This is a genomic window from Novosphingobium sp. 1529 (assembly GCF_040544855.1).
Classification (GTDB): domain Bacteria; phylum Pseudomonadota; class Alphaproteobacteria; order Sphingomonadales; family Sphingomonadaceae; genus Novosphingobium; species Novosphingobium capsulatum.
On the sequence record NZ_JBEPKW010000003.1, the window covers coordinates 346,029 to 461,371 of the forward strand.

General features: G+C 67.1%; 90 protein-coding genes (2 of these 90 cut by a window edge). 53 read left to right on the forward strand and 37 right to left on the reverse strand.

What is annotated here, in order from left to right:
• The 3 genes from ABIC78_RS09470 to ABIC78_RS09480 form a co-directional block, all read right to left on the reverse strand.
• Positions 1-1,539: the 5' portion of a GH92 family glycosyl hydrolase gene (locus ABIC78_RS09470; protein WP_502915667.1), read on the reverse strand. 813 nt of this gene lie to the left of the window's left edge; the window shows 1,539 of its 2,352 coding nt (coding positions 1-1,539); it begins with the start codon at positions 1,537-1,539; the stop codon falls past the left edge of the window.
• 92 nt (positions 1,540-1,631) lie between these two features.
• Positions 1,632-4,433, reverse strand: coding sequence for a TonB-dependent receptor (locus ABIC78_RS09475; RefSeq protein ID WP_354489230.1), 2,802 nt, complete (start codon positions 4,431-4,433; stop codon positions 1,632-1,634).
• 156 nt (positions 4,434-4,589) lie between these two features.
• Positions 4,590-5,510, reverse strand: a complete 921-nt coding sequence (locus ABIC78_RS09480) for a MurR/RpiR family transcriptional regulator (protein WP_054131448.1) — start codon at positions 5,508-5,510, stop codon at positions 4,590-4,592.
• Between the two features lie 114 nt (positions 5,511-5,624).
• Between ABIC78_RS09480 and ABIC78_RS09485 the strand changes: the two genes are divergently transcribed.
• The 5 genes from ABIC78_RS09485 to ABIC78_RS09505 all read left to right on the forward strand — a co-directional run bounded on the left by ABIC78_RS09485 (position 5,625) and on the right by ABIC78_RS09505 (position 13,704).
• Entirely contained in the window at positions 5,625-7,010 is a 1,386-nt protein-coding gene (locus tag ABIC78_RS09485) for an APC family permease (RefSeq protein WP_354489232.1), read from the forward strand.
• Entirely contained in the window at positions 7,007-7,942 is a 936-nt protein-coding gene (locus tag ABIC78_RS09490) for a carbohydrate kinase family protein (RefSeq protein ID WP_354489234.1), read from the forward strand. The genes ABIC78_RS09485 and ABIC78_RS09490 overlap by 4 nt, the downstream gene beginning before the upstream one ends.
• Entirely contained in the window at positions 7,914-9,305 is a 1,392-nt protein-coding gene (locus ABIC78_RS09495) for a family 4 glycosyl hydrolase (RefSeq protein WP_168352252.1), read from the forward strand. The genes ABIC78_RS09490 and ABIC78_RS09495 overlap by 29 nt, the downstream gene beginning before the upstream one ends.
• A gap of 3 nt (positions 9,306-9,308) precedes the next feature.
• Positions 9,309-12,206 carry a glycoside hydrolase family 2 TIM barrel-domain containing protein gene (locus tag ABIC78_RS09500; RefSeq protein ID WP_354489236.1) on the forward strand — a complete coding sequence of 966 codons (2,898 nt, stop codon included), beginning with the start codon at positions 9,309-9,311 and terminating at the stop codon, positions 12,204-12,206.
• 106 nt (positions 12,207-12,312) lie between these two features.
• Positions 12,313-13,704 carry an FAD/NAD(P)-binding protein gene (locus tag ABIC78_RS09505; RefSeq protein ID WP_354489238.1) on the forward strand — a complete coding sequence of 464 codons (1,392 nt, stop codon included), beginning with the start codon at positions 12,313-12,315 and terminating at the stop codon, positions 13,702-13,704.
• A gap of 6 nt (positions 13,705-13,710) precedes the next feature.
• Here the strand turns inward: ABIC78_RS09505 and ABIC78_RS09510 are convergent, their stop codons facing one another.
• The 5 genes from ABIC78_RS09510 to ABIC78_RS09530 are packed head-to-tail and all read right to left on the reverse strand — an operon-like array spanning position 13,711 to position 17,668.
• Positions 13,711-14,523, reverse strand: coding sequence for a copper resistance protein B (locus tag ABIC78_RS09510; RefSeq protein ID WP_354489240.1), 813 nt, complete (start codon positions 14,521-14,523; stop codon positions 13,711-13,713).
• Entirely contained in the window at positions 14,520-16,304 is a 1,785-nt protein-coding gene (locus ABIC78_RS09515; protein WP_354489242.1) for a copper resistance system multicopper oxidase, read from the reverse strand. Before ABIC78_RS09515 ends, ABIC78_RS09510 begins: the two co-directional genes overlap by 4 nt.
• A gap of 4 nt (positions 16,305-16,308) precedes the next feature.
• On the reverse strand, positions 16,309-16,890 hold the full coding sequence (locus tag ABIC78_RS09520; protein ID WP_354489244.1) for an RNA polymerase sigma factor: 582 nt from the start codon (positions 16,888-16,890) through the stop codon (positions 16,309-16,311).
• 14 nt (positions 16,891-16,904) lie between these two features.
• Complete coding sequence (locus ABIC78_RS09525) at positions 16,905-17,363, reverse strand: periplasmic heavy metal sensor (RefSeq protein WP_354489246.1); 459 nt, start codon at positions 17,361-17,363, stop codon at positions 16,905-16,907.
• Complete coding sequence (locus ABIC78_RS09530; RefSeq protein ID WP_354489248.1) at positions 17,363-17,668, reverse strand: hypothetical protein; 306 nt, start codon at positions 17,666-17,668, stop codon at positions 17,363-17,365. Before ABIC78_RS09530 ends, ABIC78_RS09525 begins: the two co-directional genes overlap by 1 nt.
• Positions 17,669-17,829: 161 nt before the next feature.
• On the opposite strand from ABIC78_RS09530, the gene ABIC78_RS09535 reads away from it, so the two are divergent.
• A complete protein-coding gene (locus ABIC78_RS09535; RefSeq protein ID WP_354489250.1) occupies positions 17,830-18,207 on the forward strand; it encodes a copper resistance protein CopC in 378 nt (125 codons plus the stop codon).
• 1,091 nt (positions 18,208-19,298) lie between these two features.
• Here ABIC78_RS09535 and ABIC78_RS09540 read toward each other — a convergent pair.
• From ABIC78_RS09540 to ABIC78_RS09555, 4 genes are all read right to left on the reverse strand, one after another.
• The gene (locus tag ABIC78_RS09540; protein WP_354489252.1) at positions 19,299-20,558 is read right to left on the reverse strand and encodes a replication initiator protein A; all 1,260 of its coding nucleotides are present in this window, start codon (positions 20,556-20,558) and stop codon (positions 19,299-19,301) included.
• A 285-nt stretch (positions 20,559-20,843) separates the two neighbouring features.
• A complete protein-coding gene (locus ABIC78_RS09545; protein WP_354489254.1) occupies positions 20,844-22,022 on the reverse strand; it encodes a ParB/RepB/Spo0J family partition protein in 1,179 nt (392 codons plus the stop codon).
• A 64-nt stretch (positions 22,023-22,086) separates the two neighbouring features.
• Entirely contained in the window at positions 22,087-23,289 is a 1,203-nt protein-coding gene (locus ABIC78_RS09550) for an AAA family ATPase (protein WP_028658115.1), read from the reverse strand.
• Positions 23,290-23,577: 288 nt separating this feature from the next.
• Positions 23,578-24,585, reverse strand: coding sequence for an MBL fold metallo-hydrolase (locus tag ABIC78_RS09555; protein ID WP_354489256.1), 1,008 nt, complete (start codon positions 24,583-24,585; stop codon positions 23,578-23,580).
• Positions 24,586-24,851: 266 nt separating this feature from the next.
• On the opposite strand from ABIC78_RS09555, the gene ABIC78_RS09560 reads away from it, so the two are divergent.
• Together ABIC78_RS09560 and ABIC78_RS09565 are read left to right on the forward strand one after the other, a co-directional pair.
• Positions 24,852-25,550: a polyamine aminopropyltransferase gene (locus ABIC78_RS09560; RefSeq protein ID WP_062784330.1), complete on the forward strand. Its 699-nt coding sequence runs from the start codon at positions 24,852-24,854 to the stop codon at positions 25,548-25,550.
• 145 nt (positions 25,551-25,695) lie between these two features.
• Positions 25,696-27,849: a response regulator gene (locus ABIC78_RS09565; RefSeq protein WP_502915668.1), complete on the forward strand. Its 2,154-nt coding sequence runs from the start codon at positions 25,696-25,698 to the stop codon at positions 27,847-27,849.
• 161 nt (positions 27,850-28,010) lie between these two features.
• Here ABIC78_RS09565 and ABIC78_RS09570 read toward each other — a convergent pair whose 3' ends face one another.
• Both ABIC78_RS09570 and ABIC78_RS09575 read right to left on the reverse strand, forming a co-directional pair.
• Positions 28,011-28,649 (reverse strand): response regulator, encoded by a 639-nt coding sequence (locus tag ABIC78_RS09570; protein WP_354489258.1) that lies wholly within the window; start codon positions 28,647-28,649, stop codon positions 28,011-28,013.
• Positions 28,646-30,310 carry a sensor histidine kinase gene (locus ABIC78_RS09575; protein ID WP_354489260.1) on the reverse strand — a complete coding sequence of 555 codons (1,665 nt, stop codon included), beginning with the start codon at positions 30,308-30,310 and terminating at the stop codon, positions 28,646-28,648. Before ABIC78_RS09575 ends, ABIC78_RS09570 begins: the two co-directional genes overlap by 4 nt.
• A gap of 179 nt (positions 30,311-30,489) precedes the next feature.
• On the opposite strand from ABIC78_RS09575, the gene ABIC78_RS09580 reads away from it, so the two are divergent.
• The 3 genes from ABIC78_RS09580 to ABIC78_RS09590 all read left to right on the forward strand — a co-directional run bounded on the left by ABIC78_RS09580 (position 30,490) and on the right by ABIC78_RS09590 (position 33,929).
• Entirely contained in the window at positions 30,490-32,916 is a 2,427-nt protein-coding gene (locus ABIC78_RS09580; RefSeq protein WP_354489495.1) for a TonB-dependent receptor, read from the forward strand.
• A 153-nt stretch (positions 32,917-33,069) separates the two neighbouring features.
• Complete coding sequence (locus ABIC78_RS09585) at positions 33,070-33,414, forward strand: ArsR/SmtB family transcription factor (RefSeq protein WP_354489262.1); 345 nt, start codon at positions 33,070-33,072, stop codon at positions 33,412-33,414.
• A gap of 86 nt (positions 33,415-33,500) precedes the next feature.
• Positions 33,501-33,929 (forward strand): hypothetical protein, encoded by a 429-nt coding sequence (locus ABIC78_RS09590; RefSeq protein ID WP_062784264.1) that lies wholly within the window; start codon positions 33,501-33,503, stop codon positions 33,927-33,929.
• A gap of 18 nt (positions 33,930-33,947) precedes the next feature.
• Here ABIC78_RS09590 and ABIC78_RS09595 read toward each other — a convergent pair whose 3' ends face one another.
• Entirely contained in the window at positions 33,948-35,519 is a 1,572-nt protein-coding gene (locus ABIC78_RS09595) for an ATP-binding cassette domain-containing protein (protein WP_354489264.1), read from the reverse strand.
• The gene (locus ABIC78_RS09600; RefSeq protein ID WP_354489266.1) at positions 35,516-37,186 is read right to left on the reverse strand and encodes an ATP-binding cassette domain-containing protein; all 1,671 of its coding nucleotides are present in this window, start codon (positions 37,184-37,186) and stop codon (positions 35,516-35,518) included. Before ABIC78_RS09600 ends, ABIC78_RS09595 begins: the two co-directional genes overlap by 4 nt.
• Before the next feature lie 259 nt (positions 37,187-37,445).
• Between ABIC78_RS09600 and ABIC78_RS09605 the strand changes: the two genes are divergently transcribed.
• From ABIC78_RS09605 to ABIC78_RS09620, 4 genes are all read left to right on the forward strand, one after another.
• Positions 37,446-39,026 carry a cytochrome ubiquinol oxidase subunit I gene (locus tag ABIC78_RS09605; RefSeq protein ID WP_354489268.1) on the forward strand — a complete coding sequence of 527 codons (1,581 nt, stop codon included), beginning with the start codon at positions 37,446-37,448 and terminating at the stop codon, positions 39,024-39,026.
• A 12-nt stretch (positions 39,027-39,038) separates the two neighbouring features.
• Entirely contained in the window at positions 39,039-40,187 is a 1,149-nt protein-coding gene (gene cydB / locus ABIC78_RS09610; RefSeq protein ID WP_054131462.1) for a cytochrome d ubiquinol oxidase subunit II, read from the forward strand.
• Between the two features lie 28 nt (positions 40,188-40,215).
• Entirely contained in the window at positions 40,216-40,326 is a 111-nt protein-coding gene (gene cydX / locus ABIC78_RS09615; protein WP_022674874.1) for a cytochrome bd-I oxidase subunit CydX, read from the forward strand.
• A gap of 228 nt (positions 40,327-40,554) precedes the next feature.
• Entirely contained in the window at positions 40,555-42,873 is a 2,319-nt protein-coding gene (locus tag ABIC78_RS09620; protein WP_354489270.1) for a TonB-dependent receptor, read from the forward strand.
• Between the two features lie 65 nt (positions 42,874-42,938).
• Here ABIC78_RS09620 and ABIC78_RS09625 read toward each other — a convergent pair whose 3' ends face one another.
• The 3 genes from ABIC78_RS09625 to ABIC78_RS09635 are packed head-to-tail and all read right to left on the reverse strand — an operon-like array spanning position 42,939 to position 45,777.
• A complete protein-coding gene (locus ABIC78_RS09625) occupies positions 42,939-44,243 on the reverse strand; it encodes a metal-dependent hydrolase family protein (protein WP_168352237.1) in 1,305 nt (434 codons plus the stop codon).
• Positions 44,244-44,272: 29 nt separating this feature from the next.
• Positions 44,273-45,262, reverse strand: coding sequence for a FecR family protein (locus ABIC78_RS09630; protein WP_354489272.1), 990 nt, complete (start codon positions 45,260-45,262; stop codon positions 44,273-44,275).
• Complete coding sequence (locus tag ABIC78_RS09635) at positions 45,259-45,777, reverse strand: RNA polymerase sigma factor (RefSeq protein WP_168352235.1); 519 nt, start codon at positions 45,775-45,777, stop codon at positions 45,259-45,261. Before ABIC78_RS09635 ends, ABIC78_RS09630 begins: the two co-directional genes overlap by 4 nt.
• Before the next feature lie 124 nt (positions 45,778-45,901).
• On the opposite strand from ABIC78_RS09635, the gene ABIC78_RS09640 reads away from it, so the two are divergent.
• The 3 genes from ABIC78_RS09640 (at position 45,902) to ABIC78_RS09650 (ending at position 52,269) form a co-directional block, all read left to right on the forward strand.
• On the forward strand, positions 45,902-48,445 hold the full coding sequence (locus ABIC78_RS09640) for a TonB-dependent receptor (protein ID WP_354489274.1): 2,544 nt from the start codon (positions 45,902-45,904) through the stop codon (positions 48,443-48,445).
• Between the two features lie 141 nt (positions 48,446-48,586).
• Complete coding sequence (locus ABIC78_RS09645) at positions 48,587-50,896, forward strand: TonB-dependent receptor (protein ID WP_168352233.1); 2,310 nt, start codon at positions 48,587-48,589, stop codon at positions 50,894-50,896.
• 14 nt (positions 50,897-50,910) lie between these two features.
• Positions 50,911-52,269, forward strand: coding sequence for an amidohydrolase (locus tag ABIC78_RS09650; RefSeq protein WP_354489276.1), 1,359 nt, complete (start codon positions 50,911-50,913; stop codon positions 52,267-52,269).
• A gap of 16 nt (positions 52,270-52,285) precedes the next feature.
• Here ABIC78_RS09650 and ABIC78_RS09655 read toward each other — a convergent pair whose 3' ends face one another.
• The 4 genes from ABIC78_RS09655 to ptsP are packed head-to-tail and all read right to left on the reverse strand — an operon-like array spanning position 52,286 to position 58,932.
• Positions 52,286-53,662: a carbohydrate porin gene (locus ABIC78_RS09655; RefSeq protein ID WP_354489278.1), complete on the reverse strand. Its 1,377-nt coding sequence runs from the start codon at positions 53,660-53,662 to the stop codon at positions 52,286-52,288.
• A gap of 45 nt (positions 53,663-53,707) precedes the next feature.
• A complete protein-coding gene (locus ABIC78_RS09660) occupies positions 53,708-55,351 on the reverse strand; it encodes a PTS fructose transporter subunit IIC (protein ID WP_354489279.1) in 1,644 nt (547 codons plus the stop codon).
• 42 nt (positions 55,352-55,393) lie between these two features.
• Positions 55,394-56,344, reverse strand: coding sequence for a 1-phosphofructokinase (gene pfkB, locus ABIC78_RS09665; RefSeq protein WP_171796844.1), 951 nt, complete (start codon positions 56,342-56,344; stop codon positions 55,394-55,396).
• Complete coding sequence (gene ptsP, locus ABIC78_RS09670) at positions 56,344-58,932, reverse strand: phosphoenolpyruvate--protein phosphotransferase (protein ID WP_502915669.1); 2,589 nt, start codon at positions 58,930-58,932, stop codon at positions 56,344-56,346. The genes pfkB and ptsP overlap by 1 nt, the downstream gene beginning before the upstream one ends.
• Before the next feature lie 162 nt (positions 58,933-59,094).
• Between ptsP and ABIC78_RS09675 the strand changes: the two genes are divergently transcribed.
• Positions 59,095-60,081, forward strand: a complete 987-nt coding sequence (locus ABIC78_RS09675) for a LacI family DNA-binding transcriptional regulator (RefSeq protein WP_354489285.1) — start codon at positions 59,095-59,097, stop codon at positions 60,079-60,081.
• On the opposite strand, the gene ABIC78_RS09680 is transcribed toward ABIC78_RS09675, so the two are convergent.
• Positions 60,078-61,250 carry an acyltransferase family protein gene (locus ABIC78_RS09680; RefSeq protein WP_354489287.1) on the reverse strand — a complete coding sequence of 391 codons (1,173 nt, stop codon included), beginning with the start codon at positions 61,248-61,250 and terminating at the stop codon, positions 60,078-60,080. The two genes, ABIC78_RS09675 and ABIC78_RS09680, sit on opposite strands and share 4 nt — an antisense overlap.
• A 486-nt stretch (positions 61,251-61,736) precedes the next feature.
• Here ABIC78_RS09680 and ABIC78_RS09685 point away from each other — a divergent pair, with 486 nt between their 5' ends.
• The 3 genes from ABIC78_RS09685 to ABIC78_RS09695 all read left to right on the forward strand — a co-directional run bounded on the left by ABIC78_RS09685 (position 61,737) and on the right by ABIC78_RS09695 (position 65,174).
• Entirely contained in the window at positions 61,737-62,813 is a 1,077-nt protein-coding gene (locus ABIC78_RS09685) for a class 1 fructose-bisphosphatase (RefSeq protein WP_082349994.1), read from the forward strand.
• A gap of 36 nt (positions 62,814-62,849) precedes the next feature.
• Entirely contained in the window at positions 62,850-63,794 is a 945-nt protein-coding gene (locus ABIC78_RS09690; RefSeq protein WP_354489289.1) for a LysR family transcriptional regulator, read from the forward strand.
• A gap of 147 nt (positions 63,795-63,941) precedes the next feature.
• Entirely contained in the window at positions 63,942-65,174 is a 1,233-nt protein-coding gene (locus tag ABIC78_RS09695) for an MFS transporter (protein ID WP_354489291.1), read from the forward strand.
• Positions 65,175-65,273: 99 nt separating this feature from the next.
• Here ABIC78_RS09695 and purU read toward each other — a convergent pair whose 3' ends face one another.
• The gene (gene purU / locus ABIC78_RS09700; RefSeq protein WP_169048443.1) at positions 65,274-66,161 is read right to left on the reverse strand and encodes a formyltetrahydrofolate deformylase; all 888 of its coding nucleotides are present in this window, start codon (positions 66,159-66,161) and stop codon (positions 65,274-65,276) included.
• A gap of 158 nt (positions 66,162-66,319) precedes the next feature.
• Here purU and ABIC78_RS09705 point away from each other — a divergent pair, with 158 nt between their 5' ends.
• The 5 genes from ABIC78_RS09705 to ABIC78_RS09725 all read left to right on the forward strand — a co-directional run bounded on the left by ABIC78_RS09705 (position 66,320) and on the right by ABIC78_RS09725 (position 72,821).
• Positions 66,320-67,606 (forward strand): sarcosine oxidase subunit beta family protein, encoded by a 1,287-nt coding sequence (locus ABIC78_RS09705; protein ID WP_354489294.1) that lies wholly within the window; start codon positions 66,320-66,322, stop codon positions 67,604-67,606.
• A gap of 15 nt (positions 67,607-67,621) precedes the next feature.
• Positions 67,622-67,885, forward strand: coding sequence for a sarcosine oxidase subunit delta (locus tag ABIC78_RS09710; RefSeq protein WP_169048445.1), 264 nt, complete (start codon positions 67,622-67,624; stop codon positions 67,883-67,885).
• Complete coding sequence (locus tag ABIC78_RS09715) at positions 67,882-70,761, forward strand: 2Fe-2S iron-sulfur cluster-binding protein (protein ID WP_354489296.1); 2,880 nt, start codon at positions 67,882-67,884, stop codon at positions 70,759-70,761. Before ABIC78_RS09710 ends, ABIC78_RS09715 begins: the two co-directional genes overlap by 4 nt.
• Positions 70,754-71,248: a sarcosine oxidase subunit gamma family protein gene (locus tag ABIC78_RS09720; protein WP_167542903.1), complete on the forward strand. Its 495-nt coding sequence runs from the start codon at positions 70,754-70,756 to the stop codon at positions 71,246-71,248. Before ABIC78_RS09715 ends, ABIC78_RS09720 begins: the two co-directional genes overlap by 8 nt.
• 214 nt (positions 71,249-71,462) lie before the next feature.
• Positions 71,463-72,821 carry a spinster family MFS transporter gene (locus ABIC78_RS09725; RefSeq protein ID WP_354489298.1) on the forward strand — a complete coding sequence of 453 codons (1,359 nt, stop codon included), beginning with the start codon at positions 71,463-71,465 and terminating at the stop codon, positions 72,819-72,821.
• On the opposite strand, the gene ABIC78_RS09730 is transcribed toward ABIC78_RS09725, so the two are convergent.
• Complete coding sequence (locus ABIC78_RS09730; RefSeq protein WP_354489300.1) at positions 72,818-74,383, reverse strand: AMP-binding protein; 1,566 nt, start codon at positions 74,381-74,383, stop codon at positions 72,818-72,820. The genes ABIC78_RS09725 and ABIC78_RS09730 overlap by 4 nt on opposite strands.
• A gap of 255 nt (positions 74,384-74,638) precedes the next feature.
• Between ABIC78_RS09730 and ABIC78_RS09735 the strand changes: the two genes are divergently transcribed.
• Genes ABIC78_RS09735 through ABIC78_RS09755 form a run of 5 tightly spaced genes read left to right on the forward strand, consistent with a single transcriptional unit; the run spans position 74,639 to position 81,677 of the window.
• Positions 74,639-76,906, forward strand: coding sequence for a TonB-dependent receptor (locus ABIC78_RS09735; protein ID WP_054131476.1), 2,268 nt, complete (start codon positions 74,639-74,641; stop codon positions 76,904-76,906).
• Positions 76,907-76,923: 17 nt separating this feature from the next.
• On the forward strand, positions 76,924-78,162 hold the full coding sequence (locus ABIC78_RS09740; protein ID WP_354489303.1) for a cytochrome P450: 1,239 nt from the start codon (positions 76,924-76,926) through the stop codon (positions 78,160-78,162).
• A 32-nt stretch (positions 78,163-78,194) separates the two neighbouring features.
• Positions 78,195-79,079 carry a helix-turn-helix domain-containing protein gene (locus tag ABIC78_RS09745; RefSeq protein WP_022676838.1) on the forward strand — a complete coding sequence of 295 codons (885 nt, stop codon included), beginning with the start codon at positions 78,195-78,197 and terminating at the stop codon, positions 79,077-79,079.
• Between the two features lie 7 nt (positions 79,080-79,086).
• Positions 79,087-80,553 (forward strand): aldehyde dehydrogenase family protein, encoded by a 1,467-nt coding sequence (locus ABIC78_RS09750; protein WP_354489305.1) that lies wholly within the window; start codon positions 79,087-79,089, stop codon positions 80,551-80,553.
• A 23-nt stretch (positions 80,554-80,576) separates the two neighbouring features.
• Complete coding sequence (locus ABIC78_RS09755; RefSeq protein WP_354489307.1) at positions 80,577-81,677, forward strand: NAD(P)-dependent alcohol dehydrogenase; 1,101 nt, start codon at positions 80,577-80,579, stop codon at positions 81,675-81,677.
• Positions 81,678-81,688: 11 nt separating this feature from the next.
• On the opposite strand, the gene ABIC78_RS09760 is transcribed toward ABIC78_RS09755, so the two are convergent.
• A complete protein-coding gene (locus tag ABIC78_RS09760) occupies positions 81,689-82,225 on the reverse strand; it encodes a TlpA family protein disulfide reductase (protein ID WP_354489309.1) in 537 nt (178 codons plus the stop codon).
• A gap of 195 nt (positions 82,226-82,420) precedes the next feature.
• On the opposite strand from ABIC78_RS09760, the gene bchI reads away from it, so the two are divergent.
• The 4 genes from bchI to ABIC78_RS09780 are packed head-to-tail and all read left to right on the forward strand — an operon-like array spanning position 82,421 to position 86,191.
• Complete coding sequence (bchI, locus tag ABIC78_RS09765) at positions 82,421-83,416, forward strand: magnesium chelatase ATPase subunit I (RefSeq protein WP_169048452.1); 996 nt, start codon at positions 82,421-82,423, stop codon at positions 83,414-83,416.
• Complete coding sequence (locus tag ABIC78_RS09770; RefSeq protein ID WP_354489312.1) at positions 83,413-85,125, forward strand: magnesium chelatase subunit D; 1,713 nt, start codon at positions 83,413-83,415, stop codon at positions 85,123-85,125. Before bchI ends, ABIC78_RS09770 begins: the two co-directional genes overlap by 4 nt.
• Positions 85,122-86,015: an alpha/beta fold hydrolase BchO gene (gene bchO, locus ABIC78_RS09775; RefSeq protein WP_354489313.1), complete on the forward strand. Its 894-nt coding sequence runs from the start codon at positions 85,122-85,124 to the stop codon at positions 86,013-86,015. The genes ABIC78_RS09770 and bchO overlap by 4 nt, the downstream gene beginning before the upstream one ends.
• A complete protein-coding gene (locus ABIC78_RS09780; RefSeq protein ID WP_354489315.1) occupies positions 86,012-86,191 on the forward strand; it encodes a hypothetical protein in 180 nt (59 codons plus the stop codon). Before bchO ends, ABIC78_RS09780 begins: the two co-directional genes overlap by 4 nt.
• A 182-nt stretch (positions 86,192-86,373) precedes the next feature.
• On the opposite strand, the gene ABIC78_RS09785 is transcribed toward ABIC78_RS09780, so the two are convergent.
• Both ABIC78_RS09785 and crtD read right to left on the reverse strand, forming a co-directional pair.
• Positions 86,374-87,279, reverse strand: a complete 906-nt coding sequence (locus ABIC78_RS09785; protein ID WP_502915672.1) for a carotenoid 1,2-hydratase family protein — start codon at positions 87,277-87,279, stop codon at positions 86,374-86,376.
• Complete coding sequence (gene crtD / locus ABIC78_RS09790) at positions 87,213-88,769, reverse strand: 1-hydroxycarotenoid 3,4-desaturase CrtD (RefSeq protein WP_354489319.1); 1,557 nt, start codon at positions 88,767-88,769, stop codon at positions 87,213-87,215. Before crtD ends, ABIC78_RS09785 begins: the two co-directional genes overlap by 67 nt.
• Before the next feature lie 90 nt (positions 88,770-88,859).
• Between crtD and ABIC78_RS09795 the strand changes: the two genes are divergently transcribed.
• The 11 genes from ABIC78_RS09795 to ABIC78_RS09845 all read left to right on the forward strand — a co-directional run bounded on the left by ABIC78_RS09795 (position 88,860) and on the right by ABIC78_RS09845 (position 99,433).
• Positions 88,860-89,999 (forward strand): methyltransferase, encoded by a 1,140-nt coding sequence (locus ABIC78_RS09795; RefSeq protein ID WP_054131571.1) that lies wholly within the window; start codon positions 88,860-88,862, stop codon positions 89,997-89,999.
• 125 nt (positions 90,000-90,124) lie between these two features.
• Positions 90,125-91,084, forward strand: a complete 960-nt coding sequence (gene bchC, locus ABIC78_RS09800; RefSeq protein ID WP_354489321.1) for a chlorophyll synthesis pathway protein BchC — start codon at positions 90,125-90,127, stop codon at positions 91,082-91,084.
• On the forward strand, positions 91,081-92,067 hold the full coding sequence (locus ABIC78_RS09805; protein ID WP_028658065.1) for a chlorophyllide a reductase iron protein subunit X: 987 nt from the start codon (positions 91,081-91,083) through the stop codon (positions 92,065-92,067). Before bchC ends, ABIC78_RS09805 begins: the two co-directional genes overlap by 4 nt.
• Positions 92,054-93,598 carry a chlorophyllide a reductase subunit Y gene (gene bchY / locus ABIC78_RS09810; protein ID WP_171796824.1) on the forward strand — a complete coding sequence of 515 codons (1,545 nt, stop codon included), beginning with the start codon at positions 92,054-92,056 and terminating at the stop codon, positions 93,596-93,598. The genes ABIC78_RS09805 and bchY overlap by 14 nt, the downstream gene beginning before the upstream one ends.
• Positions 93,595-95,055 carry a chlorophyllide a reductase subunit Z gene (bchZ, locus tag ABIC78_RS09815; RefSeq protein ID WP_022677063.1) on the forward strand — a complete coding sequence of 487 codons (1,461 nt, stop codon included), beginning with the start codon at positions 93,595-93,597 and terminating at the stop codon, positions 95,053-95,055. The genes bchY and bchZ overlap by 4 nt, the downstream gene beginning before the upstream one ends.
• Positions 95,056-95,194: 139 nt before the next feature.
• Positions 95,195-95,350 carry a light-harvesting antenna LH1, beta subunit gene (gene pufB / locus ABIC78_RS09820; protein WP_022677062.1) on the forward strand — a complete coding sequence of 52 codons (156 nt, stop codon included), beginning with the start codon at positions 95,195-95,197 and terminating at the stop codon, positions 95,348-95,350.
• A 79-nt stretch (positions 95,351-95,429) separates the two neighbouring features.
• Complete coding sequence (pufA, locus tag ABIC78_RS09825; protein WP_022677061.1) at positions 95,430-95,615, forward strand: light-harvesting antenna LH1, alpha subunit; 186 nt, start codon at positions 95,430-95,432, stop codon at positions 95,613-95,615.
• Positions 95,616-95,732: 117 nt separating this feature from the next.
• Complete coding sequence (gene pufL / locus ABIC78_RS09830) at positions 95,733-96,557, forward strand: photosynthetic reaction center subunit L (RefSeq protein ID WP_054131572.1); 825 nt, start codon at positions 95,733-95,735, stop codon at positions 96,555-96,557.
• A gap of 14 nt (positions 96,558-96,571) precedes the next feature.
• A complete protein-coding gene (pufM, locus tag ABIC78_RS09835; RefSeq protein WP_171792987.1) occupies positions 96,572-97,546 on the forward strand; it encodes a photosynthetic reaction center subunit M in 975 nt (324 codons plus the stop codon).
• On the forward strand, positions 97,543-98,643 hold the full coding sequence (gene pufC, locus ABIC78_RS09840; RefSeq protein ID WP_171798725.1) for a photosynthetic reaction center cytochrome PufC: 1,101 nt from the start codon (positions 97,543-97,545) through the stop codon (positions 98,641-98,643). Before pufM ends, pufC begins: the two co-directional genes overlap by 4 nt.
• A 262-nt stretch (positions 98,644-98,905) precedes the next feature.
• Entirely contained in the window at positions 98,906-99,433 is a 528-nt protein-coding gene (locus tag ABIC78_RS09845) for a c-type cytochrome (protein ID WP_157088981.1), read from the forward strand.
• Positions 99,434-99,603: 170 nt separating this feature from the next.
• On the opposite strand, the gene ABIC78_RS09850 is transcribed toward ABIC78_RS09845, so the two are convergent.
• From ABIC78_RS09850 to ABIC78_RS09860, 3 genes are read right to left on the reverse strand one after another with little or no spacing between them, the layout of a single operon-like run.
• A complete protein-coding gene (locus ABIC78_RS09850) occupies positions 99,604-100,053 on the reverse strand; it encodes a nuclear transport factor 2 family protein (RefSeq protein WP_354489328.1) in 450 nt (149 codons plus the stop codon).
• Positions 100,050-101,387 (reverse strand): aromatic ring-hydroxylating oxygenase subunit alpha, encoded by a 1,338-nt coding sequence (locus ABIC78_RS09855; RefSeq protein WP_107715231.1) that lies wholly within the window; start codon positions 101,385-101,387, stop codon positions 100,050-100,052. The genes ABIC78_RS09850 and ABIC78_RS09855 overlap by 4 nt, the downstream gene beginning before the upstream one ends.
• 13 nt (positions 101,388-101,400) lie before the next feature.
• Positions 101,401-102,594, reverse strand: a complete 1,194-nt coding sequence (locus ABIC78_RS09860) for an aromatic ring-hydroxylating oxygenase subunit alpha (protein WP_168352204.1) — start codon at positions 102,592-102,594, stop codon at positions 101,401-101,403.
• A 164-nt stretch (positions 102,595-102,758) separates the two neighbouring features.
• On the opposite strand from ABIC78_RS09860, the gene ABIC78_RS09865 reads away from it, so the two are divergent.
• Complete coding sequence (locus ABIC78_RS09865; protein WP_354489331.1) at positions 102,759-104,417, forward strand: AMP-binding protein; 1,659 nt, start codon at positions 102,759-102,761, stop codon at positions 104,415-104,417.
• Here the strand turns inward: ABIC78_RS09865 and ABIC78_RS09870 are convergent.
• Together ABIC78_RS09870 and ABIC78_RS09875 are read right to left on the reverse strand one after the other, a co-directional pair.
• The gene (locus ABIC78_RS09870) at positions 104,383-105,513 is read right to left on the reverse strand and encodes an AI-2E family transporter (RefSeq protein WP_062786538.1); all 1,131 of its coding nucleotides are present in this window, start codon (positions 105,511-105,513) and stop codon (positions 104,383-104,385) included. The two genes, ABIC78_RS09865 and ABIC78_RS09870, sit on opposite strands and share 35 nt — an antisense overlap.
• Positions 105,514-105,569: 56 nt before the next feature.
• Complete coding sequence (locus ABIC78_RS09875) at positions 105,570-106,367, reverse strand: SDR family oxidoreductase (protein ID WP_354489333.1); 798 nt, start codon at positions 106,365-106,367, stop codon at positions 105,570-105,572.
• A gap of 150 nt (positions 106,368-106,517) precedes the next feature.
• On the opposite strand from ABIC78_RS09875, the gene ABIC78_RS09880 reads away from it, so the two are divergent.
• Positions 106,518-107,279 (forward strand): SDR family NAD(P)-dependent oxidoreductase, encoded by a 762-nt coding sequence (locus ABIC78_RS09880; RefSeq protein WP_354489335.1) that lies wholly within the window; start codon positions 106,518-106,520, stop codon positions 107,277-107,279.
• Positions 107,280-107,429: 150 nt separating this feature from the next.
• Here ABIC78_RS09880 and ABIC78_RS09885 read toward each other — a convergent pair whose 3' ends face one another.
• Entirely contained in the window at positions 107,430-108,461 is a 1,032-nt protein-coding gene (locus ABIC78_RS09885; RefSeq protein ID WP_107715445.1) for an NADP-dependent oxidoreductase, read from the reverse strand.
• A gap of 184 nt (positions 108,462-108,645) precedes the next feature.
• On the opposite strand from ABIC78_RS09885, the gene ABIC78_RS09890 reads away from it, so the two are divergent.
• Both ABIC78_RS09890 and ABIC78_RS09895 read left to right on the forward strand, forming a co-directional pair.
• Positions 108,646-110,952 carry a TonB-dependent receptor gene (locus tag ABIC78_RS09890; protein WP_169048465.1) on the forward strand — a complete coding sequence of 769 codons (2,307 nt, stop codon included), beginning with the start codon at positions 108,646-108,648 and terminating at the stop codon, positions 110,950-110,952.
• Positions 110,953-111,019: 67 nt separating this feature from the next.
• On the forward strand, positions 111,020-111,799 hold the full coding sequence (locus ABIC78_RS09895) for an SDR family NAD(P)-dependent oxidoreductase (RefSeq protein WP_354489338.1): 780 nt from the start codon (positions 111,020-111,022) through the stop codon (positions 111,797-111,799).
• 79 nt (positions 111,800-111,878) lie between these two features.
• Here ABIC78_RS09895 and ABIC78_RS09900 read toward each other — a convergent pair whose 3' ends face one another.
• Both ABIC78_RS09900 and ABIC78_RS09905 read right to left on the reverse strand, forming a co-directional pair.
• On the reverse strand, positions 111,879-112,679 hold the full coding sequence (locus tag ABIC78_RS09900; RefSeq protein WP_354489340.1) for a ThuA domain-containing protein: 801 nt from the start codon (positions 112,677-112,679) through the stop codon (positions 111,879-111,881).
• A complete protein-coding gene (locus tag ABIC78_RS09905; protein ID WP_171798721.1) occupies positions 112,679-113,107 on the reverse strand; it encodes a nuclear transport factor 2 family protein in 429 nt (142 codons plus the stop codon). The genes ABIC78_RS09900 and ABIC78_RS09905 overlap by 1 nt, the downstream gene beginning before the upstream one ends.
• 295 nt (positions 113,108-113,402) lie before the next feature.
• Between ABIC78_RS09905 and ABIC78_RS09910 the strand changes: the two genes are divergently transcribed.
• Together ABIC78_RS09910 and ABIC78_RS09915 are read left to right on the forward strand one after the other, a co-directional pair.
• Positions 113,403-114,872: a GH1 family beta-glucosidase gene (locus ABIC78_RS09910; protein WP_171796815.1), complete on the forward strand. Its 1,470-nt coding sequence runs from the start codon at positions 113,403-113,405 to the stop codon at positions 114,870-114,872.
• A 16-nt stretch (positions 114,873-114,888) separates the two neighbouring features.
• Positions 114,889-115,343, forward strand: the 5' end (the start) of a protein-coding gene (locus tag ABIC78_RS09915) for an alpha/beta hydrolase (protein WP_354489342.1). Its footprint extends 541 nt past the window's final position; only the first 455 of its 996 coding nucleotides appear in the window; its start codon is at positions 114,889-114,891; its stop codon lies off the right edge, out of view.

Genomic DNA, 115,343 nt, shown 5'->3' on the forward strand with positions numbered 1-115,343 from the left:
GGCCGCCGTGGCAATCGCGGCCATGGCCCAATCGTCATAGGCATATTCCAGCGTCTTGCTGGCCGCCTCGCGCACGGTATCGGCCGGGATATAGCCCAGCCGGCGATAGGGCTCCAACCCGCTGTCCTCGCGCTCGAACGCCAGGTGGCGCAGCGCCGGCCACAGCGTGGCCAGGTCCAGCCCGCTCGCGCCCTTGTTGAGCGCGTCGGCCATCACCGCCACCGAATGCCAGGCGATCATGCAATGCGTCTCGATCCCCTGAAGCGGCCACACCGGCGGGCCGAACGGGCTTTCCAGCGTCATCCGCGCCAGGTTGCGGGCAAAGGCGGCATTGCGCGGCGCATCGACCAGGCTGAGCAGCGGGTGCAGCGCGCGATAGGTATCCCACAGCGAATAGGTGCTGTAGTTCGCCTCGCCGGCCGGCAGCGTGCGCACCGCGCTGTCCATCGCGCGATAGCGCCCGTCGACATCGCAAAACAGGTTGGGCGCGGCAGCCGCGTGATAGAGCGCGGTGGCCATGATCTTACGCTGATCAGGCGTGCCACCCGATACCTGCACCGCGCCCAGCCGCCCGGCCCAGGCCGCCCGCGCCGCGCCGCGCACGGCGGCAAAATCCCAGCCCGGCACTTCGGCATCGAGCGCGGCCAGCGCGCCTGCCACGTCCACGCCCGAAAGCCCGACCTTGACCAGGACCGGCGCAGCCGCGGCATCGGGCAGCATCACGGCGGCTTTCAGGTTTGCCCCGGCCACCTGCGTGGCGCCCTCTGGCAGCGGCGCGTCGTTGCTGAAAAAGCGCACTTGCGCCGCCGGGCGCGACAGGCGCAGCGCGAAATGGATCTGCCGCCCATCGGCCCACTGGTGCACGCGGCGGCTGCCAGTGATCAGGTCGGGCGCGGCCAGATGCAGGCTCGCCTCGGTCACCTTGGTCGGGCCCGATGGATCATCGGCAATGCTCGCCTCGTCCGGCTCGTCCCGCGCGCCATGGGCCAGATCGATCAGCAGGTGCCCCGCCTGGGCAAAGTGGTAGCGGTGCAGCCCCACCCGCGCTGTCGCGGTCAATTCCACGCCGATGCCGCCTTCGCGCAAGTGCACCGCGTAATAGCCCGGCTCGACCGTTTCATCGGCATGGTCAAACCGCTGGCGATAGCTGCCCTGCGGCTTGGCCCGCGTGCCGGGAGACAGCACCACCGGCCCGGTGCGCGGCACCACCAGCACGTCCATCAGGTCACCCACGCCCGTGCCGCTCAGGTGGTTGTGGGAAAAACCCAGCAGCGTCGTATCGTCATGGTGATAGCCCGAACAGGCATCCCACCGCGCATTGTCGGTATCCGGGCCCAGCTGGACCATGCCGAACGGCACCGTGGCCGCCGGCGTCACATGGCCATGGCCGCCCGTGCCGATCATCGGATCGACCAGCGCCAGCGCCGCATCGGGCGCGGCCTGCGACAGCGCAGCGGCCTTTTGCGCGATCCCGCTGGCCAGCGTTCCGGCGAGGCCCGCCGATCCCTTGAGCATGTCGCGACGCGTGGGCTTCATCATCTTCTCCTGCTGCCAGGGCAGAAAAGGGGCCGGGCAGCCCCCTTCTGCCCGGCCCCTTCCCCGAAATACCGCCCGCAGGCGGGAAGGAATGATCAGAACTTCATCGTCGCCGTCACCAGCGAGGTGGTTCCCGAATTGACGATATCGGAAATCGCCAGGCTGTGCTGCCCGATGTGCGACCAATAGCTGGGCGTGTTGAACAGGTTGGCGATCGACAGGTCCAGCTTGAACATGCGGCTGAAGGTATAGCCGGCATGCACGTCCACGCGGCTCACCGGGCGCACCCACACGTCGTCCCACGTCGCATTCTTGCCCAGCGTGTCGTAGATCGAGACATAATCGCCGGCATAGCTGTAGTTCACGTCAAGCGAGACCGGGCCCTTTTCGAAGAAGACCTGGCCATTGGCCATGACTTCGGGCGCGTTCTGGATGCGGTCCATGCGCGTGCCATCGCCCAGCACGTCAACCCGCGTCCACTGCCGGGTAAAGTTCACCGCCACGCCCAGGCCGGAAAGCAGGCCGGGCAGGGCCGAAAACTTCTGCCGCGCCTGCAGTTCGATGCCATAGACATGGCCCGAACCACCGTTCTGCGGCTGATAGGTCACCGTGCCGGTGGTGACGCCGGCATTGCTGCCGGTCACGATCCCGGCGCTGCTGCCGTTGTCATAGATATAGTGCGCCAGGTGCTTGTAGAACCCGGCCAGCATCACGTGGCCGCCGCCCGGAATGGTCCATTCGCCCGAGGCATCCAGGTTGATCGCGCGGATCGCCTTGAGGTTGGGGTTGCCCTGGGTGATGGTGGTCACCCCGCCCGACACGCTGGTCGAAGCGCCGCCACCCAGTTGCAGGAACGGCGGACGGACATAGCTGGTCCAGGCCGAGGCGCGATAGACCGCCCCGCCATTGTCGCGATAGGTAAAGGCGATGCTGGGCAGCACCGCATCGAATTTGGCCTTGTTCGAACCGAACGCGCCGGTCGCGGTGGTGCCATTGTCGGTCGGCGTCACCCAGAACACGTTCTTGATGTCGGTGTGCTCGTACCGCACGCCCGGCACGATCTCGAGGTTGCCATACTGCAGCTGGCCCATGACATAGCCGGCCCAGACCGTCTCGTTGGCCTTTTGCGTGTTGCAGTTATAGCTGTTGATCGGATTCGATCCGCAGGTATCGATCGTCGCGTCGGTCGCGCCGCCCAGCTGGTTGAACAGCGAGAAGACCTTGCCCTGGTCGATCACCGGCACCTGCCAGGTATAGCGCTTGGGCCAGACCGCCGGATAGATCTGCTTGATCACACCCAGATCGCCCAGCGTCGCGGCATTGCCATAGCCGGGCACGGTATAATCGCGGTTGGTGATTTCGCGGTGGCTGGTTTCCACGCGGAAGCCGGCCTTCAGGAACGTGAGATGGCCGCCATCGAAATCGAGCTTGAGGTCGATCTTGCCGCCGCCCTTGCGCTGGAAGCTGGTCTGCGGGGTATATTCCGGCGGGCCGCCATTGGCGGGCATGCCGCTGATATTGTTGAGCTGGTTGCGCACGGTGGCAGGCAGCAGCGGCACGGGATAGCCATTGTCATAGCCAAACAGGGTGGAGCCGCCATAGGCCACCGGGGCATAGCGCCCGGCCACTTCGATGTGATTGGGCCGCGCGTTGCTGCCCCAGCTGTAGAACAGGCTGGGCGATACGGTCAGCTTGCCGGCATGCTTGTCCATGCCCAGCTGCACGGTGCCCAGCGTGGCGATCGCCGGGTTGGTTTCATACCAGAACCGCGCCTGAACCCCGCCGATCACCGGGGCATAGGTGCCGTTGCCCAATGCCGTGCCGCTCGACCCGTCCTGCTTGTTGACGCCCACGATCTGGGTCAGCTGGCTGTTCTGGTCGGTCTTGGCGCGGGCATAGCTGGCGCGCAGGTAGATCGAGGTATCTTCATCGGGGCGCCAGTCGAACGTGCCGTTGCCGCCAAAGCGTTCGGTATAGCCGCTCGACAGGCCAAAGTTGGCCGCCGTCTGGATCAGGTTGGCGGCCGGATCGAGGCCGGGCGCGCTGTTGCCGGCGGCATCCTGCACCGCAAAGTCATAGCCGTTGTCGCAGCAGCCCGATTCCTGCACGCCGCCAACCAGGCTGTTGGCAAAGTGGCGGATATCGTAAAAGCCGCTGACATAGACGCCGAACTGGTGATCCGCGCCGAACTTGCGCGAATAGTCCGCCCCCGCGTTCCAGCCCAGGCCATTCTGGCCATAGGCGCGCGCCCGGCTTTCCACGCGGCCGCCGATCGTTACCGACCCGCGCGAATCCGCTGCATAGTCGAACGCCGAAGGGGTGCGGAAATCGATCGTGCCGCCAATCGCATCGCCCAGCATGTCGGGCTGCGAGGTCTTGTTGACGATGATCGTCTGCAGGCCCGACGGGGGCAGCAGGCTGAGCTGGACGCCACGGCTATAGGGATTGCCCTGCGCCACCGACACGCCGTTGATCAGGTTGATGTTGTATTCGGAATTGAGGCCACGCACCGAAACGAACATGCCCTCCCCGCGGGAGGCGCCGTCGACGCCGCCGGCAAAGGCCGAACCGGTGTTCATCACGTTGATGCCCGGCACCGTGCCCAGCGCTTCGGCCACGTTGTGCACGGCCGTGTGCTCAAGATCCTGGGCGGAAATGACATTGACCGTGTTGGCCGAACGCATCTGCAGCGTTGCAGCCTGGTAGCGGTTGCCCACCACCACGATGCCTGCGCCCAGCTGGGCCTCGCTCTCGGCCGGGGTGCCCGCCGTCGCACCGGCGGGTGCCGGCGCCGTGGCGGGAAGGGTTTGGGCGGTGGCCGGCGTTTGTGCCGCCAGGGCCAGCATCATGGTCGATCCGCTGAGCAGCAGACGCGACCGGCAGAGCATTCCGATCATTTCACAAACCCCCATATCCCTCTCGCCACGTTTCGGGCGTTGAGCGTATGGAATGGTATTGCCCGTCTTCTGTCAATATGATTTTTCTGTTTCTAATATTTTTGATATAAAAATTTCAGAATTGCGACGGTCGCGCCACAGCAGGCCATCGCTTTGTCACGAAGCATCGCCCCCGCTGCCGGGTGCCCCTGCAGCCACGCTGCGCTGCTGGTCATAGGCCAGCCCCACCACCAGCGCCTGCGCCAGGCACAGCGAGGAGGATAGCGAGCGAAAGCCGCGCACTTCGGATTCGCGCACCAGCAGCGTCTGCGCCGCGCGCTTGGCTATCGGGCTCAGCAGGCTGTCTGAAATCGCCAGGACTTTGGCCCCGGCGGCGCAGGCCGCTTCCACCGCCGAAACCGTTTCCGGGGCATAGGAGTGATAGCTGATCGCGATCAGCACGTCGTCCGGCCCGATCGCGCGCAATTGCTGCGCCGCCAGGCCGCCCACGCCATCGACCAGCATGGTCGGCTTGCCCGCTTGCGGCACGGCATAGGCCAGATAGGCCGCCACCGGAAAGGCGCGACGCATGCCGACCACGTGCACCACGCGCGCCGCCGCGATCAGCGCCACGGCATTGGCCAGCCCTTCGCGCCCCACCATCGCCCGCGTGTTCTGCAGGGCCATGATGTCGCCCTCGGCAAACTCGTCGATCAGCGCGCCGATGCCCCCGGCCGAGACCGAGTCCTCCACCGCCGCGCCGAACTGGTGCACCCGCTCGCTATAGCCCAGCGCACTGTTCTGCGCGATCAGGCTGTCGCGCAGCAGGCGCTGCATCGGCCCTGCCCCGGTAAAGCCCAGCGCCTTGGCAAAGCGCACGATCGCCGATGGCTGCGTGCCCGAACGCTCGGCCAGTTCATTGAGCGTGAGCAGCGCCATGTCTTCGGGATGATCGAGGACATAGCGGCCGACCTGCTGCAACACCTTGGTCATCCCGTCGTAACGCGCCAGGATCATGTCACGCAGCGCATCGGCGCTGCCGGGCAGTCCATCGCCGTCTGCCGCAGCATCGGGGGCATTGTCTTGCGAGGCGGTCATCGCTGTCTCCACTGTCCTGGCCGGTATATGCCAGTGGATCGGCGATGCAACATTTCATCATGGAATAAAATTTTCATATTGACGTAATCATGGCATTTCCTGATTAATATGACGATGAGCACGGCACCCATCACCGCTATCGGCACGCCGCCCGCAGGGCGCGCGCGCATGACGTTTGCCGGCGCGCTATCGGCCAACATGCTCAACATGATCGGCGTCGGCCCGTTCATCACCATTCCGCTGGCGCTGGCCGCCATGGGCGGGCCACAGGCCTTGCTGGGCTGGCTGCTCGGCGCCGTATTGTGCCTGTGCGATGGCTTTGTCTGGGCCGAACTTGGCTCGGCCCTGCCCCGCTCGGGCGGGTCGTTCCATTACCTGCGCGAGGCGTTCGGCCCGCAGGGGCTGGGGCGCCTGTTCGGCTTTCTCTACCTGTGGCAGACGCTGCTGATCGGGCCGATGTCGATCGCCTCGGGCACGGTGGGCATGGCCCATTATCTCACCTGGCTTGAGCCGGGCCTGTCGTCCTGGACGCTGGCGGCGATCGCCGCCACGGTCTGCCTCGTCAACCTCGGGCTGTTGTGGCGCGATATCCGCGCGATCGGTGTGCTCTCGGTCGCCACCAGCGTGATCGTCATCGGCTCGTGCCTGTGGATCATCGCCTCGGGCGCGGTCCATTTCGATGCCGCCCGTGCCTTTTCCTTTCCGCCCCATGCCTTTGCCATCAACGGCGGGTTCTGGCTCGGCTTGGGCGCCGCCACGCTGATCGGCGTTTATGACTATGGCGGCTACAACACGATCTGCATGCTCGGCGATGAAGTGGTCGAGCCGCGCCGCAACATCCCGCGCGCCGTGCTGCTGTCGATCCCGCTCGTCGCGCTGCTCTATATCGGCCTGAACCTGGCGATCCTGGGCGTGCTGCCCTGGCAGCAGGCGATGCATTCGCAGGCCGTGGTGGCCGATTTCATGGCCGCGATCTATGGCCCCACCGGTGGCCGCATCGTCACCGTGCTGATCCTCATCGCCAGCTGGGCCTCGGCACTGATGAACCTGCTCGGCGCCTCGCGCGTGCCCTTTGCCGCCGCGCGCGCCGGTGATTTCCTGGCGGTGTTCGCCCGCACCAATGCGCGTGGCGATGTGCCGGCGGTTTCGCTGCTGTTCATGGGCCTGGCCTCGGCCCTCGCCTGCCTGGTCTCGCTCGATACGCTGATCGCGGTGATGATCGTGGTGCAGACGATGTTCCAATATACCGCGCAATGCGTCGCCGTTGTCCTGCTGCGCCGGCAGAACCCGCAGGCCGCGCCCGGCCAGTTCCGCATGCCGCTCTATCCCCTGCCGGTGATCATCACCCTGGCGGGCTGGGCCTATATCGTCACCACCGCGCGCCCGCTGCACATCCTCGCCGGGGTGGCGATGATCGCGGTGGGCAGCGCGCTGTTCCTCGCCATGGCGCGCCGCACGCGCCAGTGGCCATTTTCCTTGCACAAGGCTTCTCGCCCATGACCGTCCGCTTCGATGTCGCCGTGGTTGGCGAAATCTATGTCGATCACATCTTCAGCGGCTTTCCCGCCTGGCCCCTGCCCGGCGAGGAAGTGACCACCGATGCCTATACCCGCGAAATGGGTGGCGGCACCATCGCCACCGCCTGTGGCCTTGCCCGGCTTGGCCGCAAGGTGGGCGTGGTCGGCCTGATCGGCGCGGATGATCGCGCCTGGTTCGAACAGCGCCTGGCCGGCTATGGCGTGGCCTTCGATGGTATCCGCATCGGCGATGGCTTTACCGGCACGACGATTTCGATCTCCACGCCGCAGGATCGCTCGTTCTTCACCCACATCGGCGTCAATTCCGCTGTCGGCGCGCTCGCCATGGGTGAAGGGCTAGCCACGCTTTGCGCGGCCTCGCACGTGCATTTCGCCATGCCGGTGCCGCATACCGTGGCGCAGGTCGTGCTACCGCTGCTCGCGGCGCGCGGGATCACCACCTCGCTCGACATGGGCTATCAGCCCGAATGGCTGGCCAGCCCGGTCAACCGCCCGACGATCACCCAGGTCGATTACCTGATGCCCAACGAAAAGGAAGCCGAGCTGCTGTTCGGTAGCACCGACGTTGGCACCTATTTCGACCACGCCGCGCGCATTGGCATCCGCAACCCGCTGCTCAAGCTGGGCGCGCGCGGTGCCGCCGCGCTCGACAATGGCGAGATCGTCCACGTGCGCCCGCCCGTGGTGCAGGCGGTCGATGCCACGGGCGCGGGCGATGCTTTCGATGCCGGTTTCATCGATGCGCTGCTCGATGCCGCGCCTTTGCGCCGCCGTCTCGAACGCGGCTGCATCACCGGCGCCCTTTCCACCCGCAAGCCGGGGGCGCTTGGCGGCATCCCCGATGCACAGGAGCTTTGGACTGTTCATGACCGCAACTATGCCCTCCACGACTGATCGCAAGCTGACCCTGATCGGCGGCGGCGGTGTCCGCACGCCGCTGGTCACGTTCGGCGTCAACGATGCCGCCCAGGCGCTGGGCGCGCGCGAACTGGTGCTGTGGGATCCCGATGCCGATCGCCTGGCGATCATGGCCGCGCTGGGCCGCGCCATCGTGCGCGCCGAAGGCGGCGATCTGATCGTGCGCGAGGCGACCAGCATCGAAGACGCGATCGAGGGTTCCTCGTTCGTGATGAACTCGATCCGCGTGGGCGGCATTGCCGGCCGCGCCGCCGATGAACGCACCGCGATCGAGCATGGCTTTCCCGGCCAGGAAACCACTGGCCCGGCGGGCGCGGCCATGGCGCTGCGCACCGTGCCGATCGCGATCGAGCAGGCCCGCCTGGTCCAGCGCCACGCGCCCGACGCGTGGATCGTCAACTTCACCAATCCGGCCGGCCTCATCACCCAGGCGATCGCCAACCACACCGATGCCAAGATCGTCGGCATCTGCGATACGCCCACCGAACTGTTCCACAACATCGCCCATGCGCTGGGCGCCACGCTGGCCGACGTGGAATGCGATTATGTCGGCCTCAACCACCTGGGCTGGGTGCGCGGCATCCGCCTGCATGGCGAGGACGTGTTCGACCGCGTGCTGGCCGACGATGCCGTGCTTGACCAGCTCTATTCCGCCCCGGTGTTCGACAAGGCGATGATCCGCGCGCTGCGCCTGATCCCCACCGAATACCTGTTCTTCTATTACGAGCGCCGCCGCGCCCTGGCCAACCAGCAGCGCCACGGCTCCAGCCGCGGCACCGAAGTGGAAGCGCTCAACGTCACGCTGATCGAAACGCTGCGCGATCGCCTCGGCGCAGACGATGGGCCGGGCGCGATTGCCGCCTATGCCGCCTATCTCAACCGCCGCTCTGGTTCGTACATGAAGCTCGAGGCCGAAGGCGGCTCTGCCTTCGATCCCGAGGCGACGTTCAATATCGATCCGTTCCGCGTTGCCAGCGGCTATCACCGCATCGCCATCGACGTGATGAGCGCGCTGACCGGGGCCAAGCCCGCCACGATCGTGGTCAACACCCGCAACCACGGCGCGCTGCCCAACCTGCCGGCCGGCGATATCGTCGAAACCAGCAGCCGGATCGATGCCAACAGCATCACCCCGCTGCCTATCGCGCCGCTGCCCGATGTGGCACTCGGCCTGGTTCACGGCATCAAGGCCTATGAACGCGCCGCGATCGATGCGGCGCTCACCGGCGAACGGCCCACGGCGCGCAAGGCGCTGCTGATCCATCCCGCGATCGGCGAATGGGACCCAACCGGCGCGCTGCTGCACGATCTGCTCGATCCCACCTGCCAGCACTGTTGAGTGATGCTGTCGGCAAGCCGGCGCACGATCCTGGCCAGCACGGCGGCGATGGCTGCCGCGCTGGCCCGATCCCCGATCGTTGCCCAGGCGCTTGCCGCCCCGGCGGCGGGGACGCCTCCACAGCCTGACAGTCCCCGCCGCCGGTTATCGCTTGATGCAGACTGGCGCTTTCACGCCGGCGACATTCCCTTTGCCCCACTGCTCGATCACGAGGCGGCCTATGCCCATGCCAAGGCGGGCAATGCCACGGGCGGCGCGGCGGAGGATTGCGACGATGGCGATTGGGCCATGGTCACCCTGCCGCACGATTTCGCGCTGGGCCAGGCACCCGATCCGGCGGCCAATCCCGACCAGGCCTATCGCCCGCGCGGCATTGCCTGGTATCGGCGCGGCGTCCTGCTCGATCCCGCCTGGCGCGAGGGCGCGCTCGATCTGGTGTTCGATGGCATCGCCACCAACGCCACGGTGTGGATCAACGGCACACTCGCCGCGCGCCATTTCGGCGGCTACACCCCGCTGGTCATAGATCTGTTGCCTTTCGCCCGCTTTGGTGATGAGCCCAACACCATCGCCGTGCGGGTTGACGCGCAAGACAGCGAGGGCTGGTGGTACGAAGGCGCCGGCCTCTATCGCCACGTCTGGATCGAACGCCGCGCACCCGTGCACATCGTGCGCCACGGCCTGGTCGCGCGGCCCCATCCGCTGGATCAGGGCGATAATGCGGCAACGTCCGGCGATTGGGCCGTTCCGCTCACGCTCGATCTGGCCAATGCCGCCACGGCCGACGCCGCCGTTACTGTCGCTGCGCGCCTGATCGCGCCCGATGGCACGGCCGTGGCCGCTGCGCAGGCCGCGCTCACCCTGCCCGCGCGAGGCCAGGCGCAGGCCGCCCTCACCCTTACCGTGCCGCACCCCCGGCTATGGTCGCCGGCCGATCCCGCGCTCTATCGCCTGGAAACGCGGGTGCTGGCCGATGGCGTGCTGGCCGATCAGGAAAGCGGCGCGCTGGGCCTGCGCACCGTGCGGTTCGATGCGGATCGCGGCATGCTGCTCAATGGCGAGCCCTGCCCGATCAAGGGTGTCTGCGCGCATCAGGATCACGCCGGCGTCGGCGTCGCCGTGCCCGACAGCCTGTGGGACTATCGCCTGCGCCGCATCGTCGCCATGGGCGGCAATGCGCTGCGCACCGCGCATCATGCCCCCGCGCCCGAACTGCTCGATGCGGCAGATCGTCTTGGCGTGATGATCCTGGCGGAAAACCGCACGCTGTCGGCAGCGCCCGATACGCTCGATGCCCTGGCCGCGCTGGTGCGCCAGGGCCGCAACCATGCCAGCGTCATCGCCTGGTCGTTGTGCAACGAGGAATCGATCCAGGCCAGCGGCATCGGCGTGGCCATGGTCACGCGGATGAAGGCGCTGGTCCGCGCGCTCGATCCTACCCGCCCGGTCACCGCTGCGCTCAACGGCGCGATGGAGGCAGAGCCCAACATTGCCGACCAGCTCGATGTGGTTGGCTTCAACTATGGCCGTGGCGGCATCGATGCCTATCACGCCGCGCATCCCACGCGCCCGCTGCTCAGCAGCGAAGATACCTCTGCCCTGTCGACGCGCGGCGCGGCGACGGGCGATGCCGCGCGCCACGTGATCGCCGATGATGACATGACCGCCGTGCCCTGGGGCCAGACCAACAGCGCCGCCTGGGCCTTCATCGCCCAGCGCCCCTGGCTGGCCGGTGGCTTCCTGTGGACCGGCTTCGATTATCGCGGCGAGGCAACACCGTTTGGCTGGCCCAGCACGTCGAGCTTTTTCGGCGCGATGGACCTGTGCGGCTTTGCCAAGAGCGGGTTTCACATCCGCCACGCGCTGTGGAGCGCCACGCCGGTCATCGCGATCTGGCCGCACTGGACCTTTCCGGGGCAAGAGGGCCGCGCCGTGCCGATCCTGGTCGCCAGCAATGCTGATCTCGTGTCGCTGCACCTTGATGGCCACGAGATTGCCCGCGCGCCCGTGCGCGATGGCGTTGCGCGGTTCACCCCGGTCTATGCACCCGGCCGCTTGGTTGCCCAGGGCTGGCGCGATGGGCGCGTGGTCGCCAGCGCCACCTGCGTCGCCGCCGGCGCGCCGGTGGCGCTGCGCCTCGTGCCCGATCGCCTACGGATCAGGGCCGAACGCCGCGATGCCGTGCCGGTCACGGTCATGGCGGTCGACGCCGCCGGGCAGTCCGTGCCCGTGGCGCAACATGGCTTTGCCCTGCACGTCGAGGGCGGGCAGATCCTCGGTCTCGGTAATGGCGATCCCAACCTTGCCCTGCCCGAAACCCCCGCCGCCGATGGCCGCAGCGGGGCCATGGCGCTGTTCAACGGGCTGGCCCAGGCGATCGTCTGCGCCGATGGCAGCGGCCCGCTCCACCTGGTTGCCAGTGCAGCCGGTCTCGCCCCGGCGCGCTGTGTCTTGCGCGTCGATCCCGGCATTATCGCCGCGCTGCCGGCCGTGCCCCCGGCACAACCACTCACCGAATGGCGCCAGGCACCCGCCAGCGCGCAGCGCCCGGTGCCTGGTCAGCGCCTGGGCGATGGTGACATGAACTCCTGGGCCTGGACCAAGCCGGGCGCCACCCAGCCCACTGACCCTGCCGCGCCCTGGGTGCTGCTGCACCTGGCTTTCACCCCGCGCCGCGCCGTGGCAGCCAAGGGCGGCACCTTGCGCTTTGCCAGCGTCGTCGGCCGCGCCGAAATCTGGCTCGACGGCGTGCGCGTCGCGCTCAAGGCCGATCCCGCCCCTGCCCCGCTGGCCATCCCCCTGCCCCCAGGCAGTGGCGAACGCCTGCTCGACGTGCTGTTCGACAACCGCGCCGCGCCCGGTCGCTGCGGCCTGGCCGGCATGGTCAGCCTCGGCGCTTGAGCCACTTGGGGCCGCACCACGCCCCACCCTCGCCACCGTTCATAGAATGGCTATTGACCGTTAAGGAAAAACTTGCGAGCCTAATATCAACTTGAAAGGTTGAGTTATGGCGAATCCGTTTCCGTTCCATGACTTGGCGCGGCGTTCCAGCCATGATGATCTGCCCGTGGCGATCATTGGCGGTGGGTTCAGCGGCACCTTGCTGGCCATCCACCTCGCCCGGCGCGGCGTGCGCGTGGTCATTGTGGAGCGTGATCCCCAGGCGCTGGCCCATGGCCTGGCCTATGGCGCCTGCGGGCCGCAGCACCTGCTCAACGTGCGCGCCGGCAACATGAGCGCCTTTCCCGACGATCCCACCCATTTCCTGCGCTGGCTGGGCCACGGCGAAACCGACGCGGCCAACCGCTTTGCCACCCGCGCCAGCTATGGCGCCTATATCGCCAGCCTGCTGGCCAGCGCGCGCGCCGCCATGCCCGATCGCCTAACGATCGCGATTGCCAGCGCGCAAGGCGTCACTCCGCTGGGTGATGGCACGCTCCAGGTCGCACTCGATCAGGGCGTGCCGCTCCATGCCCGCGCCGTCGTCCTGGCCCAAGGCAACCTGCCGCCACAGCGCCACCGCGCGCTGGCCGCCCTGGCCCCGCCCCAGGCCCTGCCCGATCCCTGGGCGCCCGGCGCGCTCGATGCCATCGCGCCTGATGCCCGCGTGCTGATGCTCGGCACCGGGCTTACCGCGATCGATGTGATCCAGTCGCTCGACGCGCGCGGCCATCGCGGGCCAATCGTCGCGCTGTCGCGGCGCGGCCTGGTGCCGCGCGCGCATGCCGCCAGCGGCCCGGCGATTTCACCGCAGCCGATGCCCGCCGCGCGCGGCAGCGCCTTGCTGCGCCACATTCGCGCCCGCGCCCGCGCCGTGGGCTGGCACCACGCCATCGATGAACTGCGCCCCCATACCCATGCCTTGTGGCAGGCACACGATGGCGCGGCGCAGGCGCGCTTTCTGCGCCATGCCCGCCCGTGGTGGGACGTGCACCGCCATCGCATGGCCCCGGCCATTGCCCAGCGGATCGAGGCGCTGACGGCCGCCGGGCGCCTGCTGGTCGTGGCGGGCAGCCTGCAACAGGTCGTGCCCGATGGCGATGATGGCCTGCTCGCGCAATGGCGCGCCCGCGGCAGCGACAGTGTGGCCACGCTCGCGGTCGATCACGTCGTGGTCTGCACCGGCCCCGGCGGCGATCCGGTGCAAAGCCGCGACCCGCTGCTGCGCAGCCTGCTGGCGGCAGGCCTGGCGCGTCCCTGCCCGCTGCATCTGGGCCTCGATGTCGATGATCACTGGCGCCTGCGCGATGCGCGCGGCCGCGCCACGCTGCCCATTCACGCCATGGGCGCGCTGTCCAAGGGCCTCAACTGGGAAATGGTCGCCGTGCCCGATATCCGCCTCCAGGCACAGCGCCTGGCCGATCACCTGGTCGCGGCGCAACCCGCGGTCGCGGCCTGATCACCCTCACCACCACAGCCGCACACCCGCCAGCACGCGCAGCACCGAGGCACGCTCTCCCACCGAACGCGCCGCGCGCGCGCTGCCACCCAGGCTGCGTTCCCAGCCCAGCCCCACATAAGGCGCGAAATTGCGCTTGATTTCATAGCGCAGGCGCAGCCCACTCTCGACGCGGTTGATCCCGGCGCCCTCGCCCAGATCGGGCATACCTTGCGCCGCCCAATCCATTTCCACGCGCGGCTGCACCACCAGGCGCTGGGTAATGCGCTGGTCATAGCTGGCCTCGGCCCGGCCGGTCACCTCGCCCCGCGTCGAGAGGAAAACCGATCCTTCCACGTCAAACCAATAGGGCGCCAACCCTTCGATCGTCAGCGCGGCATGGGTGCGCCGCTCACCCGTGCCCAGCACACCACGGTCCAGATCGTGCCGCACCCCGGCGCGCAGGTTGAACCACGGGTCCAGCGCGTGCAGCCAGCCTGCCTGCACCTCTGCACGGTCCACCCGCCCGGCAAAGGCCCCTTCCCCGCGCGATTCCAGCGCCAGGCGGTCGCTGTCCCCGCCCCACCAGCCCTTGGCTTCCCAGGCATAATCGCCGCCGCCGCGCGCTTCCAACTGGTCGACCATCACCTGGCTCACCGCCATGCCGCCATTCTCGTGCACCAGGGCCGCCCGCGCGCGCGCCATCGCCTGCGGATCGAACAGGGCATCGGCAGCATGGTCGCTCGGTGGCGGCGGCGGCGCCGCAGCATCCTGCGCCCGCGCCACGCCCGCGCCGCCCAACACGACAGCCAGCGCGATGGCCAGACCGCGCCCGCTCACGCAGCCTGCTCGCGCACGGTCACCACGCGAAACATGCCGGCATGCATATGCAGCAGCATGTGGCAGTGAAACGCCCAATCGCCCAAAGCATCGGCGGTCAGGTCGAAACTCGCCTTGCCACCGGGCAGCACGTTGACGGTGTGCTTGCGCGGCGCCGCCTCCCCCGCGCCGTTCACCAGGTCAAAGAAATGGCCGTGGATATGAATGGGATGGGGCATCATGGTATCGTTGATCAGCGTCACCCGCACCCGCTCCCCAGCGCGAAACGCCAGCGGCGCCGGGTTTTCGCTCAGCTTCACCCCGTCAAACGACCACATGTAGCGTTCCATGTTGGCCGTCAGGTGCACGTTCAGGCTGCGTGTCGGCGGCGCCTGCGGGCGCGGAACGGCGGCCTTGAGATCGGCATAGGTCAGCACGCGATGGTCCACGTCTTCCAGCCCGGTGGGCCGGTCCGCCAGGCGGTCGGCCGGCGCGGCAGACAGCGTCGCCACCCCCGGCCCCAGGCGCAGGCCCGGCGGCGCGAGTGACTTGTCCCGCATCTTCATCCCGCCATGGCCGCCGTGCATGGCATGCCCGCCCTGCCCCGGCGCCGGCATCGGTGCCGAAAGGTCCAGCGTACCGGCGGCCATGTCCATCCCGGTCATGTCCATCGCGCCCATGCCCATGTCGCGCATGGTCAACAGCGGCCGCGCGCGCAGCGGCGGGATCGGCGCTGCCGTGCCCGCAGGCGCGCCCAGTGGCGCCAGCGTCGCCCGGCACTGCCCCGATCGATCGATCGCTTCAGCAATGATCGCAACGGGTTGCGCGGATTTTGGCTGCACCAGCACGTCATAGGTCTCGGCAATGCCAATCTGCAATTCATCGGTGTCCACCGGCACCACATCCTGCCCATCGGCCGCCACCACGCGCATCGGCACGCCCGGCAACCGCAGGTTGAAATTGGTCATCGCCGCGGCATTGATCACGCGCAGCCGCACCGCCTCGCCCGGCACAAACGCCCCGGTCCAGTTCGCCGCGCTGTCGTGCCCGTTGATGCAATAGGTATAGGTCGATCCGGTCACATCGGCGATGTCGGTCGGGTCCATGCGCATGCGGCCCCAGTTCAGGCGCTCGCCCAGGGGCTGGTCGCGGCCGGCCAGCAAGCCCGCCAGGGTCTGCTGCTGCCGATTGTAGAACCCGCCCTGCTGCTTCAACCGCTTGAGCAGCACGTGCGGATGCACGTCGGTCCAATCGTGCAGCATGATCACATGCTCGTGCGCCGTCTCAGTGGTGGGCACGGCCGGGTCGATCACGATCGGGCCAAACAGGCCCATCGCCTCCTGCATCCCGCTATGCCCGTGATACCAATAGGTTCCTGCCTGGCGCACGGTAAACACGTGGTCAAAGCTCTGCCCCGGGGCAATGCCGGGATAGCTGATGCCTGGCACCCCATCGAACTGGAAAGGCACCAGCAGTCCGTGCCAGTGGATCGAGGTATCCTCGCTCAGGCGGTTGTGCACGCGCAGGCACACCTGCTGCCCTTCGCGCAGGCGGATCATCGGCCCCGGCGTGGTGCCGTTGACAGTGATCGCATGGCCGCTGCGCCCCCCGACGCGCACGGTGGCTTGGTCGATCACCAGTTCGATCAGATCACCCGACAGCGCGGTTGCTGGCGCGCCCATCGCCCCCTCGGCCATGCCCGGCATCATGCCAGCCATGGCGGTGCGCGCGCGTGCCAGATCGGGCAAAACACCGCCCAGCCCGGCTCCAGCCAGTCCCGCCAAAATCGTGCGCCGATCCACTCTATCAGTCCTTTTCACCAAGCTGTTGCGCAAGCTTCTTTCTTGCGCGGTAAACTCTTGTTTCAATTGTCTTTTCGCTAACATCCAACATCATGGCAACCTCGCGCTGCGGCATCCCTTCCACGCCATGCAGCACGATCGCCTCGCGCAGCGGTTGCGGTAGGGTATCGATCGCCCGCGTCATGCGTGCCAGATCGGCACGCCCTGCCGCTTCGCGCTCCGGCCCTGGTGCGCTGTCCGGCACGTGCTCTACGGCGGCCTCGCCCTGCCCGCGCCAGCCCAGAAACAGCCGCCGCACCGCCTGCCGCCGCCGCCAGTCGCGCCCCTTGTTCAGGGCAATGCGCGCCAGCCACGCCGCCAGCGGCCGCGCCGGATCATAGCGGCGCAGCGCGGCAAAGGCGGCGATGAACGTATCCTGCGTCACGTCGAGCGCGGCATCGGCCTGTCCGGTCTGCGCCCAGGCCACGCGATGCACCACGGCGCGGTGACGCGCCATGAGCTGGCGATAGGCCTGCTCGTCGCCCACCAGCGCGGCGCGCACCAGGGCGGCATCATCGGCCTGGTCCAGAAGATGATCATCACGCACCGCCGCGCGGCCGCTCAGAGCCGCTGCGAAGCGCTGGGCGCAGGGGATTGCATCAGGGCCGCCACCATCGCCTGGTCGAACCGCGCCTGCTGATCGGGGCGCAGCAGCGCGCGCATGGCAAACAGGTGCTGCAGGGTTTCCTTCTGCAACATGCCCATGGCCGCATGCGAGCGATCTACCGCCGCGGCCACGCGCGGGCCATAGCCGCGCTCGGCAACGATCGCCTGGGCCAGATCGCGGTTATCCTGCGCCATCTGCGCGCCATAACGGGCCTGCGCGGCGGCATAATCGGCCTCCAGGCGCGCCATGGCCTGTTCCTGCCCGGCATCGAGCGCCAGATCGCGGTGGATCAGCGTGTGAAAGGCGTTTTCCGCGGGCTGTGCGGGCTTAAACAGCATGCGCCCCACCCCCACCCCTGCCAGGGCAGCTGCAAAGGCCAGCAGGGCCACAAACACCATCTGGCGGGCGCCCATCACCCCGCCCCCATCAGCACGACCGAGGGCGCCTGTGCGGGCAAGGCCAGCGGGCTCACCAGCCTGGCAGGCTCATGGCGCGTGTCAAAGGCATGCCAGGGCTGCTGGGCCACTCCGCCCGCCAGGCCAACCACCAGCGCCAGCGCCCCGGTCCAGGCCAGTTGCCGCCGTGCCTGCGCGCGTGCCTGATGACGGTGCAGCCCGCCGATCACCGCCTGTTCCAGCGCCGCCCAATCCGCTACGCCGTCTGCCCGCATGGCCGCTGCATGGCGCAGCCCGGCCAGCCCTTCTTCCACACTGCCCATCGCCCGCGCTTCTCCTGTCCTTGCCCTGCCTGCCCCCTCATACGCACCGGCGTGGCTTGCCCCTCATCCCGTCGCCACATTTTTTTGCACATCGGCCAAGGGGTGAGGATCAGCGCTGCGTATCAGAAGGCAGCCCCGTTTCGAAAGGATCGTCGATGTTCATGCGCCATGCTGCCCTCCCCCTTGCGCTTGCCGCGCTCTGCGCTGCCGCCCCTGCTCTTGCCCAACCGGCATTGACCGCCGCCAGTCCCTCGGCTGATGCGGTGGTCAGCGCGCCAACGGTCATCACGCTATCCTTTACCGAGGCCGTGGCCGTGCCGCCCTCCTCGCTTGCTCTGGTGATGACCGCGATGCCCGGCATGGCCAACCACCAACCGATGAAGGTCACCGGCTTTGCCACCGCCCTTGCTGACGAGGGCAAGACCCTCAAGGTTACCCTCCCCCGCGCCCTGCCGGCCGGCACCTATCGCCTGACCTGGCATGCCGGCTCCAGCGCGGGCGAAAGTGCCGATGGCGGCTACAGTTTCACGGTGAAATAGGAAACTGTCGCAAAGGCCCCTTCAAACAACTGAAAAACATGAGATTTCCTACTTCGGCCGGTTTTGCTCGCTTTTCGCGTAAAGCCGGCCGAAATACGTTTGCGGCTCGGCGCGGCGCAAATTCAGGCTATCGTTCTAAAAAGAATGGATAATTCTGATAGTGCCCCAGTTCCGGCTCGGCACGCGCGTCTATCGCTGACCGTATGAACGCGTTCAGTCCGTGGGCTGCCGCAGGTTTAATCTACATGCGGTGGCGCCTTGCGCCCTTCCCCCATTTCAGCTCGTCAAAAGACACTTCTAGCGGGTTAGATCCTGTTTAAAGTCGTTAGACAAGTTAAGCGCCGGGCTCACTCGCGCGAATCGCCAGAGTTTCGCGATTCGCCTGCAATGCGCTGTTCCCGATAGATCGACGTTCCGTTCCCGATGGATCGAAGCATCGTTCCCAAAGGATCGACCCCCCGTTCCCGATGGATCGAAAGGCCGTTCCCAAAGGATCGAAACACGGGTTTTGCCGTTCCCGAAGGGTCGATCTTTGCCATCAGGCGGGCGGCAACCACGGTGGATTGAATTTCTTTTCGGGAACGCAGTGCTTTGGACGTTCAATCGCTGTGGATGATTTCACTCGTGTGACGAGAGGACGATCGGCGCACGACACTTCGCGAACGGTGATTGCGAGCAACAGCACGCGACACGTTCTTTCGAGAACGGCATTGGAGCATTGGCGAGTTTTGCGAACGCCGCCAACCGCACTTGCATTGCTGTCATGCTGTGTGGATGGCTTATCCCGCGCGTCGCTAAAGATGAACCGCGCGAAGGCAGAAAGCTGGACCCCGGATCAAGTCCGGGGTGACGCAGGTGGTGACATAGGGGGTAGGCGCTGCCTTGGTACTGCTACCCTCCCCTCCCCCGCCCCTTACCTGTCATCAAGCGTCTGCCGGCAAGCATACAGATCGCTGCGACTCAGGCCGGCACACCTGCAGGATTACCCGAGGCTGGATTAGCGTCGTTCGTAATGGTGGAGGTAAAGCGCGATCACGGTGTCGCGCTGGGGCCCGCTCCGTGCGCATGGGGCACGGAACGGGCGGCGCTGGTCAGCGCAGGGTGTGGCGGTGCTTTTCGTGGTGGCGCTTGGCCCAACCGATGAAGGCGCGCTGCCAGTCGGCCGGGGTGCGCGCGGGGTCGGCCGAAACCCAGCGTTCGAACTCGGCATGCAGTGCCTGGAAATCCCAGCCCGGGCAGGTTTCGCGCAAGTGGGCAAGGGTTTCGTCGGTCATGAAGCCGCGCGTGGCGGCATGGCTGAGGCCGGCGATGGTCGAGCGGATCAGGCTGCGGGCATCGACGGTCACGGGTGCTGGCACGGACGGCGCTACATGATCCGCATTGCGCGATGCCGGCTTGACTGGCGCATTGTGGGCCACGGGTGGAGCTATCGGCGCAGGTGCGGGTGAAGGCGCGGCAGTGGCTGCGGGCAGGGGAGCAGGGCGTTTCCCCGGGGAAACGACTTCGGCGCCGTCCTTGCCATCGACGCGGCGCATGCGCAGCAGCGGCTCGCCGGTCTTGCCCGGTTCAACGCTCAGCGCATAGCCGGGGAGGGCGTCCTTTTCCGCCAGCTTGAGAATCTCGAACTTGAAACGGCGATATTCGCCTTCTGCACCGGATTTCTCGAACAGCGTGGGCATGGCGATGGCAAAGCCTTCCTCGCCCGCGCCACCGGCATGCTTGCGCGCGACCTTGTAAAGCCAACGCTCGCGCCCGCCGGTGATGTTGAAATAGGCGCGATCGATCGCCAGGACGCCGCCCTGCATCATCACGCCTTCCCAGAACCAATTGGACAGCTCCAGCGTCATGCCCTTGGAGCGTTCGGTGCGTTCGTCCACCAGTTGCGTCCAGCCATCGAGCCACGAGAAGGTGGCTTCACGGCGGTTTTCGGCGCGGATGTTGGTCTTGATCGTGGTCGCCACCAGGCGATCGAGCGCCTGGCCCAACAGTTCATAGGCGCGGCCCGTAGTGGGGCGGCCGATCGCGCGCAGCAGGTCATAGGGCATGATGGTAAGCTTGCGCGGCACATCGTTGACCCCGCGCCGTACCATGTCAGCCAGAACGCTGGCGCAGTAGATCAGGATGTCAGCGTCCCAGATCGTGGCCATGCCATAGTCGGGGTTGCCCGAGACATGGACCCACAGCTTGCCATCGGGGCTGGTGTAATCGATCGGCTTGGTGCGCTTGGTCTTGGCCAGCGAAAAGAACGGCCGCTCCATCATCTCGCGCTGATCGCGCAAGGGCATGTCGGCCACGTAGGGCAGGAACACGTCAAAGCGTTCGCTGCTGACGGAAGGTTTGCTGCGGGTCATGCGATGCCGGAGTAAGGGGAGGAGGAGGGAAGGGCGGGTGACAACACCGCCAACAGGTACTGGCGTGGGCCAGCCCGGGGCAAGATGCGGTGGCGATGAAACGTGTGGAGGGCGACGCGCACGATCGTCAGCGCGCCAAGCACTGACGGCGGACGGAACGCGTCACGCGAGGTTTGCGGGATAACACATGCGTCAGCGAACGGCACGCCGCGCGCGCCGTTCGCCAGGGGAGGGGGTGCCAGGGAGGGGGCGGTGTTTCCCCGGGGAAACGGGGAAACGATGGCCTCACCGCTGCATGCCCTTGCCTTGGGCTTCGAGCGCTTCGAGCGCGGCGCGCACGCCTTCGATCAGGTCTTCGGTAGTGGCGCCAGTGCCGTTGTGCAGCTTGAGCGTCACGCCCTGGCGCCCGGCCGACAGCACCGATACGGCGCGGCGGCCGCTCATCGGGGCGTCCCAGCTGAACAGCGGGCCCGATGGGCTGTTGCCGGCCGTGGGCGCAGCCAGCAGGCGCTTGAGCACCTCGGGCGAGGGCACCGTCGGCCGGCCCGTGCTGCGGGCGGCGTCCTGCTCCCGCGCAAGTTGGCGCGCTTCCTTGAGGATGGCAACCTGGGCGTTCTTGTCATCCAACGCCTGGGCGAGGGCATAACCAGGCTTGAGCTGGACATCGGCGGGGGAGGCAAAGGCGGCGACAACGGCATCGGGGATCGTTGCCACGCGCAGCATCTTTGAAAGCCAACCCTTTGAAAGTTTTAGTCTTTCTGCCATCCGCGTGAGATGGTTGCCGTAATGGTCCTTGAGCGCGAGCGCATAGTTGCGCGCGCGTTCCAGGTCAGACACGTCCTTGCGCGCACGGTTTTCCAGATCGGCGAGGCGGAAGGCCGCTTCGTCATCGAGCTGGGCCACCTGGGCCAGGAACTGGAACTGCGGATAGGAATTGGCGCGCAGCCAGGCGATCGACCAATGGCGCCGTGTGCCGGCGATGACCTCGTAATCATAGGCCGGATCGTTTTCGATGCGGCGCACCACGGCGGGCACTTTCTGGCCGCCTTCGGCGATGATCGAATCGATCAGTTCGCGGCACGATTCCTCGCTCAGATGGGCATAGGATCGTGCATTGCCGGCCCACACCCGCACCCGCGCAGGATCGAGCAGCAATTGCGTGACCTGGCGCACTTCGCCGCTGGCGACGCGGGCCAGCGCGCTTTCGCGGTTGAGCAGCGTGGTGCCGCGCAACGGGCCAAGGCCTGGCGCGGCCGGGCGCGGTGGGGAGGCCGGGGCAGGGGACACAGGCGGCGTGGCGGCAGGCTTGGCCTGCGCGGCCGGCACGGGCGCTGGCTCATCCGCCACGCCCGAGGGACGCGGCGCCGGCGTATTGTCGATCACCACCGGCGCAGGGGTGGTGTCTGGCGTTTCTTCGTCTTCCGCCAGCAGCGCGGCGAGGTAATCGGATTGCTTGCGCGCCATGGCTTAGAACCTTGCGAAGGGCGGGAACGAGGGGAGGGAAGCGACGCAGCGGCGGGCGTTGTGATCAGGCATGAAGCACATCCTCTTCCCGCGCCGGGGCAACGCGACCCCAGCCCGCGCGCACCAGCTGTTCGAGCTGGCCCAGCGCCTCGTCGAGGTTGGCGCGGCAGCGCTTGTGGGTCTTGGCCGTGCCGATCGGCTTTTCCAGTTCGTAGATCGTCATCATGCGCAAGGCGGCATGGCTGATTTCCGCGCTTTCCAGGATCGGCACGGGCAGGAGCGCCGGGCCAAAGGTCTGCTCCATGATCGTACGGACCATGGCGTGGCTGGGATCGTTGCCGTCAAACTTGGAGCAGATCAGGCGAACGAACTGATAATCCACGGCAATTCCCGCTTCAACCAGCTGCGCGATAACCTGGTCCATCATCGAGAGGAACTGCACGGTGGAGCAGAAATCGGGCGTGGTGGCGGCCAGCGGCACGAGCAGGGCATTGGCCGCCTGCATCACCGCGAGGGAGATCGTGCCGAGCGCGGGTGGCGGATCGAGGATCACCACGTCATAATCGCGGGCCAGATCGAGCAGCCCCTGCTTGAGCTTGCGAAACCGCGCGGCGAGCACCGACTGGCCATCGGCGCCGGCCGCGGCGAGTTCGTATTCCACATCGAACAGTTCAAGGTTCGAAGGGATGAGATCGACATTGGGCCAGGGCGTGCGCTTGACCGCATAGAGCAGATCGGCCTGGGTCGGGTCGATCGACAGATAGGGGTAGAGCGTTTCCTCGCGCGTGATGTTGAAATGCGGGTTGAAGCCGAACAGCGTGGTCGTGGTTGCCTGGCTGTCGCAATCGACCACCAGCACGCGATAGCCCTGCACCGCGAAATAGTGGGCGAGGTGAGTGGTCACGGTGGACTTGCCCACGCCGCCCTTGAAATTCTGCACCGCGATCATCGCCGGCACGTCGTGCGGCCCGCGCGTGGGCATGGCGCCCAGCACTTCGCGCATGTGGAGCATTTCCTGCACGCCATAGCCAATGCGCCGGCCATTGTCGCCCGAAGGCGGGGGCGGCAGGCGCCCATCGTCCTCGGCCATGCGGATGCGGTTGGTGGAACAGCCCATCAGCTGCGCGGCTTCGGCAATGCCAAAGCGCACGTTGAGTCCCTTGCGGCTTTCGGGCAGAAAGGCCTTGCGCCGCAGGCGCTCGATCATTCGTTCGCCGGCCTGGGCCAGATCGCCGATTTGCCCCACGATTGCACTGCTATCAGCCATCATTCGCCCGTTTGAAGCTGTTGATGGGTATGCATAGCAAATTTCATTCAATTGAGCAACGCGTGGCTTGGCAATCTCTCGCGCGCGCAAAAAGACCGCAGCATGCATCCCTTGGCCGGCTTGGGCGCCGTTCGGCATGCTTTTGCGATATCCATTTATCTATCTGATATTAAGCGCTATTTATGAAAATCGAACGGATGCGCCGGCGCTCGCTCGTTCAGGCAAGCTTTTGGCGAACGGTCGAATTTGCCGGCCGGGGGGCGCATCGGCGGGGCGCCTGGGCGAGAATCACGGCAGCGGCCCGCGTGGCGGAATGTCGATCGCGTCACCGGGATGGAGCGCGCGAAACCGGCCCGGTGCCACGCCTTGCGCGGCCAGCGCGGCATCGAGCTGGCGCAGGGGATCATGGCGCGGTTCGTCGGTCAGCTTGAACGTGCCCCAATGGATGCCGAGCGCCCATTGCGCGTCGAGATCGTGCATGATCTGCACCGCTTCGGCCGGATTGGTATGCTGCGCCGCCATGAACCACCGCGGATCATAGGCGCCGATCGGCAGCAGCGCGCAATCGACCGGGCCAAACTGCTGGCGTAGCTGGCGAAAGATCGCGCCCGTGCCATAGCCGGTATCGCCCGCGAAATAGATCGTGCGCCCCGATGCCTGGATCATGAACCCGCCCCACAGCGCCATGCGGCGATCGCGTGGCGAGCGGGAGGACCAGTGCAGCGCCGGCACGAGATGCGCCAGGGCCTGCCCGGCGGCATCGAGCGGGTGGGCTTGCTCCCAATCGAGCGGCGCCAGGCGTGCGTGGCGGATGTGGCGGCGCACGATGCGATCGTTGCCCAGCGGCGTGATGATCAGCGGCGCGTGGGCGCGGTGCAGGGCCTTAAGCGTGGCCAGGTCGAGATGATCATAATGGTTGTGCGAGAGCAGCACGGCATGGATCGGTGGCAGATCGGCCAGGGCAACGCCGGGCGCGGTAACGCGGCGCGGGCCGGCAAAGCTGACCGGACTGGCGCGCGGTGACCACACCGGATCGGTCAGGATGTTGAGCCCGTCGACCTGGATCAGCACTGTGGCATGGCCAATCATGGTCACGCGCAGGCCGGCGACGGCCATTTCGGGATGGGCCGGCACCACCGGCACATGGCGCGGCCAGGCATGGCGCGGCGCGCTGCGCCGCCAGCGTAGCACATCGCCCAGGCTGCGGTCGGTTTCCGGCTCGCCGGCCAGGTTGCGGAAGCGCAGCCCATCGAAATGATCGCTGATCGGGCCATGGTAATAGGGATTGCGCGGCATGAAGCCCTTTCGCGGCGGGGAAACCGGCGGAGTTGGACAAGGGACCTGGCAATTGGGAACGGCCTGCCGCGATTTCCAGGGGGCGGGCGCCCGATTGCCATTACCCGGCATTGCAATGCAGGGCCAAGTCGGTATGGACTGGCATTGCGTCGGTGCCGTGCCTTGTTTCTTGCGGGGTGGCATTTCCCCCCTCATGCTCGCCCCGGTGGATGGCTGCGTGCTGCCACTCGCCCCGGGCCGGGTCGTTGCCGCGATTGGAATATTTCTTGGTCCAGACCACGCTTGCCCCGGTGCGGGACGAGACGATCCGCCTTATCGACAAGGCGCGCCTGCCCGATGGCGGCGAACTGCTTCTGCTGCAGAGCGGCGACAGCTTTTCGATCGAACTCGATGATGAAGAGCTGATGGGCAATACCGACCATGTTTCGGAAGAGGCGCTAGCGCTGATGACGGCGCAGCGCCTGGGCCGCCACGATGCCGCGGTGCTGATCGGCGGGCTGGGCATGGGCTTTACCCTGGGCGCCGCGCTCGATGCCTGGGGCCCCAAGGCGCGCATCCAGGTGGCCGAACTGGTGCCCGAAATCCTGACGTGGGCGCGCGGGCCGCTGGCTCACGTCATGGCCGGCAAGCTGGATGATCCGCGGGTGAGCGTGACGCTGGGCGATGTGCACGACGTGATCGCGCAAGGGCGCGGCGCCTATGATGCCATCCTGCTCGACGTCGACAACGGCCCCGATGGCTTTGTGCAGAAGCAGAACGACCGGCTCTATGCCGCGCCGGGCCTGACCGCGGCCTATGCGGCGCTGCGCCCCGGCGGCATCCTGGCGATCTGGTCGGCCGATCCCGATGGACAGTTCACGCGCGTGCTTTGCGATACCGGGTTCGATGTGGAAGTGGAGTTCGTCCCGGCCTATGAAGGCGCCAAGGAAGACGAGCACTGCCTGTGGTTCTGCCGCCGCGATTGACGAAAGCGCGCCCGGCCTGATCCAGCTGCCGGATTAAATTCCTTCTTTCCGAAAGGTTGGGCACGTTTCCGCGAGCGGTGCGTTGCGCTGGCGGGGGCCTATCTTGCCCTTGTCGTGACCAACACCAGGCAAGCAGGGAAACACCGTGAATCAACCGGCACTCGAGACTCTTTCCCGCGCGGAACTGGAGGCAGAAGTGCTGCGGTTGCGGCAGGCCGGCGTGGTGTCGGGCGATGCCGCCGATGCCGCCGATGCCCACCGCCAGGCGCTGTTCGAGGCGATCGACGACGGCTTTTGCATCATCGAGTTCTTTGATGGCCCGCATGGCCCGATGAGCGACTATCGTCATATCGAGGCGAACAGCGGCTACGAGCGCCATACCGGCATTGCCGGCATTGTCGGCAAGACGCTGCGCGATATTGCCCCGGCCGAGGCCGATGGCTGGCTGGCGCTTTATGGCGAGGTGCTGCGCAGCGGCGAGCCGGTGCGGTTTGAGCGCGAGTTCGTGACCGCCGAGCGCTTTATCGAAGTATCGGCGCGGCGCGTCGGGCCGGCCTGCAATCGCCAGGTTTCCGTGCTGTTCCGCGATATTACCGCGCGCAAGGCGCAAGAAGCGGCGCTGCGGCGGAGCGAGGCACTGGCGCGCGATAACGTGCAGCGGGTGCAACTGGCGCTTGCCGCTGGCGCGATCATCGGCACCTGGATGTGGGACATCCCCACTGGGCAGGTGGCCGTGGACGAAGGCTTTGCCGGCGTGTTCGGCTTGCCGCCCAGCGCTGACCCGGTGAGCTATACCATCGATCGCCTGCTCGAGGCCGTGCACCCCGATGACAAGCCCGGTGTCGATGCCGCGATTGCCGCATGCCTGGCCGATCTGGGACACTATCGCCACCAATACCGCGTCAGGGGCCACGAGGGCCGCTATGCCTGGGTCGAGGCGGTGGGCCGGGTGGAAGCCGATGCGCAGGGCCAGGCCCGGCGTTTTCCCGGCGTGCTGCTCGATCTGGAGGCGCGCCGCGCGGTGGAGGCCGAGCGCGACCGCGTGACCGACGAACTGCGCCGCCTGACCGATACGCTGGAGCAGCGCGTGGCCGATCGCACCGCGGAGCTGATGCACGCCGAGGAACAGCTGCGCCAGGCCCAGAAGATGGAAGCGGTGGGGCAGCTGACCGGTGGATTGGCGCACGATTTCAACAATCTGCTGGCGGGGATTTCCGGCTCCCTGGAAATGATCGGCACGCGCCTCGCCCAAGGCCGCTTTGCCGAAGTGGAGAAGTATCTGGCGATGGCCCAGGCGGCCGGGCGCCGTGCCGCTGCACTGACCCATCGCCTGCTGGCCTTTTCGCGGCGCCAGACGCTCGATCCCCGGCCGACAGACATCAACGACCTGATCAATGGCATGGCCGATCTGGTGCAGCGCACGGTGGGGCCGGCGATTGCGGTGGAATGCGTCGGTGCGGCCGGGCTGTGGACCGCGCTGGTCGATGCCAGCCAGCTGGAAAACGCGCTGCTCAACTTGTGCCTCAATGCCCGCGACGCCATGCCCGATGGCGGCCGCATCACGATCGAGACGGCCAACCGCTGGTTCGATGCGCGCAGCGCCGATGCCCATGAAATTCCGCCGGGCCAGTATCTCTCGCTGTGCGTCTCTGACACTGGCGTGGGCATGTCGGCCGATGTCATCGCCAAGGCGTTCGATCCGTTCTTCACCACCAAGCCGCTGGGGCAGGGCACGGGGCTGGGCCTGTCGATGATCTATGGCTTTGCCAAGCAATCGGGCGGCCACGCGCGGATTTATTCGGAGGAAGGCAGCGGCACCACGGTGTGCATCTACTTGCCGCGCTATTACGGCGCGGAACAGGCGCAGGGCGAGCTGAGCGGGCACTTCATGTCGGCCGCCGATCCCGCGCCGGCGCCTGGCCAGGGCACCGTGCTGGTGGTGGATGATGAGCCGCTGGTGCGCATGCTGGTGGTGACCGCGCTGGAAGACATGGGCCATCATGTGCTGGAGGCCGAAGACGGCGCGCAGGGGCTCAAGATCCTGCAATCGGATGCGCCGATCGACATGCTGGTGACCGACGTGGGCCTGCCCGGCGGCATGAACGGCCGCCAGATGGTCGACGCCGCGCGCAGCCACCGGCCCGCCACGCCGGTGCTGTTCATCACCGGCTATGCCGAGAACGCGATCATCGGCAGTGGCCATCTGGAGCCGGGGATGCAGATCCTGACCAAGCCCTTTGCCGTGGGCGATCTGGAACAGCGCGTGCGCACGATGTTGACTGGGCGTGAGAACGGCTGAAGCGCGGGCGGGTGTTATCAAGCGGGACCCCGGATCAAGTCCGGGGTGACGATAAGTTTTTACGTTACCTATATTTTCTCGTCACCCCGGACTTGATCCGGGGTCCCGCTTTTTACTTGTGCAAAACGCCAGAACGTCAGCATTTGCCCACGCGCCCAAGATCACGGGCGCGGGTGGGTTCCGGTCTTGACCAGCAGCGCCAGTTCGGTGCGGTTGGCCACGCCCAGGCGGTCATAGAGGCGGTGGAGGTTGATCTTTACCGTGCCTTCGGTCACGCCCAGGCTATCGGCGATATCGCGGTTGCGCAGGCCGGCGGCGACGCCCTCGGCAATCTGGCGGTCGCGATCGGACAAGGCGGCCATGGCGTCTTCGCCCGTGGCCGCAGGGCGCGTGGCGGCGGCAAAGGCGCGCTCCATCAGGTCCATGGCAATGGCGCGCTCTCCGGCCATGACGGCGGTGATTGCTGCTTGCAGTGCGCCGGGCGGGGCATGCTTGAGGACGATGGCATTGACCCCGCGTTGCACTGCCGCCACCAGGCTGGCGTCATCGAGCTCTGCCGCCAGGATCAGCACGGGCAAGGTATCGCCGGCATCGCGCAGCGCGGAGAGAACGCCGACGCCATCGGGCGCGGGCATGCGCAGATCGACGATCGCCAGATCGGGCCGGGTCTGGGCAATGGCGGCAAGCGCGGCCGCGCCATCACCGACCGAGGCGACGATCTCGTGCCCCAGGCGGCCCAGCACCTGTTCCAGCCCGGCGCGCAGGAAGGCGTGATCGTCGGCAACGAGAATGCGGGTCATGACAGGTCCAGCGGCAGGGTGAAAAGCAAGCAAGTGTGGCCGGCACGCGTTTCCAGCGCAAACGAACCGCCCAGCGCGGCGGCGCGCGTGGCGAGCGAGGCGGGCAGGGCATGGGGCGGCGGCCCGGCAAAGCCCTGGCCATCGTCGCCGATCGCCAGGCACAGCGCGCCATCGCGTTCGGCCAGATCGATGGTGATGCTGCGCGCCTGGCCATGGCGCACGGCATTGGCCACGCTTTCACGCACCAGGTGCTGGCATTCATAGACCAGCGCGGTGGATACCGGCAGCGGGGCGGGCGCCGGCACCGGAGTAATGGCCACGTGCCAGTGTCGCGCCAGCTGACGGGCGAGTGCGGCGATTTCGGCATGGATATCGCGCTGGCCGGGCAGGATCTGCCCGTGCCGCAACTGCGCGATGATGGCGCGCACGTGGTCCTGCTCGCCCGCGATGCTCTCGCAGATTTCGGCAATGGCCTGGCTGGCGGGCGTGGCGGGGTTTTCCCCCTGGTCTAGCCGCAGCGCTTCCAGGCGGAAGCGCGCGCCGGCCAGTGTCTGCACCACGCTGTCGTGCAGGTCGGTGGCGATCTGGCCGCGCAGGCGGGCCATGGCCACTTCGCGGGCGAGGGCGCGGGCTTCCTCGTCGTCCAGCGCGGCGGCCACTTCGCGGGCAAGGGCCTGGGCGAGGAACAGGTCATCGGCATTGAGGCCGGGCATGCCATAGAGCACGAGCTGCCCTCGCCCGGTGCGCCCGGACAGTGGGATCGAGAGGCCTTCGTCTTCCGTACCGGCCATGACCAGGGCGGGCCAATCGGGGTGGCTGCGCGCGACCAGGCGGCCTGATGCGGTAAGGCACAAGGCCCGCCCGCGCGCACGGTCGAACAGCATCGGCGTGGCCTGCGGCGGGGGCAGGGGCGGGATGGCGGCGGGCCGCGCCGCACTGCCGGCGGCATGGACGCGGGGATGTGGTTCTGCCGCGGCGGCCCAGGCCAGGAGGCCGCCCTGCGCCTGGCACAGGCCCATGGCATAGGCCAGGACCTGGGCCGGCAGCACGGCGTCGTCGCCCGCGTTCCCAGGCAGCGAATCCGCCGGGTCAGGGCGCGGCAGGGCGGGGCGCTGCCGCCCCTGGACGAACCAGGCGAGCAACAGCGACAGCACGCCCAGCGTACTCAGACGTCGCAGGAACTTGGTGGTATCGATCGGCACGCCGGCCCAATCGACCGCCAGCCCTGCCACGAGAAAACACAGCGCCAGTCCCACGGCTGCCAGCATGGCGTTGCGCCGGCTCCATCGCGCCAGCGAGGTGAGCGTGAGGAACGCGTAGAATGTCAGGAACGCGCTGAAGAAATCGAACGTGACGGCTTCTGTGGCGGCGAGCCCGATCAGCATGGTCAGCGCATCGATGAAAAAGGCCAAGCCGCCGAGGCGAAATTCGAACCACCAGCTGCGCCAGGCGATGGCCAGCATGACCATGGCAAAGACCAGATAGCCTTCGAACAGGAACGCCGGCTGCGTGCCGCCGAGCACGGCATGGGGCGGCGCGATCCACAGCCACAGCGTGAACAGGCACGCGATCAATGCCCGAATCGCGGCCAGGAACAACCCGGAGCGCGAGCGCACGCCGGCGGCATTCATGCCATGGTGTGGTGATGTGGCCCCGGTCATGGCGGCCTCCATGCCACGATCGCTGCGTGGTTCAAAGCCGGTGGTCAGGGCGCGGCGTGAATGTGATGGTCTGTCACACAAGTGCAATTATCGATGGGTACTGGCCCCGTAACGAAAGATACAGACTCGTTGCGGAGGAGTGCACAGTGACTTACCCCAAGGCCGCCCTGGCCTCGTCGATGATGGTGCTTGCCTGGCTCAACGCCGGTGTGGCGCATGCTGCCGAAGCACCGGCTGCTGCGCCCGCAGCCGCTGAAGCCGCGCCCGATGCATCGGCCAGCGCCGATAGCGGTTCGCGCCTCTCTGAAATCGTGGTCACCGCAACCAAGCGCGAGACCAACCTGCAAAAGACCCCGGTGGCGATCTCGGTGGTGAGCGACCAGCTCATCAAGGACCGCCACGTGCAGAGCCTGATCGACCTGGCTGATGGCGGCGTGCCCAGCTTGCGCGTCGCCACGTTCGAAGCACGCCAATCGGCGCTGACCGTGGGCATTCGCGGCATCGTGCCGTTCGACCAGAACCAGACCGCGCGCGACACTGGCGTGGGCGTCTATATCGACGGCGTCTATCTCGCCCGCTCGCAGGGCCTCAACGCCGCGCTGTTCGACGTGCAGCGCATCGAAGTGCTGAAAGGCCCGCAGGGCACGCTGTTTGGCCGCAACACCGAAGGCGGCGCGGTCAGCATCGTGACCAAGGACCCGACCGGCCAGTTCGACGGCCGCTTTGCCGCGGGCGTGGGCAATTTCGGCAGCCACACCGTGGAAGGCCACCTCGACCTGCCCGAATTCAACAACATCGCCATCAAGATCGACGGCGTGCAGCAGCATCAGGACCCCACGGTAAAGAACCCACTGGCGGGCCAGGCCGGCTGGAACCAGTATGATCGCACCGGTGGGCGCATCTCGGCCAAGTGGACGCCGATGCCCGGTTTCTCGGCGATCGTTTCCTATGACAAGGCCAAGGACGAAAACACCCCGAACTACAGCCAGCTGATCAACTACAACCCGCAGGGGCGCACGGTTGGCCAGTACATCCAGAACCCCAATGGCAACGGCAAGTATATCCTGGTGGCGCCCGGCACCAGCACAGCCTGCTCTGCCTGCATCGCGCCGCTTTCGTCGCTGATGACGCCCACGGGTGACAACCGGGTCAAGGTGGCGCCGATCGGCGTACCGCAGCAGCCCAGCGTCGATCGCACGCAAGGCACCTCGCTGCACCTCAACTATGACGTGGCGCCGCACATGCAGCTGCGCTCGATCACGGCATGGCGCACGGTTTCGACCGAGCAGTGGGACAATTCGGGCGGCGCCGCGCGCACGATCTTTGCCCCCAACACCGGCTTCTCGCGCTACAGCCTCTCGTACCTCAACCAGCGTCAGTTCAGCCAGGAGCTTCAGCTCGTCGGCAGCCTGCCGCAGGTGGATTACGTGCTGGGCGCCTATTACTTCAACGAACGCGCCCAGGAACAGGCGTCGACGCCCTCGTCCAACACCTGGAACGTCGATGGCACCGGCTATACCATCAACAGCGAAACCGTGGTTGGCCCCGTCACCTCGTCCAACCAGGGCTGGGCGATCGGGCAGCAGTTCCTGCAGCGCGCCAGCCAGGCCTTTGCCAAGAGCTATGCCGCGTTTGGCCAGGCGACGTTCACCCCCGATGCGCTGGGCGACAAGCTGCACCTGACCGTGGGCGGCCGCTACACCAACGACAAGCGCGATGGCACGCTCTATCTCGTGCAGGGCGCCGCAACCAATTATCAGTTCCACGAAAGCGTCAGCCGCTTCGATCCGCTGGTCGTGGCCGCCTTTGACCTGACCGACAATATCCATGCCTATGCCAAGTATTCCACCGGCTATCGCGCCGGTGGCGCCAACGACCGTTCGCAGACCTTTGCCGCGTTCGGCCCCGAAGCGGTCAAGGCCTATGAAATCGGCACCAAGATGGACCTGATGGACCACCGCGTGCGCCTGAACCTGGCCGGCTACATGATGGACCGCACCGGCACCCAGACCGATTTCGACAACGTCGATACGCGGCCCTATCTCGACAATGGCCTGCCCAACCCGACGTTCAACCTCCACACCGAGGAAACCCGCAACGCGCCGGGCACCTCGCGCATTCGCGGCGTGGAAGCCGACCTGACGGTGCAGGCAGCCGAGGGCCTGACGCTGAGCGCCTCTTACGCCTATACCTATACCCACGTTCCGGCGACGGCGAACCCGTTCCTCAACAACCAGCTGTACCAGGTCTATGTAGTCTATACGCCGGCCAACGCGGCGTCGGGCGCGATCGACTATGCCCTGCCGGTCAATGCCAATGGCAGCGAACTGCGCGTGCACCTCGATGCCAACTATGCCGATCCGCAGTACAGCTTCCAGAACGAATCGGTGAAGACCGACTCTAGCTTCGTGGTCAACGGCCGCATCGCGCTGGCCTCGGTGCCGCTCAATGGCAGCGCCAAGGCGACCTTCTCGGCCTGGAGCCGCAACCTGCTCAACACCACCTACATCTATCGCCGTTCGGGCGCCAACGATGCGGTGCTGGGCGATTATGGCAACTTCAACCCGCCCCGCACCTTTGGCGGCGAGATCGCCATCAGCTTCTGATCACAACGAAATTCCGAGCCCTCACTGGGCGGGCAGTTCCACCGTGGACTGCCCGCTTTTTTTTGCCCGTTTTCCAGCCCATTTGGGCAGGATCGCGCCAAATTCCGGCGGCGTCTTGCCGTGCGGGCGGTTTGCCCTATTTCGGGAGGTGCGATGAAACCGACCGATCTTTCCCAGCTCAAGGCCAATGCCGCGCACATGGCCGGCCGTCTCAAAACGATGAGCCATCCCGAGCGATTGCTGATGCTGTGCCGGATGGACGAGGGCGAGGTGAGCGTGACCGAACTGGTGGCGCTGACCGGGCTGTCGCAATCGGGCGTATCGCAGCACCTGGCGCTGCTGCGCGGCGAAGACGTCGTCGCCGTGCGCAGCGAGGCGCAGGTGCGCTGGTACAGCGTGAAGGACCCGGTGGTTTCGGGCCTGATCCACGCGATGTGCGTGATGTGCGAAGCTGGCGCGATCAGCCAGCAACATTCTGCCCAGCAACATTCTGAATGAGAGACGACAGCCAGTTCAAGTTTGCGGCAGCGGCCGCGTCATAGCGTGTCTTCCGGGACGACAAGACCCGAGGTGGGAGACACAAGATGAAGACCATTCGCATTGCCGCCATCATGGCCGCCGCGCTGACCATTGGCGGCACGGCCGCGCAAACCGCCCAGGCCCAGGCCTGGGGCGGATATAACCAGGGCTATGGGGGGCAGGGCTATGGCGGCGGCTATTACGGCGGCGGTGGCGACTGGCAGGGCCGCCGCATGGCTTTCATCTGTTCGGGCCAGCGCGCCCATGGCCTGGAAGCGCGCCTGCGTCACGAGGTGGACGAAGGCGATATCGATCCGCGCCAGGCCGGCCGCATCCACGATGCGATCGACGATCTCGAAGGGCGCCAGCGCAATGAATGCGGCGAGGGTGACTGGCGCTCGGTCAACCGCATCGCCATGCGCTATGACCGCATCGAAGGCTGGATCAACGCCTCGGCCCATCAAGGCGGCGGCTGGGGCGGGCGTGGCTGGTAACGATCAGGCCTGCCAAGATCAGCCGAGGGCGATGGCCTGTTGCGCCAGGGTGGCCATCGCCGGGCGATGGCTGACCAGCAGCAGGCCGGTGCCGGTCTGATCCAGCCAGGCGGCCAGGCGCTGGTGCAGCAGCGCCTCGGTCGCCAGGTCCAGCCCCTCGCTCGGCTCGTCGAGCACGAGCCAGGGGCGGCCTGACAGCAGCGCCCGCGCCAGGGCAATGCGCCGGCGCTGCCCACCCGACAGGCGCGCGCCATCGCCGCCCAGCCACTGGTCAAGGCCGTGGGGCAGGGCGGCCACCACGTCATCGGCGCAGGCGACATGCAGGGCGGCCTGCATCACGGCGCGATCGATGCCGGGCCGCGCCAGGGCGAGATTATCGGCCACGGTGCCGGCGATCAGCGGCGCTGCCTGGGGCATCAGCGCAATGGCCGGCCGCACCGCTGCCAGGCCCAGGTCGCGCGGATCGTGCCCGTCGATCGCCAGCGCCTGTGGCGCATCATCGCGCAGGCCAGCCAGCGTTTCGACCAGCCGCGTCTTGCCCGCGCCCGATGGCCCGGCGATCAGCACCCGCGCGCCGGGGGCCAGGGTTTTGCCGGCAATGGTCAGCGTGGGCCGCGCCGCCAGCACTGGCGCGGGCTGCGCCGTGGCCAGGGTGGCGCCGGCCTGTTCCAGGCGTTCCTGCGCCAGGCAGGTATCGGGCGCATTGGCATCGTGCGTGGCAAGCGCGCTCCACGGCTCCAGCGCGGCCATGGCCGCCAGGAGGGCGAGGGCCAGCAGCGGCGCGGTGCCTTGCGCCACCAGCACGATCGCCGCCAGCGTCACCGCCGCGATCAGCGCCTGCACGGCGGCAAGCCAGGCTTCGGCCTGGGCCACGGCATGGTGGGCGCGGCATTGCGCCGTGGCGCGCTCGTGCAGCGCCTCGGCCAGGGCGGGGGCCAGGCCATAGACCGCGATATCGATCGCCGGTGCGGCCATTTCGGCATAATCGGCGGCCAGTGCGGCATGGGCGCGGGCGCGCTCGGCCTGGCGCGCGGGCAACAGGCGCGTGGCCATCGCCGGGCCGGCCACGCGCATGGCTGCCAGGCCCGCGGCCAGCACGATCAGCGCCGCCACCCCCAGCGCCAGCGCGCAGGCCAACGCGACGATTGCGGCCGCCCAGGCCCCGACGCGGGAGACACGGCGGATCGCGGCATCTTCCAGCAGATCGACATCGCGGCCAAAGCGCGCCGCCATTTCTCCGCTGCGCCCGGCCTCGCGCCCAGAAAGCGCCGCCTGCGCAATGCGGGCAAACAGGCTGGCGCGCACGTCTGCCAGGGCAAACAGCGCGGCGCGGTGGCCCAGCATGCGTTCGCCATAGCGGCTGGCAGTGCGGCCGATCGCGGCGGCACGAATACCCGCGCTGGGCAAAAGATAGTTGAACCCGGTGACCGCGAGCGGCCCGCCCAGACCCGCTAGGGCGGCCCCAGCCAGGAACCAGCCGGCAGTGGCCAGCAGGCCCACCCCGGCGAGCGCCGCCACGATCGCGCAGGCCATCGCCGCGCGCAACACGCCGCGCTGGCGGGCGAGCGGCGCTTGCAGCAGCGCGATCATGCCGCGTTCCTCGTGGTGGCGGCGGCGTCAACCGCGCAGCGCGTTTGCGCCAGGGCGGCGAGATCGGCATCGTGGGTCGCGGCCACCACTAGGCGGTCTTGTGCGCAGCGGGCCAGCACGGCGCGCACCGCCGCCGCGCTGGCGGGGTCGAGATCGGCGGTGGGCTCGTCCAATAGCAGGAACGGCCGGCCCGACAGGATCGCACGGGCGAGGCCAATGCGCCGCCGCTCTCCGCCTGAAAGCCCGGCGCCGCGATGATCGATCGCCATGGCAAGGCCGCCGCGCCGCGCCAGCATCGGGCCCAGGCCAAGCTGCGTCAGCAGGTCGATCATTGCGGCCTCATCGCGTTGCGCGCCGGGCTGCGCCAGGTGCAGGTTGCTCGCCAGGGTGCCGGGCAGCAGTGATACCGCCTGCCCGGCCCAGCCGATCAGGGCATTGGCCGCGCCGGCAGGCCAGGGTTCCCCGTCTGCCACGATCTGCCCCTCCGCCAGCGGCGCCTGCCCAATCAAGGCAAGCAGGAGCGAGGATTTGCCGCTGCCGGTGGCGCCGGTCACGGCATGAAGGCTGGGGCCACGCCAATCCCAGGTGAGCGGACCGATCCGCGTGCCGTCGGGATAGGCGATCACCACACCCGCGCCGTGCAGGTGGCGCGGCGTTGCCGTTGCCGGTTGCGCTGGCCGTTCCGCGATCGGCTCGGCCTGGGCCAGCGCCTGGTCGATCGCCGCCAGTGCCGCCTCGCCGGTCTGCTTGTCGTGATAGGCGGCCGCCAGGCGCCGCATGCCAAGGTAGAATTCGGGCGCCAGTGCCAGGGTATAGAACGCCCGCGCCAGAGTGAGATGCTCAGGCGCGGGAAACGGCAGCAGGCCGAGCAGGGCAAAGCCGCAATAGACCGCGACCAGCGCCACGCAGAGCGCCGCGAAGAATTCGAGAATGGCGTTGGAGGCAAAGGCCACTGCCAGCACGCCCATCGTGCGCCGCGCCACATCCTGCGTCGCCATGGCCAGTTGCCGACCGATGCGCTCTTCCGCGCCGGATGCCAGGATCAGCGGCAGATGGGCGATGCGATCGACGAACAGGCCCGAGGCACGCTCCAGCGCGCGATACTGCGCCTGCGCGCGGCGTGCCGCCATGCCCCCGGCCAGAATCAGCCCGAACACGAAGGGCACCAGCGTGGCCAGCATGATGGCGGCCGAAACCCAGCTGGCCGGCGCGACGGCCAGGGCGATCAGCAGCGGCCCCAGCGCGCTGGCCCCGCGCAACGGCAGGAACCGCGCGACCAGCCCTTCGGTGCGATCGACGGTATCGACCGCCAGGTGCACGTCTTCGCCCACCAGCGCCCCGCGCGCGGTGCGGCTGGGCAGCAGCGCCGGCCACAGCCGCTGGCGCAGACCGTGCTGGAACCGCGCCGCAGCGGCCTGCCCGGTCAGCCGCGCGCGGGCCAGCGCCAGAGCGCGCCAGGCGCCACCCGCGAGCAGCAGCGCGGCCGCCGGCCAGGCCGGCAGCGCGCCATCTGCGCGCGCCGCCACCGCCCAGGCCAGGCCCGCCGCAACCGGAATGGCACCGGCGCTGTCAGCCAGCCACCAGGCGGTGGGGCGCGGGCTGCGGGGAGGGCGGGTCGCCGGGCGGGAATCGCGGGCAGGTGCGGCCTTGTGAGACAATCTGTCCATCTTCTTATAACAGGAAATCGTGATATAAACGGTAATCGATTCGAGGAAACCCGCGTTTTGCCCGGTTTTCCTTTTCGTAATCGGCGTTTGCGCCAATTAAACCGGCGCTGGATTGATCGCCGTCAAAATGCTGCGGCGCAGCGGGGGCTAAGGGCGGTGGCGTGCCCCTGTCGCGCTTTTGGCAGGGCTTCTCCCGATCGTGTGGCCTGCCGCCGATCGGCAGGGCCCGACGGGGAGCCATAGCAGAGGGAACGCGGCCATGGACATGGCAGTCATCGAATTATCCCGCCTTCAGTTCGCGCTGACGGCCATGTACCATTTCCTGTTCGTGCCATTGACGCTTGGCCTGTCGTTCATGCTGGTGATCATGGAGAGCATCTATGTGATCACCAAGCGGCCGATCTGGCGCATCATCACGCGCTTCTGGGGCAAGCTGTTCGGCATCAACTTTGTCCTGGGCGTGGCCACCGGCCTGACCATGGAATTCGAGTTCGGCACCAACTGGGCCTATTATGCCCACTATGTCGGCGATATCTTCGGCGCGCCGCTGGCGATCGAAGGGCTGATGGCCTTCTTCCTCGAAGCGACCATGGTCGGGGTGATGTTCTTCGGCTGGGACCGGCTCAGCCGGCGCCAGCATCTGGCGGTCACGTTCATGGTGGCGCTGGGCACCAATCTTTCCGCGCTGTGGATCTTGATCGCCAATGGCTGGATGCAGAACCCGGTGGGGGCCACGTTCAACCCCGAAACCATGCGCATGGAAGTGACCGACTTTTCCGCCGTGCTGTTCAACCCGGTGGCCCAGGCCAAGTTCGTGCACACGGTCAGCGCCGGCTATGTCTGCGCGGCCACGTTCGTGATGGGGGTTTCGGCGTTCTACCTGCTCAAGGGCAAGTGGACCAACGTGGCGCGCCGTTCGATGATGGTGGCAGCCGCGTTTGGCCTGGCGTCCTCGCTCTCGGTCGTCGTGCTGGGCGATGAAAGCGGCTATACCCTGACCGACAACCAGAAGATGAAGCTCGCCGCGATCGAGGCGATGTGGGAAACCGAGCCGGCGCCGGCCGCGATCACGCTGGTCGGTCTGCCCGACGTGGCGGCGCGCACCACGCATTTTGCGGTCAAGGTGCCCTATGTCATGGGCCTGATCGGCACGCGCAGCCTGAACGGCAAGATCGACGGGATCGAGGAACTGGTGCTGCGTGCCGACGGGCGCATCCACAGCGGGCTGATCGCCTATGACGCGGTGGAGCGGCTCAAGGTCAACCGCACCGACCCTGCCGCCCGCGCCGCGTTCGAGGCGCACAAGCAGGATATCGGCTTTGCCATGCTGCTCAAGCGCTATGTCGCCGATCCACGCCGCGCCGATGACAAGCTGATCCTCAAGGCCGCGTGGGACACCGTGCCCAACGTGCCGGTGATGTTCTTCCTGTTTCGCGGCATGGCGGCGCTCGGCTTTGGCTTCATCGCCTTGTTCGGTGCGGCATTCTGGTGCGCTTCCACCTGCCGGTTCCGGCGGCGCTGGTTCCTGAAACTGGCGGTGGTGGCGATCCCGCTGCCGTGGCTGGCGATCGAGGCGGGCTGGGTGCTGGCCGAGATCGGCCGCCAACCCTGGGCCGTGGACGGCGTGCTGCCCACGTTCCTGGGTGCGTCCTCACTCACCGTGCCGCAGGTCTGGGCCACGATCATCGGCTTTACGGCGCTTTATGGCGGGCTTGCCGTGATCGAGGTGCGGCTGATGCTGGCGCAGATCCGCAAGGGGCCGATCGAACACCACGACACCGACGATCAAGACGCAACGCAACCCCTGGACGCGGGCTTTGCCCCGCTGCCGGCAGAATAAGGGGCAAGGGCCATGCATATTCCCCTCGATTACGAAACCCTGCGGGTCATCTGGTGGGCGCTGTTGGGCGTGCTGCTGATCGGCTTTGCCCTGACCGATGGCTATGACCTGGGCGTGGCCGCGCTGCTGCCGTTCGTGGGGCGCAATGACGCCGAACGCCGCCTGGTGATCAACGCCGTGGCGCCGCATTGGGAAGGCCACCAGGTGTGGCTGATCCTGGGCGGCGGGGCGATCTTTGCCGCCTGGCCGTTTGTCTATGCCGTCAGCTTTTCCGGGTTCTACCTGGCGATGTTCCTGGTGCTGGCGGCGCTGATCCTGCGGCCGGTGGCGTTCAAGTATCGTTCGAAAAAGCCCGATCCGGCCTGGCGCACGCGGTGGGATTGGGCGCTGTTCGTCGGTGGCTTTGTGCCGGCGCTGGTCTTTGGCGTGGCGGTGGGCAATGTCCTGGCCGGCGCGCCATTCCGTCTCGATAGCGATCTGCGCATGACCTATGAAGGCAGCCTGCTGGGTCTGTTCACGCCGTTCACGCTGCTAACCGGGTTGCTGTCGGTCACCATGCTGGCGCTGCATGGCGCGGGCTGGCTGGCGATCAAGATCGAGGAAGGGCCAGTGCTGAACCGCGCCCGCGCCATTGCCCGCGTCGCGGCGATTGCCAGCATCGCGCTGTTCGTGATCGGCGGGGTGATGGTGGCCAAGGGGCACATGGGCATGGCCCTGGCCGGTACGGTCGATCCGCAGGGGCCGTCAAACCCGCTGCTGTCCGCCAGCGTGGCCAAGCCCGGCGCGTGGCTGGCCAACTATGGCGCGCACCCCTGGATGATCGCGGCGCCGCTGTTGGGCCTGGCCGGGCCGATCGTGGCGCTGTGGGGCATCGCGCGCCGGCAGGGCCTGGTAAACCTGGTGGGCACGGCCATGGCCACCACCGGCATCATCGCCACGGTGGGCTGCTCGATGTTTCCCTATATCCTGCCGTCCTCGATCGATCCGCGGTCCAGCCTGACAGTGTGGAATGCCTCGTCCAGCCATCTCACGCTGTTCATCATGCTGGTGTGCACCATCGTGTTCCTGCCGATCGTGCTGGCCTATACCGCCTGGGTCATGACCCTGCTGAGCGGGCGCATCACCCTGCGCGATGTGCGCACCAATCCTGATTTTTACTGACCCCGATTTCTTCTGAAAGGACGCCGCCATGTGGTATTTCACCTGGGTGCTCGGTCTGGGCCTGGCCGTGGGCTTTGGCATCATCAACGGGCTGTGGCACGAATTCAATTCGCCGATCGACGATGACCCGGCGATTTGACCGTAAAGCCTGATGCGCCGCGCGGTTGCGCGTGGTGACAGGGCTTGAAAACGCGGCGCCCGGCCTTGGCCTGGCGCCGTTTTTCGTTGCCAGTGCAGCAACTTGGCAACAGATCTTTGCGATATGATGCGGTGCTTGCGGATTCAAAGTTGAAAGTCGGTTCACCTTTCAGTATTGTGCCCTCACCAAGCGACGGCAAGGCAAGACCGTCGCGCCAAGGAGAGGACCATGGCCCTGATCGCCAGCACCCGCATTCGTTCGATTTCCGCCATTCTGTTTGCCGGCGTGGCGCTGGGCGCGCTGCCGGCCCCGGCTCTGGCGCAGGACACCAGCGACGCGGCCGCGCAGGCTGGCGCCGCCAGCGACGGCGAGATCATCGTCACTGCCCGCCGCCGCAGTGAAACGCTCAATTCCGTGCCGATCGCCATCACCGCGTTTTCCGGCGATGAACTGCAGGCCAAGGGCGCCGGAGACATCACCGCGCTGGCCGACGAAGTGCCCAACGTGACGCTGGAGCCTTCGCGCGGGACCAACTCCACGCTGTCTGCCTTCATTCGCGGGGTGGGGCAGCAAGACCCGGTATCGGGGTTCGAACAGGGCGTGGGCATCTATCTCGATGATGTCTATCTCAACCGCCCGCAGGCCGCCGTGCTCGATATCTATGACGTGGAGCGGGTCGAAGTGCTGCGCGGGCCGCAGGGCACGCTCTATGGCCGCAACACCATCGGCGGCGCGATCAAGTATGTGACCCGCAAGATCGACGATGCCTTTCATCTGCGTCTGCGCGGCACTTATGGCAGTTATGACCAGGCCGATGGCGTCGCCACGGTCAGCTCGCCGCTGACCAGCGATGGCGTGCTGCGCGCCAGCGGCACCGTGGCGCGGCTGACGCGCGGCGGCTTTGGCCGCAACCTGACCACGGGGCTTTCGAACTACAACAAGGATATCTGGGCCGGCCGTGGCACGGTGGAAGTGCACGGCACCGATTTCTTCGCGCGGCTCACCGGCGATTATACCCACGATATGTCCAACCCGCGTGGCGGCCACCGCGAAATTCCCGGCCAGCTGACCGGTGCGCCGGTGCTTGCCAACGTGTTCGATACCCAGGCCGGGCTCAACAGCCCCAAGCAGGACGTCAAGGCCTGGGGCTGGTCGCTGTTCATGGAAGCCAAGCCGACCGACCACCTCACGCTGCGGTCGATCACCGCGTTCCGCAAGGATGACAGCGCCTCGCCGATCGATTTCGATGCCACCGCCTCGCAAGACGTGGACGTGCCGGCCTATTACCGCAACAAGCAGTGGAGCCAGGAAATCCAGCTGCTCTACAACTCGGGCAAGTTCAACGCGCTGCTGGGCTATTACTATCTCTATGCCACGGCGCTGACGCAGTTCGACGTGCGGCTGTTCACCACCGTGCCGGGGCTGGCGGCGTTCACCGGCGCCAATATCCGCACCGATACCTCGGCCGCGTTTGCGAACCTCAGCTATGATTTCAGCGATCACCTCAGCCTGGAAGCGGGCGGGCGCTATACCTGGGACAAGCGCTATGCCCAGATCCTGCGGCAGAACTACCTGGGTGGCGGCTCGCCGGTGTTTGGCGGAGCCGGCGTGGCGTTTGGCGCGCCCAGCACCAATTTCCTGGGCAGCGCGGACTACAAGAAGTTCACGCCGCGCGTGTCGCTCAACTGGAAGCCGAACACCGACAACACTGTCTATGCCAGCTTCAGCCAGGGCTTCAAGGGTGGCGGGTTCGATCCGCGCGGGGTGGGCGTCAATGCGCCGCCGGGGATGACCCAGGGCGAATTCCTCAGCTTCCGCCCGGAAAAGGTCAACAGCTATGAACTGGGGGTCAAGACCCGGCTGCTGGACCGGCGCCTGTCGCTCAATCTGGCCGCGTTCCGCATGGACTATACCGATGTGCAGATCCCCGGCTCGGTGGCCTGCACGGTGGGCGGGCTGCCCAGCTTCTGCGGGGTGGTGTCCAACGCCGGCAAGGCGCGGATGCAGGGCGTGGAAGCCGAAGGGCGGCTCAAGCTGGGCGGCTTCACGCTCAATGGCTCACTTGGCTATATCGATGCCAAGTACCTGAAATACATCACGCTGATTGCCGGCCAGCCGACCGACGTGGCTGCCTATCGCAAGGTGCAGAATACCCCGGCGTGGACCGGCAGCGCCTCGGCCAGCTATTCCATTCCGGTGGGCACGGGTGCGGTCGACGTGACCGGCGGTGTGTCGTGGAAGAGCAAGACCTATCAGTTCGAAGTGCCCAACCCCTATCTCGACCAGCCCGGCTATGCCCTGTTTGATGCCAGCGTGTTCTATCGTGCGCCGGGCGGGCGGTGGACCTTTGGCGTCTATGGCAAGAACATCCTCGACAAGCGCTACAAGACCTCGGGCTATACCTATGTCGCCGGCAATCCCACCACCGGGGCGCTGACCTATACCCCGGCGGGCAACCTGATCCCGACGCTGGGCAAGGAAGGCGTGCTGACCACCTACTGGGGCAATCCGCGCCAGGTGTTTGCAACGGCGACGCTCAACTTCTGAGTTCAGCAACTGCAAAAAGGGGGGGATGGGGCAGCGCTGCCCCATCCCCCCTTTGGTCATGGCGCTCAGATGCGCGGTTCGCCGTGATCCTTCACCACGCGGCCGCCCTGCATGACAAAGCGCACGCGCTGCAGTTCGGTGATATCGGTCATGGGGTCCTTGTCGGTGGCGACGATATCGGCGAAGGCGCCCGGGCGGATCGCGCCGATGCGGCTTTCCCCGATCAGGTTGGCCGCGCCAGTGAACGAGCTGCGCAGCACGTCAGCCACGGGCATCCCGGCCTTGACCATCAGTTCGAACTCGCGCCCGTTCTGGCCATGGTGATAGACGCCGGCATCGGTGCCGAACGCGATCTTCACGCCCGCTTTCCATGCGGCATAGAGGTTCTTGGCCATGATCGGCCCTACCGCCATGGCCTTTTCCGCCATCGACGGGCCGAGCAGTTCGGGATGCTTCTGCGCGAATTCCACCACCGTAGCCCCGGCGATCAGCGTGGGCACCAGATAGGTGCCGTGTTGCTTCATGATCGCATAGCTTGTCGGGGTGGCAAAGCTGCCATGCTCGATCGAATCCACGCCGATCGCGCTGGCATGGTCGATCGCCTGGGCGCCATGGGCATGGGCCGCCACGGGCAGGTGCAGGGTGTGGGCCGTATCGACCACGGCCTTGATTTCGGCGTCGGTCATCAGCTGGGCCTGTGGATCGTCACCCACGCTGGCGACGCCGCCCGAGGGCACGATCTTGATCAGGTCGACGCCGTCGCGGAAATGCTCGCGCACTTTCTTCACCGCCTCGTCCGGCCCGTCGACAATGCCATCCTGCCAGCCGGGCTTGGTCAGCGCCGGATCAAAGCCGTTGGCCGGATCGCCATGGCCGCCGGTGGGGCTCAGGATGCTGCCTGAAACCCACATGCGCGGGCCTGCAATGGTGCCTGCCTTCTGCGCGCGCTTGAGCGCCACGACCACGGCGGTATCGCCGCCCACATCGCGCACCGAAGTGAACCCGGCCAGCAGGGTGAGGCGGGCATTGCCCACGCCATCGAGCGTTTCGTCATAGCTGCTATGCGTGACGCTTTGCAGCAGGGCATTGCCCTTGGTGAGATCGAGCGTGAGGTGCACGTGCGCGTCGATCAGGCCGGGCATGACCGTGCCCTGCGACAGGTCGATCACCTCGGTCCCGGCGGGCGTGACAAAGCCATCCTGCACTGCGGTGATCTGGTCATCGTGCACCACGATCGAGACCTGGCTGCGTTCGCCAGGGTTGATGCCATCGATGAGGTGCCCGGCATGGATGACATAATCGCGCGCAATGGCTGGGGCACAGGCCATAGTCATGGCCAGCGCGACACCGGCCAGCAAGGTCTTCTTCATTGCAAAGCTCGCTGAAAAGAATGGCTTGGTTATTGTGTCTGGGCTGAAGGGTGAGCGGCGGCGGCGGCCGGCTGGGCCAGCGCGCCGGGGTGGCCCATGGCGGCGACCGCCGCGATCAGTGCCTGAGGATCATCGATGCGGAACGTGCCGCTGACCGGCAGGCTGCCGACGCGGGCATCGCGCAGCACCAGCGGCCGCGCCAGATAGCGGTTGAAGCGCGCGACCAGGGTGCCGAGCGGCTCGGCGTCGGCGGCGATCATGCCATCCTGCCAGCCGGGCGTGCCGGCGGGATCGGCCTGACCCAGCAGCGCTGTCTGGCCGCGCAGGGTCAGGCGCTGGCCGGGCGCGAGGCGACGCGGCGCCAGGCCGGGGGCGGCCACGTCCACCGCGCCCTCGATCAGGGTGACGGCGGCGGCATCGCCATCGCGGCACACTTCAAACACGGTGCCCACATCGGTCACGGCCAGATCGCCGGCGGTCACGCGGAACGGGTGCGCGCCATCGTGCACCACGCGAAAGAACGCGCGGCCTTGCGCCAGGGTGGCGCGGCGCTGGCCGCCATCGGTGCCGACCAGCACGCGGCTATGCGCGTCAAGCGTGATCGCGGTGCCATCAGCCAGGGCCACGGTGCGCGGCGCGGCTGCGCCGTTTTCCAGCGCGCGCATGGCCAGCTGCGGCGCGGCGGACTGCGGCACGCTACCCGATCGCATCGCCAAGACGCCGCCCACGCCCACCGCCAGCGCACCAAGCGTGGCGGCCACCGCCAGCCATGGGCGGCGCCGAATGGTGGGCGGGGCGGTACGGGCCAGCGCCGCGGCACGCAGGGCGGCAATCTCGTCGCTCTGCGCGCAGCCATCGAGCGCCTGCCACAGCGCCTCCACTTCGGCCAGGGCGGCGCGGGTGGGCGCATCGCCGGGCACGGGCACGGGCCGCCCGCCGCGCCGTGCGGCAAAATGCACGATGGCCGCCTCTTGCGCCGTGCGTTCCTCGCGCCCGTCAGGGCTGTGGTCCGCGCTCATTCCTCGATCTCCAGCAACAGGCGCAGCGCCTTCATGATATGCTTTTCCACGGAACTGACCGAAATCCCCATGCGGCGGGCAATTTCGGCATAGGCCATGCCTTCGAACCGGTGCAGCACGAACACGTCGCGCGTCCGCTCGGGCATGGTCGAAAGCCGGTTCATGATGACGTTGAGCGCCTCCTTACCTTCCAAGACGCGCTCGGGCGTGATCCACTCAACGGGATGATCATTTTCTTCCAGCGACCGGTGCGCGCGTTCGTGGCGCACCCCGGCGCGGCGGGCGCGATCGTGCACCACGCTGTTGGCGGCAGTGAACAGATACGCGCGCGGATTGTCCACCGCGCCGCTGTCGAGCCGCTCGTGCGCGCGCAGCCACACGTCCTGCACGGCATCGTCGACATCGGCGGCATTGCCCAGCCGGCGCCCCAGCCAGGCGCGCAAGGCGCGGCGGTGGCGTTCGAACCCGGAAAGGGGTGCCTCGCCCGCCGGGGGGATGATCCGTTTCGATGACATTGACGGGTAAGCTAGCCAAGCCGCGCGCCGTTTGGCAAGCTGATGGACAATGAGGGAAAAATCGGGCGCCATCGGGTGCCGGCCGGCCTGGCTGCAGCGGGGGCGGGCTGGCGTGCCTTGGGCCATGGCCAGGCTGGCCGTGGCGGCGCTGGTGCTGCCTGCGGTTTTCGGTGTTGCGCGGCCGGTCCATGCCCAGGGCCGGCCAGGCATGGCCCCGTTGCGCCTGCCGGCCGCGCCTCTGGCTGATAGCCTGCGCACACTCGGCCTGGCCACGCACACCACGATCATCTTTGCGCCGCAGACCGTAGCCGGCCGCCGCGCGCCCGCCATGGTGCTGGTGGGTGATGTCGCGGCCATCGCGCGGCGCCTGGTGGCGGGCAGCGGCCTGGTGGTGCGGCGATCCGGCCTGCGCAGCCTGCTGATCCTGCCCGCGCCGCCGCCGCGCGCGCCAGCGCCCGAGGCGCCGCCACCACCGGTGCTGGCGGCGGGCGATATCATGGTCACCGCGCTGCGCCGCCCCACCTTGCTGGCCGATACGCCGATCAGCATGGTTGCCCTGCGCGGGGAAGACCTTGGCCATGATCACGCCACTACGTTGGCCGGCCTGGCGCGGCTGGCGCCCAGCCTTACGGTCACCTCTGCCGGAACCGGGTTCAACCGCCTGAGCATGCGGGGCGCCTATGCCGCCGGTGAAGCGACCGTGGCGCTCTATTTTGGCAACGTGCCGGTGGCCGGGCCTGGCGGATCGACCAGCGATCCCGGAATGATGACGCCCGATCTGGTGCTGGCCGATGTGGAACGGGTGGAGGTGCTGCGCGGGCCGCAGGGCACGCTCTATGGCACCAGCTCGCTGGCGGGAACGGTGCGCGTGCTGTTTCGCGGCGCCCAGCTTGACCAGCGCAGCCTGGCGCTCGACAGCGCGGCCACACTTACCCAGCACGGCGCGGCGGGGGCAAGCACCACGGCCGTGATCAACCTGCCGCTGGCCGCCGGGACCGTCGCGCTGCGGGCAGTGGGCTGGCGCGAATACCAGGGCGGCGTGATCGACATGCCGCGCCTGGGCCGGCGCAACAGCGATGACCAACTGCGCGAAGGCGGCCGGCTGGCGCTGCGCTGGCAGATCGCGCCCGATTGGCGGGCAGACCTGGCGGGGGTGTGGCAGCGCAGCCGCATCGGCAACAGCCACAGCACGATTGGCGGCGGCGCGCCCGATCAAACCGCGGCGCAGGTCATCGTACCGTTTTTTGATACCTTTGCCATGGCCTCGCTCGATCTGCATGGCCGGCTGGGCGGCGGCGGGGTGAGCCTTGACGCCACGGCGGCGCGATCATGGTGGCGGCCGCACCGCTTCTGGGATTTCACGCAAAGCCAGCTCAATCATCTCGACGATGCCGCCGCGTGCGCGGCCTTGGCCGGTCTGGCCAGTGGCAGTTGCAGCGCCGCGCAGATGGCGGGATACAATCGCCTGCTGCTGGCAAGCAGCCCGACGCTGGTGGATCAACCCCTGGCAGTCGACGTCAGCAGCGGCGAGGTGCGCCTGTCGGCCGAGGGCCGAATGACCTGGACCGCCGGCCTCTTTGCCAGCCGGCGCAGCGATGACGGGCAAAGCGCCAGCCTGGGCGTGAACCCGGCTACCGGGCTGGCGCGGCCCGGAACGCAACCAACCTCGCTGCGCCGCTTTGCCAGCCAGCTCGATGAATATGCGCTGTTTGGCGATGGCAGCTGGCGCGCGCTGCCCTGGCTGATGCTGTCGGGCGGGCTGCGCTATTTCCACTATGCGCGCACTACGCAAAGCGTGGTCACCCTGCCCAATCCATTCCTGGGCCCGTTTGCACCATCGTCGCTGGCGATGGCCACCCGCGCGCATGGGCTGGTCGGCCGCGCGCGGGTAGAGGCGCGGCCATCGTCGCGCGTGCTGGTCTATGGCCAGGTATCCAACGGCTTTCGCCCGGGCGGCAGCAATGTGGTGCCCGGCCTGCCGCAAGCCCTGGCCAGCTATGCCGACGATCGCCTGGAAAGCTGGGAAGTGGGCACGCGCCTGTCGGGCCCGGCGCGCAGCTGGCATCTTGATCTTAACGGCTTTCACCAGCGCTGGTCCAACATGCAATATGCCGCCGTTTCGGCCGATGGCAGCTATGCCTTCATCACCAACATCGGCACGGCGCGGATCAACGGGGCGGAATTGTCTGCCGGCGTGGCGCTGCGCGGCGGCTGGCGGGCCAAGCTGCAGGGCACCGTGACCGATGCGCGGCTGGTGCAAGACCAGGTTTCGGGCGCGGCCACCACCGATGGCCGCGCGGGCGAGGCGCTGCCCTATGTCGCGCCCTGGGCGGCGAGCGTGGAACTGCGCCGGGAATGGGCGCTGGGCCAAAGCCAGGGCGCCGATGGGGGCTGGCGCGGCGATGGCGGGCTGTTCTTGCACTATGCCGGCCGGGCGTGGAGCGCGTTTCGCGGCAGCACGGTGATCGATCGCCTGGCGCTGGGCGGCTTTGCCGCGATCGATGCCGATCTGGCGATCGCGCGCGGGCCCTGGCGCCTTGGCGTGTTCGTGCAGAACCTGGCCAATGGCCGCGGCCGCGTTTGGGCCGGCACGACCGGCGGCAGCGACATGGTGACCTATCAGCGGCCGCGCACCGTGGGGCTGACGCTGCACAGCGAATTGCGCTGACCAACTTTCACGGGCCAGAAAATTCACTGACAAGAAAAAAATCTGCCCCGTCGGGTGAGGGGGTGACGCTGCCCTGCGTCTAGCCAGGCAAGGGGGCCGGGACTGCGCGGCACACCCTGGAACAACGACAGGGAGCATACCATGAGCAAAGCCATTCTGGCCGTTTCCGGCCTGATCACCGCGCACGTCTTGTTGGCAGGCACTGCCTTTGCCGCCGATGCCGCGCCGGCAGACACGCCGGCCGCCGCCGCCCCCGCGCCGCAGGCCGATGGCACCACCGGCGGCGATATCGTGGTCACCGCGCTGCGCCGTGCGTCAACCGTGCAGACCACCCCGCTCAGCATCGTGGCGCTTTCGGGCGACGGCCTGGCCAAGACCGGGGCAACCCAGCTCAATGACTATTTCCGCCAGATCCCCAACCTCAACGTCACCAGCGGCGTGGCCGGATCGAACCGCATCTCGATCCGCGGCGTCAACGCGGCGGGCGAGGCGACGGTGGGCCTCTATTACGATGAAACCCCGGTCACCGGCCCTTCGGGCACCACGCAGGATTCCGGCGCCGTGGCGGCCGATCTCAACCTGTTCGATGTGGAGCGGGTGGAAGTGCTGCGCGGGCCGCAGGGCACGCTCTATGGCGCCAGTTCGATGGCCGGCACGCTGCGCGTGATCTTTCACAAGCCCGATTACGACAAGGTGGAAGCCGGCGGCGAAACCCAGGTGACCACAACCGAGGGCGGTTCGGCCGGCTATTTCCTGCGCGGCATGGTCAACCTGCCGGTGGTGACCGACAAGCTGGCGGTGCGCGTGGTGGGCTATGGCGAGCGCAAGCCTGGCTGGATCGACAACGTCACCTATGGCACGCAGAACATCAACCGTTCCACCAACTGGGGCGGGCGCGGCATCATCGGCTTCAAGCCCGATGCGCTGACGACGATCACCGCCACGCTCAGCTATCAAAAGGGCGACGCGCCCGATCAGCAGGGCTGGTATCCCAGCGTCGGCCGCTACAAGACCAATTCGCCCGCGCAGTTGCCGTTCCACACCGAAATGCAGCTCTACAACCTCAAGGGCGATCGTGACCTGGGCTTTGCCACGCTGACCGGCACGGCCAGCTATTACAACTACAACTATATCCGCACGATCGATTTCACCCCGTCGGTGCGGGCCTATGCCACCTCGCCCGCGCAGTGCGCCCGCGCCAATGGCGCCACCTGCACCAGCGACCAGTTCGCCGCCTATCAGGCCGCGGGCCTTGCGCTGTTGCCGGCTGCCGGCTTTCAGCCTGCGTGGGTCCATTCGCAAAACTATGAGGCGCGGCTTTCCTCCAACGCGGCGCAGATGCCGGCCTGGTTGGAATGGACGGTGGGCGTCTATTACGAAAACCGCAAAGACCATATCGACAGCAACGTGATCAGTGAAAACGCCAGCGATGGCAGCATCACCCTGCCGATTACCCCGCTGGTCTATCGCTATGTCGAAACGCGCTCGCGCCAGATTGCCGGTTTTGGCGAAGTATCGCTCAAACCGCTGGCCGGGCTGACCATCACCGGCGGCCTGCGCTATTACGATTATAGCAAGACCACCAGCGGCCAATCCTATATCACCAACTTCTACACCGGCACGCTGGCCGCGCCGTTCAGTGCGGCGACGACCACCGCCAACGGCTGGCTGGAAAAGTTCAACGTCAGCTATCGCATCACCCCGCGCGTGATGGTCTATGCCAGCGCATCCAAGGGGTTCCGCCCGGGTGGCGCTAACAACATCCCCGGCCTGGCCGCCAATCTGGTGTCGTACAAGCCCGACAGCCTGTGGAACTATGAAGTGGGGGTGAAATCGAGCTGGCTGGGCGACAAGCTGGTGCTCAATGGGGCGGCGTTCAACATCGAGTGGAGCAATATCCAGACCTCGGCCCGCACCGCCGATGGGCTCTATGCCTTTCTTACCAATGCCGGCCACGCACGCATCCGCGGGGTTGAGCTTGACCTGACGGCGCGGCCGGTGCGCGGCCTGACCCTGGGTGCGGCGCTGGGCTATACCGATGCCCACCTGACGCAGGACCAATCCTCGTCCGCCGTGCTGATCACCGCATCGACAGGCAAGGCCGGGGATCCCATCCCCAATACGCCCGATCTTACCGCGTCGGCATCGGCCAGCTATTCCTGGGCGCTCAATTCGCGGTTCGATGCGCTGGTCCGTGCCGATGGCGCCTATACCGGCCATCAGGAAGGCACGTTCCGCCCCAACGATCCCTATCACACCGCCTATGGCAACTATGCCACGGCGAACCTGCGCGTGGGCGTGGAGAACCGCGAGATGGGCGTCTATCTGTTCTGCAACAACCTGACCGACACGATGGGTGCCATCGCGGTCACCAGCGGTTATGGCTATACCAACCTGACCTATTCGATCCAGCCGCGCACCTGGGGCCTCAACGCCCGGTTCAGCCTGTAAGCAAAGGAACTGTCATGGCTTTTACGCACACACTCCGCCGCCGGCTGGCGCGGGCCACGGGCCTTGCCCTGACGCTTGCTGCCGTGCCGCAACTGGCCCAGGCCGCGCCGCTCGATCCCGTGGCGGCGCGCGCGGCGATCGATGCGCAGCTCGCAAAAATCTATCCCTCGCTCGATGCGCTGTACAAGGACATCCACCAGCATCCCGAAGTCGGCTTTCAGGAAACCCGCACCGCCGCCTTGCTGGCGGCGCGGATGCGGGCGCTGGGCTTTACCGTGACCGAGCATGTCGGCCAGACCGGGATCGTGGCGGTCTATCGCAATGGCGATGGCCCGGTGGTTTTGGTCAGGACCGAGCTGGACGCGCTGCCGCTGGAGGAAAAGACCGGTCTGCCCTATGCCAGCCATGCACAGCAGACCATCGATGGCAAGCTGACCCCCACCGATCACGCCTGCGGCCATGACAGCCATATGGCCTGGTGGGTGGGTACGGCGCAGACGCTGCTGGCGCTCAAGGACAAGTGGCACGGCACGCTGGTGTTCATCGGCCAGCCGGCCGAGGAAAAGGCCGGCGGCGCCAAGGCGATGCTGGCCGATGGCCTGTTCACCCGCTTTCCCAAGCCGGACTATGCCTTTGCCGCCCATGTCGGCCCGGATGTGGCCGGGCATGTGACGGTCAAGCAGGGCGCGGTCAGCTCTGCCTCGGACTCGGTCGTTGTCACGTTTCATGGCCAGGGCGCGCATGGCTCGATGCCGGACAAGAGCATCGATCCGATCGTGATGGGCGCGCACTTTGTCGATGATGTGCAGACGGTGATCAGCCGGCAGAAAGACCCGCAGAAGTTCGGCGTGATCACGGTGGGCGCGTTCAACGCCGGTTTCGTGCCCAATATCATTCCCGATACCGCCGTGCTCAAGCTGACGCTGCGATCCTATGATCCCGATGTGCGCAAGCTGCTGCTCGATGGCGTGGGCATCACCGCGCGCGCTGTGGCGAGCATGGCCCGCGCGCCCGAACCGGGGGTTGACCATACCGAGGCGACGGCGTCGGTGGTCAACGATCCCGCACTGGCCGGGCAACTGGCCGGTATCCTCAAAACCGCGCTGGGCGAGAACCAAGTGGCGCTGGTGCCGGCGATGATGCCGGGCGGCACGGCGAGCGAGGACTATTCCGAATACGTCAACGCCGGGGTGGCCAAGTCGGTGTTCTTTGGCGTGGGCGGCAGCGATCCGGCGATGCTCGCGCGGCTCAAGGCCGAGGGCAAACCAGTGCCGGTCAACCATTCGCCATTCTTTGCCCCGCAACCCGAACCAACGATCCGCGCCGGGGTGGAAACGCTGACCCTGGCGGTGCTGGGCGTGGCGGGGAACTGATCCCCGCCACTGCACGTCAGCGCCCGAAGAAGGTCGGGCCGTCGAGCGTGAACTTGAAGCCGAAGACCAGCGCATCGCGGGTGTTGGTGGGGTTGAACGGCGCCCCGGTGTTATCGGGGTGCAGCACATATTGCACGTTGGGCGAAATGCGCAGGCCCGGCACCACATCGGCGCCATAGGCCAGTTCCATCATCACCTCGTGGCGGTGCACGTTGTCTTCGCCGCCGGCGGCCAGGCGCGCGGCGCGCATGCGCGCCATCGCCAGGTCGGAAAAGCGCTGATCATTGATGACAAAGCCCAGCGTATCGGTGTCGCGCCCCTTGAACGTGCCGGTCTGGACGATCCCGAAATCGAGATAGCGGCTTTCCTCCACCTGGCCCGACAGGTTGGTCATCGCCACGCCAAAGATCGAAAGGCCGCGCCGGCTTTGCGGATCGGGCCGGGTCAGTTGCTGGTCAAAGCGGGCATAGATCCCGCTGCGCCCGTGCAGCGTGCGTGCCGGGCGTCCGGTGAGAATGGCGATGCCGCCGGCATCGTCGCGCAGCGGATCGGCATAGTCGGCGCGGTCGAACCAGCCGCCCAGAATATAGTGGCCGGGCAGGCGGGTCTCACCCTTGTCATCGGCATAGCCCAGTTCCCACGGCACGATCACCCCCGTGCGGTTGGCCGAGGAGAAGTTGAAGCCATCATCGTTCCAGCGCTTGCGATCGGGGTTTACTTCATAGACCCCGGCATGGGCGAACCAGCGCGGCGCCACCCACAGCTTGGCCTGGGCCATCCAGCTTGACGCCGGGAAATAGGTGAAGTTGCTGTTCTTGAAGACGAAGGTGGGGTTGCCGCAGGTCGAATTGGTCTGGAACAGGCAATAGAGCGGCGAATTGAGGAAGTGGATGTTGGCCTGGCTGCGCCCGGCCTCGATCACCAGGCGATCGTTGAGCAGCTTCTGCTCCCAGGTCAGGATCGCCAGGTGGGTGTTCTGCGTGCCCCACACTTCCTGGACCGAGGTATTGTTGCCCAGCGCAATGCCCGACAGGCTCTTGCCGTGGCGGTTGGTCACGGCCACGTGGATCGTGGCGCCACTGATCCCGGCGATGCGATCCATGTCGAGATCGGCACCCACATAGACCTGGCCGGTATAGGCGCTCTTGCGCGCCAGGCCGCCGGTCACGTTGCCGGCGGCTTCGCCGGTATAGCTCCATTGCAGGGTGACGCCTTTGTCGGCCAGCGGTTGCAGCGGCTGGCGCGCGGCGGGCGTCTGCCCGGTTGCCGGAAGCGTTGGCGGGGGCGGGGGAGCGGCATCATCGGCCAGCGCCGGGGCGGCAGAGGCGAGGAGAGCAGGCAGCACGAGGGCGAGGGCGCCTGCGCGGCAGGCACCATGGGGCAGGGCGAACATGGGTTTTGCTCCTTGCGGCCGGGGGCTGGCCGCATGTGAAAGGGTTCAGGCGGTGGCGGGCAGCGTGGCCGGGTCTTGGGCGGGGTTTGCGGCCAAGGGGCGGCGCAGCAGCCCGGCGAGCAGCGCGGTGGTGAGCGTGCCGGCGGCAATCGCCACGGCATAGGCGGCCAGGTGGGTGACCGCGCCGGGGATCGGCAGCACGAACACGCCGCCATGCGGCACGCGCAGTTCCACGCCCATCGCCATCGAAATCGCCCCGGCCAGCGCCGATCCGGCAACGAAGGCGGGGATCATGCGCAGCGGATCGCGCGCGGCAAAGGGGATCGCCCCTTCGGTGATGAACGCCAGGCCCAGCACCGCCGTGGCCCCGGCGCCATCGCGTTCCTCTGCCGAAAAGCGGTTGCGGAACAGGACTGTGGCCAGCGCGATGCCGAGCGGCGGGGTCATCCCGGCGGCCATCGTTGCGGCCATCGGCGTGTAAACCTGGCTGGCGATGAGGCCGACGGAAAAGGCATAGCTGGCCTTGTTGACCGGGCCGCCCATGTCGAACGCCATCATCGCGCCCAGGATCAGGCCCAGCGCAATGGCGCTCGATCCCTGCATGCCGCGCAGCCATTCCGTCAGGAACGAGAGCACGGCGGCCACCGGCGTGCCCACGGCATAGACCATCAACAGCCCGGTCAGCAGCGTGCCAAGCAGCGGCAGGATCAGCATGGGCTTCAATCCCGCCAGGTTGCGGGGCAGGCGGATGGCGCGGTTCAGCGCGTCCACGCCATAGCCGGCGATGAAGCCCGCGACGATCCCGCCGAGAAAGCCCGCGCCCTGGCTGGCCGCGATCATGCCGCCGATCATGCCCGGGGCAATGCCCGGCCGGTCGGCGATGGAATAGGCGATATAGCCCGCGAGCGCCGGCACGATCAGGGCAAAGCCGCCCTTGGCGCCGATCTCGAACAGGGTGTGCGCCAGGGTGCCGGCGGCGGCATCGTCGTTGGCGTGAATGCCGCCCAGGGCAAAGGCCAGCGCGATCAGCAGGCCGCCCGCCACCACGAAGGGCAGCATGAACGAAACCCCGGTCATCAGGTGCTTGTAGGGGCCGGTGCGCTCTGCCTTGGCCGGGGCGGTGGTTTCTTCCCCGCCTGCCTGCACGCTTGCTTCAGCCAGAGCGCGGGTGATCAGCGCGGCGCCGCCGGTGATCGCCGGCTTGGTATTGCTGGCAAACACACGCTTGCCGGCAAAGCGGGCGCGATCGACCTCGCGGTCAGCGGCGATGATCACCACGTCGGCCTCGGCAATTTCCTGCGCGGTGAGCGGCGTGCCGGCGCCCACCGAGCCTTGCGTTTCGATGCGGATGGCATGGCCCAGTTCAGCCGCGCCCTGTTGCAGCCCTTCGGCCGCCATGAACGTGTGGGCAATGCCCGTGGGGCACGAGGTGATGGCGACGATGCGCGTTGGCGTGGCATCAGCGGCCGGCGCGGCGGCCAGGTTGGCCAGCACAGCGGCGGGATCGGCCAGCACGGCATCGACCGGGACCACCCGCGCGGACGGATGGGCCAGCGGCGCGGCATCGTCGAGGGCAAGTTGCACCTCCACGTCGAGCCCGGCCTCGCGCGCGGCCTTGCGCAGCGCTTCGGCGGCAAGCACCGCTTCCACATCGCGCCCCGGCGCGGCGATCAGCACATGATGTTTCATGGTCAAACCCAATCCCAAGGTCATTTCTGTTGCAGCCGCGCGTTACGGACGCGGGCCGATGATCACGTCTTGCGCCAGCGCCATCACGCTGGCCTTTTCCGGCAGGTTCGGCCCGGCCATGCCCAGCTTGGCCACGGCAAAGGCAGTGGCGAGCCGTGCGGTTTCCGCCAGGCCCAGCCCGGCGACATGCGCGGCGGCGAGGCCTGCCACCATGGCATCGCCCGCACCCACCGTGCTGGCCACGCCCAGCGGTCCCAGCGGGGGCAGGGCAAGCTGGGCATGGACCGCGCCATCGCCGGTCACGAACAGTGCGCCCTGGCTGCCCATCGACACCACCACCTGTTCCACCCCGCGCGCATGCAGCGCCCGCGCCGCAGCGAGCACGGCGGTGCAATCGGGCAGTGCCTCTCCGGCCCAGGCGGCCAGTTCATCGCGGTTCGGCTTGATCACCTGAGGCAGCACGGGCGCGGCCAGCGCGCGCGCCAGCGGATCACCACTGGCATCGAGCAGCACGTGCACGCCCTGTGCGCGCAGCCGCGCCACCAGCGTGGCATAGCACGCTGGCGGGCAGCCGGGGGGGAGACTGCCCGCCAGAACCACCATGTCTCCCGGCGCGGCCATGGCCGTCAGCCCATCGAGCACGGTGGCAAGGGTTTCATCGGTGACCGCCAGGCCATCAAGGTTGATGTCGGTGGTATCGTCGGCATCGACCAGCTTGAGGTTGACGCGCGTGGCGCCATCCACCCGCACCATGGCATCGGTGATCGGCTTGGCGGCAAACAGCGCCTCGAACGGGGCGGCATTGTCGCGGCCGAGCAGGCCATGGGCGGAAACCGGGGTACGCCAATCGGCCAGGCAGCTGGCCACGTTGATGCCTTTGCCCCCGGCATTCTGGCGCACGCCACGGGCGCGGTGGACCTGGCCGGGCACCAGGCGATCGAGCGTGATCGTCTCGTCGATCGCGGGATTGAGCGTGAGGGTATGAACGCGCATCAGGCCGCTCCTGCGTCGAGCGCGCGCACTTGCGCGGCGCCGGGTTGGGCCAGCGCGCGGCGCGCCAGGTCTTGCAGATCAGCCAGGCTGGCGCCGCGTAGCCGCGCCTTGACGGCGGGAATGTCACGCGGGGTCATCGACAGTTCGCTCACCCCCAGGCCAGTGAGTAGCGCGGCGCCGAACGGATCGCCGGCGAGGCCACCGCACACGCCCACCCAGCGGCCGTGGGTGGCCGCGCCTTCCACCGTCAGGGCGATCAGGCGCAGAACCGCCGGGTGCAGGCTGTCAGCCTCGGCGGCAAGGTCGGGGTTCTGGCGATCGATCGCGAGAGTATATTGCGTGAGGTCATTGGTGCCGATCGAAAAGAAATCGGCATGTTCGGCCAGCGCTGCTGCCTGCACCGCGGCCGCCGGCACTTCGATCATGATGCCAATCGGTACGGCAGGCGCATTGAGCTCGGCGCGGATTTCCTCGCAGCGGGCGCGCAGCCGCTGCAATTCCCAGGTAGAGGTGATCATCGGGAACATGATCGACAGATCGCCGCCCTGCTTGGCCGCGCGATAGAGCGCGCGCAGCTGCGGATCGAGCAGGTCGGGCCGGCGCAGCAGCAACCGCGCGCCGCGCACGCCCAGGAACGGATTTTCCTCGGTCGGCAGGTCCAGATGTGGCACCTGCTTGTCTCCGCCGATATCCAGCGCACGCACGATCAGCGGGCGGTTGCCGTCCGGCCCATCACCCAGCGCGGTGATCATGGCGCGATAGATCGCTTCCTGTTCGTCCTCGCTCGGCGTGTCGCCGCGCTCCAGGAACAGGAATTCGGTGCGCATCAGGCCGACGCCCTCGGCGCCTTCGGCCAGGGCAAAGGCCACGGAATCCGGGCGGTTGACGTTGGCGGCGATGGCCACCTGGTGCCCATCGGTGGTGATCGCCGGGCGGCTGCGTTCGGCCTCTTGGGCGCGGCGGCGGGCGGCGATGCGATCGATCCACCCTTGCGCGCTGGCGATGTCTGCCGGCGTGGGATCGAGCCAGACGCGGCCGGCATCGCCATCGACGATCACCGTGGCCCCGGCGCCCAGTGCCAGCAGGTCATTGCCCAGCGCCACGACCGAAGGCAGACCCAGGGTGCGCGCCAGGATCGCGCTGTGCGAGGTGGGGCCGCCCAGCGCCGTGGCGATGCCCGCCACTTTGGCGGGATCGAGCGTGGCGGTGTCGGACGGCGAAAGATCGCCCGCCAGCAGCACGCAAGGCGCCGCATCTGGGCCATCGGGCAGGGTTTCGAGCGATCCCGCCGCCAGCGCCGGATCGATCGCGGCCAGCACGCGGCGGCCCACATCGTGCAGGTCTGCCGCGCGCGCGGCGAGCACAGGATTGCCCAGCGCGGAAAGCTGCCCGGCAATGCGGCTGACAGCCTGGTGCCACGACCACGCCACGCCATGGCCCTCGACCATGAGCTGGCAGGTCAGCGTGATCAGGTCGGTATCATCGAGCAGGTCGGCCTGCGCCTTGAAGATCGCCGCATCGCCCGCGCCCAGGCGGCGCGTGGTATCGTCGATCAGCGCGGTCATCTGCGCGCGGGTGCGGCGCAGTGCCTCGTCCAGCATGGCGCCGCCTCGGCCCAGATCCACTGGTTCGTCCGGCACCGTGAGTTCGGCGGCGGCAACTACATGGACGCGGCCGATCGCCAGGCCCGGGCTGGCCGCCACGCCCGCCAGCATGGCCAGCGGCGTTTCCGGTTGCCAGCCCTTGCCACCATTCTGCGCGGCAGCGGCGGCGACCTTGGCGGCGGCGCGGGCCGCGTCTTCCTTTTCCCGCGCGGTCAGGCGGCGGGCCACGGCCAGGAACTGGTCCACGGCGGCGCGGCCCTGCGGGCCATCAGCCGACACGGTGATCGTATCCCCCTGCTTGAGGCCCAGCTGCAGCAGCGAGACCAGGCTTTTGGGATCGGCGCTGTCATTGCCGTGGCGGACGCGCAGCGCGGCGGGCGCGGCGCGTGCCGCATCCATCCAGGCAGAAGCGGGGCGGGCGTGGAGGCCTGCGGGATAGTCCACCGTCCACTGCGCGCTGTGGGCCAGATCGGCCACTGGCGCTGCGGATGTCGGGGCGGCGCCATCTTCGCCCAGGGCGCGGGCAATGGCATGGGGATCATCGCTGGCGATCAGCGCGGCCAGGCGTGCCTCGTCCTGGATCAGGCGGGTCAGCCGGCGCAGGATGGCGATATGGCTGTCGGAACTGGCGGCAATGCCCACCACCAGCTGCGCGGTCTGCCCGGGGTTCCATTCCACCCCGTCGCGCAGTTGCAGCACGGCGATGCCGTCGCGCCGCACCAGGCCCTTGTCTTCGCCCAGGCCATGCGGGATCGCCACGCCTGCGCCAAGGAAGGTGTTGGCCACGTCCTCGCGGCGGACCATGCTGTCTTCATAGCCCGGCGCCACGCATCCGGCTGCCACCAGCATCTGCCCGGCCTGGCGAATCGCGTCTTCCTTGCCGTTGGCCGTGGCGGCGATGCGCACCAGAACGGCATCGCCAGCGGCTGCGCCATGTGGCGCATCTTCGGGCAAAATCGCGGGGTTGGGCTGCATTTCGCGCATCTCTCCTGGGGCCATTGGTCGGCGAGCTTGGGCCGCCGCTGTGCATTGAGAAAACGTTTTCTCATGAATTTTGTCAAGAGGCTTGCGTAAATGGGCGGATTGGGGCCATGCTTGCCACGAAAACAGGCTGCAAGGCCGGGGGTTTGGAGAGAACGTTTTCTGATGGCAGTGGGGATCAAGGATGTAGCGCGGGTGGCCGGCGTTTCGGCGGCCACGGTTTCGCGGGTGCTGGCGGGCAAGGCGGTGGATGCCGCCATGCAGGCGCGCGTGCTCGATGCGGTGAAAAGCACCGGCTATCGTCCCAACCTGGCGGCACGGCGGCTGCGCTCGCGGCATTCCAACGTGATCGGCCTGATCGTGGCTGATATCCGCAACCCGTTTTTCACCGCCGTTTCGCGCAGCGTGGAAACCGTGGCGGCGGCGCGCGGCATGCAGGTGATCTTGTGCAACACCGATGAAGACCCCGCGAAAGAGGCGATGTACCTTGACCTCATGCACCAGGAACGCGCCGCCGGCGTGATCCTGGCGCCTTCGCGCCAGCGCGTGGCGCGCACCGAATGGCCGGGGGGAGAGCGCCCGGTGGTCCTGATCGACCGCGCCATTCCCGGCGCCGATCTCGATTGCGTGCTGCTCGACAACGAACGCATGGCCGCCGTGCTGGTGGAGCATCTCCACGCCCAGGGCCATCGCCGCATCGCCGGCCTGTTCGGCGCGATGAGCACAACCGGCCTGGAACGCCGCGCCGGGTTCGAGCGCGCGGCCAAGGCCCTGGGGCTGGAGACGCAGGCGATCGCCGTGCCCCACAGCGCCGGCGAGGCCGAGCGCGCCCTGGCCGGCCTGCTGTCTGGCCCGCAGCGTCCCGATGCCGTGGTGGCGAGCAACGGGGTCATGCTGCTCAACGTGCTGCGCACCCTGCGCGCGCGGGGCCTGTCGGTGCCCAACGACATGGCGCTGGCCGGGTTTGACAACAACGACTGGATGGATTTCGTGGGCCAGGGCGCCAGTGGCGCGGGCGGGATCAGCGTGATCGAGCAGCCGGTGGAGGAAATCGGCCGCACCGCCACGGCCATGCTGCTCGACCGGCTGGACAATCCGCAAGCGCCCACCCGCAAGGTGGTGCTGGCGGGCAAGTTGGTGGCGCGAGGTTAGACCACGACAACCTCGCGAGAAGGACGGCGCACCCGGCTAGCGAGGCGCGCGCCCAACTCCATCCCCGGACGCTCGACCAGGCGATAGGCATAGCGTGCCACGGTCACGATGACGAAGAGGTAGAGCACCGTCACGCCATCCATGATGAACGGCGATTGCTTGATCGTGGCCAGATCAGTGCCGGGCACCACGGCGGGCGAGTGCAGCAGCTTGGCCACGACTTTCAGCACGTTGGCGACGACGAAGGCGATGAAGAAATGCACCATGTAGATCGAATAGGAGGTGCGGCCGAGGAACAGGCAGAACGGCTTTTTGAGGAGCTTGGCAACCGCGCCATCTTCGAACGATACAGCCGCGATCACGAACAGGAACACGATCGGCCCCACCATGAACAGGCCATAGCCCGCGCCGAAAGTGAGCATGGCAAAGGCCGCCGCGATGGCGACGATCTGGAACGGCGTGGCCGGAATGCCCGAGAACGTGCCACGATAGTTCCACAGCGCCACGCCGATGAAGAACGAATAGATGCAGCGCGGTAGAAACGCATAGAAGCCCGGTTCGCCATCGGCATGGATCAGCCAGGCAAGCCCAAGCGCGATGGCAGCAAACTGGCACAGCCGCACGTGCCGCTTGGCCAGGAGCGGGATCAGCGCGAACAGGACATAGCTGACCAGCTCGACGCTGATGCTCCAGCTCGGCCCGTTCCATTCCGATCCGGGAATCGGCAGGAAGCCGTTGAGCAGGAAGAAGTTGGCTGGAACGCCCGACAGTGTGCGATTTTCGCTGAACGGCGGGCGGGCCAGGGGCAGCGCGATCTTGTGCGAGAGAATATAGAGCGTGGTTTCCGCGCAGAGGAACGCGGCCAGCATGACGAGATGGAGTGGCCAGACCCGGGCAATGCGCTTGATCGCGAAAATCTTGAAGTCTTGCCGGTTATGGATCTTGTCCTGATAGGCGCAGGCGATGACGAAGCCGCTCAAGACGAAAAAGAATTCCACGAACAGGAACGAATTGCGCACATAGTGCCAGAAATAGATGTGGCTGCCCACTTGCAGGTGATGCAGCGCCACTGACAGTGCGGCGAAGCCGCGCAGGCTGTCGATCGCTTCGAAACGATGGGGCGAGGGCTTGCTGCTGATGGCGACGTTCGAGATTGGCTCTTGTGCCATGGTCTAGCGATCCTGAAAGGGGGCAGGGATCAGTCGCGTCTCGGCCCTGTTGGGCGAGATTGCGGCAGGGCCATTTGCAAAACATGCAAATAAAGGCCCATATGGCGTTCAGAATTGCTGATTATTATTTTTTAAAATCATTCCGATATAGCAGTTTTATAAGTCAAAGCCGATGACGGTCACAAGATGTGCGGCGGAAACCTGTAAAAAAGTTCATGTTGTTTTGGAAATATTCAGCAATGTTGCTGATGTGGGCGGCATAATTCCAAGCGCATGACGATTTTTTAATACCGAGGTCATGCGTTTTTGCCGGCCTTGCCGGCGCTTCGCCTCCCGCAACGTGCGCTTGGCCGCACACGCCGCAGGGGGCAGGCAGTCCCGCTGGGCGCAAATCATGCCCTTTCGTCTTCGCATTTGCACAAGACTTGGCCTAGAGAGGGCCGCATCGCCCGGCCAGGCCGGGCCCAGGCAGGAGAGATTCGCCCGATGAGCACCCAGACCCCCGTGATCGACAGCGCCCCCGCCGCACCCGCTGCGCCGGCGCCCAATCCGCAATCGGGGCAGCCGGTCACGCTCACCCGCTTTCTGATCGAGCAGCAGCGGCGGCCGGATTCACCCTGTCCGCCGCAGTTGCGCCTGTTGCTGGAAACCGTGGCGCGCGCCTGCAAGGCAATCAACTTTGCCATTTCCAAGGGCGCGCTGGGCGATGTGCTGGGTTCGCTGGGCAGCGAAAACGTCCAGGGCGAAGTGCAGAAGAAGCTGGACGTGATCGCCAACGACCTGCTGCTCGATGCCAACGAATGGGGCGGGCAGCTGGCCGCGATGGCATCGGAAGAAATGGAATCGCTGCATCCCATTCCGGGCCGCTTCCCCAAGGGCGAATACCTGCTGGTGTTCGATCCCATCGACGGGTCGAGCAATATCGACGTGAACCTGTCGGTCGGCACGATCTTTTCGGTGCTGCGCGCGCCCGAGGCCTGCGCCGGGCGCGACGTGGCCGAGGCCGATTTCCTGCAACCCGGCACCAGCCAGGTGGCCGCCGGCTATGCCATCTATGGCCCGCAGACGCTGCTGGTGCTGACCGTGGGCACGGGCGTCTATGAATTCACGCTCGACCGCGAGATCGGTTCGTGGCGGATGACCGACGGGCCGATGCAGATGCCGCGCGGCAACCGCGAATTCGCCGTCAACATGGCGCGCCGCCGCCAGTGGTCGCCGCACGTGGCGCGCTATATCGAAGAGCGCATTCAGGGCAGCGAAGGCCCGCTGGGCGTGGATTACAACATGCGCTGGCCGGCCTCGATGGTGGCCGACGTGCACCGCATCATCAAGCGCGGCGGGATTTTCCTCTACCCGGCCGATCACCGCAAGGGCGGCAGCGCACGCCTGCGCCTGCTCTATGAAGCCAACCCGATGAGCATGCTGATCGAACAGGCGGGCGGCGCATCGAGCAATGGCCACGCACGCATTCTCGATCTGGTGCCCACCGGCCTGCACGAACGCGTCGGCGTAATCCTGGGCGACCCGGAAGAAGTGGCCGCCGCCAGCGAGCCGCAGGGCTAAGCGCCGGGCGCGCGCGCGGCGGCGGGGGCCGGAGCCATGGATATGTTCGCCGCGCTCCACGCCTTTGTGGCGGTGGTGGACGAGGGTGGCTTTGCCCCGGCGGCGCGGCGCGCGGGGCAGGCCACGTCATCGTTCACCCGCCATGTCGATGCGCTGGAAGCGGCGCTGGGCACCCGGCTGTTGACCCGCACCACCCGCCAGGTCAGCCTGACCGAGGCGGGCGAGGCCTATTACCCGCGCGCCCGCGCCATCCTCGATACCCTGGCCGAGGCCAACCGCACCGTGCGCGAGGGGCCGGGCGCGGCGCGCGGGCTGTTGCGGGTGAGCCTGCCGGTCAGCTTTGCCCGGCTCCATGTTACGCCGATCCTGCCCGCGTTCATGGCGGCGCACCCCGATATCACGCTCGACGTGGTGGTGACCGACACCCCGCTCGATCTGGCGACGCAGCGCATAGACGTGGCTGTGCGGCTGGGCGCGCTCGATTCCTCCAGCCTGGTGGCGCGGCGGCTCGCGCCGCAACGCCGCCTGGTCTGCGCCAGCCCGGCCTATCTTGCCGCGCATGGCACGCCCCAGGTGCCGCAGGATCTGGCCGATCATGCCTGCCTGACCTTTGCCTTTGCCGATGGCGAGCGGCGCTGGCGCATGACGCGCGATGGCCAGCACGAATGGGTGCGCGTGGCCGGGCCACTGCGCACCAACCACGCCGATACGATCCGCGAAACCGCGCTGGCTGGGGCGGGGCTGGCGCTCTTGCCCACCTGGCTGGTGGGTGAAGACGTGACGCAGGGGCGGCTGCGCGCGGTGCTGGCCGAGTGGCACGGCGACATTGCCCGTCCCGGTGCGCCGCCGCCGGGCGATCCGGGCATCCACGCGCTTTACCTGCCCGATCGGCGCGGCATGGCCAAGGTGCGCCTGCTGGTTGATTTCCTGGCGGAAAGCTTTGGCGCACCGCCCTATTGGGAGCGGTGCCTGCCGGGCTGAGTTTTGCCCGGCATCATTGCGTGAAATGCAATAGTGCGTGCCACTTGGGGCAGATTATCATTTGCCGGCCAATGGTGCATAGGGGGTGCAACCAAGCCCGGCAGCAACCGTTTCCCCCCGGCCTGCCCATGCACGAGAGCCCTGATCATGTCGGACACCATCCTTGCCGGCGCGCCCGCGCGCCAGGCGTCTCAGCCATCGGCGCAAACGCCACGCCCGGTTCTGGGCAACGGCCTTATCCTGGCGATGGCCGCCACCACTGGCCTCGCCGTCGCCAATATCTATTACAACCAGCCGATGCTCGGCCTGATCGAAACCAGCATGCCCAGCGGGCTGACCGCGCTGGTGCCCACGGTCACGCAGTTGGGCTATGCCCTGGGGCTGTTCCTGTTGGTGCCATTGGGCGACCGGGTCGAGCGGCGCGGGCTGATCGTGCTGCAATTCCTGCTGCTGTCGGTGGCACTGGTGCTCGCCGCCGTCGCGCCCACGCCCGCGCTGCTGCTCGGCGCCTCGCTCGTGCTCGGCGCGCTGGCCACCGTGGCGCAGCAGATCGTGCCCTTTGCCGCGCATCTGGCCCCGGCCGAGCGCAGCGGTGCGGTGATCGGCAAGGTCATGGCCGGGTTGCTGTGCGGCATCCTGCTCAGCCGCACCTTGGCTGGCTTCGTCGCCGAACATGCCGGCTGGCGTGCGATGTTCTGGCTGGGCGTGCCGCTCGCGCTGATCGCCGCGGCGATCCTGCGGGCGATGCTGCCCACTTCGCGCGCCAAGGGTGACCACCACGGCGAAGGGCCGCGCTATGCCCAGCTCCTCGCCTCGCTGTGGCACCTGTGGCGCCGCCACCGCGCGCTGCGCCTGGCGACGCTGACGCAAGGCCTGCTGTTTGCCGCGTTCAGCGCGTTCTGGAGCATTCTTGCCCTGCGCCTGGCGCAAGTGGGCCAGGGCGCGGGCGTGGCCGGGCTGTTTGGCGTGATCGGCGCCGTGGGCATTCTTGCAGCGCCCATGGCCGGGCATGTTGCCGACCGGCGCGGGCCCCATGCCACGATCGTGGTGGGCGTGGCGCTGATGGTGGTGGCCTGGATCATCGCCATGACGTTCTCAGGCGTGGTTGGCCTGGCGCTGGCCTGTGTGGTGCTCGACCTCGCGGTGCAAAGCGCGCTGATCTCGCACCAGCATATCGTCTATGCGCTGGACCAGGGCGCCCGCGCGCGGCTCAACACGCTGTTCATGGGCGGCATGTTCCTGCTGGGTGCGGCTGGCTCTGCCCTGGCGGCACTGGCCTGGCACGGCGCGGCCTGGACCGGGGTGAGCGTGCTGGGCCTGTCGCTGGGCCTGGGCGCGGGGCTGGTCAACTGGCTGGCACGGCGCCCGCAGGAAGCGTAAAACAATAATAATTACAGATGTATATGTGATTTCCCCGGGGAAACCTTGTGGTTTCTCCGGGGAAATCTGTAAAAATGCTGCACTGCACAATAATGCGGTTCAGCCAAACACGATGGTCTTGTTGCCATCGACCATCACGCGCCGCTCGATATGCCACGACACCGCGCGAGCCAACACCTGGCACTCCACGTCACGGCCCAGCGCCACCAGCGTGTCGGGCGCATGGACATGGCTGACGCGGCGCACGTCCTGCTCGATGATCGGGCCTTCATCGAGGTCGGTCGTGACATAGTGGGCGGTGGCGCCGATGATCTTCACCCCTCGCTCGTGCGCCTGGTGATAGGGCTTGGCGCCCTTGAAGCTGGGCAGGAAGCTGTGGTGGATGTTGATACAGCGCCCTGCCACCTTGGCGCAGAGCATGGGCGAGAGGATCTGCATGTAGCGCGCCAGCACCACCAGATCGGGCTGCGTCTCGTCGATCAGCGCGGCAAAGCGGGCTTCCTGCGCGGCCTTGCCATGGGGCTTGGTCGGCAGGTGATGATAGGGCAGGCCGCTCCACTCGACAAAGCTGCGCATGTCATCATGGTTGGACACCACGCCGACGATATCGACCGGCAGCAGCCCGGCGCGCCAGCGATGCAGCAGATCGAACAGGCAGTGCCCGAATTTCGATACCGCCAGCAGCAGGCGCGGGCGTTGGGCCATGTCGTGCAGCGACCAATCCATGGCAAAGCGATCGGCGATCGGGGCAAAGCGCTGGCGCAGCGTGGCCACATCGGGCAGCGGCGCGCCATCGCCGGCAAACGCGGTGCGCATGGCGAACTGGCCCTTGGTGCCGTTGTTGAAATGATTGGATTCGGTGATCGTGGCCCCCTGTTCCGCCAGGAAGCCGGCCACCGCCGCGACGATGCCGCGCTGATCGGCGCAGCGCAGCAAGAGGACCTGACCTGGCATAGCCAGCGCCCCCGGATCAACAATTCCGGTCATGCTTTGCATTCCCCCCGGCGGGCCGGCCGTGTGCCGCCCGCGCTTTCACGCCCTGCAAAGGCCGGTCGCCGCGCGTTTTTGGCAAATCACATTTTCGGCCATGGGGATGACATTTTTAGACGCGACGGGATCGCCCTGCGCCACTTACCCATGATGGCGTGACAGGAACCCGATCAACCCGCTGGCCACAGGGCCGCTATTCCGCGCTGGCCTTGCTGCGTGGCGCGCTGGGCGGCCATCGCCACTGGGGCCGCGCCTGGCGCGCCGCAGAGCCACGCGCGAGTTATGACGTGGTGATCATCGGCGGCGGCGCGCACGGCCTGGCCACGGCCTATTACCTGGCGAGCCAGCACGGCATCCGCAATGTGGCGGTGGTGGAAAAAGGCTGGATCGGCGGCGGCAACACCGGCCGCAACACCACGATCGTGCGGTCCAACTATCGCCAGGCCCCGCTGCAGCGTCTGCTCGAGCATTCGCTCAAGCTGTGGGAAGGCCTGTCTGACGAACTGAACTACAACGTCATGTTCTCGCCGCGCGGTGCGCTGTTCCTGGGCCATTCCGATGCCGACATGACGCGTCTGGCCGAACGCGGCGATAGCTTGCGGGCGATGGGCATCGATGCCGAGCTGATGGACGTGGACGCGGTGCGCCGCCTGGTGCCGCTGCTCGATTTTTCCCCCCATGCGCGCTGGCCGATTCAGGGGGGGATGATCCAGCATCGCGGCGGCACTGCGCGGCACGATGCCGTAGCCTGGGGCTATGCCCGCGCGGCCGACAACCTGGGCGTGGACGTGATCGAGAATTGCGAGGTGACCGGCTTCGTTCGCGAGGGCGACCGCGTGATCGGCATCGAGACCACGCGCGGCGCAATCGCGGCGGGCAAGGTGGCAATCTGCGTGGCGGGCAACAGCGGCCATGTCGCAGGCCTTGCCGGGCTGCGTCTTCCGATCGAAAGCCACACGCTGCAGGCCTATGTCACCGAGCCGGTCAAGCCGATGATCGACACGGTGATCATGTCGCAATCGCTGCATTGCTATATCTCGCAATCCGACAAGGGCGGGATCGTGGCGGGCGGCGATCCCGATGGCTTTCCCAGCTATGCCCAGCGCGGCCAGCCGGTGCGGCTGGAAGATGCGATCGCCCAGGCGATTGCCCTCGTGCCCGCGCTCAGCCGGTTGCGGATGGTGCGCTGCTGGTCGGGCGTGACGGACATGAGCTTTGACGGCTCGCCGATCATCGGCGACCTGCCGCTGCGCAACCTCTATATCAACGGTGGCTGGTGCTATGGCGGGTTCAAGGCGACGCCGGGATCGGGGCATCTCTATGCCCACCACCTCGCCACCGGCCAGCCGCACCCGATTGCCGCGCCGTTCGACCTGGCGCGCTTTGCCCAGGGGCGCACCATCGACGAAGCGGGCGTTGGCCCGATGCCGCAGCACAGATAAGGGGGAGACCAGGCCATGATGCTGATCGATTGCCCCCATTGCGGGCCGCGCGCGCAGGAAGAGTTTACCTATGAGCGCACGCGCGACAGCGTGGTGCCGCTCGATGCCACGCCGGCCGCGGCGATGGCCACGCTCTATGCCCGCGCCAATCCGCGCGGCGAGGAGGACGAAATCTGGCGCCACACCCTGGGTTGCCGTGGCTGGCTGGAACTGCGCCGCCACCGCATGACCCACGCCATCGTGGCGGTGCGCCCGCTGGGCCCGGCGGTGCTGCCATGAGCGGCGATGCGCTGACGTTCACGTTCGACGGCAAGACCTATGCCGCGCGGCCGGGGCAGACCCTGGCGGCGGCGCTGCTCGACAACGGCGTTGCCGTGGTGGCGCGCAGTTTCAAGTATCACCGCCCGCGCGGGATCATGGCGGCCGGGGTGGAAGAGCCATCGGCGCTGGTCACCGTGGGGGAGGGCGGGCGGGCGGAACCCAATACCCGCGCCACCGACGTGTTTGTGTATGATGGCCTGGTGGCGCGCAGCCAGAATGTCTGGCCCAGCCTGGCGTTTGACGTGGGCGCGATCAATGGCCTGGCGTCGCGGCTGATCCCGGCAGGCTTTTACTACAAGACCTTTTTCGGGCCGCCGCGCCGCTGGATGGTCTATGAGCGGTTCATCCGCAAGGCCGCTGGCCTGGGCCCGGCGCCGGCCCAGGCTGATCCCGACCGTTTTGACCACCGCGCCGCGTTTTGCGACGTGCTGGTGGTGGGCGCCGGGCCAGCGGGCCTGGCTGCCGCGCTGGCCGCGACGCAGGCGGGCCAGCGCGTGATGCTGGTGGAGCAGGACAGCCTGCCCGGCGGGGCGCTGCTGCGTGAGGATGTGCGGATCGATGGCGTGGCGGGCAGCGACTGGGCCGCGCAGGCCGTGACGCAGATTCGCGCGGGCGGCGGGCGCGTGCTGCTGCGCGCCACGGCAACCGGCTATTGGGATGGCAACCTGGTTTCGGTGGTGCAGCGCCTGGCCGAGCCGGGGCAGGTGCCGGCGGCTGCTGCGCCGGTGCAGTGCCTGTGGAAAGTGCGCTGCGGCAAGGTCTTGCTGGCCACCGGCGCGATCGAGCGGCCGCTCGCCTTTGGCGGCAACGATCGGCCGGGCGTGATGCTGGCGCAGGCAGTGCGCGCCTATGTGCGGCGCCATGGCGTGGTGCCGGGGCGCCGCGCGGTTGTGGCAACCAGCAACGACGATGGCTATCGCACCGCCTTTGCCCTGGCCGATGCCGGGGCGCAGGTGGTGGCCGTGCTCGACAGCCGCCCCGCGCCTGACAGTGCCATCGTCGATCAGGCGCGCGGCCGTTTTGCCGTGCTGAGCGATGCCCGGCCGATCGATACCCGCGCGCGGGGCCGGCGGCTGGCCACGGTGATCGCGCAAGTGGGCGGCGGCGAGCAGCGCCTGGCGGCCGATCTGCTGGCGATGTCGGGCGGGTTCACCCCCGTGGCGCATCTGCACAAGCAGGCCGGGGGCGACCTGGCGTGGGACGCGGCGGCCCAAGCCTTTGTGCCCGGCACCGCGCGGCAGGCGCAGGCCAGCATCGGCGCGGCGGCAGGCGGGCACGACCTGGCCGCGATCCTGGCGCAGGGCTGGGCCGCGGGCAGCGGCGCCGCGCCGCGCGGCTTTGCCGTGGACGATCCGCTGGGCATGGGCACGCCGGCCAGCGCGGCCGAGGTGCCGCAGGCCGCGCGCGGCAAGGCCTTTGTCGATTTCCAGAACGATGTGACCCTCAGCGATATCGATCTTGCCTGGCGCGAAGGCTATCGCTCGGTCGAGCATCTCAAGCGCTATACCACGCTGGGCATGGGAACCGACCAGGGCAAGACCGGCAACATGGCCGCGCTGGCCCGGCTGGCGCAGGCGCAGGGCGTGGATATTCCCCAGGCCGGGCTAACCACGTTTCGCCCGCCCTATACCCCCACCACGCTGGGCGCGTTTGCCGGGGCGGCGGTCGGCGAGCATGCCGGGCTAGTCCGGCGCCTGCGCCTGCGCCAGGCGCACGATGATCTGGGCGCGGCGTGGCAGCCGGTGGGCTATTGGTTTCGCCCGCGCAGCTATCCGCGCGCCGGGGAAAGCCTGGGCGTGGCATCGCTGCGCGAGGCGCGCATGGTGCGGCACAGCGTTGGCATAGTGGATGTTTCCACGCTGGCCACGTTCGAGGTGAGCGGCCCGGATGCCGCCGCGCTGCTAGAAATGGCTTGCGCCACCACGATCGGCCGCCTGGGGGTGGGGCGCGGGCGCTATACCGTGATGCTGCGCGAAGATGGGCTGGTGATGGACGATGGCACCGCCTGGCGCGTGGCCGAGCAGCGCTATCTCCTGACCAGTTCGACCGGCGGGGCAGACCGCATGGCGCAGCACCTGTCGTGGTTGCGCAACGTGATTGCGCCGCAACTGAAAGCAAGCGTGGTCAACGTGCAGGAGCATCTGGGCGCGGTGGCGCTGGCCGGGCCACAAGCGGCGCGCGTGCTGGCCGGGCTGACCGGTGCGGAAGCGCCCGCGCACATGCGCTGCACCCGCGCGGTGCTGGCCGGGGTGGACGTGCTGATCCTGGCGGCAAGCTATAGCGGGGAGCGCGCGTTCGAGGTCTATGCCCCCGGACACCAGCTGCGCGCGGTGTGGGATGCGCTGCACGGCGCGGCGGTGGCGGCCGGTGGCGGCGCCTATGGCCTCGATGCCATGGACCACTTGCGCGTAGAAAAGGGCCACGTGGTGATCGGCGCCGAAGTGGATGGCCGCGTCAGCGCGCAGGACATTGGCCTCGGCGGCATGCTGCGCAAGAGCGGTGGCTTTGTTGGCTGGCAGGGGCAGCAGCGCCCGGCGATCGCCACGGCCAGCGGGCGGCGCCAGCTGGTGGGCCTGACGGTGATCGGCGGGCAGGCCCTGCCCGAAGGCGCCATGCTGGTGACGCAGGAAGGGCAGGAACCGCTGGGCCATGTCACCACCGCCGCGCCGCGCGTGGCGGGCGAGGGCTGGATCGGCCTGGCGCTGTTGACCGATGGCAGGGCCCGCCATGGGCAGGAACTGCTCGCCTGGTCGGCCACGCGAAACCTGAGCGTGCCGGTGCGGGTGTGTGATCCGGTGTTCTATGACCGTGAAGGGGCGCGTTATCGTGATTGAGCTTTCGGTTCACGATGCCGCCGATGTGCTGGCGCTGGAGCTGTGGGATACTGCTGGTGCGCCTGCGGTCGCGCAGGCGCTGGGCTTTGCCCTGCCGCCGGCCGGGCGCAGCGCCGGCGATGATCAGCGGCGCGCCATGCGTTTTGAACCCACGGTGTGGCTGGTGGAAGGCGCCGCTATCGACCGCGCCGCGCTGGACGCGGCCGTGGCGGATCATGGCGCAGTGACGCCGATTGGCGGCGGGTTGGTGCGGGTGCGGCTGGTGGGTGCCGCCTGGCGCGGCCTGCTGATGCACGATGGCGTGTTCGATGCCGAAAATCCCGCGTTTGCGCCGGGCTGCACGGCCGCCACGGTGATCGCGCATGTGGCGGTGCGCCTCAACGTGGTGGCGCCCGATCGCTGCGACGCGCTGGTGCCGGCGAGCCTCGCCGATGGCCTGATCGCGCGCTGGCGCGAGGTGGCGGCAAGGGTAGATACGCCGGCATGACCCTGCGAAGGTGAAAGGATTAGGCACAAGAGACTGGATTGTATCGCATTGATCTCGTCATCCCGGGCTTGACCCGGGATCCCGCTGCCTGTTCCTGCGAGAAGGCAAGAAAGCGGGACCCCGGGTCAAGCCCGGGGTGACGGAATTGCGATAAATTCGGGTTTTGCCATGCTGGGCGAACGAGAACAGAGCCAGTGGCCGGGGAGAAAAGACAATGCGCGATGGTGAGGCAATGCTGGCCCCGGTTCCGCCCGTGACGGGTGCGCGCGGGTCTGCGCCTGTGGCATCGGCCCGGCAATGGTATGTGCTGGTGCTGCTGTCGCTGGTCTATGCGATGAACATTGCCGATCGCTATGTCATCACCACGGTGATGGAATCGATCCGGCTCGATCTCAAGCTGACCGATTCGGGCGTGGCCCTGCTCACCGGCGTGGCGCTGGCGCTGTTCTATGTGACGATCGGCATTCCGGTGTCGGCGCTGGCCGACCGGTTCAACCGGCGCAACATCATTTCCGGCGCGCTGCTGCTGTGGTCGGGCCTGACCATCCTGACCGGGCTTTCCTCCACGTTCGGGCAGATGCTGCTGGCGCGCATTGGCGTGGGCATCGGCGAAAGCGGTGGCACCCCGCCATCCACCTCGATGCTGGCAGACTATTTCCGGCCCGCGCAGCGACCGGCTGCGTTGACCGTCTATGCCCTGGGTTCGTGCCTGGGGGCGTGGATCGGGGCAGACGTGGCCGGGCGCGTGGCCGATCTCTATGGCTGGCGCCACGCGTTCCTGGCGCTGGGCGTGCCGGGCGTGGTGCTGGCGGCGCTGATTTTCCTGACCGTGCGCGAACCGCGTCGCGGAGCGATGGATGCGCCGCGTGCAGCCGATGCCGCACCTGCCGCGCCGCGCCTGCCCTTGTGGCGCGCGCTGGCATTCCTGCTGCGCCAGCGCGCCACCATGCACCTGATGATGGGCGGCGCGATGACGGCGCTGTGGGGCTGGGGCCTGATGTGGTGGACGCCCACCTATCTGCAGCGCGCCTATGGCCTGACGGCGGGCCAGGCGGGAGAGATCCTGGGGCCGATGCACTTGATCGCCGGCAGCCTGGCAACCGTGGCCACGGCCGTGCTGATGGCCAGCAAGGCCATGGCCGATCCGCGCCGCGTGCTGATCCTGATGGCGGTGGTGGTGGCGGTGATCACCGTGCCATCGTTCTTCATCTTCTGGACGCATGATCTGGGCGTGGCCAAGCTGTGCCTGTGGCTGTTCGTGCCGGCGATGTATTTCTACATCGGCCCCTCGTTCGGGCTGTTGCAGAACGTGGTGCCGGCGCAGATGCGCGCCACGGCCTGCGCGCTCACGCTGCTCATGGCCAATATCGCCAACCTGGTGATCGCGCCGCAGTTCGTCGGCCTGGTCAGCGATCATATGGCCGGTGGCCATGGTGCCGATGCCGCATCACTGCGCATTGCGCTACTGATCCTGGCCCCCACCGGCCTTTGGGCCGCGTGGCATTACTGGGCCGCGACGCGCAATATCCTGGCTGAACAGGCGCGCGCCACCGCCGGCGACCACGCCGCCTAACGCGGGTTTGGCGGCGCGGCGGCGCGCAATTCGGCGATCAGGCTGGCTTTCCTCAGCTTGCCGGTGGGTTCGCGCGGGAGAGTGTCGCGAAACAGGATGCGCTTGGGCGTCTTGATCGCGCCCAGACCGGCGCGGGCAAAGGCGGTGATGCTGGCGGCCAGGGCATCGTCGGCCACCACGCCCGGCGCTGGCTGGATCACGGCGACGGCCACTTCGCCCAGATCGGCATCTGGCGCGCCGACCACGGCGACGTCGGCCACGGCATCATGGCCGATCAGCAGGTTTTCGATCTCTTGCGGGTAGATGTTGACCCCGCCCGAGATGATCATGAAATGCTTGCGATCGGTCAGATAGAGGAACCCATCGGCATCGAGATAGCCGATATCGCCCAGCGTCGCCCAGCCCTGGGGCGAGAGCGCGGCGGCGGTCTTGGCCGGATCGTTGTGATAGGCAAAGGCCGGGCCATTGGCGAAATAGACATTGCCCGGCGTGCCGATGGGCAGTTCGTGGCCATCATCGTCAAGGATATGCACTTCGCCCAGCACGGCGCGGCCCACTGATCCGGGATGGCTGAGCCATTCGGCGGCGCTTAGCGCGGTGATCCCGCAGGTTTCGGTGCCCGAATAGTATTCGTGCACGATTGGCCCCCACCAATCGATCATGGCCTGCTTGACCGTCACCGGGCAGGGCGCCCCGGCATGGATCGCCGCGCGCAGCGATGACAGATCGGGCTGCGCGCGCTGCGCCGGATCGAGTTTGAGCAGGCGCACGAAATGGGTGGGCACCCAGGTGCCATGGGTCACGCGCCAGCGCTCCACCAGGGCGAGCGCGGCCAGGGCATCGAACTTGTCCATCACCACCACGGTGCCGCCGAGGCGGTGGATCGTCATCGCCCAGCGCAGCGGCGCGGCGTGATAGAGCGGCGAGGTGGAGAGATAGACGGTGTCGGCCGCCATGCCATAAAGCGCATGGCCCATGTTCACCAGTGGCGTGGGATCGCCCAGCGGGCCATCGGGCAGCACTGGCTTCACCCCCTTGGGCCGCCCCGTGGTGCCCGAGGAATAGAGCATGTCGGCGCCCGGGCTTTCATCGCCCACCGGGGCAGCGGGCATGGCCGCGGCCAGTGGCGCCCAGCCGGGCAGGCCATTGCCACCCGCGCCGGTCAGCAGCACGGTAACCGCCGTGCCCTGCGCGGCGAGCAACTGCGCCACCTGCGCTGCCAGCGGGGCCAAGGCATCGGCCACGACCAGCAGCTTGGCGCCGCTGTCGGCCACGATATAGGCTGCGTCTGCCGGGCTGAGCCGGGTGGAGATGCTGGTAAGATAAAGCCCGCTGCGCTCTGCCGCCCAGCCGATGGTGAACACCTCGGCCGTGTTGTGCAGCATGACCGCGATCACGTCGCCGCGCGCCAGGCCCAGCCGGCGCAGCGCCTGCGCGCCCTGGTTTGCTGCAGCCTCGAGTGCAGCATAGGTCAGCACGGGCGGCTGGCCGGCCGTGGCATCGGCAAAGATGCAGGCGGCCTTGTCGGGGCTGGTCTGGGCGTGGGCGCGGGGGTGAAACACCGGTGATTCCTCTTCCATGACGGGTGCCGGGGTCGCTGCCCTGGCCGTTGCCACCGCCAAGCCGCTCCACGCGCGATCAGGCAAGCGCAGAGCAGGAAATGCACAAATCGGCGACAACCACGACTAAAGCCAGTGCCGCGCCGCGCGGCTAGAACAGGCAAATGAGGACGGCGGCCCCGGCACTGGCATGGTGCCGCTGTCTTCACGCCAACAACAAGAATGACCCGGCCCAAGCAGGACGGGAGGAGAGGAATCATGAAGGCATCTGCCCGCGCGCAGTTTCACGTCTTGGCCAGCCTTGCCGCGCTGGCCGCCGCCACCGCCGCGCCGCGCGTCGCGCTGGCCCAGGATGCCCCCGCCGCGCAGGATGCTGCACCCACGCCGGCGCCGGCCGTTGGCGAAATCGTGGTGACGGCGCAGCGCCGCGCGCAATCGGTGATGGACGTGCCGCTGGCGATTTCGGCGGTTTCGGCGCAGGGCCTGGTGGCCAAGGGCGTGACCAATTCGGCCAACCTCGCCCAGGCCGTGCCCAATCTGCAGGTCAGCACCAATTTCGGCGCGGCGCAGCCCAATTTCTCGATGCGCGGCATTTCGGTGGCCAACGAATACAATTCCAACCAGGTTTCGCCGGTTGGCGTGTATATGGACGACGTCTATCTCGCCGCGCGCGCCAGCCATGGCATGGGCCTGTTCGATCTCGATCGGGTGGAAGTGCTGCGCGGGCCGCAGGGCACGCTGTTTGGCCGCAACACCACCGGCGGGGCGATCAACTTCATCACCCGCGCGCCCTCGCTTTCGGGCAGCAATGGCTATGCCGAAGTGGGCTATGGCAACTTCAACACCTTTACCGCGCAGGGCGCGGCCGAAACCACCCTGGCCGATGACCAGGTGGGCCTGCGCGCGGCCGTCAACTACGTGAAGGGGGACGGGCAGATCCACAATGTCTATCCCGGCGGCCGCGATGCGATGAGCCAGGACACCCTGCAAGGCCGCGTCGCCCTGCGCATCAAGCCGACCGGTTCGGGCCTCGACATCAAGATCCGTGCCTATGCCGGGCGCGACAATCCCACTGGGGCAGGCACGATCGGCCTGCAATCGGCCCGCACCGGGCTGGGCTTCTTCGAGGTGAACGAAAAGAACCTGGGGGATTTCCGCACCCGCGCCTGGGGCGTGGCCGCCAACGTTTCCTATGAACTCTCGCCCGCCGTCACGCTTACCTCGATCACGTCATACGATGGCGGCAGCCTGGACATGGGGCAGAATGCCGATGGCGCCCCGGCCGATATTCTCTTCATCAACTGGAAATCCAATTTCCGCCAGTTCGCCGAAGAAGCGCGCATCAACTATTCGTCTGACAAGCTCAAGCTGGTGGCGGGCGTGTTCTATGGCTGGGACCGCACGATCACCGACAACGATTTCAACATCGGCAGCGCGCTGGCGCCGGGGGTGAACGGCGGCTTTTTCCAGCACTTCCGCCAGAGCCGCTTTTCCATCGCCGGGTTCACCCAGGGCGATTACAGCCTGACGCGCAACCTCACGCTGACGCTCGGCGGGCGCTATACTTCGGACAAGGCGCGCTATCGCGATGGCTATGCCTATCTCTTTGCCGGCGGATTTGGCGCGGGGGAAACGCCGCTGGCCACGACCGTGCCGTGCGCAACCGGGCCGGGCACCTGCGCCTATGATCCCAACGCGCGCTACAACCTTGATGGCAACAACAACGCCTTCACCGGCCGCGCCGCGCTCAGCTACAAGTGGGACAGCGGGCTGCTCGGCTATGTCAGCTATAACCGCGGCTATCGCTCCGGCGCGTTCAACGGCGGTTCCTATACCTCTTCGGCGGGGATCAACTTCGTCAAGCCCGAGACGGTCAACGCCTATGAAGTGGGGCTGAAAGGCAGGCTGTTTGACCGCACGCTGTCGTTCTCGACCGCGGCATTCTATTATGACTATTCCAACCAGCAGTTGCAGGACACGCGCCCCGGCCCGGTTTCGATCCTGGTCAATGCGCCCAAGTCGGAAATCTATGGCGCGGAAGGCGAGTTTACCTGGACGCCGAGCACGCGCTTTTCGATCAACGGGTCGGTGGGCCTGCTGCATGCCACGTACAAGGAACTGACGCTCCAGGGCACCAACCTGGCCGGCAACGACCTGCCGTTTGCCCCGCACGTAACCGCGCAACTGGGCGCCGATATCGTGCTGCTCGACAATGGGCCCGATCGCGTGACGCTGTCGCCCAACGTGGCCTATGCCGGGCACCAGTATTTCACGCCGTTCAACCTGACCAATGCCGCCGGCACGGCGCAGAACAACGCCGAATTGCAGCAGGACGCCAATGCCAAGGTGAACGGCCAGATCACCTGGCAGCACGCCAACCTGCAACTGCGGGCGTGGATCAAGAATGCCTTCAACGCCCGCACCTATGCCTATGGGCTCGATCTGCGCGGCGCGGGCTTCCCCTACAACTTCCTGGTGCAATCGGCCCCGCGCACGTTCGGCGCCAGCGCCAGGGTAACGTTCTGATGCAGGATACCCCGGCCATGACCACGGCGACCAGCACCCGGCCCGATTTCAAGAACCCCGATCTCTATGTGGCCGGGGTGCCGCACGACCTGTTTGCCCAGGTGCGCGCGGATGAGCCGGTCTATTGGAATGCGGAAGCGGACGGGCCGGGGTTCTGGGCGGTCTTGCGCTATGCCGATATCGTCGAGGTATCGCGCCAGCCGCTGCTCTATTCCTCGGCCTATGCCAATGGCGGCCACCGCATTTTCAACGAAAACGAGGTGGGGCTGACCGGGGCCGGGGAGAGCGCGATCGGCGTTCCCTTCATCTCGATCGATCCGCCGGTGCACACGCAGTATCGCAAGTTCATGATGCCCGCCGTGGCGCCGGGCCGCCTGGCCGGGATCGAGGAGCGCATTACCGAACGCTGCCGCGCCCTGCTTGATGCCATCCCGCTGGGTAAGCCGGTGGACCTGGTCCAGGCGCTGTCGGCGCCCCTGCCGCTGATGACGCTGTGCGAGCTGTTCGATCTGCCGCCCGAGATCGGCTGGCATGATCTTTATGACTGGACCAACGCCTTTGTCGGCGAGGATGACCCCGAGTTCCGCCAGAGCCCGGAGCAGATGGCGCAAGTACTCGGCAGTTTCTTTGCCCTGATGCAGACGCTGTTCGACACGCGGCGCCACCAGCCCGGCGCCGATCTGGCGACGCTGCTCGCCAATGCCGAGATCAACGGGCAGCCGGTGCAGTTCCGCGATTTCGTGGGCAATATGATCCTGGCGCTGGTCGGCGCCAACGAGACGACGCGCAATTCGTTGAGCCACACTGTGGTGAACTTTGCCGCCCATCCTGCGCAATGGCAGATGGTGCGCGATGATCCGGCGATCCTGGCCACGGCGGTGCGCGAAATGGTGCGCCATGCCAGCCCGGTGATGCACATGCGCCGCACCGCCACCGCCGATACCGTGCTGGGCGGCCAGGCCATCGCCAAGGGCGACAAGGTGGTGCTGTGGTACACCGCCGCCAACCGCGACGAAAGCGTGTTTGCCGATCCCGACACCTTTGACATCACGCGCGGAAATATCCAGCATCTGGCATTCGGCAGCGGCCAGCACGTGTGCATCGGTTCGCGGCTGGCCGAAATGCAATTGCGGGTGGCGTTTCGCCTGCTGGCGGAGCGGGTCAAAGGGTTCGAACTGGTTTCGGCCCCGCGCCGGTTCCGTTCCAACTTCATCAACGGGCTCAAGAACCTGGACGTGAAGCTGGTGGCAGGATGAAGCAGGCGGCACCGCAAGGCGGGAGAGATGGGATGCAGGAATTGCCGCGTTTCAATCCGGCGGGCACCAACGAGGCGATCATTTCCGATGCGCTGGGGCGGGGGCCCGACATGCAGCTGGGCTCGCGCGAGGATGGCTGGCAACTGTGCCGCTGGCGCCAGTTCGTCGGCTCCTACACCGTGCCCGCGCTGCCCGAGCCGCTCTATACCATGCATATCGCCGGGCAGCAGCACAACCGCACCTGGCTCAACGGCGGGTGGAGCGAGCATGCCTCGATGCCCGGCTGCGCCACGATCGTGCCATCGGGCCAGCAGACCGGCTGGCTGGTGGATGGCGAACTCGACGTGGTGACGCTGAGCGTGTCGTCGCAGCAGTTGCAGCGCGCGCCGGCGGCCGACCAGTTCCGCACCATGCGCTTTGCCTTTTCCGATCCGCTGGGCGCGGCGTTGACGCGGCAGGTCTTGTCCGAACTCTATGCCCCGCAAAGCGCGGAGCGCGAGGTCTATATCGGCGCGCTGGTCAATGCGCTCAAGGCGCATATCCTGCGCGGCGCCAATTCGGTGACGGCGCAGGATATCCCGATTTCCTCGTTCTCGTCCTATCGCATTCACCATGTGATGAACGCGATCCTGCAAAAACCCGAGGCGCAGCATTCGCTGGAAGAAATGTCGGCCGTGGCAGGCCTGACGCCATCGCATTTCTGCCGCGTATTCCGCAAGGCCACCGGCCTTTCGCCGCACCAGTATGTGATGAAGACCCGCCTGGATAAGGCGCAGCAGATGCTGCACCAGAGCGATCTTTCCATCGCCGCCATTTCCGAAAGCCTGGGCTTTACCAGCCAGAGCCATTTCACCCGCGCCTTTCGCCAGTTCACCGGCGAGGCGCCGAGCGATTTCCGCAAACGCACCAGGAATTGAACGCCTCATGACGATGCAGCCCGGCTTTGCCGATCTTGCCCTGCCGGACCTGCGCCTGCGGGTGGGAGACGATATCCTACCCGCGACCGGCGCGGTCGATGTGGAAGACCCGAGCACCGGCGCCACTGTGGCGCAAGCGCCATTGGCCGGCGATGCGGCGGTTGATGCCGCCGTGGCAGCGGCGCGCGCCGCGCTGGTGGCGCCGGCCTGGCGCGACCTGGCCCCGCTGGCGCGCGAGCGGCTGCTGCACCGCCTGGCCGATGCGATGGAGGCAGACCTGCCGCGCCTGGCGGCGCTGGAAGCGCTCGATACCGGCAAGCCGCTGACCATGGCCGAAACGGTGGACATCCCCTCGGCCATCGCCTGGCTGCGCTGCTATGCCGGGTGGCCATCCAAGCTGGCCGGGCGGGCGGGCACCTTGAGCGCCACGCCGGGGGACTATCACGTCTATACCCGGCGCGAGCCGGTGGGCGTGGTCGCGGCGATCACGCCGTGGAATTTCCCGCTGGTTCTGGCGATGTGGAAGATTGCCCCGGCGCTGGCGGCCGGCTGCACGCTGATCCTCAAGCCGGCGGCGGAAACCCCGCTGTCGGCGCTGCGCCTGGCCGAGCTGGCCCGCGCGGTGGGCTTTCCCCCCGGTGTGTTCACTGTGCTGACCGGCGATGGCGCCACGGGTGCGGCGCTGTCGCGCCATCCCGGCGTGGCCAAGGTGGCGTTCACTGGCTCCACCGCCGCGGGCGGCGCGATCCTGGCGGCGAGCGTGCCCGATTTCAAGCGCGTGACGCTGGAACTGGGCGGCAAGTCTCCTTCCATCGTCTGTGCCGACGCTGATCTGGCCAAGGCGATCCCGCAGGTGGCGATGGGCTGTTTCTTCAACAGCGGGCAAATCTGCTATGCCGGGTCGCGCGCCTATGTGCACCGCTCGATCTATGACCAGGTGCTTGATGGCCTGGCCGACGTGGGCGCCGCGCTGCGCCTGGGGCCGAGCGCCGATCGCGAGAGCCAGCTTGGCCCGCTGGTGAGCGCGCGGCAGCAGGCGCGCGTGGCCGGCTTTGTCGCGCGCGCACGGGAAGCCGGCATTGCCGCGGTGGAACGCCGCGTGACACTGCCGGAAACCGGGCATTTCCTGGCGCCGACCGTGCTGCGCGATGTGCCGCCCGATGCCGAGGTGGCGCGCGAAGAGGTGTTTGGCCCGGTCTTGGCAGTGACCGCGTTCGACGACCTGGACGAGGCGATCGCGCTGTCCAACGACAGCGCCTATGGCCTGGCCGCGCATGTGTGGACGCGCGACCATGCCACCGCGCACCATGCCGCGGCGCGGCTGGAGGCCGGCACGGTCTTTGCCAACTGCATCCTGGTGGCCGATCCCGCCTTTCCCTTCGGCGGGATGAAGGCATCGGGCATCGGCCGTGAAAACGGCAGCGAAGTGCTGGACGCCTATCTCGAACCCAAATCCGTGATCATGGCGCTGTAAGGCGCCGCGAAAGGACGATGCCTATGAAGATTACCGCAGCCCTGGCCGTGGCGCAGCACAGCGATTTCAGCGTGGAAACGGTGGACCTGGGCGCGCCCCAGGCCAACGAGGTGCTGGTGCGCATTGCCGGGGTGGGGCTGTGCCACACCGACCTGGTCTTTCGCGATCAGTTCGTGCCGCTGCCGCTGCCGGCCGTGCTGGGCCATGAAGGCGCCGGCGTGGTGGAGGCGGTGGGCAGCGCTGTGACCGACCTGGCGCCCGGCGACACGGTGGTGCTGGGCTTTTCCAGCTGCGGGCACTGCCCGCGCTGCGCCGAGCATCTGCCCAGCTATTGCCGCGAGTTCGTGCCGCGCAACTATGCCGGGGTGCGGCCCGATGGCACCAGCCCGATCAGCCGCGATGGCAGCGCGGTGACGGCGGTGTTCTTTGGCCAATCCTCGTTCGCCAGCCATGCCATTGCCGATCGGCGTAACGTGGTGAAAGTGGCGGCGGGCGATGACCTGGCGATCATGGGGCCGCTCGGCTGCGGCCTGCAGACCGGGGCCGGCGCGGTGCTGCGCTCGCTCGATTGCCCGGCGGGCAGCACGCTAGCGGTGTTTGGCGGCGGGCCGGTGGGCCTGGCCGCAGTGATGGCTGCGCGCTATCGCGGGTGCAGTCGTATCATCCTGGTAGAGCCGGTGGCGGCGCGGCGCGCACTGGGCGTGGAGCTTGGCGCGACCGACGTGATCGACCCGGGCGAGGGCGACGTGGCCGCCGCGATCCGCGCGCTGCTGCCCGATGGCGTGGATTTTGCCGTGGAAAGCAGCGGCCGCGTGGCGGTGATGGAAACAGCATTGGCGAGCCTGGCCAGCCGGGGCGCGCTGGGCCTGGTCGGCGTGCCGCCGCGCGCCGAAGATGCCCTGGCGATCAACATTGCCGGCATGATCACGTTCGGCCATCGCGTGATCGGGATTATCGAGGGGGACAGCGACCTGCAGGGCTTCATCCCCGAACTCGTCGCGCTGTATCGCGCGGGGCATTTCCCGTTCGATCGGCTGATCAAGACCTATCCCCTGGCGCAGATCAACGAGGCCGTTGCTGCGCAGCATCGCGGCGAATGCGTCAAGGCGGTGCTGATTCCCTAGCCCTGTGCCTCCTAACCCTGGGGCGGCGCCTCGCGCAGCAAGGGGACCAGCACATTGTTGAGATCATCGAGATCGAAGGCGCCGGCCTTGGCATAGCGAACCACGCCGGCGCGATCGATCACGAAGTTGGTCGGCACGCCGGTGAGCGGGGCATAGGGCCCCTTGAGCGCGCGCACCGCCGGAATGTGCATGACCGCAAACAGCTTTTTCAGCTGATAATTCGGCAGCGAATCTTCTGTCGTCACGGCAAACACGCGCAACCCGTGCTTTTGCTGCAGTGCATAATATTGATCGAGCAGCGGTAGCTCCGCCTTGCACGGGCCGCACCAGGTGGCCCAGAAATTGAGGACCACGACCTGGCCCTTGAGATCGGCGAGCGACAGCCTGGTGCCATCGATCAGGCGCAGGTCAAACGGCGGGGCGGGCTGGCCTACCACGGGGTCTTTGGCCAGCGCCGGCGCGGTTGGCGCAAACGCCGTGGCGGCAAGCAGGGCGGCGGCGCCAGCCATGGCCAGGCGGCGCGGAACGGCAAAGCGGATCGGCATCATCTCGGTTCCTGTTGGTGCGCGCGGTGCCGGTGCCCCCGGTCGCCCGCGCAGACTGTCACACCGCGCCGATTGTCGCCAGTCTTGCCGCTGATATTCCCACCGTTTCGGCACAAATCTCGTCCCGCGCAGATGGGCGTTGCAAGCATGGCGATTTTGCTTGTTCTTACACTCTTTAATGTCCAGAGTGTTGGACATATGGCCCGCTTCCCTTTCTCTGCGATCGTCGGCCAGGACGAGATGAAGCTGGCGCTGCTGATTGCGGCGGTCGATCCGGCGATCGGCGGGGTCATGGTGTTTGGCGATCGCGGCACGGGTAAATCCACCGCCGCGCGCGCTCTGGCCGGGCTGCTGCCGCCGATCATGGTGGTGGAGGGCTGCCGCTTTGGCTGCGAAACGCCGGGCCAGTGCCCCGGGCCGTGCACGGGCGGCAAGACGGTGCGCCAGGCGGTGCCGTTCGTCGATCTGCCATTGGGCGCGACCGAAGACCGGCTGCTCGGCGCACTCGACCTGGAGCGCGCGCTGCGCACGGGTGAGCGGGTCTATGAACCCGGCCTGCTGGCGCGCGCGCATCGCGGGTTTCTTTATATCGACGAAATCAACCTGCTGGAGGATCACCTCGTCGACCTGCTGCTCGACGTGGCGGCATCGGGCCAGAACGTGGTGGAACGCGAAGGCCTGTCGGTGCGCCATGCCGCGCGCTTTGTCCTGATCGGCAGCGGCAATCCCGAAGAGGGCGAATTGCGTCCGCAACTGCTCGATCGCTTTGGCCTGTCGGTGGAAGTGCGCACCCCGCGCGCGATCGATACGCGGGTGGAGATCATGCGCCGCTGCGCCGCGCACGATGCCGATGCGGCGGCGTTTGCGGCGCAGTGGGCGCAAGAGGATGACAAGGTCTTGCAACAGATCGCGCGCGGGCAGCGGCGGCTGGCGCGGATTACGGTGCCCGATGCGGTGATGACCGATGCCGCGCTGTTGTGCAGCGAACTGGGCGTGGATGGCCTGCGCGGGGAATTGACGCTGATGCGCGCCAGCCGCGCATTGGCCGCGCTCAAAGGCGCCAAGCTGGTGCGGCGCGAGCATCTGGTGGCGGTGGCGCCGCTCGCGCTGCGCCATCGCCTGCGCCGCGATGTGCTGGACGAAAGCGGATCGAGCGCGCGGATCGAGCGCGCGCTGGCTGAACATTTGTCATGAACAGCGGGCTGGCAGATGCGCTCCTGGCGGCGCGCCTGCTGGCTCAAAGCCCCACGGCGCTTGGCGGAATGTGCCTGCGCGGCGGCGGCCCGGCGCGCGATCTGGTGACGCAGGCGCTGGCTGCGCTGTTGCCGCCTGGGACGGCGTGGCACCGCCTGCCCGGCCATATCGATGAAGAGCGGCTGTGCGGCGGCACTGATATTGCTGCAAGCCTCGCCAGCGGCACGCTGGTGCACCAGCGCGGCCTGCTGGCGGCGGCGCACGGTGGGGTGCTGGTGGTGCCGATGGCCCATGGCCTGCGTGCCGATATTGCCGGACGCGTGGCCCAGGCGATGGATAGCGCGGGCGGGCCAATTCTGGTCTTGCTCGATGATGGCACAGCGGATGAGCCGCGCCCGCCCGCCGCGCTGATGGAACGCATTGCCTTCGACATCACGCTGGATGGGCTGCGGCCGGCTGACTTGGCGACGCCGTTGCCCTTGGCAGATACGGTGCCACCGCTTGTCCCTGCGGCCGATGACGCCGCGCTCGCCGCGCTGGCCGCCGCCGCCACTGCGTTGGGCATCACCTCGATGCGGCCGCTGTTGCAGGCCGCAGCCGTGGCCCAGGCCCATGCCGCACTGGCGGGGCACGCGATCGTCGATGCCGAGGATGTGGCGCTGGCGGCGCGGTTGGTGCTCTCGCCCCGCGCGACGCAAGTGCCGCCCGACAGCGCGCCACCCCCTGATGCCCCGCCCGATATACCGCCCGAGCAGGAGCGGGACACGCGCGATGGCGAGCAGGAAGGCGAGGGGTCGGAGATTCCCGAAGACCTGGTGATCGACGCGGCGCGCGCGGCGATCCCGCGTGACGTGCTCGATCGTATTGCTGCCGGGCAGGCGGGTCGGGCCAAGACCGGTGGCGGCGGTGGCTCGGGGCAGCGCTTGCGATCGGGACGGCGCGGCCGGCCGCTGGGCGCGCGGCCTGGTCTGCCCGGTGGCGGGGCGCGCCTGGCCCTGATTGACAGCCTGCGCGCGGCCATTCCCTGGCAACCGCTGCGCCAGCGCGATCCCGCGCCCGATGGCGCCGGGTCGATCCGCTTTCGCCGCGACGATCTGCGGGTGCGCCGGTTTGAGGAGCGGCGCACCACCGTGACGGTGTTCTGCGTCGATGCCTCTGGCTCCACCGCGATGGCGCGCCTGGCCGAGGCCAAGGGCGCGGCCGAGCTGATCCTGGCGCAGGCCTATGTCAAGCGATCGGAAGTGGCGGTGGTGGCGTTTCGCGGCGAGGGCGCAGAGGTGCTGTTGCCGCCGACCCGCTCGCTCACCCGTGCCAAGCGCGCGCTGGCGGCGCTGCCCGGCGGCGGCGGCAGCCCGCTGGCGCATGGCCTGGTCCTGGCGCGGCAGATGGCAGAGGCAGTCGCCGCGCGCGGTGGCACGCCGATCCTGGTGTTCATGACCGATGGCAGCGCCAATATCGCGCTTGATGGCACACGCGGCCGCGCCCGGGCGCAGGATGATGCGCAGCGCGCGGCTCGCGCCATTGCCGTGGCCGGCCACGATGGCGTGGTGATCGATATCGCTGCGCGCCCCCGGCCGGAGGCAGCGGCCCTAGCCCAGGCGATGCGCGCGCGCTATCTGCCCTTGCCCTGCGCCGATGCTCGCGCGCTGCAGGCCGCCGTGGCCCAGGCCACCGCGCCAGAGCCGGCGCTACGCCGGGCGCGGGCATGAGCAGCGGGCCGCGCTGGGTGGTGGAAGGCCGCAATTGGCCGCATCGCGCCACCAGCCGCTTCGTCGAAACACCGGGGCTGACCTGGCATGTACAGCAGATGGGCGATGGCGCGGGGCCAGTGGCGCTGCTGCTGCACGGCACCGGCGCGGCCACGCATAGCTGGCGCGATGTGATGCCGCTGTTGGCGCGCGATTATACCGTGGTGGCGCCCGATCTGCCTGGCCATGGCTTTACCCGGGGGCGCCCGCAAGGCGGGCTGACACTGGTGGCGATGGCGCGCGCGGTGGATGATCTGCTGCGCGCGCTGGGCCAGGTGCCGGCAGTGGTGGTGGGCCATTCGGCCGGCGCGGCGATTGCGCTGCAACTGGTGCACGGGCGGGGGGATGGCGTGCCGGTGGTGGGCCTCAACCCCGCGCTGATGCCGTTTCCGGGCCTGGCCGCGCAGCTGTTTCCCTCGCTGGCGCGGATGCTGTTCGTCAACCCGCTGGTGCCGCGCATGCTGGCGGGCATTGCCCGCCTGCCGGGCGAGCCGGAACGCTTTCTGCGCCGCGCCACCGGCTCTGCCCTCGATGCCCAGGGCCTGCGCTGCTATGCCGCGCTGCTCGGCAATGCCGGCCATTGCGGCGGGGCGATGGAAATGATGGCCAGCTGGGATCTCGACACCCTGAGCCGCACTTTGCCGGCGATTACCGCGCCCGTGCAGCTGGTGCATGCGCGCGGCGACGTGGCCGTGCCGCTGGCCTCGGTGGAAAAGGCTGCCGCCCTGCTGCCCCATGCACGGCTGGAGGTACTGCCTGGGCTGGGTCATCTGGCGCATGAGGAGCGGCCCGACCTGGCAGCGGCCTTGATCCACGCCCATGCCCAGCAACAGCGGGAGAGAGTGGGATGAGCGGCTGGAGCCAGCATTTTGGCTGGGTGGAAATCGTCTTCACCGCTGCGATCGCCATCGGCTTTGGCCTGTGGCAGCTGTGGTCAGTCAACCGCGAAATCCGCCACGACCGCGCGCGCAAGGCCGAGCAGGAGCGGGCGGACACCAGCGATGATGGGGCGCCGCCGGCTGTTTGAGCAAAGATTTCGCGCAGAGGTGCAGAGGCGCAGAGAAAATCTGAATCTCCGCGCCTCTGCGCCTCTGCGCGAACAAAAATATGTTCGACACTGCCCGTCGTGGACGTGCGCGCGTTGCGCCGGAAGAGCAGCTGGACCCCGGATCAAGTCCGGGGTGACGAAGAGCTATGTGTAACCCCGGCCTAAACCACGCGTGGAATGCGATAGGGCAGCATGAACTGCACGAGCGGCGAGGAAAAGCGATCCATGTCGAGGCTTTCCTGGACCGAGACGACCGGTTCGCCCAGCAGCGTGGAGCGCAGGGTAGAGCGGGAATAGAACGGGGCGTCTTCCCAGGTGCGGACCACGCTGGCGTGGCCGCGATCGGCGCGGGTCTTGCGTTCCATTTGCCACAGCGTGTTAGGCAGGGGCGCCACGGGTGGCAGTTCGGCTTCTTCGTGCGGGGTGCCATCGGCGGCAAAGCGCAGGGCGCTGGCAAAGGGGCGGCCGTCGCGGCGGATGCCCTCGTAGAATACGAAAGAGCCGTGGCGGCCATGGGCGCGTGACCAGTGCCACACGCGAAAACCCTGTTCCAGTGCCTCGCTGCCGAAGTTGGAATCGAGATAGGCGCTGCCCTGCCAGGCCAGCCCGGGCTGCTGCATCGTCACTTCGATCCGCGCGCGCGGGGCGAGGCAGTGCCAGCGGTGCCGTCCTTCGGGGTCGAGCGTGAAGGCCTTGGCGTTCATCGCCTCGGGAATGACGCGCACGCGCCCGGCCACGCGACGCTGCCATGGCACGCCGACGCGCTTGTCCATCTCCTCGATGTCGATTTCCAGCGCGTCGCCGGTCCAGCGCATGGCACTGGGGCCGATCTGCAGGCAATCGGCATCGCGGCGAACGGCGCCGCGTCCGCGCTCGGTCATTGTCCAGCGCGCCCCGGGGCCATAGAGCGCGACGTTGAGCGCGCAGTGATCCAAGGGCGTGCCCCGGCCACTTTTCTTGTAATAAGGGGAAAACACGCTGCCGATGAAGGCGATGATCGTCAGCCCGTGGCGCCCGCACTGGCTGATGGCATCGACATACCACCAGCCATAGCCACCGGGTGGAATCGCCGCATCGAAGCGAGGTCTTGCAGCACTGCCCGGCTCGCCAACCGTGCCGACAAGGCGGCCATCGGCACCCCCGCTCCGGGGTGGGTGCTTCCACCCGCGCAATAGAGCCCAGGGATCCGGGTCCGCGTGCCCTGCCGCAGGAATGACGCCGCCCAGCCGTGCGAGGCCCGTCCATAGATCGCTCCGCCGGTCGAGGGCAAAAAGGTCTCGAACTCGTTCGGCGTCAGCAGGATGCGGGGACAATCCACTTCCAGCTCCAGCCCGCAGCTGCGCAGCGTCTTGCGCATGGCCAAGGTGCATTGGTCCCTCTCCTTTTCGCTATAGGCGTGGCTGTCGCCGTTGGCCGGGGCATTGACGATGATCTGCAGGCGCTCGCGCCCGCCGGCCTGCGCAGTGGTGCCATCGCGATCCTGCGCGCAGACATAGACGCTGGGATCGCTGGGCGGGCGGCCGCCGCGAATATCGCTGAATTCGCGCGGGTAATCGGGCGAGAACAGCACGTTGTGCCGTTGCAGCGCAAAGCCGCTGGTTTTGGCATGGGCGAGCCAGACCATGGCCGAAAGCGAGCGGTGGCGCGCGCCATGACTGCTGACCGCCATGGCGCCGATCGGGCCGAGGCGCCCGGCGGCCAGCGCTTCGGGATCGGCATTGGTGATCACGGCATCGGCTGGCACATGCTCGCCATTGGCAAGCACCACACCCGAGGCGCGGCCATTGTGCGTTTCCAGCATGGCCGCCCCGGTGCCAAAACGGAACTGCGCGCCATGGCGCTGCGCCAGGTTCATCAGCGCTTGAGCCAGCGCGCTGATGCCGCCATCGATCAGCCACACGCCCTGCGCCTCGACATGGGCGATCAGCATCAGCGTGGCCGGCGTGGCAAAGGGCGAGGAGCCGCAATAGGTGGAATAGCGCGCGAAAAGCTGGCGCAACCGTTGATCGGCAAAGTGCTCGCCCAAGACCTTCCACAGGCTTTCATAAGGGCGGATGGCCAGGAGATCGCCCACCCGCCACAGGCCGATGCGCCACATCAGCGAAGGCGGCCAGGCGAGCTTTGATCCGCGCAGCATGGTGGCGTCAAGAATGCCGTGGATGCGCGCGGCCTCGGCCCGGAAGGCGCGAAAGCCAGCTGCTGCCGCAGCCCCGGCAAAATCGCCGATCGCTTCCTCGCTGCGCGCGGGATCGGCATGGAGATCGAGCTGGCCGGCCCCGTCCCAGGCATGGCGGGCGAGCACCTGGGCGCGGCGGATCGTGACATGATCGGCTAGGTCAGCGCCGCAATCGCGGAAGACATCGGCAAACACATCGCGCAGGGTGAACACGGTGGGGCCGGCATCGATGCCCACGCCATCGACGGCCAACTGCCGCGCCTTGCCGCCCGGATGCCCGGCCTTTTCGATCACGGTCACCGCCAGGCCGCGCGCGGCGAGCAGCGCGGCCGCTGCCAGCCCGCCAATGCCTGCGCCGATGATCGCAACCCGTGCCGCCATGCGCGTCGTGCCCCTTTGCGAAAGGAATCACCCTCGGGAATAGGAATTGATCTTTACACCAATGATGTCCATTAAAATAGACATATGGAAATGTCCACTATTCCAGACCAATTGGACCCGCCGTCTGCCGTGGCGCCTTGGCGTCGACGGTGGACGGCGTGGCGCAACGGGGTGCTGGCCAGCCCGCGCTTCCAGTTCTGGGCGGCGCGGCTGCCAGGGATTGCGATCGTGTCACGCCGCCGCGCGGCGCAGGCGTTCGATCTGGTGGCGGGCTTCTGTTATTCGCAGGTGCTGATGGCGGCGGTGCAGGTTGGGCTGCTTGATCTCTTGCGTCGCGGGCCGTGCAGTGCAGATGACGTGGCGCTGGCCAGCGGCCTTTCGCCCCAGGCCGCGTTGCGCCTGGTGCGCGCGGCGGCTGCGCTCGACCTGGCCGAGGAAGTGGCACCGGGGTGGTGGATGCTGGGGCAACAAGGCGCCGCCCTGCAGGCCAATCCCGGCGCGATCGCGATGGTGCGCCATCATGCGCTGCTCTATGCCGATCTGGCCGATCCCGTGGCGCTGCTGCTGCGCGACCGGGCCATGCCCACCGCGCTTTCGTCGTTCTGGCACTATGCCCAGGATGCCAGCGAACACGAGGCGGCATCCTATTCCGCGCTCATGGCGGCTTCGCAGGCGATGGTCGCGCAGCAGGCGCTGGCGGCCTATCCCTTTGCCCGGCATCGGCGGTTGCTCGATCTCGGCGGTGGCCATGGCGCCTTTGCCAGCGCGGTGGCCAAGGCCTGTCCGGCGCTGGAGGTGGCGGTGTTCGATCTGCCGCCGGTGGTGGCCGGCGCCGGCGCCTGGCTGGATGCAGCGGCGATGCGCGGGCGCATCGCGTTGCATGGCGGCGATTTCTTTCGCGATCCGATTCCGCCGGGCCATGATTGCATCACGCTGGTGCGGGTGCTGCACGATCACGATGATGATGCCTGCCTGGCCCTGCTGCGCGCCGCGCGCCAGGCGCTGGTTTCGGGCGGGCGACTCGTGGTGGCAGAGCCGATGGCCAAGACGCCGGGCGCGGCCGCGATGGGTGATGCCTACTTCGGATTTTATCTCTGGGCGATGAATGCCGGGCGCCCGCGCAGCGCGGCTGAATATGGCGCGCTGCTCAAAAAGGCCGGATTTGCGGGGTGGCGGCGCCATCGCACGGCATATCCCGTGGTTGCCAGTGTGGTTGTCGCGTTTGGATGACACTTAAAAACGTCAAGGTAGATTGACGTATGTCAAGGTTGGCGTATGGTGATCCTTGCCGGAACGTACCCGCTTTCGGGTGAACGCGACGGGGTCTGACCGACCGTTGGGAGAAGGACCGGGGCATGGATGCGCTGGCCGTCATACTCGAAGCACCCAGGTGCATTGCGCTACGCAAGCTGACGTTGACCAGTTCGGTCGCCGGCAACGGCGCCGTTCTTGGCCCGAGCGACGTGGTGGTCGACATCCGCTGGAGCGGCATCAGCACGGGCACCGAAAAGCTGCTGTGGTCGGGCGAAATGCCGGTCTTTCCCGGCATGGGCTATCCGCTGGTGCCTGGGTATGAGTCGCTGGGCCGCATTGTCGACGCCGGGGCCGAGGCGCAGGGGCGCATTGGCGACTGGGTCTTTGTGCCGGGCGCGGCCTGTTATGCCGATGCGCGGGCGCTGTTTGGCGGCACGGCGCAGCGCGTGATCATTCCCTCGGCACGGGCCTTTCCCGTGGCCGAGTCGCTGGGCGCCGGGGGCGTGCTGTTTGCCTTGGCGGCCACGGCGCTGCATGCGCTGCAAGGCGGCGCGGCGCCCGATCTCATCATCGGGCATGGCACGCTGGGGCGCCTGCTGGCGCGGCTGACCATCGCCATGGGCGCGCCTGCGCCCACGGTGTGGGAACGCAACGCGGTGCGGCGTGAGGGCGCCAGCGGCTATCGCGTGATCGCGCCCAAGGACGATGACCGGCACGATTACGCCACGATCTATGACGCGAGCGGCAATGCCGATTGCCTGGACCAGCTGATCGCCCGGCTGCGCCACGGCGGCGAAGTGGTGATGGCCGGCTTCTATGCCAACCGCCCCAGTTTCGATTTTGCCCCGGCGTTCCGGCGCGAGGCGCGCTTTCGCATCGCCGCCGAATGGCAGCCGGCCGATCTGGTGGCGGCGCGCGGCCTGATCGACAGCGGGGCGTGCAGCCTGACCGGCCTGGTCAGCCACATGCGCCCGGCGACCGAGGCCAGGGACGCCTATCCCGAAACCTTCCTCGCCGCCGACTGCCTCAAGATGGTTCTCGATTGGAGCGCTTGCGCATGACCTTGCTGAACACTGCCGATGCCCTGCGCGCCGAAGCCGCGATCGAGCCCGATGCCCCGCACACGGGCGAGGTTACCAAGCAGACCCAGGTGATCGCGATCTATGGCAAGGGCGGATCGGGCAAGAGCTTTGCCCTGTCCAACCTCAGCTACATGATGGCGCAGCAGGGCAAGCGCGTGCTGCTGATCGGGTGCGATCCCAAGTCTGATACCACCAGCCTGCTGTTTGGCGGGCGCAGCTGTCCCACGATCATCGAAACCTCTGCCGCCAAGAAGCTGGCGGGCGAAGAAGTGCGTATCGAAGACGTGTGTTTCCAGCGTGATGGCGTGTTTGCCATGGAGCTGGGCGGACCGGAAGTGGGCCGTGGCTGCGGCGGGCGCGGCATCATCCATGGGTTCGAACTGCTGGAAAAGCTGGGCTTCCATGATTGGGGGTTCGACTATGTCCTGCTCGATTTCCTGGGCGACGTGGTCTGCGGCGGGTTCGGCCTGCCGATTGCACGGGATATGTGCCAGAAGGTGATCGTGGTCGGCTCCAACGACTTGCAATCGCTCTACGTTGCCAACAACGTGTGCAAGGCGGTGGAATACTTCCGCAAGATGGGCGGCAATGTTGGCGTGGCCGGCATGATCGTCAACAAGGATGACGGCACCGGCGAAGCGGCCGCCTTTGCCGATGCCGTGGGCATCCCGGTGCTCTGCGCCATTCCCGCCGACGAGGACATCCGCCGCAAGTCGGCCAATTACCAGATCATCGGCCGGCCCGATGGCCAGTGGGGCAGCCTGTTCGAAGACCTGGCGGTCAATGTTGCCACCGCGCCCGCGCAGCAGCCGCGCCCGCTCGACCAGGATGGCCTGCTGGGCCTGTTTTCGCCTGAGCAGGTGGGCGGCGATGTAGTGCTGCGCCCAGCCACCCAGGCCGATATGCGCGGCGCCGCCTTTGTCCAGAAGCCCTCGCTGGAGGTGATCTATGACGAGGCTTGACGCACCCGCGCCGCCGGCCGCGCGCCAGGCAGACCGCATCGCGCTCGATCCGCCGCCGGCCAGCGGCGGTGGCTGCCATGCCGATGCCGGCGTGCTGCGCGCGGCGACCGACCAGGCCCAGGGCAGCGCCCTGCTGGAACGCTATGCTGCCGATTATCCGGTGGGGCCGCACGATCAGCCGCAAAGCATGTGCCCGGCGTTCGGCTCGCTGCGTGTCGGGCTGCGCATGCGCCGCACCGCCACGGTGCTGTCGGGTTCGGCCTGCTGTGTCTATGGCCTGACGTTCACCTCGCACTTTTACGGCGCGCGGCGGACGGTGGGCTATGTCCCGTTCAATTCCGAAACGCTCGTCACCGGCAAGCTGTTCGAGGATATCAAGGACGCGGTGGAAGGGCTGGCCGATCCGGCGCTCTATGATGCCATCGTGGTGACCAACCTGTGCGTGCCCACGGCCAGCGGAGTGCCGCTGCGCCTGCTGAAAAAGCAGATCAACGGCGTGCGCATCATCGGTATCGACGTGCCCGGCTTTGGCATTCCCACCCATGCCGAGGCAAAGGACGTGCTGGCCGGCGCCATGCTCGCCTATGCCCGGGCAGAGGCCGAGCAAGGCCCGGTGGCGGCGCCCCGGGTCAAGCCCGATCGCCCGACGGTAACTTTGCTGGGGGAGATGTTCCCGGCCGATCCGGTGGGCATCGGCATGATGCTGGAGCCGCTGGGCCTGGCCGCCGGGCCGGTGGTGCCCACGCGCGAATGGCGCGAGCTTTATGCCGCGCTCGATTGCGCGGCCGTGGCGGCGATCCATCCGTTCTACACCGCCAGCATGCGCGAATTTTCCGCCGCCGGGCGCGGCATCGTCGGGTCTGCCCCGGTGGGGGTGGAAGGCACGGCAAGCTGGCTCGATGCGATCGGCGCGGCCTGCGGCGTGGCGCAGGATCGCATCGATGCGGCCAAGAACCGTTTCCTGCCCGCGATCGGTGGCGCGCTGGCGGCCAATCCGATCAAGGGCCGTATCACCGTGACCGGCTATGAAGGGTCGGAACTGCTGGTGGCGCGGCTGCTGATCGAAAGCGGCGCCGATGTGCCCTATGTCGGCACGGCCTGCCCGGCGACGGCGGCCGGCGAGGCCGACCGCGCCTGGCTGGAGGCGCGCGGCGTGCGCGTGAACTATCGCGCCAGTCTTGAGCAGGATATTGCCGCGGTCGAGGAATTTGGCCCCGACCTGGCGATCGGCACCACGCCGGTGGTGCAGCATGCCAAGCAGCGCGCGATCCCCGCGCTCTATTTCACCAACCTGATTTCCGCCCGCCCGCTGATGGGCGTGGCCGGCGCGGGCAGCCTGGCGCAGGTGGTCAACGCGGCGATGGCCAACAAGCCACGGTTCGATCGCATGCGCGCCTTTTTCGATGGGGTGGGCAGCGGGCCGGGCGCGGGCGTGTGGGAAGATACCCCGCAGGACCGGCCGCAGTTCAAGAAGAAATACGCCGCCCTGAACGAAGCCGCGCGCAAGGCGGCCGAGGCGGTGGGATCATGACTCTGGTTCTCGATCACGATCGCGCCGGCGGCTATTGGGGGGCGGTTTATGTCTTCACCGCGGTCAAGGGTCTGCAGGTGATCATCGACGGGCCGGTGGGCTGCGAAAACCTGCCGGTGACATCGGTGCTGCACTATACCGATGGCCTGCCGCCGCACGAGCTGCCGATCGTGGTCACGGGCCTGGGCGAAGAGGAGCTGGGCAAGACCGGCACCGAAGGGGCGATGAAGCGGGCGTGGAAAACGCTCGATCCCGATCTGCCGGCGGTGGTCGTCACCGGCTCCATCGCCGAGATGATCGGCGGCGGGGTGACGCCCGAAGGCACCAATATCAAGCGCTTCCTGCCGCGCACCATCGACGAGGACCAGTGGCAGAGCGCCGATCGCGCGCTGGGCTGGCTGTGGAAGGAATTTGGCCCCAAGGGCGTGCCCGCCGCCCGGCCGCTGCGCGAAGGGGAAAAGCCCCGCGTCAACATCATCGGTCCGTCTTATGGTATGTTCAATATGGCGAGCGACCTGCACGAGGTGCGCCGCCTGATCGAGGGGATCGGCGCGCAGGTCAACGTGGTGTTCCCGCTGGGGTGCCACCTGGCCGATATTCGCAAGCTGGCCGACGCCCAGGCCAATGTGTGCCTCTATCGCGAATTTGGCCGGGGCCTGTGTGAGACGCTGGAGCGGCCCTATTTCCAGGCGCCGATCGGGTTGGACAGCACCACGCTGTTTTTGCGCGCGCTTGGTGCGGAGCTGGGACTCGATCCCGAACCATTCATCGAGCGGGAAAAGCACACCACGATCAAGCCGCTGTGGGATCTGTGGCGCTCGGTAACGCAGGATTTCTTTGCCACCGCCAGCTTTGGCATCGTGGCTAACGAAACCTATGCCCGCGGCATCCGGCGGTTCCTGGAAGACGACATGGGCCTGCCGTGCAACTTTGCCTTTGCGCGCAGTGCCGGGGTCAAGCCGCGCAACGAGGACGTGCGCGCGGCGATCCATGCCAATCCGCCGCTGGTGCTTTTCGGTAGCTATAACGAGCGCATGTACAACGCCGAGCGCGGTGGGCGCGGGATCTATATCCCGGCCAGTTTCCCCGGCGCGGCGATCCGGCGCCACACCGGCACGCCGTTCATGGGCTATTCCGGCGCGACCTATTTGGTGCAGGAAGTGTGCAACGCGCTGTTCGACGCGCTTTTCCACATCCTGCCGCTGGCGACCGAAATGGACAAGGTAGAGCCCACGCCCGCGCGCGGGGTCGGCGAAGCGGCGTGGCGCGAATTGCCGTGGGATGACGATGCCAAGACGCGGCTGGACGAGGTGGTGGCAGCACAGCCCGTGCTGATCCGCATTTCGGCGGCCAAGCGGCTGCGCGATGGCGCCGAGCGCGCCGCCCGCCGCCATGGCGAAGATCGCGTATCGGCCGATCGGCTGGCCGATGCCCTGCTTGAGGCGCAGGTCGCATGACCCGCGCCCGTTCCATCCGCCCGGAAGCCTGCCGCGCGCAGCCCGGCCCAGCCATTCTCACGGTGCATTCGGGCGCCGCGAGGATACCCGAAGAGGTCGTTTCGCCTCTCGCACACCACCAACGAAAGGAGATTGGGCTATGAGTGATCGTGACGATCGCTTTGGGCTGAGAACGTATCTCACGCCCGAGGAAGCCAAGGAGTTCCACAAGCTGTTCATGAGCAGCTTCCTGGGCTTCACCGGCGTGGCCGTGGTTGCACACGTCCTGGTCTGGATGTGGAAGCCCTGGCTCTAAGCCGCCCACTCCCTCGCGATGTCGGGCCAAGGGGGCCTGATGGGGCGAGGGCCAACACTCTTGCACAAGGATAAAACCCATGTGGAGACTTTGGCTGATTTTCGATCCGCGCAGGACATTGGTTGCCCTGTTCGGCTTTCTGCTCGTGCTGGCACTGATCATTCACTTCATCCTGCTCAGCACCGACACCTACAACTGGCTCGACGGCCCCAACTCGGCGCAGGGCGCCGCGCATGCCGCCGCAGCCGCAAAACCGGCCAGCTGACGCAAGCCTGTGCGAGAGGCGGCGGCGATCCCGACCGCCGCCTCATGGGCGCTGACGCCTGAAAAACTGGCATCTGAACACAACAGCCGCCGCATCCAGGCGGAGAGGGGGATGGCCATGGCACTCCTGAGTTTCGAACGAAAATATCGCGTGCGCGGTGGCACCTTAATTGGTGGCGACCTGTTCGATTTCTGGGTGGGCCCGTTCTACGTCGGCTTTTTCGGCGTGGTAACGGCGATCTTCGCCTCGCTGGGCACGGCGCTTATTTTCTATTCCGCATCGCAAGGCCCGACCTGGAATCCCTGGTTGATTTCGATCGCGCCGCCCGATCTCAAATATGGCCTGGCGCTGGCGCCGCTCAAGGAAGGCGGCTTCTGGCAGATCATCACGGTCTGCGCGCTGGTCTCGTTCGTGTCATGGGCGCTGCGCGAGGTGGAAATCTGCCGCAAGCTGGGCATGGGCTATCATGTGCCGGTGGCCTTTGGCATGGCGATCTTTGCCTATTTCACGCTGGTGGTGATCCGTCCGGTCCTGCTCGGTGCGTGGCACTGGGGCTTTCCCTACGGCATTTTCAGCCACCTCGATTGGGTGTCGAACACCGGGTACCAGTACCTGCACTTCCATTATAACCCGGCGCATATGCTGGCGGTGTCGTTCTTCTTCACCACCACCCTGGCGCTGGCCCTGCATGGCGCGCTGGTGCTGTCGGCGGTGAACCCGCCCAAGGGTGGTGAGGTCAAGTCACCGGAATACGAAGACACCTTCTTCCGCGATCTTATCGGCTATTCGATCGGCACGCTGGGCATTCACCGCCTGGGCCTGTTGCTGGCGCTGAACGCCGGGTTCTGGAGCGCGGTGTGCATAGTCATCAGCGGCCCATTGTGGACGCGCGGTTGGCCCGAGTGGTGGACCTGGTGGCTCAACCTGCCGATCTGGTCGTGAAGGAGCACCGTGCGATGACGACCTACCAGAACATATTCACCCAAGTGCAATTGCGCGGCGAACCGGAAATGGGCGTGGCCCTGCCACCGGGCAGCGAAGAGCGCATCGGGCAGGGCAGCTTCGTCCACCTGCTTGGCCTGGTTGGCCAGGCGCAGATCGGCCCGATCTATCTGGGCTGGACCGGCATTTTCGCGCTGATCTTCGGGTTTACCGCGTTCGAGATCATCGGTCTCAACATGCTGGCCTCGGTCAACTGGAACCCGATCCAGTTCGTGCGCCTGCTGCCGTGGCTGTCGCTGGAACCGCCTGGCCCGCAATATGGCTTTACCCCGTTCGTGCCGCTGGCCAAGGGCGGCTGGTGGATCATCGCCGGTTTCTGCCTCACCACCTCGGTCATCCTGTGGTGGGTGCGCACCTATACCCGCGCCCGCGCGCTGGGCATGGGCACGCATGTGGCCTGGGCGTTCCTGAGCGCGATCTGGCTGTTTTTGGTGCTGGGCTTCATCCGCCCGTTCTTCATGGGCAGCTGGGCCGAAAGCGTGCCGTTCGGCATCTTTCCGCACCTGGATTGGACCGCTGCGTTCTCGATCCGCTATGGAAACCTGTTCTACAACCCGTTCCACTGCTTCTCGATCGCGTTCCTCTATGGCTCCACCCTGCTGTTTGCCATGCACGGCGCGACGATCCTGGCTGTCGGCCGCTATGGCGGCGAGCGCGAGATCGAGCAGATCACCGATCGCGGCACCGCATCGGAACGCGCCGCGCTGTTCTGGCGCTGGACCATGGGTTTCAACGCCACGATGGAATCGATCCATCGCTGGGCCTGGTGGTTTGCCGTGCTGACCACGCTGACCGGGGGCATCGGCATCCTGCTGACCGGCACCGTGGTGGACAACTGGTATCTGTGGGCCCAGCAGCACGGCTATGCGCCGCACTATCCCGCAACCGGGGTGATTGACCCCGCCACCTTGGGGAGCACGGGGAAATGAGACGGATCACCGCTATTGCCCTGGCGGCGCTTGCCGCGCTGTCCCTGGGGGGCTGCGAACTTTCCCACAAGGTTTCGGGCCAGAACGGCTATCGCGGCACCGGCATGGACCAGGTCACGGTCAAGAAAGTGGCCATGGCCAAGGACGAGGTGCCGCCGCCGCCCTATGACCCGCCATCCACCGACGGGCCGCGCGCCAAGGAGCAGTTCCAGAACCTGCAGGTGCTGGGCGATGAATCCGCCGAGCAGCTGAGCTATACCATGGCCGCGATGACCGCCTGGGTGGCGCCCAAGGAAGGCTGCAACTATTGCCACAATCCCAACAACATGGCCTCTGACGAACTCTATACCAAGGTTGTCGCGCGGCGCATGCTGCAGATGACGCGCAACATCAACCACAACTGGCAATCGCACGTGGCCCAGACCGGGGTGACCTGCTGGACCTGCCACCGTGGCCAGGCCGTGCCGACCAACCACTGGACCATGCCGCCCGCGCCGCCCAGCGGCATCATCGGCAACCGCCATGGCCAGGACGACCCGATCGCCGCCACGGGATTTTCGTCGCTGCCCGATGCCTCGCTGGCGCTCTATCTGACCGGCGATCCGAAAAAGGACCAGAACATCCGCGTTCAGGCCACGGCCGCGCATCCTTCGCCGGCTGACAAGACCAGCGTGATGCAGACCGAAAATTCCTATGCCGTGATGATCCACGTGTCCAAGGCGCTGGGGGTGAACTGCACGTTCTGCCACAATGCCCAGGCTCTTGGTGCCTGGCCGATCAGCACGCCCAAGCGGGCCAAGGCCTGGTACGGCATCCGCATGGTGCGCGAAACCAATGGGCAGTATATCAGCTCGCTGACCAATGCTTTCCCGGCCTATCGCAAGGGGCCGATGGGTGATCCGTTCAAGGTCAGCTGCGCCACCTGCCACCAGGGCAAGAACAAGCCGATGGGCGGCTATCCCATGGCCAAGGATTACCATGCCTTGTGGGGCGCGCCGGGCAACGCCACGGTTCCCGCCACGTTCCCCGCGCCGTTGCAGGCGCCAACGCCCACCCAGCCGGTCGCCTCGGCCGCGCCGGCCACTCCGGCGGGATGAAGGCAATGCCGAAAGCCAGCCAGCCGCCTTGATGTCAGGCCCGATCATGCATTCGGGAACGGTTCGGGGGGCCAGCCGTTAACGCGCGAGGGAAGTATCGGAAAAATGCGGGATAACTGGCACGATCCGCCGGCCAGATCCGCACCCTGGCGATGATATGTTCTTGCCCTTACGGCCGTATTGCGTGGCACTATCGGACACGTTCTAGTTTCCCGCCGTCCCGTGTGACGCGCAGCCTCATAAAACATAACGGAGGATGCAGATGATATCCAAGGTCCACACTCTTGCATTGGGCACCGCCACGCTTTTGCTTGCCGCGTGCGGCGGTGGTGGCAGCAAATCGGCAGCGGAACAGACGCCAGCTGCCAGCGAAACCACGACGGCCGCTGCAGCGGCATCGATGACCCCGGCCGCAGCGGCCAGCACGCCCGCGCCGGCGGCTGATTCCACCGATACGCTCGATCACACCACGCTGGCATCGTTCACCGCCGATCCGGTGCACGGCAAGCAGATCTTCGCGCAGTGCCAGGCCTGCCACTCGGCCGAGCCCGGCAAGAACATGATCGGGCCCTCGCTCGCAGGGGTGGTGGGTCGCAAGGCTGGCTCGATCGCCGGGTTTGCCTATTCCAACGCCAACAAGAGCAGCGGCATCACCTGGACCGCCGAAAAGCTGTTCCAGTATCTGGAAAAGCCGCAGCGCGTGGTGCCGGGTACCAAGATGACGTTCCCCGGCCTGCCCAAGGGCCAGGACCGCGCCGACGTGATCGCCTATTTGAAGAACCCGACCTGATCACAGACGCTATTGCGATTTGTACAAAGCCGCGAAGGCACTGCGGTGTTCTTCGCGTCTTTGTGTGTGGGGGGAGGCCAGCATGCTACCCTGCACTGCAAGGTGCGGCACTGCGCCCCTCCGTCAGCCCGGCGGGCTGCCACCTCCCCGCTGGGCGGGGCGGATCGTGATCAGGGCGCCGGGGTGTGGACCGGGGGCAGCAGCATGGTCATGCCCAGGCGCGCGATGCGCCAGGTGCCCTCGTGCTGGGCAAGGTCGAAGGCGTAGCGGGCCTTCACCTCAAGCAGGGTGCCATCGGTGCCCAGGCTGAAGGCGTGGCCATAGGCCGTGACCTGCGCGGTGCTGGCGGCGGCGTCATAGGCGCCGAGTGCCACGTTGCCGACAAAGTGGGCGTTGCTGGCCATGGTGTCAAAGGCGGCTTCGAAGAACCCCTGAATGCCCGCGCGGCCGACGATCCGGTCCATGCCCAGGCTGGTCAGGTCATAGCAGCCATCGGGCGCGAACAGCGCGGCAACGCCGGCGGCATTGCCGATATCGTCCACCGCCATGGCATAGGCGGTGACAAGATCGGCAAGGGCCAGGCGCACGTCTGCGGGGCAGGGCGGCGGGGGATAGGTCATGCCGGTTGCACCGGGCCCTTGCCGGCCACGTAATCGTTGAGCAGTTCGTGGAAGCGCTGGATGCGCTTTTCCTGGCCGGGCAGGATACAGCCCTTGAAGCCGCGTGAATTGAGGCCTTGTTGCTGCGTGGTGCCGATCGAGAGATCCTGATCGGCGACAAAGCCCAGCGACACGCCATCGCCATAGCGGCTGTGCCGTGCCACGGCATCGTGGCGCAGCGGCACTGTGCCGATCGGGGTGACCACCTCTTTCATCCCCTTGACCGGGGGATAGAGGCACCAGTGCTGGAACACGCACTTTTCCGGGTCGGTGGGATGCGGCTCGGTGCGCAGCACCTGCATCTGTTCGGGCGACATGGTGAGCGTGAGATTGGGAAACAGCGTGCAGTGGAAATAGTCCACCAGCTGCTGGTCGGTCATGTCTTCGTACATGGTATAGCCGCGCTCTGGCCCCAGCTTGCGCTTGGCGGCGATCACGGCGGCGCGGATTTCGCCGGTGCGGCCCTGGTAATCGGCCGGATCGATGCCCCAGGCGCGGGCAATGTCATCGAGCGGGGCGGGCACTTCGGCGCTGTGATAGTCCACCCGCGTGGTGGCCTGGTGGCCGATCATCCACATCGCGTTGTGGCCGCTGGGATACATTTCGAAGACCGTGGTGGGCAGGCCATCGTTGATGAACGTGGCCAGTTCGGGATGGATCGTGGGGAGGTGGTAGCTCTCGTTGAAATTGTCGCGGATCACCTTCCAGTTGAATTCCGCGTCGCACGACAGCTTGAGCACGCGCACCCAGTTATCCAGGCCATAATTGGCGAGGCGTTCCTGCAAGGGCGCCATCCACTGCGCCAGTGGCGGCACGTCATCATCCATGCACCAGAACACGAACGGGCCCCAGGTTTCGCAGCGCAGTTCCGACAGGTGCACTTTGCCGCAGGGGTTGCCGCCGGCAAAATCATCCGGGTCCTGCACTTTGGCGAGCAGGCCATCGGGAGTGAACTGCCAGCCGTGATAGCCGCAGGTGATGCGCGGCAGCGAGCCGGCATCGCCCAGCACCAGGCGGTTTCCGCGATGTGGGCAGCTGTTGTAGAACGCGCGCACGCTGCCATCGGCCTGGGCGATCATCAGGATCGAATCCTTGCCGAAATCGTGGCGGATGAAGTCGCCTTCCTCCTCCAGTTCGGCCAGCATTCCACCCAGGTGCCACACCTTGGGCCACAGGTTCTGCCCTTCCTTGTCCATCCAGTCGCGCGAGATATAGCGATCGGCTGTGATCGTATCGCCGCGCACCGGCATGTCGAAATCGGGCGAATAGCGCGATTTGTTGTCCTGGACTGTCATGCTCGCCGCCCTCTCACATCACCGGCTTGGGCAGGGTGGCATCATCCTGCAGATACCAGTTGAGCCATTCGTGGAAATACTGGTTGCCGCGTTCGTTGCGGCCGAACACCAGGTTGTCGTGCGCGCCGCTTTCCAGGCCTTTCTGGATTTCCATGCCGATCACATAGTCTTCCTGATAGGTCACATCGCGGAAGAAGTTGATCATCTGCTCCACCGCGGCGCGATCGGCCTCGTCGCGGATCGGCTCGCGCCGCAGGTAGTGCAGCACGGTGCGGTTGCGATCGGGCGTCGGCCCGGGGAACAGCTGGGCCACCTGGGTAATCTCGGGCGCGAGGAACGCCGAGACATTGGGGAACAGGATGCGCACGAAATCAAAGCCGTTGTTTTCCTGGTCGCCCCAATCCTCGCGCGGCACGTCTTTCAGCGCCTCGGCAATGCGGTGCTGGGGAAAGCCGATGCGCATCGAGGGGCCGAACCCTTCGTAGAACATGCGGTTCGATGGCGTGCGCGGTTCGATCGTGGCGGGGTGCAGCGAGGCGAAGTGATAGCCTTCGAGATAGCCGTCGAACGCGATCTTCCAGTTGGCGCCCTCGATCGTGCGGCTGCCGAGATAGGCCCAGTCGGCAAAGCCGACATTCTCGAAGTCTTCAAGGAAGCCCTGGAAATAGTCATCGAGATCGAGCGGGGCATTGGGCGTGAGCGCCACGAAGATCATGCCCGCGCGTTCCTCGCACGGCAGCGCGCGCAGGGCGAGGCCGGCCTTGTCGACATCGCCAAAGTTGGCGCTTTCCGAAACGCCCAGCAGCTTGCCGTCCTGACCATAGGTCCAGCCGTGGTACTTGCAGGTGAAGCGGGCGCACTTGCCGTGCCCTTCCGAAGCGACCGGCGCGCCGCGATGCGAGCAGACGTTGAGGAACGCACGCACCTCTCCTGCCTTGTCGCGCACGATCAGCACGGGCAGGCCCATGGCGTCCATCGCCTTGTAATTGCCCGGCTCGGGTAGTTCGGCGGTGAAGGCCAGCATCAGCGGCACGCGGCGGAACACCAGTTCCATCTCGGCTTTCCACTGATCGGGATCGGTATAGGTGGCCGTGCGCACGCGCGCCACCTGTTGGGCCTGGTAGGTGCTGTTGTGCTCGACGTAATCCAGCATGATCTCGGCAATATCGCCGATCCGCTGGCGCCGCTCGGCCCGTTCATTGCTCATCTGCGGCCTCTCCTGCCTGTTTTGCTTGTGTCGCTAATGGCCAAAGCTGCCGCAGGCAGATCGCCTTGCCAAGCTGGGACAGGTGACAGGTTCCTCGCATTTTGGCCAAGTGGACAGGCGCCCGCTAACCGGCGAACAAGCGGAAAACGGGCAAGGCGACGAGGATGATGAACACCAGCGGCGAATCAGCGCGTGAACCTGCCCGAGCTTGGCCTGCGGTTCCGGCCGCGCACCAGGCACAGTTTGTGCGCGAGGGGCTATGGCCGCACCAGACGATTGCCGATCGCGCCGCCGCTCTGGCGGCCACGCGGCCCGATGATCCGTGCATCATCGATGATGCCGGCGCGCTGACGTTTGCGGCGCTGTGGGCCGATGCCCAGGCACTGGCCGCAGCGCTGCGCGCGAGGGGCCTGGTGCCGGGCGATGTGGTGGCGTTCCAGTTGCCCAACTGGCGCGAGGCGGCGGTGCTCAACCTCGCCTGCGTGATCGCCGGGCTGGTGGTCAACCCGATCGTGCCGATCTATCGCGACGCCGAAATGCGCATGATGCTGGGCGATGGCGCGGCCCGCGCGCTGTTCGTGCCCACGGTGTTCCGCAAGGTGGACCATGCCGCCATGGCCGCCCGGGTGCAGGCCGATCTGCCCGCGCTGGCGCATGTGTTCACCGTGCGCGGCGATGGGCCTGATGATCTTGCCAGCCTGGTGGCGGCCGGGCGCGGCCTGCCCGATGCGCGGGTGCCGGTCGATCCCATGGCGGTGAAGATGGTGCTCTATACCTCGGGCACCACCGGGCGGCCCAAGGGCGTGCTGCACAGCCACGCCACGCTGGGCCGGGTAATCGGCCAGAGCGGGGCGTTCTGGGGGCTGAAACCGGGCGAGGCGGTGCTGATGCCATCGCCGGTCACGCATGTGTCGGGCTTTGCCAATGGCCTGGAAATGCCGCTGGTGATGGGCACCTGCACGGTGCTGATGGAAAGCTGGAACGCGCAGGAGGCGCTCGTCCTGATCGCGCGGCATGGCGTGGTTGGCACGGTGGCGGCCACGCCGTTCCTGGTGGAACTGGCCGCTGCCGCGCGCGCGGCGGGGGAAACCCTGCCAACGTTCCGTTTCTTTGCTTGTGGCGGCGCGGCCGTCGCGCCCGAGGTGATCCGTGAGGCGCGATCAGCCTTTGCCCGCTGCGCGCCGTTTCGCGTGTTCGGCAGTTCCGAAGTGCCGCTGGTCAGCTTTGGCTGGCCCGATGATCCTGGGCGCGCGGCGCAGACCGATGGGCGCATCGTGGACTATGCCGTGCGCATCGTCGATGAAGCCGGCCACGATCTGCCCGATGGGCGCGAGGGCGAAATCCTCGCGCGCGGGCCGGCGATGATGATCGGCTATACTGATCCTGCCGAAACCGCCAAGGCCATCGACGCGCAGGGCTTTTTCCGCACCGGTGACCTGGGCGTGCGCGACGCCGCCGGCGCCATCACGGTGACCGGGCGCAAGAAAGACCTGATCATTCGCGGCGGCGAAAACATTTCCGCGACCGAGATCGAGCAGGTGCTGGCCACGCACCCGGCCTTGGCCGATTGCGCGGTGGTGGCCATGCCCCATGCCCGGCTGGGCGAGGGGGTCTGCGCGTTCATCGTGGCGCGGGGCGCTGTGGCGACGGCCGATCTGGCCGCGCACGTGGCGGCCAGTGGCCTTGCCCGGCAGAAGATTCCCGAACGCTTTGAAACGATCGCAGCCTTGCCGCGCACGGCAGCGGGCAAGGTGCGCAAGGATCAGCTGCGCGCGCAGATCGCGCAGATCATTGCGGCAGAGACGCTTCCGGCGCCGGGTTGAGCGGGCCCTGGTGCGCGCCAACCCATTCGCGCCACAGCAGCATCAGCACGGCGATCAGCGCCGGCCCGATCACCAGCCCGATCAGGCCCCAGGTTTCGATCCCGCCCAGGATGGCGAGGAGCACCCACAGGAAGGGCAGCCGCGTGGCCCCGCCGATGAACACCGGGCGCACGAAGTGATCGGCCACGAAGATCACCACGCTGCCAAAGACCAGCACGATTACTGCTGCCGCCGCCTTTCCGGCCGCGGCGAGCAGGGCAGCGGCGAGGACCACCGCCGCCACCGCGCCCAGCGGAATGGCCGACAGCAGCGCGGTGAGCAGGCCGAGTAGCGCGGCATGGTCCACCCCGGCAAAGCCATAGGCCAGGCCCATCAATACGCCTTCGCCAAAGCCGATGATGATCAGGCCATTGACCGTGCCGCGCACCGCCAGCACTGCCTGATCAGCCACGCGCAGGCCCAGTTCGCCAAAGGCGCGGCGCGTGCCGATGCGCAAGGCATGGGCCACCCGCGCGCCATCGCGCATCAGGAAGAACAGCGTCAGCAGCATGAAGCTGACCAGCAGCACGCGATGCGCGACCAGGCCCAGAATCTTTTCGCCTGAGGTGAAGTGCAGCTTGTGTGCCTGCATCGACAGGCGATCGATCGCCTCGGGCGTGGCCAGGGTCTGCTGCCACCAGGCGACCAGGTGATCGCCATAAGGCAGGTGCGCCACGAAATCGGGCACCGGCACGCCCTGGGCATGGGCCTGCGCCAGCCACTGCGTCACGGCCATGCTGTCGTGCGCCACGGCGGCGGCGACCATGACCAGCGGGATGACAAACACCAGCAGCACCAGCAGGGTGAACACCGCAGGCAAGACCAGCTTCTGCCCGCGTGGCCAGCGCTGCGCCGCTGTAACGTGGAGCGGCCAAAGCGAGACCGCCAGGATGACGCCCCAGCCCAGCGCGGGCAGGAACATCCGCAAGGTCCACAGGCCAGCCAGCGCCAGCAGCACGATGGCAACGACACCGGTTATCCGTTGCGCCCGCGTGGCGTGGTTGGCCCCTTGCGCGGTCCAGGTTCCGGGCGCGTCGTCATCATGGCTTGCTTGCATCAGGCCTGCCTAGCGCAGCACACCGAGCGAAACCAGATGGCAGCGGGCGGTCTTTTTCAGCCGCCGTTGGCCATGGCCGCGGCCATTTCCGCGCGGGTGGGGTTGCGCCGCAAGGTAAGGCCGCCGTTTACCTGGAGGTTTTCCCCCGTCATGAAGCATTCGTCGCTGGCCAGGAACACGGCGGCGGCGGCGATATCGTCGCTCGTGCCGATGCGGCCCAGCGGATAGCCCGCCAGGAAACTGTCGAACAGGCCGGGCACGGCCTTGGCCTCGGCGGTCATCGGTGTTTCGGTAAGGCCCGGCGAGATCGAGTTGGCGCGGATGCCTTCCTCGCCAAATTCGTGTGCCACGCAGCGCACCACATGGTCGGTGCCGGCCTTGGTGCCCATGTAGGCGGCGTGATCGTTGAGCATGATCGTGGCTGTGGCGCTGCTGATCTGGATCAGGCTGCCGCCGGTGCCGCCCATGCTGCGCGCCATCTTGCGGATCATCGCCTGGTAGAACTGGAACGGGCCGATGTATTGCAGCGCGGTGATGGTATCGAGTTCGTCGCGCGTGGTATCGAGGAACGGCTTGAGCAGGCCCCAGCCGGTGGCGTTGACGGCAATATCCACCCCGCCCATCGCGCCAACCGCCGCATCGGCCATCGCGGCAAGGCTTTCCGGGCTGGTGATGTCGCACGCCGCCCAGTGGCACGCATGGGCACTGGCAAAATCGGCGAGCACGCTTTCCTTGCGCCCGGCGACCAGAACCTGTGCGCCTTCGTCCAGAAAACGGCGGGCGATGTGCTGGCCCATGTTGCCTTCGCTGCTCGCGCCCAGAACCACGGCGCGCTTGCCGTCCAACCTGCCCATCGCTCTCTCCCGCATGACGTTTGCCCGCTTGCTAACACAGGCACGCGCAGGCCATTCCTCTCCAAAAGGGCAGTGGAGCGCGGCCGGGGCGATGCGCCAGTTTGATCCTGCTATCATGGCGCGGCGTGCGCGTCCGAAAGGAACGAGAACATGGATCTGGGACTCAAGGGGAAAAAGGTAATCCTCACCGGCGGCAGCCGGGGCATCGGCCGCGCCACGGTAGAGCTGTTCGCCGCAGAAGGCGCCGATGTCGCGTTCTGTTCGCGCAATGCCGAACAGGTGGCCGAAACCGCCGCGGCGCTGGCCGCGCATGGCGGCAAGATATTTGGCAGCGCATTCGACATGGAAAGCGGCCACGATGCCTATCGCGCGTGGCTGGCGCAGGCGCGCGACGCGCTGGGCGGATGCGATATCTTCGTGCCGATGATCTCTACCAGCGGCGCGGGCGCGACGGGCGATTGGCAAAAGAGCCTGGATTACGACATCATGGGCCTGGTCATCGGGGTGGAGGTGCTGGAAGAGGCACTGGCCGCCTCGGGTGAGGGCAGCATCGTGGTCACGGCCAGCACGGCCGGCGTGGAAACCTTCATCGTGCCGCAGGGCTATAACGCGCTCAAGGGCGCGCTGCTGGTGCATGCCGGGCAGTTGAGCCAGGCGCTGGGCGCCAAGGGCATTCGCGTCAACAGTGTGTCACCGGGCCCGATCCGTTTTCCCGGCGGCAACTGGGAAGCGATCGAGGGTGTCATGCCCGAACTCTATGCCGCCACGCAGGCGCAGTTCGTGCTGGGCCGCTGGGGCGGGCCGGAAGAAGTGGCGCGCACCGTGGTGTTCCTGGCTAGCCCGGCATCGTCTTTCACCACGGGAACCAATGTGGTGATCGATGGCGGCTATACCAAGCGTGTACAGTTCTGAGGTTTTGGGGGTTGTGCGTTTGGGGGGTGAAGCGATTTCTCCCCTCCTCTTCAGAGGAGGGGTCGGGGGTGGTGCGAAGCCTTGCACTACCTTTCCACCACCCCCCGACCCCCCTCCTCTGAAGAGGAGGGGGGGGGGAGTTTACGCCCCTCACTCCACCGCCAGCACCAGCTTGCCGGTGTTGGCGCCAGTGAACAGGCGCATGAATGCGTCATAGGCGTTTTCCAGGCCGTGCTGGATATCCTCGTCCACGCGCAGGCGCCCTTCGCCGATCCATTGCGCCACGGCCGCGCCGCCTTCGGCAAAGCGGGGGACATAGCCGGCGATCAGGAAGCCCTTGATCGTCGCCTGTTTCACGATCACCTGCCACAGGTTGCGAATGCCGATCTTTTCCGGGGCGTTGTATTCGCTGATCAACCCGCACAGCACCACGCGGGCGTGCAGCGCCAGGTTCATCAGCACCGCATCCATCACGTCTCCGCCGACGTTTTCGAACAGGATATCCACCCCCTGCGGCGCGGCAGCGGCGATTTCGGCTGAGAGGGCGTCGACCGGCTTGGCCCCGTGCGCGTCCTTGTAGTCGATTGCCATGTCAAAGCCGTAGTCCTGCACCAGCCGGCGGCACTTTTCCGCGCCGCCGGCAATGCCGATGACCCTAAGGCCCAGGATCTTGCCGATCTGGCCCACCATCGATCCTACCGCCCCGGCAGCGCCAGTAACCAGAAGGGTTTCTCCGGCGCGCGGTGACGCTGCATCGGTAAGCCCGAAATAGGCCGTCAGGCCCACGGCGCCCACGGCCGAGAGATAGCGCGAGGGGCTATCGACGATCGACACGTCGATCTTGCTGGTAAAGCCGCCGGGGGTGACCACCGAGTAATCCTCGATCGCGTTAAGGCCCAGCACCCAGTCGCCCACCGCGAAATCCGGATTGCGCGACTCGTGCACCCGACCCACCGTGGTGGCGCGCACGGCATCGCCCAGCGCGATCGGCGGCATGTAGCTGGGCGCATCGTCCATCCATCCGCGCTGCGCCGGATCGAGCGAGATGAAATGGTTGCGCACTACCATGCCGCCTTGCGGGGCAGCTGGCACGGCGCCGGTTTCCAGGTGGAAGTCATCGCGCTGTGGTGTGCCGTGTGGGCGCCGTTGCAACAGGAAACGGCGATTTTCCAGGGGGTTCATCATTGCTCTCCCAATCCGGCGGGGCTGCCTTGGCCAGCCCCGATCATGCGCTTGCAGCTTGGCCCAAACCCCGGGGCAAGCACCTATGATTTGTTGCAGTAGGTGTGCGTGCCCTCCCCGGCATAGGTTCTCATCATCAAGGGGCAAGAACCCTGCGGGATAAAGATACTGGGGGAGTGAGAGGATGAAAGGCTGCTTTGCCAATCGTGCTGCGTGCGTGCTTCTGGCCGGGGTCAGCGTGCCGCTGTTCCCTGGGCTGGCCCTGGCCGAAGGGGCGCCTGCGCCGCAAGCGCCGGCGGCCGATGCTGCCCCGCAGGCCGATAGCGCCGTGTCGCAAGACACCAACGCCATCATCGTGACCGCCCGCCGCCGCGCGGAATCGCTGCAGACCACGCCGGTGGCGATCACCGCGGTCAATGCCGCGATGCTGGAAAACAAGGCCGCGGTGAATATCGGCGATCTGCAGGGCGCGGCGCCCGGCCTGCTGATCACTCAGCAGAATTCCGGTGCCCAGGCGGCCAACCTGTCGATCCGCGGGTTGACCTATGCCGACATCGAAAAGAGCCAGACGCCGACGGTCGGCGTGGTCGTCGATGGCGTGACCATCGGCACCAACACCGGCCAGTTGCAGGACGCGTTCGATATTGCCCAGATCGAAGTGCTGCGCGGGCCGCAGGGCACGCTGTTTGGCGCCAATACCATCGGCGGCGTGGTCAATATCACGCGCAGCAAGCCGACCATGACCGCGGGCATGAAGGCCGAGTTCACCTATGGTCGCTGGAATACCTGGTCGGGCAAGGCGATCGGCAATTTCGGCAATGGCGAAACCCTGGGCCTCAAGCTGTGGTATTTCCACAACCAGAGCGATGGTTTCTATCACAACGCCACCTACAACCGCTCTGACGGCGCTTCCAAGGGTGACAGCTTTGGTGGCACGATCCTGTTCAAGCCGGCCGATTCCGATTTCACCGCGCAGTTCACTATCGAGAACGTGATCCAGTCGTTCGTGCCGGTGGTGAGCAACCTGGCCAAGACCGGCGAAGTGTTCTGCGCGTTCGAGCCGGCGCAGGAATGCAACCGCAACACCACCACCGATCTCTATACCACGTTTGGCCAGCCGGCGCTCAGCACCTATCACGCCCCCGATGCCACGCTGGAAATGAACTATAACCTGGGCAGCGTTAAGTTGACCTCGATCACCGGCTGGCGTCACAGCGCCGAGCGGCAGACCCAGGATTTCGACGGTTCGTCCACCGATCTCTATTACGTCGATCGTATCCAGAACTACACGCAGTGGAGCCAGGAACTGCGCGCCGCCGGCAACCTGATCCAGGGTTTGGATTATGTGATCGGCGGGTTCTATTTCAACAGCAAGTACGATTTCAAGCAGTGCTCGCGCGTGTTCGGCTTTTCCCCCAACACCCCGCCGTGCACGTTTGACGCCGCGCCGCAGATCGAAAACGCCAAGTCGGAAAGCTATGCCGCGTTTGCCGATTTCAACTGGGCGATCATCGACAAGGTGCGCCTGTCGTTCGGCGGGCGCTGGTCGCACGATTACAAGTACCTGGCCAATGGCTTCCTGGGGGCGCCGTTCCCGCCTGGTTCGGCCAACTTCTCCAAGTTCACGCCCAAGGTGGGCATCGACTATCGCCCCAATTCCGATGCGATGTTCTATGCCAGCTGGTCGCGCGGGTATCGTTCCGGCGGGTTCAGCCCGCGCGCGGGCGACGCGAACTATGCCACCCGGCCGTTCCAGCCCGAAACGCTCGATTCCTATGAAGTGGGTGCCAAGCTTGATCTGTTCGATCACCGCCTGAACATCAACCTGGCCGGCTATATCTCTGATTACAAGAACATGCAGCAGAACACGACGATCCCGTGCGCCTGCTCCACCGGCAACCAGACGATCACCAGCAACGTGCCGGGCGGCGCGCTGATCAAGGGGATCGAGTTCGACGGCTCGCTGCGCGTCAGCTCCAACTTCAAGATCACGGCCTCGGCCGCGCTGATGCAGTCGCACTTCCGCCGCTTCGTGGTGGGCGGCCTGGTCGGTACCACGATCACGCCGTTCGATTACACCGCCAACCGCCTGATCTATGCGCCCACGTTCTCGGGCTCGATCAGCGGCGACTATACCGTCCCCACCGATTTCGGCAGCGTGGTCAGCTCGCTGTCGTGGCGCCACATCAGCCCCTATGACGAGCAGATCTCGATCGCATCGAGCGCGGCGGGCACCACGGCACTGGGCACGCCTGGCCAGATCGTGAGCGGCAACGATGCGCGCGTGCGCACGGTGACGCAGGACCTGGTCGATGCCAGCCTGACGCTCAATTTCAAGATCAACAAGACTGATGCCTATCTGCGCGTGTTCGGGCGCAACCTTGCCGATATCCGCACCACCACCCATGCCTTTACCGTGGCGGGGCTGTGGTCGTTCGGCATGGCGCTCGAACCGCGCACCTATGGCGGCACGATCGGTTTCAAGTTCTGATGGCCGGTCGGGATCGGGCCGCGCCTGGTCCCGGCCCCTGCCAAGGTCGCACAAGAAAGGAAACAGCATGAAGCGCTTGGAAGGCAAGATCGCCCTCGTTACCGGCGGGGCATCGGTGCCCGGGCTGGGCAGTGCCACGGCCATCCGCTTTGCCCAGGAAGGCGCGCGGGTCTATGTCACCGATCGCGATCTGGCCGGCGCGGAACAGGTGGCGCAATCGATCCGTGATGCCGGCGGGGTGGCCACGGCCCTGGCGCACGACGTGACATCGGAAGCCGATTGGGATCGCGTGATCGCCGCGATCGATGCCGCCGATGGGGCGCTCGACATTATCGTCAACAATGCCGGCATCGCCGTGCTGGGCGAGTTTGACAAGGTGACCACGGCCGATTGGCTGCGGCAGAACGACGTGAACCTCAACAGCGTGTTCCAGGGCACGCAACGCGCGTTTGTGATGATGCGCCGCCCGGGCGCCGATGGCCGCGCGCGCGGCGGATCGATCATCAACATTTCGTCGGTCGCCGGGCTGATCGGCGTGCCGGGCTGCGCCGCCTATGCCGCCAGCAAGGGCGGGGTGCGGCTGTTTTCCAAGGTCGTCGCGCTGGAAGGCGCCGCCGATGGCATCCGCTGCAACACCGTGCATCCCGGCATGATCGCCACCAATATCCAGGGCGTGGCGCTGGAAGACAATGCCGCCAACTATGACGCGGTGATGGGCCTGGTGCCGATGGGCTATATGGGCGCGCCCGAAGATATCGCTAACATGAACCTGTTCCTCGCGTCGGACGAGGCACGCTATATCACCGGCGCAGAGTTCGTGGTGGACGGCGGGATGACCGCGCGCTGAGGGCATACGGGGCAGCAGCTGAGGCTCTTTTTCACCACTGTCACCCCGGGCCAAGTCCGGGGTGACGTAGTATATTGGCTTAACGCAGGTCTTGGTGCGCCACCCAGCGCATCGCGTTTTCCAGCAAGGCGCGATAGGGCGCGCTGTTCCATGCGCCGGGGCCATCGCCGGGCTGGAGATAGACCAGCCGGCTGGCCAGCGCCTGCTTGGCCCAGCCGATCAGCGGTGGCGCGAGCGGATGGTCCCAGCCGTGGTTGGCAAACATCGCGCCGCGCACCGCAAGGTCTGCCGACCAGAAGTGATCGCGCGTGAACGGCGCATCGCAGGTGAGCAGCGGCACCACCTCATCGGCAAAGACCTGCGCCAGGTAAAGCTCGTCCACCACAGGAAATTCCGTGGGGATTCCGTGGGTAACGGGATGAGCATGGGTCTGGGCGGTATAGGCCACATCGTGGCGATAGCCGCTGTCGGGCGCAAGTTGGCCGCGCACCATGGCCGGCCGGTACAGGAACTGGCCGCCCAGCCATTCATGATAGTCGGCCCAGGTGGGCCAGGCCGCCAGCGCATGGTGCAGCGCCACCACGCCCTTGCCCTGCTCCAGCAGCGCGCGAAAGCCGGCCTGCAACTGCGGCGAGGGTGCGAGCATGGCGGGCGGCTCGGTTGCTTCGAAATCGAGGCCGGGCATGTCGTAGAGCACCAGCACGTCGAATTCGGCCATGCCATCGGGGTTCATCAGCAGGGCGGCGGCGGGCTGGTCCACCATCGTCGCGCTGACGCCGTCCATCGCCTGGAACATGGCATCAAAGCCGGTGCGATCAAACGGATGGCCACGCACCGCCACCAGCGCGCGCAGCCCGGCATGATGGCGAATGATAGGCATTACAACCCCTTGGGCGCGATCTGCCGATGGATGTTGCGGAACGTGCGCGCTTTGAAATACCAGCGGCCATCGATGCGGATGCATTCATCGTCATACTGCCCGCGATCGCGGTGCACGCCATCGGGCCAGTCATAGACCTCGGCGGTGTAGGACCGCAGCGTGGCGCGATCGCCATCGACCACGATGCTGCCGGGCCAGGCTTCGAACATGATGCCGGGATAATGCTTCATCGCTTCCACCCACATCGCCACGATCGCGGCGCGGCCCTGGGTGGTGCCAATTTCGGGATAATCGGGCAGCGACCATTGCGCATCCTCGGCCCAGGTTTCCCCCCAGGCCTGCGCATCGCAGCGCGTGACCGCATCGGCATAGGTTTCAAGCAGTTCGCGCAAGGCCAGGCGATCTTCGGCGGGGCCGGCAAAGGGCATGGGGGTCTCTCCCGTTATGGCTTTGGCGCCGACCATAGCCGGGGGGCAGGGCCACGGCGCCTAGCGGATTGCACAGGCGGCGCACGGCCGGTGAGCGCGCGGCAATCGATTTTGTCAAACACAGGCATTGTCAGCAGGGGCAATGATAGCGTAACCATTGCCGAGAATACGGGGGTTCGAGCCCGATTGGCAGCAGCCCTGGCATTGGCCCTGGCGGCCTGATCTGGTGCAGTGATCCGCACACTTTCGCGCCAGAACACAACCAAGCCAGAACACTATCAAGGAAGAGGACAGCATGAGCAGAATCAGTCGTCGCGATCTGGGCCGTGGGTTGGGCGTGGCCGCCCTGGGCGCATCGATCGGCGGGACGCACCCCGTGCTGGCACAAACCGCAACTGCGGCCGGCACCGCGGCGGGCGCGGGCGATGACCTGGCATTCCCGGCCGATTTTGCCTGGGGCTGCGCCACCGCAGCCTATCAGATCGAAGGCGCGGTGAAGGAAGACGGGCGAGGGCCCACCAACTGGGATATCTTTTCCCACACCCCCGGCAAGGTTGCCCACGGCGATACCGGCGATGTGGCGTGCGACAGCTATCACCGCTATCCCGAGGATATTGCCCTGATGAAGGCACTGGGCGTCAAGGCCTATCGCTTTTCGGTGGCTTGGTCGCGCATCTTCCCGGAAGGGAAGGGCAAGCCCAATGCCAAGGGGTTGGATTACTACAACCGCCTGGTCGATGGCCTGCTGGCCGCCGGCATCACCCCGCATGTCACGCTGTTCCACTGGGACCTGCCCGCCGCGCTGCCCGGCGGCTGGCAGAACCGTGACACCGCGCTGGCCTTTGCCGACTATGCCGGGTTCATGGCCGGCAAGCTGACCGACCGCGTCAAGCATGTCATGACGGTCAACGAGCTGCGCTGCTTTACCGACCTGAGCTATATGACCGGGGGCAAGGCGCCCGGCCTCAAGCTGCCGATGGGCGAAGTTAACCAGGTGCGCCACCATGGCGTGCTGGCCCATGGCCTGGGCGTGCAGGCGATCCGCGCCCATGCCCGCCCCGGCACGCAAGTGGGCCTGGCCGACAACGCGACGATCTTTGTGCCCGCGCTGGAAACGCCCGAGCATATCGACGCGGTCAAGCGCGCGGTGCGCGAGGAAAACGCCATGTTCCTCACCGCCATCATGGAAGGCCGCTATATCGACAGCTACCTGGCCGCGCAGGGCAAGGACGCGCCCAAAGTGCAGGCCGGCGACATGGCCGCGATCGGCAGCCCGCTCGATTTCGTTTCGGTCAATATCTACACCGGCAACACCGTGCGCGCCGATGCCAGCAAGCCCGGCGGCTATGAGATCCTGCCGCACCTGCCGCAGTCGCCGCGCATGGCCTCGCCCTGGCTCTATGTCACGCCCGAGGTGATGTATTGGGGGCTGCGCACCATCAACGACCTGTGGAAGCCCAAGGCGCTGTACATTTCCGAAAACGGCTGTTCTGCCGATGATGCCGTGGCCGCCGATGGCAAGGTCTATGACGCCGATCGCGTGATGTACCTGCGCAACTACCTCACCCACCTGCAGCGCGCCACGCGCGAGGGGCTGCCGGTGAAGGGCTATTTCCTGTGGAGCCTGATGGACAATTTCGAATGGGAAGATGGCTATACCAAGCTGTTTGGCATCCACCACGTCGATTTCGCCACGCAGAAGCGCACCCCCAAGATGAGCGCGGACTGGTATCGCGAAGTCATCCGCACCAATCGCCTGGTCTGAGCGAAAGGACCGACCGATGACCACCACGATCGCGCCCTCGCGCCGCGCCTTGCTTGGCGGCCTCGCCACGCTGGGCGCGCTTGCCGCCGCCAGCCCCAAGGCGAGCGCCGGCCCCACGGCGATCCACTATGGCGGCCCCTCAATTCCGCTGTGGCCCGGTGCCGCGCCGGGCGCGCCGGCCGTCTTGCCCAAGCGCCGGATCGAGCAGCGCAGCCAGAGCGCAGCGTTCGACGATCGCTGGCTCTATGGCGTGGCCACGCCCACGATCGAGGTGCGCCGGCCGGCCTATCAGGATGGCTCGGCCGTGATCCTGGTGCCGGGCGGCGGCTATGGCTTCCTCTCGATCGATAACGAGGGGGAAGAGCAGGCCAACTGGCTGACCCAGCGCGGGGTGACCTGCTTCATCCTCTATTATCGCCTGCCGGGCGAGGGCTGGGGCGATCGCAGCCTGGTGCCCTTGCAGGATATGCA

What these genes read in the sequence shown, in the direction of transcription:
- ABIC78_RS09475 (WP_354489230.1), bottom strand. Translation starts at nt 4,433, where the DNA reads ATGATCGGAATGCTCTGCCGGTCGCGTCTGCTGCTCAGCGGATCGACC.
- ABIC78_RS09480 (WP_054131448.1), bottom strand. Translation starts at nt 5,510, where the DNA reads ATGACCGCCTCGCAAGACAATGCCCCCGATGCTGCGGCAGACGGCGAT.
- ABIC78_RS09485 (WP_354489232.1), top strand. Translation starts at nt 5,625, where the DNA reads ATGAGCACGGCACCCATCACCGCTATCGGCACGCCGCCCGCAGGGCGC.
- ABIC78_RS09490 (WP_354489234.1), top strand. Translation starts at nt 7,007, where the DNA reads ATGACCGTCCGCTTCGATGTCGCCGTGGTTGGCGAAATCTATGTCGAT.
- ABIC78_RS09495 (WP_168352252.1), top strand. Translation starts at nt 7,914, where the DNA reads ATGACCGCAACTATGCCCTCCACGACTGATCGCAAGCTGACCCTGATC.
- ABIC78_RS09500 (WP_354489236.1), top strand. Translation starts at nt 9,309, where the DNA reads ATGCTGTCGGCAAGCCGGCGCACGATCCTGGCCAGCACGGCGGCGATG.
- ABIC78_RS09505 (WP_354489238.1), top strand. Translation starts at nt 12,313, where the DNA reads ATGGCGAATCCGTTTCCGTTCCATGACTTGGCGCGGCGTTCCAGCCAT.
- ABIC78_RS09525 (WP_354489246.1), bottom strand. Translation starts at nt 17,363, where the DNA reads ATGGGCGCCCGCCAGATGGTGTTTGTGGCCCTGCTGGCCTTTGCAGCT.
- ABIC78_RS09530 (WP_354489248.1), bottom strand. Translation starts at nt 17,668, where the DNA reads ATGGGCAGTGTGGAAGAAGGGCTGGCCGGGCTGCGCCATGCAGCGGCC.
- ABIC78_RS09535 (WP_354489250.1), top strand. Translation starts at nt 17,830, where the DNA reads ATGCGCCATGCTGCCCTCCCCCTTGCGCTTGCCGCGCTCTGCGCTGCC.
- ABIC78_RS09540 (WP_354489252.1), bottom strand. Translation starts at nt 20,558, where the DNA reads ATGACCCGCAGCAAACCTTCCGTCAGCAGCGAACGCTTTGACGTGTTC.
- ABIC78_RS09545 (WP_354489254.1), bottom strand. Translation starts at nt 22,022, where the DNA reads ATGGCGCGCAAGCAATCCGATTACCTCGCCGCGCTGCTGGCGGAAGAC.
- ABIC78_RS09550 (WP_028658115.1), bottom strand. Translation starts at nt 23,289, where the DNA reads ATGGCTGATAGCAGTGCAATCGTGGGGCAAATCGGCGATCTGGCCCAG.
- ABIC78_RS09555 (WP_354489256.1), bottom strand. Translation starts at nt 24,585, where the DNA reads ATGCCGCGCAATCCCTATTACCATGGCCCGATCAGCGATCATTTCGAT.
- ABIC78_RS09570 (WP_354489258.1), bottom strand. Translation starts at nt 28,649, where the DNA reads ATGACCCGCATTCTCGTTGCCGACGATCACGCCTTCCTGCGCGCCGGG.
- ABIC78_RS09575 (WP_354489260.1), bottom strand. Translation starts at nt 30,310, where the DNA reads ATGACCGGGGCCACATCACCACACCATGGCATGAATGCCGCCGGCGTG.
- ABIC78_RS09580 (WP_354489495.1), top strand. Translation starts at nt 30,490, where the DNA reads ATGATGGTGCTTGCCTGGCTCAACGCCGGTGTGGCGCATGCTGCCGAA.
- ABIC78_RS09585 (WP_354489262.1), top strand. Translation starts at nt 33,070, where the DNA reads ATGAAACCGACCGATCTTTCCCAGCTCAAGGCCAATGCCGCGCACATG.
- ABIC78_RS09590 (WP_062784264.1), top strand. Translation starts at nt 33,501, where the DNA reads ATGAAGACCATTCGCATTGCCGCCATCATGGCCGCCGCGCTGACCATT.
- ABIC78_RS09595 (WP_354489264.1), bottom strand. Translation starts at nt 35,519, where the DNA reads ATGATCGCGCTGCTGCAAGCGCCGCTCGCCCGCCAGCGCGGCGTGTTG.
- ABIC78_RS09600 (WP_354489266.1), bottom strand. Translation starts at nt 37,186, where the DNA reads ATGGACAGATTGTCTCACAAGGCCGCACCTGCCCGCGATTCCCGCCCG.
- ABIC78_RS09605 (WP_354489268.1), top strand. Translation starts at nt 37,446, where the DNA reads ATGGACATGGCAGTCATCGAATTATCCCGCCTTCAGTTCGCGCTGACG.
- cydB (WP_054131462.1), top strand. Translation starts at nt 39,039, where the DNA reads ATGCATATTCCCCTCGATTACGAAACCCTGCGGGTCATCTGGTGGGCG.
- cydX (WP_022674874.1), top strand. Translation starts at nt 40,216, where the DNA reads ATGTGGTATTTCACCTGGGTGCTCGGTCTGGGCCTGGCCGTGGGCTTT.
- ABIC78_RS09620 (WP_354489270.1), top strand. Translation starts at nt 40,555, where the DNA reads ATGGCCCTGATCGCCAGCACCCGCATTCGTTCGATTTCCGCCATTCTG.
- ABIC78_RS09625 (WP_168352237.1), bottom strand. Translation starts at nt 44,243, where the DNA reads ATGAAGAAGACCTTGCTGGCCGGTGTCGCGCTGGCCATGACTATGGCC.
- ABIC78_RS09630 (WP_354489272.1), bottom strand. Translation starts at nt 45,262, where the DNA reads ATGAGCGCGGACCACAGCCCTGACGGGCGCGAGGAACGCACGGCGCAA.
- ABIC78_RS09635 (WP_168352235.1), bottom strand. Translation starts at nt 45,777, where the DNA reads ATGTCATCGAAACGGATCATCCCCCCGGCGGGCGAGGCACCCCTTTCC.
- ABIC78_RS09640 (WP_354489274.1), top strand. Translation starts at nt 45,902, where the DNA reads ATGGCCAGGCTGGCCGTGGCGGCGCTGGTGCTGCCTGCGGTTTTCGGT.
- ABIC78_RS09645 (WP_168352233.1), top strand. Translation starts at nt 48,587, where the DNA reads ATGAGCAAAGCCATTCTGGCCGTTTCCGGCCTGATCACCGCGCACGTC.
- ABIC78_RS09650 (WP_354489276.1), top strand. Translation starts at nt 50,911, where the DNA reads ATGGCTTTTACGCACACACTCCGCCGCCGGCTGGCGCGGGCCACGGGC.
- ABIC78_RS09655 (WP_354489278.1), bottom strand. Translation starts at nt 53,662, where the DNA reads ATGTTCGCCCTGCCCCATGGTGCCTGCCGCGCAGGCGCCCTCGCCCTC.
- ABIC78_RS09660 (WP_354489279.1), bottom strand. Translation starts at nt 55,351, where the DNA reads ATGAAACATCATGTGCTGATCGCCGCGCCGGGGCGCGATGTGGAAGCG.
- pfkB (WP_171796844.1), bottom strand. Translation starts at nt 56,344, where the DNA reads ATGCGCGTTCATACCCTCACGCTCAATCCCGCGATCGACGAGACGATC.
- ptsP (WP_502915669.1), bottom strand. Translation starts at nt 58,932, where the DNA reads ATGCGCGAAATGCAGCCCAACCCCGCGATTTTGCCCGAAGATGCGCCA.
- ABIC78_RS09675 (WP_354489285.1), top strand. Translation starts at nt 59,095, where the DNA reads ATGGCAGTGGGGATCAAGGATGTAGCGCGGGTGGCCGGCGTTTCGGCG.
- ABIC78_RS09680 (WP_354489287.1), bottom strand. Translation starts at nt 61,250, where the DNA reads ATGGCACAAGAGCCAATCTCGAACGTCGCCATCAGCAGCAAGCCCTCG.
- ABIC78_RS09685 (WP_082349994.1), top strand. Translation starts at nt 61,737, where the DNA reads ATGAGCACCCAGACCCCCGTGATCGACAGCGCCCCCGCCGCACCCGCT.
- ABIC78_RS09690 (WP_354489289.1), top strand. Translation starts at nt 62,850, where the DNA reads ATGGATATGTTCGCCGCGCTCCACGCCTTTGTGGCGGTGGTGGACGAG.
- ABIC78_RS09695 (WP_354489291.1), top strand. Translation starts at nt 63,942, where the DNA reads ATGTCGGACACCATCCTTGCCGGCGCGCCCGCGCGCCAGGCGTCTCAG.
- purU (WP_169048443.1), bottom strand. Translation starts at nt 66,161, where the DNA reads ATGACCGGAATTGTTGATCCGGGGGCGCTGGCTATGCCAGGTCAGGTC.
- ABIC78_RS09710 (WP_169048445.1), top strand. Translation starts at nt 67,622, where the DNA reads ATGATGCTGATCGATTGCCCCCATTGCGGGCCGCGCGCGCAGGAAGAG.
- ABIC78_RS09715 (WP_354489296.1), top strand. Translation starts at nt 67,882, where the DNA reads ATGAGCGGCGATGCGCTGACGTTCACGTTCGACGGCAAGACCTATGCC.
- ABIC78_RS09725 (WP_354489298.1), top strand. Translation starts at nt 71,463, where the DNA reads ATGCGCGATGGTGAGGCAATGCTGGCCCCGGTTCCGCCCGTGACGGGT.
- ABIC78_RS09735 (WP_054131476.1), top strand. Translation starts at nt 74,639, where the DNA reads ATGAAGGCATCTGCCCGCGCGCAGTTTCACGTCTTGGCCAGCCTTGCC.
- ABIC78_RS09740 (WP_354489303.1), top strand. Translation starts at nt 76,924, where the DNA reads ATGACCACGGCGACCAGCACCCGGCCCGATTTCAAGAACCCCGATCTC.
- ABIC78_RS09745 (WP_022676838.1), top strand. Translation starts at nt 78,195, where the DNA reads ATGCAGGAATTGCCGCGTTTCAATCCGGCGGGCACCAACGAGGCGATC.
- ABIC78_RS09750 (WP_354489305.1), top strand. Translation starts at nt 79,087, where the DNA reads ATGACGATGCAGCCCGGCTTTGCCGATCTTGCCCTGCCGGACCTGCGC.
- ABIC78_RS09755 (WP_354489307.1), top strand. Translation starts at nt 80,577, where the DNA reads ATGAAGATTACCGCAGCCCTGGCCGTGGCGCAGCACAGCGATTTCAGC.
- ABIC78_RS09760 (WP_354489309.1), bottom strand. Translation starts at nt 82,225, where the DNA reads ATGATGCCGATCCGCTTTGCCGTTCCGCGCCGCCTGGCCATGGCTGGC.
- bchI (WP_169048452.1), top strand. Translation starts at nt 82,421, where the DNA reads ATGGCCCGCTTCCCTTTCTCTGCGATCGTCGGCCAGGACGAGATGAAG.
- ABIC78_RS09770 (WP_354489312.1), top strand. Translation starts at nt 83,413, where the DNA reads ATGAACAGCGGGCTGGCAGATGCGCTCCTGGCGGCGCGCCTGCTGGCT.
- bchO (WP_354489313.1), top strand. Translation starts at nt 85,122, where the DNA reads ATGAGCAGCGGGCCGCGCTGGGTGGTGGAAGGCCGCAATTGGCCGCAT.
- ABIC78_RS09780 (WP_354489315.1), top strand. Translation starts at nt 86,012, where the DNA reads ATGAGCGGCTGGAGCCAGCATTTTGGCTGGGTGGAAATCGTCTTCACC.
- crtD (WP_354489319.1), bottom strand. Translation starts at nt 88,769, where the DNA reads ATGGCGGCACGGGTTGCGATCATCGGCGCAGGCATTGGCGGGCTGGCA.
- ABIC78_RS09795 (WP_054131571.1), top strand. Translation starts at nt 88,860, where the DNA reads ATGTCCACTATTCCAGACCAATTGGACCCGCCGTCTGCCGTGGCGCCT.
- bchC (WP_354489321.1), top strand. Translation starts at nt 90,125, where the DNA reads ATGGATGCGCTGGCCGTCATACTCGAAGCACCCAGGTGCATTGCGCTA.
- ABIC78_RS09805 (WP_028658065.1), top strand. Translation starts at nt 91,081, where the DNA reads ATGACCTTGCTGAACACTGCCGATGCCCTGCGCGCCGAAGCCGCGATC.
- bchY (WP_171796824.1), top strand. Translation starts at nt 92,054, where the DNA reads ATGACGAGGCTTGACGCACCCGCGCCGCCGGCCGCGCGCCAGGCAGAC.
- bchZ (WP_022677063.1), top strand. Translation starts at nt 93,595, where the DNA reads ATGACTCTGGTTCTCGATCACGATCGCGCCGGCGGCTATTGGGGGGCG.
- pufB (WP_022677062.1), top strand. Translation starts at nt 95,195, where the DNA reads ATGAGTGATCGTGACGATCGCTTTGGGCTGAGAACGTATCTCACGCCC.
- pufA (WP_022677061.1), top strand. Translation starts at nt 95,430, where the DNA reads ATGTGGAGACTTTGGCTGATTTTCGATCCGCGCAGGACATTGGTTGCC.
- pufL (WP_054131572.1), top strand. Translation starts at nt 95,733, where the DNA reads ATGGCACTCCTGAGTTTCGAACGAAAATATCGCGTGCGCGGTGGCACC.
- pufM (WP_171792987.1), top strand. Translation starts at nt 96,572, where the DNA reads ATGACGACCTACCAGAACATATTCACCCAAGTGCAATTGCGCGGCGAA.
- pufC (WP_171798725.1), top strand. Translation starts at nt 97,543, where the DNA reads ATGAGACGGATCACCGCTATTGCCCTGGCGGCGCTTGCCGCGCTGTCC.
- ABIC78_RS09845 (WP_157088981.1), top strand. Translation starts at nt 98,906, where the DNA reads ATGATATCCAAGGTCCACACTCTTGCATTGGGCACCGCCACGCTTTTG.
- ABIC78_RS09850 (WP_354489328.1), bottom strand. Translation starts at nt 100,053, where the DNA reads ATGACCTATCCCCCGCCGCCCTGCCCCGCAGACGTGCGCCTGGCCCTT.
- ABIC78_RS09855 (WP_107715231.1), bottom strand. Translation starts at nt 101,387, where the DNA reads ATGACAGTCCAGGACAACAAATCGCGCTATTCGCCCGATTTCGACATG.
- ABIC78_RS09860 (WP_168352204.1), bottom strand. Translation starts at nt 102,594, where the DNA reads ATGAGCAATGAACGGGCCGAGCGGCGCCAGCGGATCGGCGATATTGCC.
- ABIC78_RS09865 (WP_354489331.1), top strand. Translation starts at nt 102,759, where the DNA reads ATGATGAACACCAGCGGCGAATCAGCGCGTGAACCTGCCCGAGCTTGG.
- ABIC78_RS09870 (WP_062786538.1), bottom strand. Translation starts at nt 105,513, where the DNA reads ATGCAAGCAAGCCATGATGACGACGCGCCCGGAACCTGGACCGCGCAA.
- ABIC78_RS09875 (WP_354489333.1), bottom strand. Translation starts at nt 106,367, where the DNA reads ATGGGCAGGTTGGACGGCAAGCGCGCCGTGGTTCTGGGCGCGAGCAGC.
- ABIC78_RS09880 (WP_354489335.1), top strand. Translation starts at nt 106,518, where the DNA reads ATGGATCTGGGACTCAAGGGGAAAAAGGTAATCCTCACCGGCGGCAGC.
- ABIC78_RS09885 (WP_107715445.1), bottom strand. Translation starts at nt 108,461, where the DNA reads ATGAACCCCCTGGAAAATCGCCGTTTCCTGTTGCAACGGCGCCCACAC.
- ABIC78_RS09890 (WP_169048465.1), top strand. Translation starts at nt 108,646, where the DNA reads ATGAAAGGCTGCTTTGCCAATCGTGCTGCGTGCGTGCTTCTGGCCGGG.
- ABIC78_RS09895 (WP_354489338.1), top strand. Translation starts at nt 111,020, where the DNA reads ATGAAGCGCTTGGAAGGCAAGATCGCCCTCGTTACCGGCGGGGCATCG.
- ABIC78_RS09900 (WP_354489340.1), bottom strand. Translation starts at nt 112,679, where the DNA reads ATGCCTATCATTCGCCATCATGCCGGGCTGCGCGCGCTGGTGGCGGTG.
- ABIC78_RS09905 (WP_171798721.1), bottom strand. Translation starts at nt 113,107, where the DNA reads ATGCCCTTTGCCGGCCCCGCCGAAGATCGCCTGGCCTTGCGCGAACTG.
- ABIC78_RS09910 (WP_171796815.1), top strand. Translation starts at nt 113,403, where the DNA reads ATGAGCAGAATCAGTCGTCGCGATCTGGGCCGTGGGTTGGGCGTGGCC.